This window comes from Cyclobacterium roseum, assembly GCF_010119225.1.
GTDB lineage: Bacteria > Bacteroidota > Bacteroidia > Cytophagales > Cyclobacteriaceae > Cyclobacterium > Cyclobacterium roseum.
On sequence record NZ_WNKF01000004.1, the window covers coordinates 1 to 115,343 of the forward strand.

The 115,343-nt window shown below is 45.9% G+C and carries 98 protein-coding genes and 1 pseudogene (1 of these 99 running past the window's edge); 38 read left to right on the forward strand and 61 right to left on the reverse strand.

Annotated elements, in window-relative coordinates; genetic code table 11:
* Positions 1 to 544: 544 nt before the first annotated feature.
* Both GJQ68_RS06835 and GJQ68_RS06840 read left to right on the forward strand, forming a co-directional pair.
* The gene (locus GJQ68_RS06835; RefSeq protein WP_162416568.1) at positions 545 to 961 is read left to right on the forward strand and encodes a GxxExxY protein; all 417 of its coding nucleotides are present in this window, start codon (positions 545 to 547) and stop codon (positions 959 to 961) included.
* 626 nt (positions 962 to 1,587) lie between these two features.
* Positions 1,588 to 2,934: a tetratricopeptide repeat protein gene (locus GJQ68_RS06840; protein WP_162416569.1), complete on the forward strand. Its 1,347-nt coding sequence runs from the start codon at positions 1,588 to 1,590 to the stop codon at positions 2,932 to 2,934.
* Between the two features lie 296 nt (positions 2,935 to 3,230).
* Here GJQ68_RS06840 and GJQ68_RS06845 read toward each other — a convergent pair whose 3' ends face one another.
* From GJQ68_RS06845 to GJQ68_RS06935, 20 genes are all read right to left on the reverse strand, one after another.
* The gene (locus GJQ68_RS06845; protein WP_162416570.1) at positions 3,231 to 3,374 is read right to left on the reverse strand and encodes a hypothetical protein; all 144 of its coding nucleotides are present in this window, start codon (positions 3,372 to 3,374) and stop codon (positions 3,231 to 3,233) included.
* Positions 3,375 to 3,387: 13 nt separating this feature from the next.
* Positions 3,388 to 3,522, reverse strand: coding sequence for a hypothetical protein (locus tag GJQ68_RS23520; protein ID WP_262888103.1), 135 nt, complete (start codon positions 3,520 to 3,522; stop codon positions 3,388 to 3,390).
* A gap of 19 nt (positions 3,523 to 3,541) precedes the next feature.
* Positions 3,542 to 4,054 (reverse strand): hypothetical protein, encoded by a 513-nt coding sequence (locus tag GJQ68_RS06850; protein ID WP_162416571.1) that lies wholly within the window; start codon positions 4,052 to 4,054, stop codon positions 3,542 to 3,544.
* A gap of 291 nt (positions 4,055 to 4,345) precedes the next feature.
* Complete coding sequence (locus GJQ68_RS06855) at positions 4,346 to 5,182, reverse strand: DUF3883 domain-containing protein (RefSeq protein ID WP_162416572.1); 837 nt, start codon at positions 5,180 to 5,182, stop codon at positions 4,346 to 4,348.
* A gap of 17 nt (positions 5,183 to 5,199) precedes the next feature.
* Positions 5,200 to 5,322 (reverse strand): hypothetical protein, encoded by a 123-nt coding sequence (locus tag GJQ68_RS06860; protein ID WP_162416573.1) that lies wholly within the window; start codon positions 5,320 to 5,322, stop codon positions 5,200 to 5,202.
* A gap of 71 nt (positions 5,323 to 5,393) precedes the next feature.
* Positions 5,394 to 6,542, reverse strand: coding sequence for a PD-(D/E)XK nuclease family protein (locus GJQ68_RS06865; protein ID WP_162416574.1), 1,149 nt, complete (start codon positions 6,540 to 6,542; stop codon positions 5,394 to 5,396).
* Between the two features lie 464 nt (positions 6,543 to 7,006).
* Positions 7,007 to 7,774 carry a LytR/AlgR family response regulator transcription factor gene (locus tag GJQ68_RS06870; RefSeq protein WP_235941169.1) on the reverse strand — a complete coding sequence of 256 codons (768 nt, stop codon included), beginning with the start codon at positions 7,772 to 7,774 and terminating at the stop codon, positions 7,007 to 7,009.
* Positions 7,764 to 8,828 (reverse strand): sensor histidine kinase, encoded by a 1,065-nt coding sequence (locus tag GJQ68_RS06875; RefSeq protein WP_162416575.1) that lies wholly within the window; start codon positions 8,826 to 8,828, stop codon positions 7,764 to 7,766. Before GJQ68_RS06875 ends, GJQ68_RS06870 begins: the two co-directional genes overlap by 11 nt.
* 141 nt (positions 8,829 to 8,969) lie before the next feature.
* Positions 8,970 to 9,557, reverse strand: coding sequence for an outer membrane beta-barrel protein (locus GJQ68_RS06880; RefSeq protein ID WP_162416576.1), 588 nt, complete (start codon positions 9,555 to 9,557; stop codon positions 8,970 to 8,972).
* Between the two features lie 995 nt (positions 9,558 to 10,552).
* Positions 10,553 to 12,403 (reverse strand): Xaa-Pro dipeptidyl-peptidase, encoded by a 1,851-nt coding sequence (locus GJQ68_RS06885; RefSeq protein WP_162416577.1) that lies wholly within the window; start codon positions 12,401 to 12,403, stop codon positions 10,553 to 10,555.
* An 80-nt stretch (positions 12,404 to 12,483) separates the two neighbouring features.
* The gene (locus GJQ68_RS06890) at positions 12,484 to 13,038 is read right to left on the reverse strand and encodes an OmpH family outer membrane protein (protein WP_162416578.1); all 555 of its coding nucleotides are present in this window, start codon (positions 13,036 to 13,038) and stop codon (positions 12,484 to 12,486) included.
* Between the two features lie 21 nt (positions 13,039 to 13,059).
* Positions 13,060 to 13,584, reverse strand: a complete 525-nt coding sequence (locus GJQ68_RS06895) for an OmpH family outer membrane protein (RefSeq protein ID WP_162342535.1) — start codon at positions 13,582 to 13,584, stop codon at positions 13,060 to 13,062.
* Between the two features lie 2 nt (positions 13,585 to 13,586).
* Positions 13,587 to 16,298, reverse strand: a complete 2,712-nt coding sequence (locus GJQ68_RS06900) for a BamA/OMP85 family outer membrane protein (RefSeq protein ID WP_162416579.1) — start codon at positions 16,296 to 16,298, stop codon at positions 13,587 to 13,589.
* Between the two features lie 89 nt (positions 16,299 to 16,387).
* Positions 16,388 to 17,128, reverse strand: a complete 741-nt coding sequence (locus GJQ68_RS06905; RefSeq protein ID WP_162416580.1) for an isoprenyl transferase — start codon at positions 17,126 to 17,128, stop codon at positions 16,388 to 16,390.
* Positions 17,129 to 17,199: 71 nt separating this feature from the next.
* The gene (porG, locus tag GJQ68_RS06910; protein ID WP_162416581.1) at positions 17,200 to 17,958 is read right to left on the reverse strand and encodes a type IX secretion system protein PorG; all 759 of its coding nucleotides are present in this window, start codon (positions 17,956 to 17,958) and stop codon (positions 17,200 to 17,202) included.
* Positions 17,959 to 18,032: 74 nt separating this feature from the next.
* Positions 18,033 to 18,908 carry an NAD kinase gene (locus tag GJQ68_RS06915; protein WP_162416582.1) on the reverse strand — a complete coding sequence of 292 codons (876 nt, stop codon included), beginning with the start codon at positions 18,906 to 18,908 and terminating at the stop codon, positions 18,033 to 18,035.
* A 6-nt stretch (positions 18,909 to 18,914) separates the two neighbouring features.
* Positions 18,915 to 19,580: a CBS domain-containing protein gene (locus GJQ68_RS06920; RefSeq protein WP_162416583.1), complete on the reverse strand. Its 666-nt coding sequence runs from the start codon at positions 19,578 to 19,580 to the stop codon at positions 18,915 to 18,917.
* A 129-nt stretch (positions 19,581 to 19,709) separates the two neighbouring features.
* Entirely contained in the window at positions 19,710 to 20,303 is a 594-nt protein-coding gene (locus GJQ68_RS06925; protein WP_162416584.1) for an anthranilate synthase component II, read from the reverse strand.
* Positions 20,287 to 20,832 (reverse strand): CvpA family protein, encoded by a 546-nt coding sequence (locus GJQ68_RS06930; protein WP_162416585.1) that lies wholly within the window; start codon positions 20,830 to 20,832, stop codon positions 20,287 to 20,289. The genes GJQ68_RS06925 and GJQ68_RS06930 overlap by 17 nt, the downstream gene beginning before the upstream one ends.
* An 8-nt stretch (positions 20,833 to 20,840) precedes the next feature.
* Entirely contained in the window at positions 20,841 to 21,293 is a 453-nt protein-coding gene (locus tag GJQ68_RS06935; protein WP_162416586.1) for a GatB/YqeY domain-containing protein, read from the reverse strand.
* 148 nt (positions 21,294 to 21,441) lie between these two features.
* Here GJQ68_RS06935 and GJQ68_RS06940 point away from each other — a divergent pair, with 148 nt between their 5' ends.
* The 3 genes from GJQ68_RS06940 (at position 21,442) to GJQ68_RS06950 (ending at position 23,725) form a co-directional block, all read left to right on the forward strand.
* The gene (locus GJQ68_RS06940) at positions 21,442 to 22,158 is read left to right on the forward strand and encodes a pyridoxine 5'-phosphate synthase (protein ID WP_162416587.1); all 717 of its coding nucleotides are present in this window, start codon (positions 21,442 to 21,444) and stop codon (positions 22,156 to 22,158) included.
* Between the two features lie 12 nt (positions 22,159 to 22,170).
* Positions 22,171 to 22,932: an alpha/beta fold hydrolase gene (locus GJQ68_RS06945; RefSeq protein WP_162416588.1), complete on the forward strand. Its 762-nt coding sequence runs from the start codon at positions 22,171 to 22,173 to the stop codon at positions 22,930 to 22,932.
* Positions 22,933 to 23,425: 493 nt separating this feature from the next.
* On the forward strand, positions 23,426 to 23,725 hold the full coding sequence (locus tag GJQ68_RS06950) for a hypothetical protein (protein WP_162342524.1): 300 nt from the start codon (positions 23,426 to 23,428) through the stop codon (positions 23,723 to 23,725).
* A gap of 412 nt (positions 23,726 to 24,137) precedes the next feature.
* Here GJQ68_RS06950 and GJQ68_RS06955 read toward each other — a convergent pair whose 3' ends face one another.
* Positions 24,138 to 24,371 (reverse strand): DUF2905 domain-containing protein, encoded by a 234-nt coding sequence (locus GJQ68_RS06955; protein ID WP_235941174.1) that lies wholly within the window; start codon positions 24,369 to 24,371, stop codon positions 24,138 to 24,140.
* A gap of 11 nt (positions 24,372 to 24,382) precedes the next feature.
* Here GJQ68_RS06955 and GJQ68_RS06960 point away from each other — a divergent pair, with 11 nt between their 5' ends.
* Positions 24,383 to 25,096, forward strand: coding sequence for an SAM-dependent methyltransferase (locus GJQ68_RS06960; RefSeq protein ID WP_162416589.1), 714 nt, complete (start codon positions 24,383 to 24,385; stop codon positions 25,094 to 25,096).
* 252 nt (positions 25,097 to 25,348) lie between these two features.
* Here the strand turns inward: GJQ68_RS06960 and uvrA are convergent, their stop codons facing one another.
* The 3 genes from uvrA to GJQ68_RS06975 form a co-directional block, all read right to left on the reverse strand.
* Positions 25,349 to 28,189, reverse strand: a complete 2,841-nt coding sequence (uvrA, locus tag GJQ68_RS06965) for an excinuclease ABC subunit UvrA (RefSeq protein WP_162416590.1) — start codon at positions 28,187 to 28,189, stop codon at positions 25,349 to 25,351.
* 90 nt (positions 28,190 to 28,279) lie between these two features.
* Complete coding sequence (locus tag GJQ68_RS06970) at positions 28,280 to 30,397, reverse strand: T9SS type A sorting domain-containing protein (RefSeq protein ID WP_162416591.1); 2,118 nt, start codon at positions 30,395 to 30,397, stop codon at positions 28,280 to 28,282.
* A 135-nt stretch (positions 30,398 to 30,532) separates the two neighbouring features.
* Positions 30,533 to 32,125 carry an ATP-dependent DNA helicase gene (locus GJQ68_RS06975; protein WP_162416592.1) on the reverse strand — a complete coding sequence of 531 codons (1,593 nt, stop codon included), beginning with the start codon at positions 32,123 to 32,125 and terminating at the stop codon, positions 30,533 to 30,535.
* Between the two features lie 119 nt (positions 32,126 to 32,244).
* Between GJQ68_RS06975 and GJQ68_RS06980 the strand changes: the two genes are divergently transcribed.
* Positions 32,245 to 33,324, forward strand: a complete 1,080-nt coding sequence (locus GJQ68_RS06980; RefSeq protein WP_162416593.1) for an endonuclease/exonuclease/phosphatase family protein — start codon at positions 32,245 to 32,247, stop codon at positions 33,322 to 33,324.
* A gap of 1 nt (position 33,325) precedes the next feature.
* On the opposite strand, the gene GJQ68_RS06985 is transcribed toward GJQ68_RS06980, so the two are convergent.
* From GJQ68_RS06985 to GJQ68_RS06995, 3 genes are read right to left on the reverse strand one after another with little or no spacing between them, the layout of a single operon-like run.
* Positions 33,326 to 34,249 (reverse strand): sugar phosphate isomerase/epimerase family protein, encoded by a 924-nt coding sequence (locus GJQ68_RS06985; RefSeq protein WP_162416594.1) that lies wholly within the window; start codon positions 34,247 to 34,249, stop codon positions 33,326 to 33,328.
* A gap of 11 nt (positions 34,250 to 34,260) precedes the next feature.
* Positions 34,261 to 35,415 (reverse strand): methionine aminotransferase, encoded by a 1,155-nt coding sequence (locus GJQ68_RS06990; RefSeq protein WP_162416595.1) that lies wholly within the window; start codon positions 35,413 to 35,415, stop codon positions 34,261 to 34,263.
* 51 nt (positions 35,416 to 35,466) lie between these two features.
* Positions 35,467 to 35,934, reverse strand: a complete 468-nt coding sequence (locus GJQ68_RS06995) for a GlcG/HbpS family heme-binding protein (RefSeq protein WP_162416596.1) — start codon at positions 35,932 to 35,934, stop codon at positions 35,467 to 35,469.
* A gap of 103 nt (positions 35,935 to 36,037) precedes the next feature.
* Between GJQ68_RS06995 and GJQ68_RS07000 the strand changes: the two genes are divergently transcribed.
* Entirely contained in the window at positions 36,038 to 36,460 is a 423-nt protein-coding gene (locus GJQ68_RS07000; RefSeq protein ID WP_162416597.1) for a secondary thiamine-phosphate synthase enzyme YjbQ, read from the forward strand.
* Between the two features lie 75 nt (positions 36,461 to 36,535).
* Here the strand turns inward: GJQ68_RS07000 and dgt are convergent, their stop codons facing one another.
* Genes dgt through GJQ68_RS07020 form a run of 4 tightly spaced genes read right to left on the reverse strand, consistent with a single transcriptional unit; the run spans position 36,536 to position 43,716 of the window.
* Positions 36,536 to 37,864: a dGTP triphosphohydrolase gene (dgt, locus tag GJQ68_RS07005; protein ID WP_162416598.1), complete on the reverse strand. Its 1,329-nt coding sequence runs from the start codon at positions 37,862 to 37,864 to the stop codon at positions 36,536 to 36,538.
* 48 nt (positions 37,865 to 37,912) lie between these two features.
* Complete coding sequence (locus GJQ68_RS07010; RefSeq protein ID WP_162416599.1) at positions 37,913 to 39,334, reverse strand: TolC family protein; 1,422 nt, start codon at positions 39,332 to 39,334, stop codon at positions 37,913 to 37,915.
* Positions 39,335 to 39,348: 14 nt separating this feature from the next.
* Positions 39,349 to 42,525, reverse strand: coding sequence for an efflux RND transporter permease subunit (locus tag GJQ68_RS07015; protein ID WP_162416600.1), 3,177 nt, complete (start codon positions 42,523 to 42,525; stop codon positions 39,349 to 39,351).
* Between the two features lie 12 nt (positions 42,526 to 42,537).
* A complete protein-coding gene (locus GJQ68_RS07020; RefSeq protein WP_162416601.1) occupies positions 42,538 to 43,716 on the reverse strand; it encodes an efflux RND transporter periplasmic adaptor subunit in 1,179 nt (392 codons plus the stop codon).
* 252 nt (positions 43,717 to 43,968) lie between these two features.
* On the opposite strand from GJQ68_RS07020, the gene GJQ68_RS07025 reads away from it, so the two are divergent.
* The 12 genes from GJQ68_RS07025 (at position 43,969) to GJQ68_RS07080 (ending at position 56,047) form a co-directional block, all read left to right on the forward strand.
* The gene (locus tag GJQ68_RS07025; RefSeq protein ID WP_162416602.1) at positions 43,969 to 45,033 is read left to right on the forward strand and encodes a carbohydrate-binding family 9-like protein; all 1,065 of its coding nucleotides are present in this window, start codon (positions 43,969 to 43,971) and stop codon (positions 45,031 to 45,033) included.
* Positions 45,034 to 45,184: 151 nt separating this feature from the next.
* On the forward strand, positions 45,185 to 46,021 hold the full coding sequence (locus tag GJQ68_RS07030; protein ID WP_162416603.1) for a DUF4382 domain-containing protein: 837 nt from the start codon (positions 45,185 to 45,187) through the stop codon (positions 46,019 to 46,021).
* A complete protein-coding gene (gene ribD, locus GJQ68_RS07035; RefSeq protein WP_235941175.1) occupies positions 46,021 to 47,085 on the forward strand; it encodes a bifunctional diaminohydroxyphosphoribosylaminopyrimidine deaminase/5-amino-6-(5-phosphoribosylamino)uracil reductase RibD in 1,065 nt (354 codons plus the stop codon). Before GJQ68_RS07030 ends, ribD begins: the two co-directional genes overlap by 1 nt.
* Positions 47,078 to 47,560 carry a GAF domain-containing protein gene (locus tag GJQ68_RS07040; RefSeq protein ID WP_162416604.1) on the forward strand — a complete coding sequence of 161 codons (483 nt, stop codon included), beginning with the start codon at positions 47,078 to 47,080 and terminating at the stop codon, positions 47,558 to 47,560. The genes ribD and GJQ68_RS07040 overlap by 8 nt, the downstream gene beginning before the upstream one ends.
* Before the next feature lie 19 nt (positions 47,561 to 47,579).
* Positions 47,580 to 48,173, forward strand: coding sequence for a non-canonical purine NTP diphosphatase (locus tag GJQ68_RS07045; protein ID WP_162416605.1), 594 nt, complete (start codon positions 47,580 to 47,582; stop codon positions 48,171 to 48,173).
* Positions 48,174 to 48,198: 25 nt separating this feature from the next.
* Positions 48,199 to 48,822 (forward strand): uridine kinase, encoded by a 624-nt coding sequence (gene udk, locus GJQ68_RS07050; RefSeq protein ID WP_162416606.1) that lies wholly within the window; start codon positions 48,199 to 48,201, stop codon positions 48,820 to 48,822.
* Positions 48,823 to 48,968: 146 nt separating this feature from the next.
* Positions 48,969 to 49,346 (forward strand): hypothetical protein, encoded by a 378-nt coding sequence (locus GJQ68_RS07055; protein ID WP_162416607.1) that lies wholly within the window; start codon positions 48,969 to 48,971, stop codon positions 49,344 to 49,346.
* Between the two features lie 98 nt (positions 49,347 to 49,444).
* A complete protein-coding gene (gene secDF / locus GJQ68_RS07060; protein ID WP_162416608.1) occupies positions 49,445 to 52,423 on the forward strand; it encodes a protein translocase subunit SecDF in 2,979 nt (992 codons plus the stop codon).
* A gap of 161 nt (positions 52,424 to 52,584) precedes the next feature.
* Entirely contained in the window at positions 52,585 to 53,259 is a 675-nt protein-coding gene (locus GJQ68_RS07065) for a hypothetical protein (RefSeq protein ID WP_162416609.1), read from the forward strand.
* A gap of 80 nt (positions 53,260 to 53,339) precedes the next feature.
* Positions 53,340 to 54,593, forward strand: a complete 1,254-nt coding sequence (gene metK, locus GJQ68_RS07070) for a methionine adenosyltransferase (RefSeq protein ID WP_162416610.1) — start codon at positions 53,340 to 53,342, stop codon at positions 54,591 to 54,593.
* A 113-nt stretch (positions 54,594 to 54,706) separates the two neighbouring features.
* Positions 54,707 to 55,285, forward strand: coding sequence for a DUF1572 family protein (locus GJQ68_RS07075; RefSeq protein ID WP_162416611.1), 579 nt, complete (start codon positions 54,707 to 54,709; stop codon positions 55,283 to 55,285).
* A 3-nt stretch (positions 55,286 to 55,288) separates the two neighbouring features.
* Positions 55,289 to 56,047: an EcsC family protein gene (locus GJQ68_RS07080; RefSeq protein ID WP_162416612.1), complete on the forward strand. Its 759-nt coding sequence runs from the start codon at positions 55,289 to 55,291 to the stop codon at positions 56,045 to 56,047.
* A 3-nt stretch (positions 56,048 to 56,050) separates the two neighbouring features.
* On the opposite strand, the gene GJQ68_RS07085 is transcribed toward GJQ68_RS07080, so the two are convergent.
* Both GJQ68_RS07085 and GJQ68_RS07090 read right to left on the reverse strand, forming a co-directional pair.
* The gene (locus GJQ68_RS07085) at positions 56,051 to 57,142 is read right to left on the reverse strand and encodes a Gfo/Idh/MocA family protein (protein ID WP_162416613.1); all 1,092 of its coding nucleotides are present in this window, start codon (positions 57,140 to 57,142) and stop codon (positions 56,051 to 56,053) included.
* Positions 57,143 to 57,144: 2 nt separating this feature from the next.
* Positions 57,145 to 57,756, reverse strand: a complete 612-nt coding sequence (locus GJQ68_RS07090) for a hypothetical protein (RefSeq protein ID WP_162416614.1) — start codon at positions 57,754 to 57,756, stop codon at positions 57,145 to 57,147.
* A gap of 186 nt (positions 57,757 to 57,942) precedes the next feature.
* Between GJQ68_RS07090 and GJQ68_RS07095 the strand changes: the two genes are divergently transcribed.
* The 3 genes from GJQ68_RS07095 to gap all read left to right on the forward strand — a co-directional run bounded on the left by GJQ68_RS07095 (position 57,943) and on the right by gap (position 60,429).
* Positions 57,943 to 58,686: a hypothetical protein gene (locus GJQ68_RS07095; protein WP_162416615.1), complete on the forward strand. Its 744-nt coding sequence runs from the start codon at positions 57,943 to 57,945 to the stop codon at positions 58,684 to 58,686.
* Positions 58,687 to 58,721: 35 nt separating this feature from the next.
* Positions 58,722 to 59,306 carry a YqaA family protein gene (locus GJQ68_RS07100; protein ID WP_162416616.1) on the forward strand — a complete coding sequence of 195 codons (585 nt, stop codon included), beginning with the start codon at positions 58,722 to 58,724 and terminating at the stop codon, positions 59,304 to 59,306.
* A gap of 130 nt (positions 59,307 to 59,436) precedes the next feature.
* On the forward strand, positions 59,437 to 60,429 hold the full coding sequence (gene gap, locus GJQ68_RS07105) for a type I glyceraldehyde-3-phosphate dehydrogenase (protein WP_162416617.1): 993 nt from the start codon (positions 59,437 to 59,439) through the stop codon (positions 60,427 to 60,429).
* Positions 60,430 to 60,432: 3 nt separating this feature from the next.
* Here the strand turns inward: gap and GJQ68_RS07110 are convergent, their stop codons facing one another.
* Positions 60,433 to 62,025, reverse strand: a complete 1,593-nt coding sequence (locus GJQ68_RS07110; protein ID WP_235941181.1) for an FG-GAP repeat domain-containing protein — start codon at positions 62,023 to 62,025, stop codon at positions 60,433 to 60,435.
* Between the two features lie 272 nt (positions 62,026 to 62,297).
* Positions 62,298 to 62,720 (reverse strand): response regulator, encoded by a 423-nt coding sequence (locus GJQ68_RS07115; RefSeq protein ID WP_162416618.1) that lies wholly within the window; start codon positions 62,718 to 62,720, stop codon positions 62,298 to 62,300.
* A 198-nt stretch (positions 62,721 to 62,918) separates the two neighbouring features.
* Here GJQ68_RS07115 and GJQ68_RS07120 point away from each other — a divergent pair, with 198 nt between their 5' ends.
* Positions 62,919 to 63,695: a hypothetical protein gene (locus GJQ68_RS07120; protein ID WP_162416619.1), complete on the forward strand. Its 777-nt coding sequence runs from the start codon at positions 62,919 to 62,921 to the stop codon at positions 63,693 to 63,695.
* Between the two features lie 62 nt (positions 63,696 to 63,757).
* Positions 63,758 to 64,498, forward strand: coding sequence for a 4'-phosphopantetheinyl transferase family protein (locus tag GJQ68_RS07125; protein WP_162416620.1), 741 nt, complete (start codon positions 63,758 to 63,760; stop codon positions 64,496 to 64,498).
* Positions 64,499 to 64,562: 64 nt separating this feature from the next.
* Here GJQ68_RS07125 and GJQ68_RS07130 read toward each other — a convergent pair whose 3' ends face one another.
* Positions 64,563 to 68,348, reverse strand: a complete 3,786-nt coding sequence (locus GJQ68_RS07130) for a DEAD/DEAH box helicase (protein ID WP_162416621.1) — start codon at positions 68,346 to 68,348, stop codon at positions 64,563 to 64,565.
* 109 nt (positions 68,349 to 68,457) lie between these two features.
* Between GJQ68_RS07130 and GJQ68_RS07135 the strand changes: the two genes are divergently transcribed.
* Both GJQ68_RS07135 and GJQ68_RS07140 read left to right on the forward strand, forming a co-directional pair.
* Positions 68,458 to 69,555, forward strand: coding sequence for a 6-bladed beta-propeller (locus GJQ68_RS07135; RefSeq protein WP_162416622.1), 1,098 nt, complete (start codon positions 68,458 to 68,460; stop codon positions 69,553 to 69,555).
* A 9-nt stretch (positions 69,556 to 69,564) separates the two neighbouring features.
* Positions 69,565 to 70,197: a hypothetical protein gene (locus tag GJQ68_RS07140; RefSeq protein ID WP_162416623.1), complete on the forward strand. Its 633-nt coding sequence runs from the start codon at positions 69,565 to 69,567 to the stop codon at positions 70,195 to 70,197.
* Between the two features lie 71 nt (positions 70,198 to 70,268).
* Here the strand turns inward: GJQ68_RS07140 and GJQ68_RS07145 are convergent, their stop codons facing one another.
* Positions 70,269 to 70,844 (reverse strand): TetR/AcrR family transcriptional regulator, encoded by a 576-nt coding sequence (locus GJQ68_RS07145; RefSeq protein WP_162416624.1) that lies wholly within the window; start codon positions 70,842 to 70,844, stop codon positions 70,269 to 70,271.
* A 246-nt stretch (positions 70,845 to 71,090) separates the two neighbouring features.
* Between GJQ68_RS07145 and GJQ68_RS07150 the strand changes: the two genes are divergently transcribed.
* On the forward strand, positions 71,091 to 71,699 hold the full coding sequence (locus GJQ68_RS07150) for an alpha-ketoglutarate-dependent dioxygenase AlkB family protein (RefSeq protein ID WP_162416625.1): 609 nt from the start codon (positions 71,091 to 71,093) through the stop codon (positions 71,697 to 71,699).
* Positions 71,700 to 71,706: 7 nt separating this feature from the next.
* On the opposite strand, the gene GJQ68_RS07155 is transcribed toward GJQ68_RS07150, so the two are convergent.
* From GJQ68_RS07155 to GJQ68_RS07170, 4 genes are all read right to left on the reverse strand, one after another.
* A complete protein-coding gene (locus GJQ68_RS07155) occupies positions 71,707 to 73,104 on the reverse strand; it encodes an NAD-dependent succinate-semialdehyde dehydrogenase (protein ID WP_202927893.1) in 1,398 nt (465 codons plus the stop codon).
* 19 nt (positions 73,105 to 73,123) lie between these two features.
* The gene (locus tag GJQ68_RS07160) at positions 73,124 to 73,864 is read right to left on the reverse strand and encodes an SDR family oxidoreductase (protein ID WP_162416626.1); all 741 of its coding nucleotides are present in this window, start codon (positions 73,862 to 73,864) and stop codon (positions 73,124 to 73,126) included.
* A gap of 644 nt (positions 73,865 to 74,508) precedes the next feature.
* Positions 74,509 to 76,800 carry a xanthine dehydrogenase family protein molybdopterin-binding subunit gene (locus tag GJQ68_RS07165; protein WP_162416627.1) on the reverse strand — a complete coding sequence of 764 codons (2,292 nt, stop codon included), beginning with the start codon at positions 76,798 to 76,800 and terminating at the stop codon, positions 74,509 to 74,511.
* 22 nt (positions 76,801 to 76,822) lie between these two features.
* Positions 76,823 to 77,278, reverse strand: a complete 456-nt coding sequence (locus tag GJQ68_RS07170) for a (2Fe-2S)-binding protein (RefSeq protein ID WP_162416898.1) — start codon at positions 77,276 to 77,278, stop codon at positions 76,823 to 76,825.
* Between the two features lie 190 nt (positions 77,279 to 77,468).
* Between GJQ68_RS07170 and GJQ68_RS07175 the strand changes: the two genes are divergently transcribed.
* From GJQ68_RS07175 to GJQ68_RS07190, 4 genes are all read left to right on the forward strand, one after another.
* On the forward strand, positions 77,469 to 77,843 hold the full coding sequence (locus tag GJQ68_RS07175; protein ID WP_162416628.1) for a BlaI/MecI/CopY family transcriptional regulator: 375 nt from the start codon (positions 77,469 to 77,471) through the stop codon (positions 77,841 to 77,843).
* Positions 77,840 to 79,081, forward strand: a complete 1,242-nt coding sequence (locus GJQ68_RS07180) for a M56 family metallopeptidase (RefSeq protein WP_162416629.1) — start codon at positions 77,840 to 77,842, stop codon at positions 79,079 to 79,081. The genes GJQ68_RS07175 and GJQ68_RS07180 overlap by 4 nt, the downstream gene beginning before the upstream one ends.
* Positions 79,082 to 79,245: 164 nt before the next feature.
* Positions 79,246 to 81,630 carry a PAS domain S-box protein gene (locus GJQ68_RS07185; RefSeq protein ID WP_162416630.1) on the forward strand — a complete coding sequence of 795 codons (2,385 nt, stop codon included), beginning with the start codon at positions 79,246 to 79,248 and terminating at the stop codon, positions 81,628 to 81,630.
* A 407-nt stretch (positions 81,631 to 82,037) separates the two neighbouring features.
* Positions 82,038 to 83,192: a baeRF3 domain-containing protein gene (locus GJQ68_RS07190; protein WP_162416631.1), complete on the forward strand. Its 1,155-nt coding sequence runs from the start codon at positions 82,038 to 82,040 to the stop codon at positions 83,190 to 83,192.
* 182 nt (positions 83,193 to 83,374) lie between these two features.
* Here the strand turns inward: GJQ68_RS07190 and GJQ68_RS07195 are convergent, their stop codons facing one another.
* From GJQ68_RS07195 to GJQ68_RS07205, 3 genes and pseudogenes are all read right to left on the reverse strand, one after another.
* The gene (locus GJQ68_RS07195) at positions 83,375 to 88,153 is read right to left on the reverse strand and encodes a T9SS type A sorting domain-containing protein (RefSeq protein ID WP_162416632.1); all 4,779 of its coding nucleotides are present in this window, start codon (positions 88,151 to 88,153) and stop codon (positions 83,375 to 83,377) included.
* A 4-nt stretch (positions 88,154 to 88,157) separates the two neighbouring features.
* On the reverse strand, positions 88,158 to 89,159 hold the full coding sequence (locus GJQ68_RS07200; RefSeq protein ID WP_162416633.1) for a hypothetical protein: 1,002 nt from the start codon (positions 89,157 to 89,159) through the stop codon (positions 88,158 to 88,160).
* Positions 89,160 to 89,437: 278 nt separating this feature from the next.
* Positions 89,438 to 89,632, reverse strand: a pseudogene (locus tag GJQ68_RS07205) (helix-turn-helix domain-containing protein); the annotation flags it as partial.
* Between the two features lie 126 nt (positions 89,633 to 89,758).
* On the opposite strand from GJQ68_RS07205, the gene GJQ68_RS07210 reads away from it, so the two are divergent.
* Together GJQ68_RS07210 and GJQ68_RS07215 are read left to right on the forward strand one after the other, a co-directional pair.
* Positions 89,759 to 90,190, forward strand: coding sequence for a VOC family protein (locus GJQ68_RS07210; RefSeq protein ID WP_162416635.1), 432 nt, complete (start codon positions 89,759 to 89,761; stop codon positions 90,188 to 90,190).
* Between the two features lie 128 nt (positions 90,191 to 90,318).
* Positions 90,319 to 90,675, forward strand: a complete 357-nt coding sequence (locus GJQ68_RS07215; RefSeq protein ID WP_162416636.1) for a nuclear transport factor 2 family protein — start codon at positions 90,319 to 90,321, stop codon at positions 90,673 to 90,675.
* On the opposite strand, the gene GJQ68_RS07220 is transcribed toward GJQ68_RS07215, so the two are convergent.
* Positions 90,672 to 91,529: an alpha/beta fold hydrolase gene (locus GJQ68_RS07220; protein WP_162416637.1), complete on the reverse strand. Its 858-nt coding sequence runs from the start codon at positions 91,527 to 91,529 to the stop codon at positions 90,672 to 90,674. The genes GJQ68_RS07215 and GJQ68_RS07220 overlap by 4 nt on opposite strands.
* Before the next feature lie 23 nt (positions 91,530 to 91,552).
* Positions 91,553 to 92,788, reverse strand: coding sequence for an MFS transporter (locus GJQ68_RS07225; RefSeq protein WP_162416638.1), 1,236 nt, complete (start codon positions 92,786 to 92,788; stop codon positions 91,553 to 91,555).
* A gap of 442 nt (positions 92,789 to 93,230) precedes the next feature.
* Here GJQ68_RS07225 and GJQ68_RS07230 point away from each other — a divergent pair, with 442 nt between their 5' ends.
* Positions 93,231 to 94,463, forward strand: coding sequence for a DEAD/DEAH box helicase (locus GJQ68_RS07230; RefSeq protein ID WP_162416639.1), 1,233 nt, complete (start codon positions 93,231 to 93,233; stop codon positions 94,461 to 94,463).
* 11 nt (positions 94,464 to 94,474) lie between these two features.
* Here the strand turns inward: GJQ68_RS07230 and GJQ68_RS07235 are convergent, their stop codons facing one another.
* From GJQ68_RS07235 to GJQ68_RS07255, 5 genes are all read right to left on the reverse strand, one after another.
* On the reverse strand, positions 94,475 to 95,170 hold the full coding sequence (locus tag GJQ68_RS07235; protein ID WP_162416640.1) for a DUF5995 family protein: 696 nt from the start codon (positions 95,168 to 95,170) through the stop codon (positions 94,475 to 94,477).
* A 143-nt stretch (positions 95,171 to 95,313) separates the two neighbouring features.
* Positions 95,314 to 95,988, reverse strand: a complete 675-nt coding sequence (locus GJQ68_RS07240) for a sulfate/molybdate ABC transporter ATP-binding protein (protein ID WP_162416641.1) — start codon at positions 95,986 to 95,988, stop codon at positions 95,314 to 95,316.
* The gene (gene modB, locus GJQ68_RS07245; RefSeq protein ID WP_162416642.1) at positions 95,981 to 96,655 is read right to left on the reverse strand and encodes a molybdate ABC transporter permease subunit; all 675 of its coding nucleotides are present in this window, start codon (positions 96,653 to 96,655) and stop codon (positions 95,981 to 95,983) included. Before modB ends, GJQ68_RS07240 begins: the two co-directional genes overlap by 8 nt.
* A complete protein-coding gene (gene modA, locus GJQ68_RS07250; RefSeq protein WP_235941184.1) occupies positions 96,655 to 97,428 on the reverse strand; it encodes a molybdate ABC transporter substrate-binding protein in 774 nt (257 codons plus the stop codon). The genes modB and modA overlap by 1 nt, the downstream gene beginning before the upstream one ends.
* 115 nt (positions 97,429 to 97,543) lie before the next feature.
* Positions 97,544 to 97,882: a winged helix-turn-helix domain-containing protein gene (locus GJQ68_RS07255; protein ID WP_162416643.1), complete on the reverse strand. Its 339-nt coding sequence runs from the start codon at positions 97,880 to 97,882 to the stop codon at positions 97,544 to 97,546.
* Positions 97,883 to 98,327: 445 nt separating this feature from the next.
* Here GJQ68_RS07255 and GJQ68_RS07260 point away from each other — a divergent pair, with 445 nt between their 5' ends.
* Positions 98,328 to 98,852 carry a hypothetical protein gene (locus GJQ68_RS07260; protein ID WP_162416644.1) on the forward strand — a complete coding sequence of 175 codons (525 nt, stop codon included), beginning with the start codon at positions 98,328 to 98,330 and terminating at the stop codon, positions 98,850 to 98,852.
* A gap of 190 nt (positions 98,853 to 99,042) precedes the next feature.
* Here GJQ68_RS07260 and GJQ68_RS07265 read toward each other — a convergent pair whose 3' ends face one another.
* Together GJQ68_RS07265 and ytxJ are read right to left on the reverse strand one after the other, a co-directional pair.
* The gene (locus GJQ68_RS07265) at positions 99,043 to 101,898 is read right to left on the reverse strand and encodes an outer membrane beta-barrel protein (RefSeq protein WP_162416645.1); all 2,856 of its coding nucleotides are present in this window, start codon (positions 101,896 to 101,898) and stop codon (positions 99,043 to 99,045) included.
* A 135-nt stretch (positions 101,899 to 102,033) separates the two neighbouring features.
* Positions 102,034 to 102,372: a bacillithiol system redox-active protein YtxJ gene (gene ytxJ, locus GJQ68_RS07270; RefSeq protein WP_162416646.1), complete on the reverse strand. Its 339-nt coding sequence runs from the start codon at positions 102,370 to 102,372 to the stop codon at positions 102,034 to 102,036.
* Between the two features lie 155 nt (positions 102,373 to 102,527).
* Between ytxJ and GJQ68_RS07275 the strand changes: the two genes are divergently transcribed.
* The gene (locus GJQ68_RS07275) at positions 102,528 to 103,916 is read left to right on the forward strand and encodes a DUF4403 family protein (protein ID WP_162416647.1); all 1,389 of its coding nucleotides are present in this window, start codon (positions 102,528 to 102,530) and stop codon (positions 103,914 to 103,916) included.
* A 3-nt stretch (positions 103,917 to 103,919) separates the two neighbouring features.
* Here the strand turns inward: GJQ68_RS07275 and GJQ68_RS07280 are convergent, their stop codons facing one another.
* The 8 genes from GJQ68_RS07280 to GJQ68_RS07315 all read right to left on the reverse strand — a co-directional run bounded on the left by GJQ68_RS07280 (position 103,920) and on the right by GJQ68_RS07315 (position 113,815).
* On the reverse strand, positions 103,920 to 104,594 hold the full coding sequence (locus GJQ68_RS07280; RefSeq protein ID WP_162416648.1) for a 3'-5' exonuclease: 675 nt from the start codon (positions 104,592 to 104,594) through the stop codon (positions 103,920 to 103,922).
* A 1-nt stretch (position 104,595) separates the two neighbouring features.
* The gene (locus tag GJQ68_RS07285) at positions 104,596 to 106,542 is read right to left on the reverse strand and encodes a DUF294 nucleotidyltransferase-like domain-containing protein (RefSeq protein ID WP_162416649.1); all 1,947 of its coding nucleotides are present in this window, start codon (positions 106,540 to 106,542) and stop codon (positions 104,596 to 104,598) included.
* A gap of 86 nt (positions 106,543 to 106,628) precedes the next feature.
* Positions 106,629 to 108,527, reverse strand: coding sequence for an acetate--CoA ligase (gene acs / locus GJQ68_RS07290; RefSeq protein ID WP_162416650.1), 1,899 nt, complete (start codon positions 108,525 to 108,527; stop codon positions 106,629 to 106,631).
* 87 nt (positions 108,528 to 108,614) lie between these two features.
* Positions 108,615 to 110,300 (reverse strand): sodium:solute symporter family protein, encoded by a 1,686-nt coding sequence (locus tag GJQ68_RS07295; RefSeq protein WP_162416651.1) that lies wholly within the window; start codon positions 110,298 to 110,300, stop codon positions 108,615 to 108,617.
* 22 nt (positions 110,301 to 110,322) lie between these two features.
* A complete protein-coding gene (locus GJQ68_RS07300) occupies positions 110,323 to 110,586 on the reverse strand; it encodes a DUF4212 domain-containing protein (protein WP_162416652.1) in 264 nt (87 codons plus the stop codon).
* Positions 110,587 to 110,722: 136 nt separating this feature from the next.
* On the reverse strand, positions 110,723 to 111,259 hold the full coding sequence (locus tag GJQ68_RS07305) for an AAA family ATPase (RefSeq protein WP_162416653.1): 537 nt from the start codon (positions 111,257 to 111,259) through the stop codon (positions 110,723 to 110,725).
* A complete protein-coding gene (pnuC, locus tag GJQ68_RS07310) occupies positions 111,252 to 111,875 on the reverse strand; it encodes a nicotinamide riboside transporter PnuC (RefSeq protein WP_235941187.1) in 624 nt (207 codons plus the stop codon). Before pnuC ends, GJQ68_RS07305 begins: the two co-directional genes overlap by 8 nt.
* Positions 111,876 to 112,072: 197 nt before the next feature.
* Positions 112,073 to 113,815: a GMC oxidoreductase gene (locus GJQ68_RS07315; protein WP_162416654.1), complete on the reverse strand. Its 1,743-nt coding sequence runs from the start codon at positions 113,813 to 113,815 to the stop codon at positions 112,073 to 112,075.
* A 343-nt stretch (positions 113,816 to 114,158) separates the two neighbouring features.
* Between GJQ68_RS07315 and GJQ68_RS07320 the strand changes: the two genes are divergently transcribed.
* A protein-coding gene (locus tag GJQ68_RS07320; RefSeq protein ID WP_162416655.1) for an IlvD/Edd family dehydratase crosses the window boundary here: on the forward strand, positions 114,159 to 115,343 show its 5' portion. Its footprint extends 531 nt past the window's final position; only the first 1,185 of its 1,716 coding nucleotides appear in the window; it begins with the start codon at positions 114,159 to 114,161; the stop codon falls past the right edge of the window.

The following is a 115,343-nucleotide window of genomic DNA, read 5'->3' on the forward strand; positions in this document are numbered from 1 at the left end:
GAGCTACGAACACCCTTATATTCACTTAAATTCCTTATATGGTTAAAAAAAAGGGGAACCATATAAGCGATATAAGGGCATGGAAGGAGCTACGAACACCCTTATATTCACTTAAATTCCTTATATGGTTAAAAAAAAGGGGAACCATATAAGCGATATAAGGGCATGGAAGGAGCTACGAACACCCTTATATTCACTTAAATTCCTTATATGGTTAAAAAAAAAGGAACCATATAAGCGATATAAGGGCATGGAAGGAGCTACGAATACCCTTATATTCACTTAAATTCCTTATATGGTTAAAAAAAAAGGAACCATATAAGCGATATAAGGGCATGGAAGGAGCTACGAATACCCTTATATTCACTTAAATTCCTTATATGGTTAAAAAAAAAGGAACCATATAAGCGATATAAGGGCATGGAAGGGGCTACGGTCAGCTTATATTTTCTTAAATACCTTATATGGTTTAAAAAAAAATGTAATAATCTAATATTTTTTATGAGAAAGGCTTAATTTTATTTGGATCCATAATTTTGAAGGCATGAGGATAACCAAGCGTTTCTTAACGGACCTGGTATATCAGGTCAATGGGGCCGCCATAGAGGTCCATAAAGCCCTCGGACCCGGGCTTTTTGAAAGTGTTTATCAAAAATGCATGATTCAAGAGTTTCGCCTGAGAGGCCTACACTTCCAGTCCGAGATACGGGTACCCGTAAACTACAAGGGCCACACCCTTGAAACAGCGTTGCGCTGTGATTTTTTTATTGAAAACATTCTGGTTGTGGAGCTAAAAGCCGTAGAAAAGGTATTACCTGTTCACGAAGCCCAGCTTATCACCTACATGAAACTTCTGAATTCCCCAGAAGGCTTGCTAATCAATTTTAATACCAGCCATATTTTTAACGAAGGCCAGAAAACCTACGTGAATGAACTATATAGAGATCTCGAGGATGAGTGATTGAAAAACTAAAAGGAAAAAATCTAACAACAGGCTACATGGTTTAAAAAAAATGGAACCATATAAGGGATATAAGGACATGGAAGGGCCTGCGAACAAGCTTATATTTTCTTAAATAACTTATATGGTTTTAAAAAAAAGGGGAACCATATAAGCGATATAAGGGCATGGAAGGAGCTACGAACACCCTTATATTCACTTAAATTCCTTATATGGTTAAAAAAAAGGGAACCATATAAGGGATATAAGGACATGGAAGGGGGCTCCAAACACCCTGATATTCCCTTAAATTCCTTATATGGTTTAGAAAAATTGAAACCATATAAGGGATATAAGGACATGGAAGGGGCTCCAAACACCCTGATATTCCCTTAAATTCCTCCCATGTGGGAAAAGCCGCCTGCCAACGGTGTAACAAACGCCCCTATGCCCACCTGATCGCTGAGATAAATCGGCTGATCGCCGATGGGGTGCACCGGGCCAAACCTTCCGCAATACGAAGAATAAAGCTTTTGACAGTTTCTACCAAAAATATTTCCTAACTTACTGAGTATCTATTCACTTGTGCTGATTTGGTTTTTTACGATCAAAACTCCCATTTCCTGATCACCTAACGATAAACGACCATGAATAAAATAATCGTAGGAATGCTTGCCCTTGGTTTGGTTGCCGTATCCGTACAGGCGCAGCAGGCAGATGTGAGAGCCGCTAAGCGAGCACTGGCCGCATACAATCTCGATCCTCATGCTTCTAAAGAAAGGCTTCGCGAAGCAATCGAGGCCATTTTGCCGGAGCCTACTGGTGAAGATGTTTCCGATCCGAAATACTACATCCTGAAAGGGGAAATATTGAACACGCTGGCGACACAGATCGTAACTGTGAAACAGACCGGCCTGGGTTCTCTAGAGGAACTTCCGCAGGTAGACGGGGTAGCGCTAAAGGCTTTTAAAGCCTTGACAACGGCTGTGGAAAAGCATGCGCAAGCTGTAAATTCGCCTGGTTATCTTCTTCGGGACGCGATAAAAGGTATCCAAGAAGCGCAAGCCCACCTGTACAACTTTGGGGTATACGCCTTCGAAGTCCAGGACTACGGATCGGCTTATCTACACTTCTCGTTGGGTCTGGCTTCCCATGAAATCCTAAAGAAAGAAGGCCAGGGAAGCGTGTTGGATGATGCTTACGCCATGATGGACCAGAAATACATTACGGGCCTGGCGGCCCTTAACAACCAGATGCCCGAAGCGGCCAAGCCGCTTTTTGAAGAACTCTACCAGGCGAATTACGATAATCCAGCTATCTATGAAGCCTTGTATACCGTCCATGCCAGCGGCGAAGCCGCTAACTTGGATGCCGCCTATTGGTACCTGAAGACCGGTCGGGAAAGATATCCCGATGACGCATCCCTGCTGTTTGCCGAAATCAATCACTTCCTGAAACAAAACCGACTCGATGAACTCATTGATAAATTGAAAACGGCCATTATCCGAGAACCAAACAACCCGGCACTCTATATCACGCTGGGCGGCGTATACGATAACTTGTACCAGCGCGAATCCGCTTCCGGAAACAGCGACAGGGCAAGTAATTACTTCGACCAAGCCTTCAATTATTACAATCAGAGCCTGGAAAAAGATCCAACCAATTTCGACGCACTGTATAGCACCGGTACCCTGTACTACAACCGCGCTGCTACCCTGACCATGGCACTCAGTGAACTGTCCTCCGACAGTAGCACGGCGGGTATGGAGAAATACGAAGCCATGGAAGCCGAGGTATTCGCTGCATTTGACAAGGCGCTTCCTTATTTCCAGAAGGCGGAAAGGGTCAATCCGAACAGCGTTGAGACGCTCATTGCGCTAAAGGAAATTTACGCCAGAAATAATGAACCGGAAACTTCCAATGCCTTAAACGAGCGCCTGGAGAACCTGCAGCATGGCGGCACCAATGAAACCTCTTTCTTCAATGGTTTCTAAAATACCTTATCGGGTTTAAAAAAAGAGGAACCATATAAGGGATATAAGGACATGGAAGGGCCTGCGAACAACTTATATTTTCTTAAACACCTTATATGGTTTAAAAAATAGGGAACCATATAGGGGCATATTAGGGGTTTCATTAAATTTAATTTTCTCAAGTTCCTTAATACAGTGTAAAAATGTTATTCCATATTCGAATACGGAATATTCACGATTATCAAACCAGGATAGCTTTGATTTAAGCACCAATTTGCTAAGGTTATATTTTTGCCTTCATAAAAAAATACGAACCCCTAGCTGATTTTATGCTGCATTAATTCCGCCAGGCTGTTGGTAAAGGGAAAGACTTCATCGGCGAGAGCGGGGGTTTGGGAGATTTCCGGATTGAGGCGTATAAGGGCGGCCGTTAATTCGGATTCTACCAATACTTCATTCACCCCCCGCTGAATTTCATGGGTGGATTTTGTATTCCCAGGCAGTCCCATAGCCCACTTTTTCTTCCTGCACACCAGAGGCATTCAAATTCACCCCACCTAGCTGGTGGATAATGTAATGTTCTACGCTATCGAGGTCATTAAATCCCATCAGCCACTTTGTGTGTTATTTAGCATATCCGTTTTTTGAGTTCCTCCACGGCAAGGTTTCGTTCTCGTGCTTTACCTACCCTGAGCGCATCGCACAGCGCCATTACTTCATAAAAAGCCTGATCTTTGAGGCAGGCCGCTGGCACACTTGGATAGAGAGGCTCAATGGCCTGACCTCTCACATTACCTTTATGGTGAGGCCAAACATAAGGCACATCACTCATGATCTCGTTGCTTAGCGGAGGTGCGGCATGGGCAGTAGGCACGCCTCTTGCCAATGCACCGGGCTGCTGAGGATATACATAGCGCAGCCCATATTGCAAAAAATCCATTGTCGCCTGTCGCATTACCTGCTTTTTGTTTTGAAAAAGCAACCCGGCAATGGACGAGCGATTAAGACTCTCGCTTACCTCACTTGCGCTTATCTCCAATTCCTGAGAAAGATCTTTCATGGTCCAGGCTTGCTCGTGTTTGATGGCGATTTTGAGTAAGATAACGATGTCCTGAGGCCGCATGCCACTGTGCTTTTTCATTGAATGCGTGTTTTGCTTTCAAGTAAAGATAAGATTTAAATTCTTAATTCGCGAATCGCGAATTGCAATAAATCAAAAAATGTGTATTTATAACTCCGATGCCTTTTATATGATTTACAAATAAATTGCTTGCTCGTAATCTCTTTTGGGGATTTGTACAGCAGTATTCTGACTTCCTTCAAATTTTGCAGACACATATCTTTGTGGGTAGATCATTCGTTTTGACATTTACGATTCGAGGAATGAAGGGTAGCTAATGGAATATTCCACGTTTGTTTTTACTATTATCTTTTAAAAATATCCCTTAAATGTTATAGGGACTGATGTGCAAATCGTGTCCAAACCTCCATTTTTAAGAAACATTTTTGCATCTTTTTCAAAGTTAAATAACCGGTACAAGTAATAGTCATTCGATTTTTGTTTTGAGAACTGCAACTCATTTCTAGAGAAAAAAAATGGCGTTTCCTTTCCCAGTTTGGTGGTCTTAACTTCGATGTACTTATCGGTGCCATTTGGGTTTTTTGAAAGAATGTCAAAGCCGGTTCCATCTCCCTCTTCCTTTGAAATCCACTTTACTTTATCAGCCAGATTTTCTCTCCCTGAAATCGTGAGTTGCCATTTTTCATATTCTATGACCATTTCTTCTCCCAGTAAGCCCAGATTCCTGTTTTTCTGTTCCTTTTCTAAATAATTAATTTTGATTGGGTTTCTGGTATAGGCCGGTGATGGTTCCTCAAATTTGTTAATTCCGGAGGGAGCTTCTACTATTAAGTTTTTAAAATTCTTTTTCGTTGATGTTTGATTTATTTCCTTTTCTGCAAATTGCTTGAATTGTTCCTCTATTGACTGATGATCTTTGAGATAACCAATTACTATTTCTTCTAATATCATCTGATAATTATAACGTGGTAAATACCCCTTTAGGTAAGGCTGACCAAGGTTGATCAAAACGGCACTGATGTTCTGGTGCTTAAATTCAATAGACCCTTCAGAACGACTTGAAAGCAAAGGCAGCAATTTTTTCCTGTGCTCTGACTTCTTGTATTCCTGACCGGACAATTCTTTTTTAAGCATGCTGAAATAATCAGCTACAATCAACTCCACTTCGATGTTAGACCATGCGCTCATTTTTTCTTTTAACTAAACTAACAGAAAGGGAAAACTGGTTTTTGAAGGAATTCCATATCCAGCATTTCCGGTTTGGTATCCTTCCCATTGATCCGGCTCATGTTATAGCTTCTTATTTCCGGTTCGTGAACGTCTGCCATGATAAAATTAATTTGTCTTACTGAAATACGGGTGTCTTTGAAATACCAAGGATGGAAGGCGTTAGCTACCCCTAATTTGTTTCGTATTCTAGTCCCGGGAATTTTTCAGTGAATTTATTGATAAGTTTGTATATGTTGCCGATTCCCCAATTTCTTGCAACATAATACCCTTCTCCTTTATAAATGAGCTCAGGAGCCTCATTTGCTCTGTATTTTCGGTACTTAATTTCCGTGTCTGTAAAATCTTCCTTTTTCTTTAACAGAAAAAAACTGCAACTTTTGTCCTCCCTTAAAAAGCTGATAACATTGTCGTCAATAAGGCCTTTGGCTTCCAGCAAGTTAATGGTCTGAAGTCCAATGTCAGATTTTTTAAAATTTCTGCTAAAAATTTCCCCATTGTATTTTAGGTTATAGGTACTTCGATCTCTGTCAGAGGATAAACTGTCCAGGGCTTCTTTAATATTTTCCCTTGTATCTTTTTCCTGTTCCGGATCAGAACTAATAGCGTACAGGGACGCCAATATTAATTTTTGATTTTTTTCCCAAAAACTGGATAATAGTTTTCTTTCCTCATTACCGAGTGCCATAATTAATTCCTGTTTGTGTCCATCAGCTTCTTCGTTAATCGAAGGTTGACTTAAGGATTTTAAATATTCGGTTAATATATTCTCTGTACGCGCTGAAATATTTTGGTTTAATGCGGGTTCAATCAAGTAATCTACAATAGATTGGTAATTAACTTGAATAAACTCTTTGCAGTTACATTCTGGCTCGGTTAGTTCTATTAGTTCAAGCGTTGAGATAGGGGTTAAGTAAATATAGATGACAATATTGTCCTCATTTTCTGAAGGATTAAAGTATCTGAAGTAGCTGTTCGTTTGGTCGTTGTTCTCTCTGCTTTCAACTTTATTTTCAATAACCAATCGTATGTTCTTCGTTTTTCCCGCAATTAAAAGGGTCAATTCAATATAGATGTCAAGTCTCCCAAAATTTTTAATCGAGTATTCTGGCTTAACGTAAAGCCTTTCAATGAAGTAGTCCTCTGTCACAAAAGAATTGAAAAGGTCGCGGTGCTTGCTTTTTAGCTTATCACTGCTAAATTTCAAAATAATGTCTAAAAATTTCTTGATCGGAAATTCGCCCAAATTATGGCTCTCCAGGTTCCCTAACAACCAGGCAAGAAATCCGCTATGGCTGATTTCCCTTCGGCTAACGCCCAATATTTCTGAAAATGACTTGGAATAGTAAAAGTTTTCCAACTTTTGGAAGTCGGGGTCATTCTTAAATTTTATAATCTCATCCCTGATTTGATCTATCGTGAAATTATCTGTCATTACTCTTTTCGATTCATCCTACTTGCTTACCCCCCAAAAACATTCCCAGGTAGCTTACTGCTTACAAAGCACCAGATCTTCCCAACTTCATTAGTCAAAAAATCCTGCATTTCCTCCCGTAAATTCCCTAACAAGATAGGGGAAATTTTTAGAACGGGGAAGTTGATGGGCCGGAAAAATTACCCCGCGACGCATCCCCAAAAGAGCTTATCGAAATCGTGCTAGGGACTACCTTCAATATCTGATCATTTTAAAGCCGGGAATAATAGCCCCAGTCGCTATTTTTTGGCCAACCTCAAAATAGAATTCCATTCATTGAGGGCTTCATCCAGGCGGGTAAATGCCTGGTTTCAGCTATTCAGCCACTTCTTAAAATCTGCGGAACGGTCGATGCTTACGATGGCGTCGAAAGGATCCTCGGTTTTGGGATTAAGTTCCAGCTTTACCCGGCCCCGGGAGTACGCCACCATGCTCGAAATGGCATCCATCTGGACCAGGTACTTTCGGTTGATCCGAAAAAAACAAGCGGGATCTAGTAGGGCTTCCAGCTTGTCGAGCGAATACTCCAGGGGAAAGCGACTTCCATCATGGGTGCGGATAAAAATACTTTTGTCCAACACAAAAAAATAGGCAATTTCTTCCACGTCCACTTTCTTGAGTTTTTCGCCTATTTGGATCAGGAAGCGTTTTTTATAGTCGGGTTGCCGCCCCTGCATCTGCGCCAACAGGGAATCGAAATCAATTCCCAGTGCCGATTTCATCTCCCGGTACTTTTGGAGGCTCTGGATCAGATCAGTCCTCCGGATGGGTTTTAAGAGGTAGGAAATACTGTTGAGCTGAAAGGCCCGGATGGCATATTGATCGTAGGCGGTAGTAAAAATGATGGGGGTGCTCACCTCCACCCGGTCGAAAATGCTAAAGCTAATCCCATCGGAAAGCTGAATATCAAGGAAAATAAGGTCTACCCGATTTTGCTGCAACCAACGGACCGATTCTTTGATGGAGCCCAGTTTGGCCATAATCCGAATATCCGCTGCGGTTTCCAACAATAGCGATTCCAGTTTCTCGGCCGCTATTTGCTCGTCTTCTATAATTAATACTTTCAGGCTATTCACCATCGATTAATGGAAGTTTTGCGATATAATAGTCGGTTTGCACAACGAAAGCGGGCTCTTCGGAACCTATCATCGCATACCGCTTAGTCAAATTTTTCACTCCCAGACCCGTGGAATGCCCCATGGATATCTTGGGCTGCAGATTATTTTTGACGATAAGGTAATTCCCCTGGCTGAAAATATCAATGCTCAGCGGCATGGATTCGTTAATTACGTTATGTTTGATGGCATTCTCAAGCACTACCTGCAGGGATAAGGGAGGGAGGAAAAATTTCAGTAGAGAAGCCGGGACATTAATGGAGTAGACCAGGTAATCCCCGTAGCGAATTTTCTGCAAAAACAGGTAGGAACGCATAAAATTCAGCTCTTTTTCCAGGGTGGCGACCGGCTGCTCAATGGTCTCCAGCACATAGCGGTAAATATGCGAAAACTCATCGATAAACTGCTGGGCCTTTTGGGTGTCTTTGTTTACCAGACCCGACAATACGTTCAGGCTGTTAAACATAAAATGGGGGTTTATCTGGCTTTTCAAAACCTCAAACTTGATTTGAGATAGCTCTTCCTCCAGGTTTTTGGCCATTTGTTCGACGCGCTTGTGTTGCGTAAAAAACAGCCAACCTTCGAGAATGGAGGCCATTAGGATGTTAACCACGCTAAATATCAATGCGTTGCTTATATAAACTCCACGTAATTCTTCAGCATAGGGTGATACGAAGTGGGCAAACGAGGTAAAAGCGACGGAAACCACCATTGCTACGCTTACTGAAAAGACCAATTGAATTAGTATCCGCTTGAAAGTGGCCAGGCTCCATGGGCTCACCCGGTTCAGAAAACGAATAAAAAACAAATTGGAATAGGCCAATAAAAATCCGGCAATAAGGGTAAATACCAGTCCACGGAATAGCCGGTAAAGAAAGTATCCGAAATCAGACAACACATGATAACCCGAGAAGTGATTGTAAAGAATGATGATCAATTGCACCCCCAAAGAAAAACCGATTAAAAACTGCAGGAGGTTTTTGAAGGATAGTAATTGATGGATCGACTTTACGTTCATTAAGGATATCTGATTTCCTGTCAAAGATAAAATGATTTGTTTTGTCTGGCTTCCTGGTGAGAAAAGAATTGATTCCTTCCCTTCAAAAAAGGAAAAGAAACCGGATTGTGCTTCCTAATCCGGCTTCCATCCCTTCCTATTTTAAAATCGCTTGACCAAGCCTATCCGAACGGAGACATATTGGAAGTTTAGTTCGGTACGGACACCCTCAACATCTGCATCTCGGTTGAGTACATTGAATTTTACTCCCGGGGTCAAACTCCAGTTGGTTCCGATGGGCAGATAAATGCCTCCGGCCAACTGCCAACCCAAGCCGTGACCGGTATCGTTGATAATTTCCCCATCGCTGTTTTCGATTTCGATGTGGTTGTACAATCCTCCGGCTCTTACAAAGTAATGTACTGGCGAATTCCCAAAAGGGTGCCGGAATTGGAAGCCGAAAACATAGCCGGTTTCCTCAAAATCCACTTCATTTCCAGCAAACGATTCGTCCGCGCCAAATCGGTTCCAGCCCCAGCCTGCATAGGCACCCAAGTGCGGCATAAACCGATAATGTAAGATTCCTTCAAACCCAAAGCCGGTGTTCAGGCTGGTTCCACCTGGTTTTTGCGTTGCGACAGATACGCCGCTGTTGAGCTCAAAACCAAAACGTTTTTCGTTTTCCTGCGCATACGTGCTACCAGTCAATACCGCAAGAAAAAGCAGTGTAAATAATCCTTTAGTACTCATCGTTCCATTTTTTATAGGTTGATAATCAATTAACTATGAGACAAAAGTAGCTGCCGGCGTCCCGGGAATTAAATAAAGGATGCTAAGTGTGTTGTTTATCTGTGCGAAGTTGTAAATGATCCGGTTGAACGTGTTTTGGTCGCTAAAATAAAGCCCGTGCCAGCCAAAATCCCGAGCACTAATCATCAGGTAACGAGGTTATTTGGTTCCTTTCACCACAGATTCACGGCATTTTTTTCTTGATTTATTTGTGTTAGTCTGAGTAATCCCTGGTTAGTCGTTTTCTGATAAAAACTACAACAAAAAATGGGGAACCATATAAGGCATTGAAGGTCATGTAAGGTGGTTTGCAACCACTGCAGTGCTCTTATAGTTCTCCGATGGTTCCAATTCTTTTTAACGTATAGGAATTTAAGCTCTCATTAGTCCGTGCGCATTTGCTTCTATGCCCTTATATCACTTATATGGTTTTTTTGTGCTTTTTTATCTGTGCTAACCTGAGTAATCCGTGGTTAATCTTTTTCTGGTATAAAACTAAAACCTTAAATGGATAACCATATAAGGCATTGAAGGTCATGTAAGTTTGTTTGTAGCCACTGCAATACACCTATATATTTTCCCTATGGTTCCAATTATTTTTAACCATATAGGAATTTAAGCTCACATAAGTCTGCTCGCATTCCCCCTTATAAGGCCTTATATCACTTATATGGTTTTTTTGTGTTTTTTTATCTGTGCTAACCTGAGTAATCCGTGGTTAGTCTTTTTCTGATAAAAACTAGAACAAAAAATGGGGAACCATATAAGGTATTTAAGGTCATGTAAGGTTGTTTGTAGCCACTGCAATGCACCTATATATTTTCCCTATGGTTCCAATTATTTTTAACGTATAGGAATTTAAGTGCGCATTAGTCTGCTCGCATTCCCTTCTATGCCCTTATATCACTTATATGGTTTTTTCCCATGTTTATCTGTGCTACTTGTTGTGCATAAAATTATTCCGTAGCAGCCTCATACGCCTCCTTACCGCCCACTACCGGGAGCTGCAGGGAGCTTTTGTCCAGGTCTACCGTCAGTTCGGTGCCGGGGTCGGGCCAGAGGGTGAATTCCTTGTCGCTGGAAAAGATCAGCAAGCCGATCTGCTGCCCCCGGGGAATTACCTGATCGTCGGGCTGCAGTTCGAACGATAATGTGTAAAACCTGCCCGGTTTCAACGGCTCGCTTTCGGTTAAGGAACGATGATTTTGCGGATCGGCCCAGCCCCGGGTGATGATATTGTCGGTAATCTTTGCATTTTTCCCTTCGTTCCAGGGCAAGGATACCAGCCAAACAGAAAGGTTGGCCGCCGCCTTGCTGGACGCCACCCGTATGCTCATCTCGGCCAATCCCGACAGGTGCAAGTCCTCCTGAAGTTCCGGGCTTACAAACAACAGCCGGTGATCGGTCAACTCCGCCCTGGCCAGGGAGGCTCCATCAAATGAAAAGTTATCGACCAAGGTCTCTTTACCCTGTCGGGCGGGTTTCTCCAGGTGCAGCTTTCCGACTGCCGGAGCGGCTCCTTCCAAAAAAAGCGACACGGCTTCCGATTGGGGATGGGGGTAGGCTTCATAGGGGCTGGGATTGTCTTGAGGATCTCCTTCCCGGACGATCCATACTTTCGGATCTTCCTCCACCTCATTTTCTATACCATGCAGGTAGCGGGTAAACCAACGGTTCATCATCCGCATGGGCGGGGGGCCCCCATGCCCATCCTGATGGTAATACAACTGCACCGGCAGGCCCATGGATTCGGCCTTTTTATAGATGCGGTAACTGTGTTCGGGCATCACGTTCCAGTCATTGAAGCCATGGGACATCAGCATGGCGGCCTTCATGGGCTCCATCTGGTTCAGGTAATCCCGACCGGCCCAAAAATCGTTGTAATCGCCGGTGACCCGGTCCATGCCTGCTTTCATTTCGGTATCGCGGATACGGGCATTGTTTCCGGCACGTTTGGCCGTATCCCCGCTGTGAATGAAATCGTACAGCACGTCAATATCTTCTCCCAGGTACCCGCCAGGGGATCGCACCAGCCCATGGGAGCGGTAATAGTGGTAGTAGGAGGTATTGGGGGCAATGGGAATGATAGCCTCCAGCCCCTCCACTCCGGTGGTGGCCGCCGCCAGGGGAATGGTGCCGTTATAAGAAGTGCCGGTCATGCCCAACTTGCCCGTGGACCAATAGGCCTCCACGAGTTCCCCGCCTTGAGGCTGGGTATAGCCTTTGGCCCGCCCACAGAGCCAATCGATCACGGCTTTGGGGGCAAGGGATTCGTTTTTGCCACCCACGGTGGGAGCACCCTGGGAAAGGCCTGTGCCGGGGGAAGAAGAATGCACCACGATATATCCCCTGGGAACCCAGGTTTTGATGTGGGAGTCGGAAATAAAGGGCCGGTTATTGATGGGAGTTACTTGAGGAGAGACCCTTTCTTCCGGCGGGGAACCCAGTTCGTGACGCACATCCCAAAACAGGCCGTCCACATCCGGTGCCACCCCGGCAAAATAGGGGCTGCTCACGTAAATGACCGGAAGCTTCAAGCCCTGGTATTCGGTCTGGTAGGGGCGGGTCACGGCCACGTGCATGCGGTCGGGTCGGCCATCGGCATCAGAATCGAATTCCGTCTCTACCCAGAGATCGTGCCGCACCCATCGGGCGGGATCCATGAAAGCAGGTACTTCCTGGGCCTCCCCGTTTATGAAATAAGGTTTTGCCTCCGATTGGGCGGAGAGGGGTTGGACAATAAGACCGCTTGCCAGTAGGAGACAAAGGATCAGTAGGGGCTGTAAGCTTTTCGATCGGTTGTTCATGGCTTAAAAATAGGAATTTTTTGAAATAAAAAAGCCCGGCTACCAAGGCAACCGGGCTTACTTACGTTTTCCCTTGTTAATTAATTACTTCCCGGGCTTGGCGCAGGCGTATCGGGTGCCTCTAAGCCTAGTTTTGCAATCACGAGATCGGTAAATGGATCGTCGTCTCTGGTATATAAAAGGATGGGCGCCTGCCCTGCCGAATCAGAAAACACATGGGTGTAGTTATTTTCCGCGGCTACTGCATTAATGGCGTTGTATACCTTGGTTTGAACAGGTTCCAGTAGCTCCTGCAGCTTGCGCTGGTAAGAAGACTGTGCATCTTGTTCAAATTTCTGGATTTCCTGTTGCAAACTTTGAAGTTCCTGCTCTTTGGTCGCACGTGCTTCTTCGGTCATGGTTTGAGCCGACTGTTGATACGTTTGTACCTGTTGCTGAAAATTCTGACTTTTGGTTTGAATCTGCTGCCCCAGCTGATTGCTGTAATCCTGGATATCAGCATCGATTTGCTCCATCTCTGGCATCAGACTCATGATGTATTCGACATTGGTGTACCCGATTTTCAGATCTTGAGCACTGGCTACAAATCCAAAGCAAAAGAGGACTATTGCTGATAGGATGATTCTTGCTTTCATAATTGTTAAACTTTGTTAATTTTAATTGTTTTCTTCTAATCCTAATTCTTCTATGATAAAATCCGAGTAATCATGCCTTGGATCCGTATAAATAATGGACGTAGGGCTGGTCGCTTTGTCAAACAAAATGGCCAACCCGTTCCGCTTGGCTACCCGGTCTATCGCATCGTAAATGGTGGACTGCAGGGGCTGAAGCAATTCCGACTGTTTCTGGTATAATTGGCCATTTTCGCCGAATATTCGATTGTTGAAGGCTCTGGCTTCCTGTTGTTTTTCCCGGATCAATGCCAACCGCTCCTGATACATCTCGTCTGTCAATAAAACCTGCTCTCCCTGTAGGTCACTATACATTTGCTGGATTTCATCTTCCAAATTTTGTGCCTCTTTTCGCCACTCCGTACTTACCGCCTCCATTTCCTCCTGAATCTTCTTGTAGTCCGGATGTTTGTTCAGAATATATTCGGTATCTACATAGCCCATTTTCTGCGCTGACAGGAGCATGGGGAAAAGGGAAAGCAAAAGTAACAATTTCAGCGATTTTTCCATAATTATCTGAATTGTTGCCCGATGGTAAAGTGGAACATGCCGCCACTTGGCCCTGGATTGGGATTGGCAAGGGTTGGCACTTCGTCAAATCCATAGCCCCAATCAATTCCCAGCAGGCCGAAAGCCGGCATAAATATCCGGGCACCAAAGCCGGCAGATTTTTTCAGGTCATACGGATTGTAGTCGGCATAGTTGCCCCAGTTGTTTCCCGCTTCGGCAAAGCCCAGCAGGAAGATGGTAGCCGAAGGATTGGGCGATACCAGAAACCGCAGCTCCATTACGTGCTTGTTATACACCACCCCTCCGTAAGGAATGGGGGCATTGGCTTGTCCACGGAACTCTCTTCCCGGGGTGATGGACTGATTTTCATACCCGCGAAGTCCTACGATTTCCTGTCCAAGCGCAAAGTTATTCATGTTCATTCCATCGCCTCCCAGTACAAAGCGCTCCAGCGGAATGATACCGATCCGATCTCCGTAGGAACCTACAAAACCCAGGTGGGTTCGGGCACTGAGCACCAGCTTATTCGATCCGAATAATGGGGTATACAGCGAGGCATCAAACATCCACTTATGGTATTCCAGCCACTGGTATTTTTCCTCGTCCTGAGATTCCTGATTGATGTTCGGATTCATAGAGGTATAGGGTGGCGTAAGGGTCGCACTCAAGGTAATATTGGAGCCAAAACGAGGGTAAATGGGGTTATCAATGTTGTTTCGGGCAATGGTGGTGTTTAGCGCGATACTTCGGGCCGTACCGGTATTATAGCTCAGGCCGAAGAAATTACCGTATTCATCAAAATCGTAGACCTGAAACTGCAGGCTATTACTGACCTGGAAGTAATCATCCGGCCAGGTAACCCGCTTGGCCAGCCCGATGGTGGCACCGGTAATCTTGAAAGAACCCAGTTCCTGCCCGAAATTATTCCGGTTGAAGAAATCGATCTGCCGCTGCACCGAATGGTTAAAGCTAAAGCTAAGGGCATTCGGCTTCCTTCCTCCAAACCAGGGCTCGGTGAAGGACATGCTGTAGTTCTGAAAGCTACGGCCGTTTGCCTGTACCCGCAGGGAAAGCTTCTGCCCATCTCCTACCGGCAGGGGTCGCCACTTCGAGAAGTCCTTGATATTTTTGATGGAGAAGTTATTGAAGGTCAGTCCTACGGTACCGACGAAGCCAAACAAGCCTCCCCAGCCTCCGGAGAGTTCGATCTGATCGTTTGGCCGCTCTTCCAGTCGGAAGGTGATGTCCACGGTGGCATCCTCAAAATTGGGACGCATGTCCGGCTCGATGTTTTCCGGGTTGAAGTAGCCGATCTGGGAAAGCTCCCGGATGGTTCGGACCAATGCACTTCTGTCAAATTTCTGCCCCGGGAGTATGCGGATTTCCCGCATGACCACGTGGTCACTGGTCCGCTCATTACCTTCGATGGAAACGCTGTTTACCGTTACCTGCGGCCCTTCAAATATCCGCATCTGAATGTCAATGGAATCGGCCTGCACGTTTACTTCTACCGGATCAATGGTAAAAAACAGGTACCCATTGTCCTGGTAAAGCGAACTGACATCATCCCCTCGTTGAGGGTCGTAGTTCAGCCTTTTGTCTAGTTTTTCCTTGTCGTAGACATCCCCTTTGTTGATACCTAATTTGGCCTGAAGTTCTTGATCGGAATGAATGTAATTCCCCGAGAAGGTGATGTTTCGGTAATAATATTGCTGCCCTTCTTCTATGTCAATATCGATATTGATCCGGCTGTCGTCAAAGCGATATACGCTATCTGAAAGGATTTCGGCATCCCGGTACCCGCGACTGTTATAAAAATCAATGATCGCATCTTTATCATCCCGGTAGTCGCTTCGGACAAACTTGGACCCGTTAAAGAAGTTGAGTTTAAAATTTTTGTTGATGTATTCCCTGATCTGATCTTCCGTGACGGGGTTTCGTTTGGCAATGGCATTTCCCACGTTTTTTGGGCTGGCATTAAGCAATCTGGAAACCAGGTCTTTAAAAATATACACCCGCGCATGTTCGTTGGTCCCTTTCATCTTTTTCTTGATACGGGGAGCCGCGATGTTGTCATTTCCTGCAATGCGAATTTCGTTGATTCGTACTTTGCTCTTCTTTTCCACGTCAAAGCGCAGCTTGACGCTATTGGGCAGGGTGGTGTCGCGTTCCTGAATTACTTTTACTTCTGCATTCAGAAAGCCTTTGCCTACAAAATATTCACGAATATTCCGCTCGGCGGTGTTCAGAACATCGTCCCTTACCACTCTCCCGCGGATATTTACCTTGTCCTCCAGTTCACCCTCCTGAGTTTGGTTGACGCCGGAAAACTCTACCCGGCTGAAGCGGGGTCTTTCGGTCAGGTCCAGGAGCAGGTAGATGTCATCGCCTTCGATTTTGGTTACCAGGATTTTTACATCCCCGATGATTCCCTGGGACCACAGTTTTTTGAGGGCTCCGGAGATGGCATCTCCGGGAACGGTAATCTCGTCATCTACCCGAAGTCCTGCCAGGGAGATGATGGCCGTTTCATCCAGGGTACTCAGGCCCACTGCTTCTATTCCGGCAATCCGATAGGTTTTTGGATTGGAATAGTCCAAATCTATAATATCCACCGGCTCCTGACGGCTAAACCGGCTTTGTCCCAATCGAATCTGGGCTTCTGCCACTCCGGTCACTAGCAGCAAGTAAATAATCAGTAAATAGTTTCTCATTTCAAACGATAAGTTTAACTCCTAATCCCGGGGACTAGAAAGCTGTAATTACCCGAAAATACAGTTTTCTTTTCGGGCGTTTGTTGTCATTAGGAGGGCTTAATCTGGGCACCGGTTTTGCCAAACCTTCTTTCCCTTTTCTGATAGGCCAAAATGGCTTCATGCAGGTGTTTTTTTCGAAAATCCGGCCACAATACCTCTGTGAAGTAAAGTTCGGTGTATGCCAGCTGCCACAACATAAAGTTGCTGATCCTGATTTCACCACTGGTGCGAATCAACAACTCGGGATCGGGAATTCCGCTGGTATTCAGAAAGGAAGCAATCGTTTCCTGGCTGATTTCCTTTTCCGGAAATTCCCCGCTGACTACTTTTTTGACAATTTCCCGTACCGCCTGGGTGATTTCCCAGCGTCCGCTGTAGCTAAGGGCCAGCACGACTGTCATACCGGTATTGGCCGCCGTCTTTTCCTTCCCCAGGGACAGGTGTTCCCTGCATTTTCCCGGGAGGCTTTCGGTATCGCCAATGGTGCTCAGGCGAATGTTATTCTCCATCATGGTGGGCACCTCATCAGTAATGGCCTGCACCAGGATTTCCATCAATGCATCCACTTCTTCCTTTGGTCGGGACCAGTTTTCGGTAGAAAAGGCGTACAAGGTAATGTATTTCACTCCCAGTTCGGCAGCCCCCTCAATGGCATCTCGTACCGCCGCAATGGCATTCCGGTGACCGAAGATGCGCATGGCTCCCTTCTTCTGAGCCCATCGTCCATTGCCATCCATAATTATGGCTATGTGTTGAGGGATCTTCCCCTTATCAATCACTTCCTTCATTCCTATGTACGGTTCCAATTTGTAATGAATCACAAAAATGACACTTCTTTTTCAAAAATTCTATCCTGCGGTCAATTATTGTAAGGATAGCATTTTATCTGATGGAAGGAATAGCTGATCGTAACTCCTAAAAAATAGTACCAGTCGCGGTCTGAAAGGTTGCCAAAATTGATGGCATTGGGATCCAGTGCCGGACTTCCGGTGCCGGGATCGGTACGAAAACGGGGAAGTGCATTGGGGTCTGTGCTTATTTTATCCAGGTTGTCGGAAAAGGTAGCCTTGGCGCCTCCTTCAATGGATAACAACATCCGGTCCTTTAGCTTGTACTTAATGCCCATGCCAAAGGGTATAATGGCCGAAGTCATCCGGTAACTACCCGGCTGGGGGTCTGCGGAATAGGACTGTCCATCTCCGAAGAAGGTACCTACACCCAATCCAAGAAACCCAAACGGGGAAAATCGGGAAGGGGTCTGGTGGTTCATGTAATCCAAAAAATGGAATTCCATGGTCGCCGCCAGTTCTACCATGGTGCCGGTGAAATAGGCATTGCGAACCGCAGCCACCGGATCAATGGGACGAATACTATCCGCCGCATTAAGCCTGCCTACGGTAAGCCCTGCTCTCAGGCTCCAGGCATTGTCAAAATTTCGTCTGCCAAACAACGTTCCCTGAATACCCAGTTGGGTGGGGTCTATGGTTCGGATGATGTCTCCGGTATAGCTGCCCGCTCCCAATCCCAGTCCTACCTCGTATTGCTGCGCATGAGCAATTAGCCCATGAAGAACCAATACGGCGGTGAAAATGATCGTGTAATACCTGGTTTTATTCAAGTCGCTGCAATTTATAAACTACCTAACGAATAAAAAACCCGTGGCAGTATCTGCCGGGTTAAATATTGTTAAAACTAATTTCGCATGTCATAGCCCCAGTTTAACTTCTGCCTCAGCGTGTCGAAGAAGCTGTAATTCGGGAACTTAACCAATTTGGCAACAAATTTTTCTTTTTTGATTTTCAACTCCACGGAAGCGTCAATGGGCGTAGACCTGGAATCTAAAGATACCAGAAATTTTTCGCTTCTCCCCTCAATATTGAAGGTGATTTCGCTGTCATCGGAAACCACTATGGGACGCACATTCAGATTATGGGGACTGACGGGGGTAATCACAAAGTTCCTGGCGATCGGTGAGATCAAAGGCCCACCACAACTCAGGGAATAGCCGGTGGATCCGGTAGGCGTGGAAACGATCAATCCATCGGACCAGTAGCTGTTGAGGTAATCCCCATCAATATAGGTATGCACGGTGATCATGGAGGAGGTGTCCCGCTTGTGAATGGTAAACTCATTGAGTCCGAAATTCAGCCCGTCAAAAAGGGGAATACTGGATTCCAAACATACCAGGCTTCTGTCCTCCAGCGCATACCTGCCCGCCAGCAAATCTTGTGCGGCCAGGGCGATTTCCTCCTTGGCAATGGTGGCCAGGAATCCCATCCGGCCGGTATTGATACCCAATACAGGCACCTCCCACGAGCCTACGCGGGAAATGGTGTCCAAAAGCGTCCCATCCCCACCAATGGAAATGACAAAATCCATCGTTTCCATTCCGGTATTATCTTCGGGAAGGACAGAAATCGATTTCCTGCTACCCGTGTCTCGAATGGATGGATAAAGACTTTCAGTAACCCAGACGCCTTGTCCCTGCTTTTCAAAAACCTGAATTAACTGCTGTATATACGCATGAAACTCCGGTAAAATGTTGATGCCGTGCAGTAGGATGTTCATGTATAATCAAATGTCTAAAAATCGAAGCAGGTTTCCCAGCCGATCCTGCTCACCGCTGACGCCGCCATCTTCCTGGTAATGATCGATAATTTTATACCCGAAGCGTTCCAGGGTTGCCTTTATATGCCTTAATTCTACCTGATCGGTTTTCAGGGTTACTTTTATTTTACTATCATCCAGCGGGTCATTGGAAATAAAGCTGCTGAGGACTTTAGCGTTTTCGGATTCGACCACCCTGGCAATGTCATACAGGCTGTAATCGGTCATAAACATGGAGAGAATCAGCACCCCGCCGGGTGTTTGAATCGAAATCGAATCGGTAAAGGCCGTTACAGCATCCTCTTCCGTAACCACGCCCTGGTATTTCATTTCTTTATCCACCACCGCTACCATGCTCACCTGGTTTTCGGAGGAGATTCTCAGCACCTCGTATATGTGTCGGTCCAACTGCACCACACAGGAAGCCGCCAGGAGTTCCACTTCGCCAATGGTTAGATCCGGGTTGTTAATGTCGTATATGATCTCGTCTGTAATGAATCCCTTGAATCCTCCCTTATCTGCCACCGGCAAAATATTCGTTCGGATTTCTTCCATCCAGGATAGGGCCATCGTCACCTTGTCTGTGAATTTCAGGGGTGGGATCAAATGATTGATAAAGTCTAGTGCCCTCATGTAGCTAAAGGTATTAAAAGGATTCGAAAAATAAAACGCCTTCCAGCCCTGCTTGGTTCAAATCCGGTAGATTCCACCGGTTTTAGGAAAAAATAAGCGGCTTTTTGCCCGGTTCGCAGCCTGAATGACTCAGCTAGTGATCAATTGCTCCTTCTTTTCTTTGGCGTACAGTGCTATCCAGTTTTGAAGGAGTTTTTCTCCGTGCTGCGTAAGATGCGCCTCGGGGTGAAATTGAAGGCCCATCAGCGGCAGGCTACGGTGGCAAAATGCCATGAGCTCTCCCCGGTCGGTTTCCAGCAATACCTCCAACTCACCCGGAAGCTCCCTCAGCTCCAGCGAGTGGTAACGGGTCACTTCAAATCGCTCCGGAAGCCCCTTCAATACCGGATGCTGGTGCTTTTGATTTACCGTAGAGACCTTGCCATGCATGGGATGCTGGCTTTTCCGGAGACTTGCCCCAAAGTACAGACCCAGTGCCTGGTGGCCAAGGCAAACCCCCAATATCGGTAACCGGTGTACATACCGGGCTGTTATCGCCATCAGGTTGCCGGCAAAGGCCGGGGTTTCCGGTCCCGGTGACAAAACCATCGCCGAAAAATCCAGGGTTTCCAAATCAGCCAGGGATACATCGTTTCGGACCACCAGCACCTCTTCCCCGGACCTTCGGAGGTAGTCCGCCAGCATGTGCGAAAACGAATCGAAATTATCAATTAACAGGATCACCAATGGAGCTGTTTACGAGTTCTTTAATAGTAGCAATGGCTGCATCGATGATGGGGGTATAGTCGTCCAGAAAGGACACCATGGCGGGCGCGATGGGTACCACCATGGGATAAATGACCGATCCCTGCCGCATTTCCTCGGGCACCTCAAACTCAAAGGAATGGGCCACCCAAATCAGCAGGCTGATCATAATGGACCATTTAAGCAATCCCAAAATGCTGCCGGCAAAATTGTCGAAGGTACCCAAAATGGTCAGGTCCAGGACTTTCTTAACCAAATAGGCCAAAATACGGATCGTGATGGTCACGGCCAGAAAGATCAGAATAAAGGCCACAAAAGGCAGCATAAACGTCAAACTCTCCACCCGCTCGGCCAACAATTCGGCACCCCAATGCATAAACCTAAACGCCAGTATAATACCAATAAAAAAGGCCAGAATAGACAAAAGACCGATAAACAGCCCCTGCCGGTATCCGCTAAAAGCCCCTACAGCCAACATGCCCAGTATGATAAGATCGATGGTGCTCAAAACCGGGATTAGGAATTAAGCAGGGCCTTGACCTTTTGCGAGATAAGCTTGCCGTCTGCCTTTCCAGCCAGTTTCTTGGTAGCTACTCCCATGACCTTGCCCATGTCCTTTGGTCCTTCTGCTCCCGTTTCGGAAAGTATGGATTTCAATTCTGCCTCCAGTTCTTCTTCCGACAGCTGCTGAGGAAGGAATTCCTGGATGACCTGCAGTTCGGAGTTTTCAAGAGCGGCAAGGTCTTCTCTACCCTGCTTTTCAAAAATCTCTAAGGAATCTTTTCGCTGTTTGGCGGCCTTGGTCAATAGCTGGACTTCGTCCTCTTCGGACAAGCCTTTGTCCCCACTCCCTTTGGTTTCTTCCAGGAGAATCAGCGATTTAATGGCTCTCAGCGCCCGCAACCGGTCCTTGTCCCGGGCCAGCATCGCTTGTTTGATCTCTTTTTCGATGTCGATTTTTAAACTCATGGTATGTTAATTTTCAGTTCGGTTTCTCTTGTGTCGAGCGACCCGAATGCGGATCAGTAATAAAAAATCAAACGCCTAAACTTCGGCCCAATTACCATTGTTTACGCAATATATTTAATTTAGTGCAAAATTAACGCATATTTGGAACATGACGAAATTAAGTGTCAACATAAATAAAATCGCCACCCTGCGAAATGCCCGGGGAGCCAATAATCCGGACCTGGTAAAAGTGGCCCTGGACGCAGAGCGATTCGGTGCCCAGGGCATCACCGTGCATCCCCGGCCGGACGAGCGGCATATCCGATACACCGATGTAATGGCCCTGAAAGACCACATACAGACGGAATTTAACATAGAAGGCTATCCTGACCGACGTTATATGGAGATCATTCGGGAAGCCCGCCCGGCCCAGGCCACCCTGGTGCCCGACCCCCCCGAAGCCATTACATCCAATACCGGCTGGGACACGGTCAAACACCAGGAAATGCTTCGAGATATCATCGCGGAATTGCACGAATATGGAGTCAGGACCTCGATTTTTATCAATCCGGAAACCAAATACTTTGAAGCGGCCAAAGCTACCGGTACCGACCGGGTAGAGTTGTATACCGAACCCTATGCCAGCGGGTATCCTCAAGACCGGGAAAAGGCAGTGGCCCCGTACATAGAGGTAGCTAAGCTGGCACGTGAACTCGGCCTGGGGCTAAATGCCGGACACGATTTGGACCTGCACAACCTGAAGTTTCTAAAAGAAAGCATTCCCTACCTGGACGAGGTGTCCATTGGCCATGCCCTGGTCTGCGATGCCCTTTACTATGGCCTGGAAAATACCATCCAACTGTACCGTAGGCAGTTGGAAGAATAAAAACAGAATAAGATGAAACTCAATTTTAAAAAAAGCGGCAAAGGCAAACCCTTTCTCATCCTTCATGGACTATTTGGATCCGCAGACAACTGGATGGGAATCGCTAAAAACCTGGAGGAAAGCTATACCTTGTACCTTATTGATCTCCGCAACCACGGTGACTCCCCGCATTCCGATGAATGGAATTACCAGGTAATGGCGGAGGATCTCCGGGAATTGCTGGATGCAGAGGGATTGGATAGCGTGTACCTGCTGGGCCACTCCATGGGAGGAAAAGCAGCCATGAAACTGGCACTGATGTACCCGGACAGGGTGGAGAAATTGATTGTGGCCGACATTGCTCCCAGGCCCTATCCCGTTCACCACCAGCACATTCTGGAAGCCCTAAACGCCGTGGACCTGGATACCAGCGATTCCCGAAAGGCGGCAGAAGCACAATTGGCCGAATACATTGATGAAAAAGGCATCCGGCAGTTTCTATTGAAAAACCTGACCCGTACCGAGGAGAAATTTGCCTGGAAGATCAACCTGCCGGTGATCACTGAAAAGATAGAAAATGTGGGAGAGGCCATCGAATCGGACAAACCTTTTGAAAAGCCGGTCCTGTTTATGGGCGGAGCCAATTCCGATTACATCAAAAGCAGTGACAAGGAAGCGATAGAAACGCTTTTTCCTGACAATCGCATCATCCACCTCAAAAATGCCGGTCATTGGCTTCATGCAGAACAACCGGAAGCGGTAGTGGCTACTTTGAAGGCCTTTCTTGACGCGTAGGCCATCTCGCCATTGAAAAAAAGCAGTAAGATTGGAAATGCACCTAAGTATCCGTTCAGACTGCCGCAGGTGCGCAAGCTATCTTCAATAAGCTATACTATTTAAGACCGCAACCTACCGTTGATGAGGGATCCCGTCATTGCGAGAATTAGCATTTAAAAAACGCAGAAATCGGGATGACGGTGTTCTTTCTCAACTCATTGAATTTCAATTTTTTAACAAACACGTCATCGGTAATAGGCAAATCCCCCTTTTTAAGGGGGCAAGGGGGATTTTTTCGGTAACATCTTAAAATATCAATTCGTTAATTGTTACTTATTTTGAAATCTTTACCGATTCCTGGCATTGCTGTCACAGCGAAAATTAACTTTTTAAAAAACGCAGAAATCAGGATGAAGAAGTGCTTTTTGTAATATATGGGAATCCTCCAGGCGAATATTTTTTTAATTCCTTATCGATTGGTTACATTTAAAATATTCGCAAAAAAAGAACCATGAACGGCCTAATTAAAAGCAGGGAACAGCTTAAGAAATGGAACATTCGTAGCAGTACGCTAACCCTGGCCATCTACATCCTTTATGGGGTGTTTTATCGCTTGGATCTTCCTTTATGGTATGAGTACTCCCTGATTACCATTACCCTTTTAAATCTGGTGCTGGTAAGTGTACTTCTATACATTAGTTTGGTGAAAAGGCATCTGGTGGATCATTTAAAAACGGCTGTGTTTTTAGGTATTTTTAGATTGGCAATCAATTTGGTATTGTTGATGCTGATTGTGAATAATAGCTTTTAACCTGATTTCTCTCAGTGACTACCTAACCCGTCATTGCGAGAATTAACATTTAAAAAACGCAGAGATCGGGATGACGGTATTTGTTTTTAACTATTTAAAAATCAACATGTTAAAAAAAATAAAGAATGGCATCAAATCACCTCCCCCATCCCCCTCCTGAAAACAGGAGGGGGAGACAGGGGGTGGTAAAAACACGTTATCGGTAACCCCGCAAAGCAATCTGAACCGGAGTGTTAACATAAGTTCATCGAAAAAAGACAGAAAGATTGGAATTGCGCCCGGCCCACGTAGACGCCAGGTGCCAATGCAGGGAAAAGAGAAAGGTATTGTCTGGGATGTAAATTTTCCCAGACCGGCAAAATGGCATTTTTAGAGATTTAATTCAATCTGGCAGACACTGTTCCTTGACCTATTATCCTCCGAATTTTCTCCACAAATAAAGCAATAAGGTCAACAACAAGCTGACCAGAATGCTGGTACCCAGGGGGAAATAAAAGGTAAAATTTTCCCTTTTGAACACCATGTCTCCGGGCATCCCTTTGAAACCGGGAAATTTGGGCAGCCACCAAAGCAGCAATCCGCTGAGCAGTAGCAGCAGTCCGATAATAATAAGTATTTTTGCAATCGAAGGCATTCCATTTTCCATACCCAAAAATAATGAAAGCAAAGGGAATACTATACCTGATACCGAATGTATTGGTACTTGAAACCGGTCCTGACATCATGGCCCCTGTTGTCAAAAACGTAATTTCGGCCACCTCTTTTTACCTGGTGGAGGACTTCCGAACGGCCCGCAGGTACATCAGCAGCCTGAAATTGGGCATCAATCTGGAGGAGGTGCAGATGGAAAAGCTAGATAAAAAAACTCCAGACCCCCAGGTAAGAAAGCTCCTGGAACCGGCACTAAATGGGCAGGATGTGGGGATTCTATCCGAAGCGGGTTGCCCGGGTATCGCCGATCCCGGGGCCAAAGCCGTAGCCTGGGCGCACCGTCTGGGGATACGGGTGGTTCCTCTGCCGGGGCCCTCGTCCATGTTTCTGGCCCTGATGGGTTCCGGCTTTAATGGACAGGCCTTCACCTTCAGTGGCTATTTGCCCATCGATCGGAAAGCCCGCATTGAGGCCATCAAGGAATTGGAAAAGACAGCCTCGCAGCAAAAGGTTACCCAGCTATTTATGGAAACGCCCTTTAGAAATAACCGCTTGCTGGAAGATTTGCTGGAGCAACTGGATGGGCGCACCGAGCTTTGCATTGCCAGTGAGCTTACCGGAGAAGGGGAGTCCATTCGTACCAAAAAGGTGGCCGACTGGCGGAAGGACAGACCGGATCTACACAAGATACCGGCGGTATTTTTGATTGGCGCGTCTTAAATGAAAACTAAATTCGACCCAAATCAAGGCCATTTTAAATACAATTCCTCGCTCCTGGCTTGCGCAATAATCAGTCTGTCAATTTGCATTTAGTCCAATCCGAGGAAGTAATAACCCGGGGCTAAAAAGCTTGGTTCATCCTGAACACAACCCCGGAGAAGGTTGAACATCTTTTTCCTAAAAAGTACGGAATCAAGTACAAAACCGTTCAAACGAACCAAACTGTCCTATATTGAAATCGAACTCAGTTCATCAACTACCAGGTAAATTTGTGGAGCCTTTCCCCAGTTCATTCAAATACCTGCCCGTAAAATTATCCTTTTCCAGCATGAGATTTTCAGGCACTCCTTCGAAAGTCACCATTCCTCCTTTTTCCCCACCTTCCGGACCCAGGTCAATTACCCAGTCCGCCGCTTTGATCACCTCCGTATTATGTTCAATAATCAGCACTGTATGTCCCTGACCAATCAAGGCATTCATGGAATGCAACAGTTTCTTGATATCGTGAAAGTGCAAACCCGTGGTGGGTTCGTCGAAAATAAATAAAATACGGTCCCTAGATTTGGTTTCTCCTTTTCCTAAAAAAGAGGCCAGCTTAACCCGTTGGGCTTCTCCTCCACTCAAGGTGTTCGAAGATTGTCCCAAGCCAATGTACCCCAAACCTACTTCCTGAAGGGGTTGCAACTTTTGAATAATGGTAGGCTTTCCTTCAAAAAAATCCATGGCCTCATCAATGGTCATTGCCAACACATCGGAGATGTCCTTATCCTTGTACTTGACATCGAGAATCTCGTTTTTAAATCTCTTTCCCTTGCAGGATTCACAGGTAAGGTAAATATCCGCCATGAACTGCATTTCTATTTTCTGAGTTCCTTCTCCCTGACAGGCCTCACACCTGCCACCGTCTACATTAAAACTAAAAAATGCTGGCTTGTACCCCCGTTGCCTGGAAAGGGGTAAGTCCGCAAACAACGCCCTGATGCCATCATAGGCCTTTACGTAGGTGACCGGGTTGGACCGGGAGGATTTTCCGATGGGATTTTGGTCTACAAATTCTACACGGGTAATGTTTCTAAAATCCCCCGCCAACTTATCCAACTTTCCCGATTCCTCCGAAACGGTCCCCAGAAATTTCCCCAATGCCGGATACAATACCTTTTTTACCAGGGTTGATTTACCCGAACCACTCACGCCGGAAATTACGGTCAGCACGCCGATCGGCACCTTCACCGTAATGTTTTTCAGGTTGTTTTCCCTCGCCCCACGAATCAATATGTGTTCCTTCCAGGTTCTGTTGGCTGTTTTATGACTGATGGTTTCCTGCCCACTGAGGTACCGTGAGGTATAGGTGTTTCCAGCGGCCATTAATTCCTCCAGGTTTCCCTGAAAAACCAACTCTCCCCCATGTATACCCGCATCCGGACCAATATCGATGACCTGATCCGCTGCCCGAATGATTTTTTCTTCGTGCTCTACGACAATAACGGTGTTGCCCATATCCCGCAGGGTTTTCAGTACCGCTACCAGTCGTTCCGTATCCCTGGGATGAAGTCCGATACTTGGCTCATCCAGAATATACATGGAGCCCACCAGGGCACTTCCCAGAGAAGTGGCCAGTTTAATCCGCTGAAATTCACCTCCGGATAGCGAGGAAGTCAGGCGATTTAAGGTGAGGTATCCCAAACCTACCTGGTCGAGGTAGCGTAGCCGGTTTGAAATTTCCTTAAGTAAGCGATAGGCAACTTTTTGATCACTTTTAGTGAGGTCCAGATTTTCAAAAAAATGAAGGCACTTATCCAGCGGCAATAAAACCAAATCCGTAATGGACTTACCTTGGATTTTTACATAGGAAGCATCTTTTCGAATCCGGGTCCCATGACAATCGGGGCAGGTAGTCCTACCCCTAAACCGGGATAACATGACGCGGTACTGTATTTTATGTAATTTGCTTTCGATAAACGCAAAAAAATCATTCAGGCCTTTAAAATATTCATTGCCAGTCCATAAAACGGCCTTGTCCTTTTCATCCAGATCCTCGTAAGGCCTGTGGATTGGAAAATCAAATTTGATTCCATTTTTTAGTAAGGGCTGCACCCATTTTTTGGTAGTCTCTCCCCGCCAGGGCGCAATGGCACCCTCGAAAACCGACAGGCTTTTATCAGGGACCACCAAATCAGGATCAATTCCCAACACCGAGCCAAAGCCCTCGCAGGTTCGGCATGCCCCATAGGGATTGTTAAAACTAAAAAAATTGACTGATGGCAACTCAAAGCGTATCCCGTCCAGCTCAAATTTATCGCTGAAAACACGCTTATCCTTTTCCGGAATCACCACCGTACAGGTGCCATGACCTTCAAAAAAAGCAGTCTGAACACTGTCAGCAATCCGGAACTGGTTGTCCTCATCCTCGGAATTGACCGAAACCCTATCTATCAGAATCTCAAAATTCCCCTCCGGCAGCTCCTCACTCGTCAACAGCTCCTCAACAAAAAACGCTTCTCCATCAATTAATACCCTGGTGAATCCTTTTTGAAGCAGTATTTCCAACTCCTTGCCCTTTTCCCTTCCCGCCAGCAGGTGCAGTGGACAACTAATCATGACCCGCTCGCCTTCGTCAAAAGTGTGAATGAAATTCACCACATCCGTTACGGTGTGGTGCTTTACTTCCTCCCCACTAACGGGAGAATAGGTTCTTCCTATCCTGCTAAAAAGCAATTTTAGGTAATCGTACACCTCTGTGGTGGTGCCCACGGTAGACCTGGGGTTTTTAGTGTTCACGCTCTGCTGAATGGCAATAGCAGGAGAGACACCCTTGATATACTCTACCTCCGGTTTTTCCATGCGACCCAAAAACTGTCGCGCGTAGGAACTGAGGCTTTCCACATACATCCGTTGCCCTTCCGCAAATAAGGTATCAAATGCCAACGAGGATTTTCCGGAACCAGACAGACCAGTAACCACCACCAGCTTGTTTCTGGGGATCGCTATGCTCAGGCTTTTTAGATTGTTTACCCGCGCATTTTTTATAATAATGAAGGATTTTGGATCCAGGTTTTCCAGTATCGCTGTGTTCTCAGTAGTGATTGCGCCCATAACTTGCAAAGATACCAACCCAACCCCGAAAATGACAAAATGTTACGGAAAATTAATGCTCCCGGCATCCCCTAAACTAACGGTTCCTTACTACCTTTTAAAGATTTTGAAAGTCCTTTTTCCCTTATTCGTGGACAAGCTTATCAAGTAATGGTTGCTCGGATAGTGTCGTAAATCAATTCTGTACCTGGTTTTTCCTATCTTTTCCAGGTCAGGTTCCAGTCTTATCCGTTGGTCCTGGCTTATTAGCTCCACCTGGAGTATCGCTTCTTTTTCATCGAAATGAATAAAGTCGGTGGTTGGATTGGGAAAGGGAAGTACCGATTCGGTGACCGGATCATTGGAAATGCGAATTACTTCGGAATAGCTACTTTTCCCGTCCCGATCCACCTGCCGGATTCGGTAATAACTCCAACTGGCCTCAAATGTACTGTCAACCGCCTGGTACTGAACCTTTCCATTGGTTTCTCCTTGAGAGGGAATCTTGTGATCCAAATCTTTCCAGGAAAACCCATCGGGGGAACGCTCCAGAACAAAATGGCTGGTATTTTTTTCCTGAAGCGTTTCCCAATTCAAGCAATTATTTTCTCCGCAGGCCTGTCCCTCAACATTTCCCCATTGCAGCGGTAATACTAAACTCACGAATTCGTAATCAAAATCCATGGTATTTCGCTGAGTGTTTTCGTAATACTCCATCACCAAATCTAGTTGATCCATACCATCCGGTACATCAAACGTCGTGGTGTATTCCTTGGCAGTACTTCCGCCAGATTCCCACTGCCCGTAAAGTGCCCAGGTGACACCTCCATCCAAACTAAGCCTGAAGCCATCGTCTGCCCGGATGGTGAAATTCAAGGTTCCCGGTTCTACATCCAGTCTCATCTTATATCGGATCGAAAACCGGTCGGTTATAAACGAACAACCATAGTCAGGTGTGAAGATCACTGGAGAAGAGGTCGACCCTCCGGGAGTAAAATGCTGAACAAATACGGCATCTTCCGTCACTCGTCCCAGATAATTCTCTGAATCAAAGTTCTTGACACCAGCATAAACGTGCCCTATCCATTCATTTAAACCATATTCTGCCTGATCCAAATCAGCTATTACCTGGATGGATACCTCTAGAATATTGGATGAAAAAGAGTTTTCCAGGATGTTTCCCTCGCCGTCGACCACGACATTTCTGGCAACCCTTCGGAAATACCTGGTCCCCGTCCAGGAGTTTTCAGGAATAGACGCATCGTACTTGGGAATATCATAGCCGAGCCCGGTTGCGCCGGGAATCTCTATCCAGTCGGCTTCGGTAGGGTTGGCCACGCTGGTGTATTCCCACTGGTAGGATGGCTCGGATCCCTCTGCAAAAACAGCCGGGCCAACAGACGCAAAAGGCTCCGGATCCGGTGCAATACCGCAATAGGAGCGAATACCGGTGGCATTCCCTGGATTTTCCACTTCCCCCGGACCAAAATAAAGCTCAAAATCAAAGCTCAACCGACTATTCCCTATTCTTTCATAATAATGTAAATCCATCCAAAATGAATCGCCATCTTCAAAGGGTACGTAATAGTTTCGAATATTTTCTGAATAAACAAAATCATATAAGCCGTCACCTCCATTTTTATACCAGTTGTCATGCCTAACGGGGTCTCCATTCACATCCAGGGAAAAATCGCCAACATTCCCATTTTCGAACATCCTGAAAAAGGACCCGTCATCACTTCCGATACTGACTTTGTAAATACCGGGTTCATCTATCGTCTTTTTACTTCTCAAAATTACACCAAAATGGGAAAGTTGGGCATCGCAACCTCCTGTTGCCGTCGGACTGTCACCAGTAGTAAAAAAATCCGAATCCCGACTGTAGCCATCTACGGAGTAATCCGAAAACTGGGTATCAAAGGCAAGTCCTGCGGCAGGCAAAAAGTGGTTTCCATCTCTGAGTAAATACCCCTTGTAGGTAGGGTCGGCGGCGGAAAGTCCCGTAAAGTCCCTGTTCCAATCGCTTTTGGGATCGTAATCCGGAGATATCTGAAAAACATAACCATCCCAGGAATCAGCGGGTCGATTCCAGGGTCTGGTGAAATTGAAGGGTAGGGTACCCTCACAGGCCAACTGGGCCTGAACCTCACCAAAATTGCCCAAAAATAAGCAAAAACCTACGAAAATTATACGGGATAGCTCCCCGATCTGCTGTTTAAATCCTCTCAAAACCCCTCCTATTTTAAAAATGTAATTGCACTAAAAGCGTTTATGCTGCTGTCAAATACAAAAATATATATTTAAAATAAAAAGACCAAAGGAATTCGGAAATATTTACCGGCTTATCTTTTGAAAAGCAGGGGTTTAAAAGGAATGACTTGCTCCATGCCGCTGATCCAACCAGGGCTTCAATTGGAGGAATTGTTTCCACTTGGCATATCTGGTGATATCGTGGATTTCCTGAACCTCTTTAAAAATCGCCTTTGCTTTAGAAATATCCCCCTTCCGGTAGGCTTCAAAGGCATAGGACAGAGAGGCGAATGCCCGCTGTTCTTTCAGTTCTTCTTCAATCTGCGATTCTTCGTGGCGCTGCAAACTAAAATTCAGGCTGTCCTGACTGACCTTTACGCTTTGCATGCCTATAGGTGCTTTCAACACCAATCCCTCCAGGTTGGTACAGCGGCTGAGGGCTACATACACTTGCCCTGCTTCAAATGAACGCCCAATATCTACGATGCATTTATCAAAGGTGAGCCCCTGGCTTTTGTGTACCGTGATCGCCCAGGCAAGTTTGAGCGGAAATTGGGTGAACTTACCGATTACCTCCGCATCCACTTTTCCTTCCTTTTCATTGAACCGGAAATCCACATGCTCCCATATCTCTCTTTCCACTTCCAGAAAAGCACCGGCATTGTTTTCCACCAGCACTTTATTTTCATGCATCTCAACCACCTTTCCGATCATCCCGTTATAGTAATTCTTTTCCGGATTATTTTTCATGAAAATCACCTGAGCGCCTATTTTGAGCGTCAGGTCTATGGGGTCAAAAGGGGCCATGGAAGGAGGAAACTCCCCCTCCATGGAAGCTGGATAGGTTTGCACGGGAGACTCCAGCAGGTCCAATTTTTGCTGATTAATCTGAAGAATGGAATGGTTATGCGTTCCGAGCATAATATACCCCTGATCCAACAGATCAAAATGGTATGCCGAGGCCCTTTTGTTTAGAAACTGGATGTCGTCATAGGTGTGTTTGCTTTCACGGATGCGGTTGAGTAGGTTTTTGAAAAACTCGTCTTTTTGCCGATAGATCTTTTGCAGGGCGATGTGGTAGGGCCGGAGCTCCTGAAACGCATGAGCGCTGAAAAAAAACCGGGTTTGGTAATGAGTAGAAAGAAGGGACCAATCGTTATCGCGGACCACCGGAGGCAACTGAAACGGGTCTCCGATCAACAATAATTGGACGCCACCGAAGGGGAGGTGCCTTTTTCTACGAAATAAGCGTAGTATCTGGTCCAGCACATCCAACAACTCAACCCGGACCATGGATATTTCATCAATGACGAGCAAGTCAAGGTTTCTGATCAGGCTGAGCCGGCTCTTATTATACCGAAATGTATCGAAGATTGATCCGCTCGGACTGGTAGCTTTGGGTTCCAACCGTGGATCCCCTGGTAGAAACAATTGCCGGGGATCTATCTTAAAAAAGCTATGGATCGTCTTCCCTTTTGCATTAATGGCGGCCACCCCGGTAGGAGCCACCACGACGGTATTTTTTGTGGTGTTTAACCTCCTCAAAGTATGCAGAAAAGTGGTCTTTCCAGTACCTGCCCGGCCTGTGAGAAACAGGGACTTATTGGTGTATAATGCTATTTCCAGTGCCTGGATAAAGGGCTCGTTTGACATGTCCAAACCCTTTGCTTCAAATTCCTGCCTGAAAAAGGTTTTCAAAAAAGTCATTGGCTCATTTCATTTATTTGTTGCTTAAAATTAGAAATAAAAAAACCGGTTTCGTATATATTGTAGCTAAATTGAAAATAATACCATTCAAAACCTGCTAACTTAAAATTGCCTACCCAATGGAACTGGCCCTCAACCTGACCAAAATTTTTCTTGCCATCCTATGTATACTTGCTGTCACCGCCAGCAAGTTGAAATTTGGGCATTGGTCGGTAAGAATGTTTGATTTCCCAAGACTGCAACTATTGGCCATTGCGTTCATTACCGTGCTGTTGTTTTTTATCCCTTCCCTAAATACCGATCCCTGGCATTTAGGGCTGCTGGCTGGTGTGATTGCTAGTTTTATGTTTCAGGCTTTTAAAATCTATCCCTACACCTTTTTTGGCGCAAAAGAAGTTCGAACCTCAAGGCATTCTTCCCCTGAAAACGAAATTTCCTTACTGGTGAGTAACGTCCTGACACCGAATCGCTATGTGGAAAAACTGATAGCACTAGTGAACAGGTACCAACCCAACCTGCTCTTAACCCTGGAATCCGATGAATGGTGGGGAAAGCAATTGGAAATCATCGAAAATGATTATCCCCAGCAGGTCAAAATTCCGCTCGACAACCAATATGGCATGCATCTGTATTCCAACCTTCCCTTAATAAACATTAAGAAGCTTTATCTGGTGGAAGACGATATCCCTTCCATACATGCTGAGGTAATCCTTCCTTCCGGCAAAAAAGTACAAATTCATTGTGTTCACCCGGAACCCCCAAGCCCTTCCGAAAGCGACAGTTCTGTGCCTCGGGATGCCGAACTGTTAATTGTCGGAAAAAATGTCAAGGACGCCACATTACCGGTATTGGTATTCGGTGATCTGAATGACGTGGCCTGGTCCCGGACCACCCGCCTGTTTCAGAAAAGAAGCGGCTTGCTGGACCCCCGAAAAGGAAGGGGCTTTTTCAATACCTTTCATGCCAAATACTTCGCCCTTCGCTGGCCGCTGGACCATATTTTTCATTCCAAGCATTTCCTTTTGAAAAAAATCAAACGCCTTCCTTCCATTTCATCCGACCATTTCCCCATGTATGGACGATTTCAACTGGCGCCTGAAAACGAACAAGAAAACCAGAAAGAAAAATTAGATAAGGAAGAAAAGGATTGGACCAAAGAAACGATCGATCAGTCCAATCCAAACATCCTTACCATCTGAGCTAGGCTATGGGAATAAATTGTCTAAGGTAATTCCTTGCTGTCAAAATGGCCATTTTTACGTCTTCCGGGGATTTTTCAAAGGCCTTGTCTTCTACCTCTATACAACAGGGGCCCCTGTAGCCTACATCGGTTAGTGCCGCAAAAAACCTCCCCCAGGGCACATCTCCCAGTCCGGGGATTTTCGGAGCATGGTATTCCAGTGGATTGGCAAGAATTCCCACCCGGTTTAGCTTTTCTGGGTAGAGTTTGACATCTTTCAGGTGGATGTGGTGAAGGCGGTCCCGAAACTCGTACAAGGGTTGTACCGGATCCATATGCATCCATACCAGATGAGAAGGATCGTAATTTAATCCAAAATGAGGATCGGGAATGATCGAAAACATTTTTTCCCAAACGGCAGGAGAAATGGCCAGGTTTTTCCCACCGGGCCATTCATCATTGGTAAAAAACATGGGGCAATTTTCGATCCCAATACGAATCCCTTTTTTTGACGCATGCTTCACTACCGCCGGAAACCGTTCGGAAAACATTTTCAGATTGTCCTCCACGTTCAGCGAAGGGTTCCTTCCAATAAAGGTGTTGACCACGGGTATTCCCAGTTTCTCCGCACCGTCAATGACGGCCTTGATATGGGATATGGCGGCTTCTGCCTTCGATTCATCCGGGTCCATGGGGTTGGGATAAAATCCCAGTCCGGAAACAAACACCCCTTTTTCCCGCTGGTAGTCCCTTATGTGATTAATCTGGTCGGAAGCCAGTTGGCTTACATCAATATGAGTCACCCCTGCATAGCGTCTTTCCGCCTTTCCTTTTGGCCAGCACATCATTTCCACACAGGAAAAATTCTCTGCTGCGGCAAAATCAATCACTTCTTCAAAACTATTTTCCGCCAGAATGGCGCTCACAAAACCTAATTTTAGCATGTAAATAACGGTTAAAGTTTAGAAAGTATTTCTCCGGCTTTGTCAAGCAAGTCGTCATCTTTGGCAAAACAAAACCGTAGTAATTTATCGTCCTTTTTATCCTTATAAAACACGGATACCGGCACAGAGGCCACTTTAATCTCTTTTGTCAGGCGAATGGCCAGGTCGTAATCGTATTCGTCCGAGATTTCCCGATAAGAAACAATCTGAAAAAAACTTCCTTTGGATGGCGTAAAACGAAAGCGGGATGCCTGGAGGGCCTCATTAAACCGATCCCGCTTTTTTTGATAAAATGCACTCAGCTGCTCGTAATGCTCCGGAAGTTTCAAAAAATCGGCTAAGGCATATTGCATGGGGGTAACCGTGCTGAAGGTGATGTACTGGTGAATTCTTCTGAATTCCTTTGACAGGGCTTTAGGAGCCAGGCAATAACCGATCTTCCAACCAGTGGTATGGTAGGTTTTTCCCAGCGATCCACAAACAAATGTCCGCTCCTGCAAAACCGGATGGGTCATCATGGAACGATGGATGTCTCCGTCAAATACGATGTGCTCATATACCTCGTCACTGATGATGTAAATATCGGTATCCCGAACCAGCTCGGCCAGCGTATCCAGGTCGCTTTTACTAAATACCGTTCCAACCGGATTGTGGGGGGTATTGACCATAATTGCCCGGGTCTTCGGAGATATTTTCGCCTTTACCGCCTGCCAATCGATTTTAAAATCCGGTGAATTCAGGGTGACATATACGGGAACACCCCCATTCAAGTCAATGGCTGGAACATAGCTATCATAGGCTGGTTCCAGAACGATCACCTCATCGCCCGGGTAAACCACCGCGGTCACAGCACAAAAAATGGCCTCTGTAGCACCAGAGGTGATGGTAACTTCCGTTTCCGGATCGTAGTTCACCCCATAAACACGATTGGTCTTTTCTGCCAGGCTTTCTCTGAAGGCAGGAACCCCACTCATCGGAGCGTATTGGTTGTACCCATTTTTTACGTAATGGCTAACCAGTTCACTTAACCTGGGAGAACAGTCAAAACTCGGAAACCCCTGTGATAAATTAATCGCATCCTCTTTGGTAGCCAAACCCGACATCACCGTAAAAATGGTGGTGCCGACATAGGGCAACTTAGAGGGTAATTCCTTTTCTTTTTGCATAAATAAAAAAGACCGGAAATTGCCTTCCGGTCGACTGATGGAAAATTCTATTTAAAATGACTCCAGTCCGGCTGCCGCGATGATCCCATCCTGAGCAGAGGTCACACCACTAACCCCGATAGAACCAATCACCTGATCGCCATCCTTTATGGGCAAGCCTCCTTCCACGGCCACTACGCCGGGAAGGCTGATGAGGTGTACGTTGCCGGATTTGACGGCATCTTCAAATACTTTTGTGGGTCGTTTGAATTTCAGGGCCGAGGTGGCTTTTTGAATGCCTACCTCCACGCTCCCAATTTGGGTTCCATCCATTCTCCGCAGGGCGACCAAGTGCCCACCGGCGTCTAGAATGGTAATGACCACATTCCAATTGTCTTGCCGGGCTCTGGCCTCTGCCGCATCGGATATCCGCTGCGCATCCTCAAGACTGAGTACCCGGACCCTTTCCTGAGCCTGTACCGAAAAGCTGATGGCAAAGACCAGCATTACCCAGATTGATAGTATGATTTGCTTCCTCATGGTGTGTTTTTTTGTTTGTTATTCCGCTTTGTCTTAAATATAAAGAAATAATGGCTATTCTTAAATTTTTTATATTTGAGAATCATCTCAAACGGACAAAATCATGAACATTCTTCAAAAAGAAATCCGATTACGCGCCTATAAAAGAGGCTTTCACCTCATTACAGGAGAAGTTGTGGATAACTTCCCGGAAATGAAAAATATAGGCACCGGCATGCTCCAGGTCTGGATCAAACACACCTCCGCCGGACTGACCATCAATGAAAACGCAGACCCCTCTGTTCGCCAGGACTTTGAAACGTTTACAAACGACTTGATTCCGGAAGCTTATCCACATTTTGTCCACACCTATGAAGGGGCGGATGATATGCCTGCGCATCTGAAAGCAAGTATTTTCGGTCCTTCGGTGCAAATTCCCATTTCCGGGGGAAAACTTAACCTGGGTACCTGGCAGGGTATTTACCTGGGAGAATTCAGAGACCAGGGCGGTGCCCGAAAACTGGTCCTGACTGCCTTTGGAACCTGAGCCGGCCTTTTGCCTCTCAAACAAAGGCCTGAACCGGATTTCTTTGGGTTATCCACCGTTTTATCCACAAATTCCCTAGGTGTTGGGAAGGGAAATACCCTTCACCCTTCGGTAAAGCGAAAGGGCGTATTTGTCGGTCATTCCGGATATAAAATCCATTAATCCCCGAAGGATGGAGTAGGCGGATTGCGGACCTGTCAGCACCAATTGGTCCGGAAGCAAACGCAAAATACTTTTATTTTGACCCGAAAACTTTTCCCTAAAAAAATGATGGTGGTACAATGCCTCTCCGAAGGTTTCCAATAATCCTTCCAAGACCTGGTATCCGGCAGCCTCTTTCTCCAACACCGGCTGGGAACGGTAGATTTTCGCTACCGACAACGCATTAATCGCTCCTAAAGCCTTGGCCGAAGGTATACAATCGGTAAGCGCCTGGTCAAAATCTCCAACCAACAACAAGGGTTCTTTTTCCTGAAAAACCATATCCGTCTCTTCTATCAATTGGTTGATGGCCATGGCTCTTAGAATAGCCAACTTCTGTTGATTTGTAGCGTATTTTTCTAACTTCTGGGCAGAAAACCGATCCCCAATGATTGCCGCCAACAAGGCGATGGTTTCTTCCAGGGACACCAGACCCATGGTACAGCCATCCTCCAGATCAATAATGCTGTAACAAATATCGTCCGCTGCCTCCACCAGAAAAGCAAGCGGGTGCCGCATCCAGCAATTAGGGGCAAGTGTTGGGATGGCCATCATTTCCATCAATTCCGAATAGTCTGCCAAATTGCTGGTAAAAAACCCAAATTTTTTCTGGCTGCGTCGCTTTTGATCCTCGGCAAAGGTCCAGGAAGGTCTGGGATATTTGGTAAACGCTGCCAGGGTAGGGGGAGAGATATAAATTCCGTTATTTCGATCCATAAGCATCCGAAACCCCTGGGCATTTCCTTCAAAATGAGTCAGATCTTCCCATTCCTGACTGCTGCATTGGGTTTTCCAGCAGTGTCCTTTGGGGTGAAACCGGAAAAAATCCGAAATGCCTTCTTCCCCGGCATGGCCAAAAGGAGGATTTCCAATATCATGGGCCAGAGCAGCAGCGGCTACTATCCCACCGATATCAAAAGGTTGTAGCTGCTTCGCTTTCAATTCCGGATACTTTTCCAGTAGAAAACTACCGGCAGATTTTCCCAGAGAACGGCCCACGCTGGAAACTTCCAGGCTATGGGTCAACCGGGTATGGACAAAATCTTGCTCAGGAAGGGGGAATACCTGTGTTTTGGCCTGAAGGTTTCGGAAGGGAGATGAAAAAATGATCCTGTCATAATCCTTCTCAAATTGGCTTCGTTGCTGCCCCGATTCCGAAGCAGGAAGGCCCTCCGGAATGATTAATTTTTCCCATTTCATCATATGCCGTCAAAAATACAAAGCTATGGTTTCGGGAAAAAGAAATCTTTCCTATTTCCAACCCCCACCCAAAGCCCGGTACAGATCTACTACCGTAAGGAACATTTCGATACGGGTGTTGGTCTTACTCAATTCAGCCTCCAACACCCTGGACTGGGCGGTAATCACTTCCAGGTAGGTGGCATAGCCTCCGCGAAACAATTCGTTGGAGGTCGATACGGCATTCAGCAACACGGCTGTTTCTTCGTCCCGCAGGCTATACACCGTCCGAAGGTTTTCAATGCGCTGTAGTTTATTCATGACTTCCTGATAGCCGTCCAGTATGCTTTGCTGGTAATTATACAATGCTATTTTGTTGGAAGCCACCGCCTGATCGAAACCCGCCCGGATTTTGTTTTGGGCAAAAATGGGTGCCGTAAGTCCACCCAATAAACCAATGGTAAGCCCCCCGGGCATTTTCAATGCTGCAGGAAGACTTCTGTCGTTTAAGCCCACATAGGGGGTAAAACTAAAGGAGGGTAAAAACTCTTTTCTAGCTGCTTCCACATTGAAGTTGGCCGCACGGAGTTCGTGTTCCGCTTGCTGTATATCCGGTCTTCTCAGCAGCATGTCAGAGGGAAGACCTACATCCATGGCATAGGGCAATTTAATTTCCAGCAGGGAGGAAGCGCGTTCAATGGGTTGGGGAAATCTACCAAGGATAAAATTCAGGTTATTTTCAGTTTCCAGGATTTCCTGTTGTTTTTCAATGGCCAAACTTTTGGTAGAGAGGAGCTGAGCCGAAAACTGCTGCACCGCCAATTCGGTGGCCCTTCCGGCCATTTTTTGGATTTTTATCAGCTCCAGTGCCATCTCCTGAAATTCAATATTACGCTCAATGGTCTCCAATTCAATATCCTTTCCCAATAGCTCGTAGTACAATTTGGAAATTTCAGCTACCATATTGGTCACCACCAGGTGTCGGCCTTTCTCAGTGGCCAGGAATTGCTCGAAGGAGGCTTCCTTTCTATCCCGAAGTTTGCCCCAAACATCGATTTCCCAGGTGCTTTGAAACCCAATAAAATTATTTTCAAGCCGGTTGACGACGTTTCGGTCCCCATTGATCGTTCCGCCTAGCAGGTTGGGACGTATATCACCCGAGCGGTACCGGACAATACCATCCATGCTCGGATAAATAGCCCCCTTGCTGATGCGAAATTGGGTACGGGCGATTTCTATCCGCTCCAAGGCCACCCGAAGGTCCAGGTTATTTTCAAGTCCTTCGTCTATCAGGTAAACGAGTTTGGGATCATTAAAAAAGGCTTCCCAGGAGATGTCACCGATACTGGAAGAATCCGATATATCCAGAAAGGTTTCCGGCAGGGGTTCCATCTCCGGTAATTGCGGAACCTCAATACTTTTGCAAGAATACACCAGCACCAAGGCACAAAATATCAGGGCAAGGCGTGTGTAGGACTTATGATGTAAAAACATGGAATTTCTGTGGTTCAATTATTCGAAAAAGATACCGGTGCCTCCTCTTCCTTCAGGACAATATCCGGCTCAGAATCAATTTTTTTAAAGGTAAAATGGGCGAAAATCACATACAGGCCGGGAATGACGATTAACCCGAAAATGGTCCCAATCAACATCCCTCCGGCTGCCGCCGTACCGATGGATCTATTCCCAAGGGCACCTGCCCCCGTAGCCATGGCCAGTGGCAGCAGACCGGCTATAAAAGCAAAAGAGGTCATCAAAATCGGCCGGAGCCTGGTGACGGCACCCTCTACCGCTGCCTGAATAACGGAATGCCCTGCATCTCTCTTTTGAATGGCAAATTCCACAATCAAAATGGCATTTTTACCCAACAGTCCGATCAACATGATCAGTGCCACCTGGGCATAGATATTGTTTTGCAAACCAAGCACATATAGCGCAAAAAAGGCTCCAAAAACCCCAATCGGTAGCGATAAAATCACCGGTAGGGGCAATAAAAAGCTTTCGTATTGCGCCGACAAGATAAGGTAAACGAACAAGAGACAGATCAGGAAGATGACAATGGCCTGATTTCCGGAACCCACCTCTTCCCTGGACATGCCATACCAATCGTGACCATATCCCTGAGGTAGCTTTTCTGCCGTGATTCTTTCAATGGCAGCAATTACATCACCACTACTGTATCCCGGAGCCGCTGCCCCTTTGACGGTAGAGGAATTGTACATATTAAAACGAGTAAGTTGTTCGGGACCATAGGCTTTTTCCATGGTAAGAAAGGAAGAAATAGGAACCATCTCTCCCACATTATTTTTCACATGCAAATTCATCACATCCTCCGGGCTCGCACGGTATTGAGGTCCTGCCTGAAGCATCACATCGTACATCTGTTCAAACCGGACAAAATCCGAAACATACATGCCCCCTAAAAGAATTTGCATGGTGCTCAAGGCATTGGCAATCGTGACCCCATTTTTAGCGGCCATGTCCTGATCTATGTGTACGATAAACTGGGGAAAGGTCGGATCAAAATCCGTAAAGGCATTGTTTATTTCCGGAGCCGCCTCCAATTCTTTTATCAGGTCGTTGGTGATGGTCGCTAGCCGATCCAGATTACCCGTACCGGTTTGATCCAGCACCTTCATTTGAAACCCGCTGGAATTACCAAAGCCTGAAACCGTAGGAGGCAGAAAAAAGTCGATTTTTGCATCGGAGATCCCTTGAGACAAGCTTCTGAATTCGTTCAGGGTTTCCTGAATCGGGAGGTCCTTTCTTTCATCCCATGATTTTAGATTAACCATCGCCATGCCATAGGATGCTCCGGAGAGTCCATTTCCCAGGGAATACCCAGCCAGACTGGAAACCGATTCCACCGCCTCGTTGCCTTCTAGTTTCAGAATGAGTTCGTCTAGTACTTTCTCGGTTCTTTCCACGGTGGCACCCACAGGAGTAGTCACGTTCACATACACCATACTTTGATCCTCGGTAGGAATAAAACCGGTGGGCAAAATCTGACTGATACCCCAGGTCGCTGCAAAGAAACCGATTAATATTAGGGTCGTGATCCCCTTTCTGGGAACGATATAGGTAATGTATTGATAGTATTTACTTTCAAAAAACGTATAGGTGCGATTAAACCAGTCGAAAAACCGGTTCAAAAGCGTTCGCTTTTTCTCCACGCCGTAGTGATTCTGTAAGAGAATAGCACAGAGTGCCGGGGTTAGGGTAAGGGCGTTGATCCCGGAAATGAAAATGGCAAAGGCAAGGGTCAGTGAAAATTGCCGGTAGAAGATTCCCACCGGGCCCGACATAAAGGCCACCGGGATAAACACCGCAGACATTACCATGGTAATCGCTATAATGGCTCCACTAATTTCTTTCATGGCGGCAAAGGTAGCCGCCCGGGGAGCCAGGCCTTCTTTTTCCATTTTAGCATGCACGGCTTCTACCACCACAATGGCATTATCCACCACAATCCCGATTGCCAGAACCAAGGCAAATAAAGTCAGAAGATTGATGGAAAAACCCAACCACTGCATGAAAAACAAGGTCCCGATCAGAGCGACCGGTACTGCCAACGTAGGGATCAATGTGGATCGAAAATCCTGAAGAAAGATGAAAACGACGATAAATACCAGAATAAAAGCCTCCACCAGCGTCACTAACACTTCCTGAATAGAGGCATTTAGAAATCGGGATACGTCGTAGGAAATCTTGTAATCCATTCCCGAGGGAAAGCTGCCTGCCTTGATGTTTTCCATTCGCTGCTTCACCTTGGAAATCACCTCGCTGGCATTGGAGCCTGGCCTTTGGATCACCATAATGGATGCCGCAGGTCTTCCGTCTAGCTTCGAGATCCTTCCATAATTCAGGTTCCCAAACTCTATATCGGCTATGTCCTTCAATCGTAATATGGAACCATCAGGATTGGCACGGACGACAAGATTCTCGTACTGCTTAGGCTCAAAAAACTTCCCCGTATACTTCAATACATATTGCAGCATCTGCATGTCTTTACCCGAACTGATACCCAACTGTCCCGGAGCCGCTTCTACATTTTGATTGCGGATAGCATCTACCACATCATTGGTGGCCACACTATAGGCCGTCATCCGGTCCGGTTTCAGCCATACCCGCATGGAGTAATCTTTGGTACTCATAATCTCGGCAAATCCAACCCCGTCTACCCTCCTTAATTCCTGAAGTACGTTCAGGTCGGTAAAATTATATATAAATGCCTCATCCAGGGAAGTGTCTTCACTGGCAACGTTAATATACATCAACAAGCCCTCCACCTGCTTTTCCACCGTCACACCAGCTTTCACCACCTCTTCAGGCAATTCATTGACCACGGTAGAAATCCGGTTCTGTACTTCTACGGCTGCCAGATCAGGATCTGTACCCGCTTCAAAATAAACCTTTATGATCGTTGTTCCCCGGTTACTACTTACCGATGTCATGTAGGTCATTCCCGGTACCCCGTTGATCACTTTTTCCAAAGGGGTAGCAACCGTTCTGGCACAGACTTCCGCATTGGCACCCCGGTATTTGGCCTTTATCGCCACCGAAGGAGGAGCAATGTCTGGAAATAATTCAACCGGAAGGGTGACAAAGGACAACAAGCCCAAGAGCACAAAGAACAGGGAGATGACCAGGGATAATACCGGACGCTTTATAAATAAATTGAACATGATTGATTTCGCTTAACGGGTCTGCACTACTTCGGCTACTGCGTTTTCATCCACTAAGGGCTGGATTGCTTCTTCTTCAGATGCCACGATCTTTGGTTGAATGGTCATCCCGTTCTCAATGTTCTGAATGCCTTCAAATACCAGACTTTCGCCCTCTTCCAATCCGGACTCTACGATGTAATAATGAGAAAATCTTGCCCTTGGGATAAAACTTCTCATTTCTACCTTGTTGTTTTCATCCACTACGTAGACAAAACTCCGGTCCTGAATTTCAAAAACGGCTTTCTGGGGAATGATAATGGCATTCCGAACCCGGTTGGTCAGGATTATTTTTCCGGTAGATCCGTGCTTCAGGATCTTGCTCGGATTTGGAAACCGGGCCCTAAATGCGATAGAGCCCGTATTGGCATTGAATTCACCCTGCATGGTTTCGATCATCCCTTTAAAGGGATAGGGTGACCCGTCGGCTAACACCAGCTCTACCACGTTATTTTCTGCCGTTTCATCCTTGGCTTTGATGTATTCCAGGTATTCGCGTTCCGAAACATTGAAATACACGTGCACCGAACTTACATCGGATACGGTGGTCAGTAAGCTGCCTTCATCAATCAAACTTCCGGTACGCAGCGGAATCCTGTCCGTAATCCCGTCAAACGGAGCGCGGATTTCCGTATAAGATAATTGAACGGCCGCATTGGCCTCGGCCGACCTTGCTTCCTCTATCTTAGCCATTACGGCATCGTATTTGGCCCGGGTCAGGTTCAGTTCAGATTCTGAAATTACATTGTTGTCGACCAAAATCTTCAACCGCTCCACCTCAAATTCCATCACCTTGGCCTCTGCCTTGGCACTTTCCAGGTTGGCCTTGGCTTTGGCCAGATCTGCCCTGTATTCCTGGTCATTCGTTTTGAAAAGGATCTGACCCTTTTTTACTTCTTTCCCTTCGTCCACATACACCCTTTCCAGAAAGCCTTCTGCACGAGCCCTCAATTCCACGTTTTGGATGGCTTTAATATCGGCCACGTAATCCCGGTGCAGGATGGTGTCCTTGGCCACCACCTTAATTACCGGAAACTCCCGGATGGATGATGAGCTGTTGTCAGCTTTTTCTTTTTCACTACATGAAAAAATAATACTGCATGCGGAAAGAAAAAAAACGATTCCGGCACCTTTTAATTTACTTCTTTTCATTACAAATTCTCCTTCAATTAACCTTCACTATCCTTATTTCTATGACCATGAAGATACTTAAAACCAGGCATAATTAATATAATTTATCTTTCTAACCAAGGGATAAATCTCCCAGGCTGGATATTACAGCGATCAACGGAGAATATATTGGATAAATAAAACGTATTTCAACTTTTATCCCGATCGCATGGGTTTTCTATTATTTTTGTGATTGGTATTACATCTCCACGATCCTAACAACATTTCAATTTCATGAAAAAAATCCTTACCGGAATGCTCGTTCTGATGCTATTGTTTCAGGAAAGCTACGCACAAACTGCCCCAAACCCCAAAAATTATGTGGCCTATTTTGTGACAGATCAATTGATCGTGGATGGAAAGCTGACCGAGTCGTCTTGGGAGCAGGCCCCCTGGTCAGAACCTTTTCTGGACATACAGGGACCGGACTTTCCCAAACCCCGGCAACTTACCCGAATGAAGATGCTGTGGGACGAAGCGTATTTATACATAGGCGTGCGGCTGGAGGAAAATCATATCTGGGCAACCTATACGGAGAGGGAATCGGTGATCTTTCATGAAAATGACATCGAAGTATTTCTGGATCCCGATGGGGATACCCACCATTATTACGAATTGGAAATCAATGCACTCGGAACCGTCTGGGACTTAATGCTCACGCGTCCCTATCGGGATGGTGGAAAACCTATCAATGGATGGAACATCAACGATTTTCGTCATGCCATCCACCTGGAGGGGAGCCTAAACGATCCCTCGGATGAAGATGACTACTGGTCCATTGAGATGGCCATTCCATGGAAAAGCCTTTCTCAATCCGGACCCAATTTCCGGGCTCCGCAATCCGGGGAGCAATGGAAAATTAATTTTTCAAGGGTTCAATGGCAGATTGAAGCCGAAGGGTCCGAATACCAAAAGAAAATTAACCCGGAGACGGGAAAACCCTTCCCGGAGGACAACTGGGTCTGGTCTCCCATGGGACTGGTCAACATGCACCTACCCGATCGATGGGGGCTGGTTCAGTTTTCGGATATTCCGGTCGGTACGGGAACGGAACCCTTCGTACCTAACCCGGACGAAGTGGTAAAAAGAGCACTACGTGAACTTTACGAAGCCCAACGGAAACTTTATGCCGAGCAGGGACATTATAGTACCCATCTGGAAGGCTTAAAGCGAACCAGTGAATTGGAGAAGGTGTTCTTTGAGGTAAGCGATACCCGGTTTAAACTTTCTTCGCCTTCATTGGTGAACAAAGAACAGCGGTGGTATATTACGGAAGACGGCAGAATTTGGAAAGAATGAAATCTTGCCTGCCTCTCAGACAGGCTTGATGACCTAGGGAGGGATGCCCCGATAGCTTTCGGGAAAGCAGGCGAAATGCTCCCGAACCAGGATCGGGACAGGCACCTGACCGCTAAAAGACAATAATAAACGAGTGAAATGACCCTAAAGGATGGTGAAAAATATTGGTAAGACCGCATTTTATCCCGCTATGGTAACCCTGAAACGGTTGGCTGTTTTCTGTCTGTGGCCTGGGCTCCTGGCAGCTTGTGAAGATACCTCCCTGGAAAATCGTTCACTGGTAAATATCCTACTAATAGATGCGCCGGGGGATTTTGATGAGGTGTGGATAGAGGTGTTAGGTGTCGAAGTATTACCCTCCGGGGTCAGGGGAAGTGCAGAGAATGCAAACTGGATTGACATTCCTTACCAAGCCGCAAGCAATATTGTGCGTATCAGTGACCTTGTAAACGACCAAAGATTATTGATCGGCCGCACAGAAATCCAATCCGGAACCATCAATGGAATCCGGCTTCGGCTGGGTGAAGAAATGTATCTGGTCAGGGATGAAACCCGGATAGATTTGGTGCCGGCTTCAAATTTGGAAACCTTATTGGATCTGGACGTATCCATCGACGTACAGGCGGGGCTTTCCTATGACTTATATATTGACGTTGACCTGGCTCAATCCATCCAACAAAGCACCGGAGAAAATTTTCAATTTGTTCCCAAAGTGAGGGCTTTTGTCACTGACCAAACCGCAGCCATCAGTGGCACGGTATTGCCCCGGAATACTCGACCTCATATCTTTGCGATAAGCGATACCGATACCCTAGCCACGCTAACCGAGAGCACCGGAGGGTTTCATATAAAGGGTTTGCCTCCTACGGACTACCGGATTTTAGTTGATGCACCTTCCGAATACCTGGATACTGCCTTTTGGGTCCGTACCAAACCGGATACGCTGGTAACCTTACCGAATATAACCCTTCAGCTTGAAAACCCCTGATGGAAAAGAATCACCAAAGCCCTGCCGAAGCGACGACAACCCAAGACCTGCTATTTATGCGCAGGGCCATGGAGTTGGCATCCTTGGGACAGGGACAGGTCCGTCCCAATCCCATGGTAGGTTGTGTAATTGTTCACGAAGGGATGATCATCGGAGAGGGCTATCACCGGCAGTACGGGCGAGAACACGCCGAAGTCAACGCCATTGCCAGCGTAGCGGATAGTAGCCTTCTTCCTGCCTCCACCCTATATGTCACCCTCGAACCCTGTGCTCATCATGGAAAAACCCCGCCTTGTGCGGATTTAATCGTTCAACATCAAGTCAAAAGAGTGGTTGTCGGAGCCGTAGACAGCAATCCGCTAGTAGGTGGTAAAGGGATCAAGCGGCTTGAAGAAGCCGGAATCCAGGTGGATAGGGGATTATTGGAACAAGAAATACGCTATCAAAACCGGCGCTTTTTTACCCAGATGGAGAAAGGAAGGCCCTATATCCTGCTGAAATGGGCGCAGACCAGGGATGGTTTTATCGCCCGGAGCAATTACGATAGCAAATGGATCAGCAATCCTCTTAGCCGGCAATTGGTCCATCGCTGGCGGGCGGAGGAACGGGCGATTTTGGTCGGCACCAACACCGCCCAATACGATAATCCGCAGCTAAATGTCCGGGACTGGACTGGAAAAAACCCGATCAGACTGGTGATAGACAAACAACTTAGACTGCCTTCGTCATTACTGCTTTTTGATGATTCCCAGCCTACGCTGATCTATAACCTAAAGGAGGATAAAACTTCCGGACAAACCCAATGGGTTCGAATGGATCCGGATTTTGGGATAAAAGACATACTCGAAGACTTACAACAACGAAACATCCAAAGTTTGATGGTGGAGGGCGGTGCTGCCCTGCTTCGCGACTTTATTAGCCAGGGGCTTTGGGATGAAGCCCGGGTGTTCACCGGGACCAATCGATTCGGCCTGGGGATTCCGGCACCGCTGCTTACCGAACTCCCAGTTGAACAACTTTTGCTGGATCAGGACCTGCTACAAACCTACACAAACCATGAGTGAAGAACTACACCTACCGCTCAATAGCGGAAAGAACGAATTGTATTCGGCACTGCTTCCGCAATTAGAGGCTCTTTTAGCAGGAGAAAGCGATCTGATCGCCAATCTGGCGAATACGGCTGCCGTATTAAAAGAGGCATTTGGGTTTTTATGGGTAGGCTTCTACCTGGTCAGGGAAGATCAACTGCTGCTGGGACCCTTTCAGGGCCCGGTGGCCTGTACACGAATTGGCTTTGGCAAGGGAGTCTGTGGAAAAGCCTGGGAAACCGGCCAAACACAGGTCGTTCCTGATGTGGAAGCCTTTCCGGGCCACATCGCCTGCAGCAGTGCCTCCCGCTCTGAAATAGTGGTGCCCCTATTTGCCAGGGGAAAGGTGGTGGCCGTACTGGATGTTGATTCCGACAAGGTGGGCCACTTTGATACCACCGACCAGCAATACCTGGAAAAAATGGCGCGGCTTATTTCCTTTCCCGGATAAGCTGCCTTAGTTTTACATTATGAAAATCTGTTTTGCTACAAATAATTCCAAAAAGCTGGAAGAAGTGAAAGCGGCTTTGGGAGCTGATTTTGAGGTGGTATCCCTTGCTGATATTGGCTGCCAGGAGGAATTACCAGAGACGGGAGATACCCTACAGCACAATGCCTTTCAGAAAGCACGGTATGTAAAGGCACATTATGGTGTCGACTGCTTTGCAGATGATACCGGACTGGAAGTGGAAGCCTTGGACGGAGCCCCCGGCGTGTATTCCGGAAGATTTGCAGGCGAACCCAGAAGTGACGAACGGAACTTATCGCTGTTATTGGAAAGAATGGCGGAAAAGGCTAACCGAAAAGCCTCCTTTCGAACCGTGATTGCGCTGCTTATGGGCGGTGAATCCCATGCTTTTGAAGGCAAGGTTGATGGTGAGATCCTGCAGCATCGCTCCGGTGAACAGGGTTTTGGTTACGATCCCGTTTTCCGGCCGGAAGGATATGAAAAAACCTTTGCAGAACTAACCCTGCAGGAAAAAAATGCCATCAGCCATCGAGGCCGGGCCGTCCGGAAATTGGCAGATTTCCTGAAAGCACATCATGCCGGAAAAACACCGTGACTGTACCTGACAACCATTCCCGTCCATGAACAACCCTTATATTATCGGCATTACAGGAGGAAGTGCCTCTGGAAAAACGCATTTCCTGGATCGCTTACTGCACGCCTTTGAGCCAGGGCAGGTCTGCCTGATATCTCAGGACAACTATTACAAACCCAGGAACCTACAACCGCTGGATGAGCGGGGCATTACCAACTTTGACACCCCGCATTCCATCGATTTTGAGCAATACGCGAACGATATCCGTCATATTCAACAAGGGAAAAGGGTGCAACGGCAGGAGTATACCTTTAACAATCCCAACAAAAAGCCCCGCATGCTCACCTTTGAGCCGGCTCCGGTGGTCGTTGTGGAAGGGATATTCGTGCTCTATTACCCCGAACTCGCCGCCCTTCTGGACCTCAAAGTATACATCGATGCCAAAGACCATATCAAATTGAAGCGGAGAATCGTGCGCGATAAAGTGGAGCGAGGATATGACCTGGATGACGTACTGTACCGATATGAACAGCATGTGATGCCTACCTACGAAAAATACATCGCTCCATTCAAACAAGATGCAGACCTGATCGTACCCAATAATCAGGGATTTGAAAAAGCATTGGAGGTGATCCGAACGTTTTTACACGTAAAAATAGCCGACAACTGATAGCAACCACCTGGATAGGCTATTCCTAATTAGTGACGCATTATCGAACTAAATAAAGCTAACCGCTTGAAATACAAGTGATTTATAGCTGAAAATAAAGTTTAGAATTACTGGTATCTAAAAAAATATTTCTATATTTGCGGCCCATGGAAAATAATAGGACAAATAGCGGAATGATACGCGAAAGGCTCACGCTCGTGCTGGTGTTGCTTTTTTGTACCTTTATTTCTGTTTCCGAATTCACCGTAGGGTTGGATGCAGACAGCAGTCCTATTGACGTTCGGTTTGATCTGAGTGGCGATAGTTCCGAGGAGGGATCTGGCGAGGAGGAGACCTTTATTCATACGGCGATAGATGCCGTGGTGCCCTTTGCGTTGGTAGTGATAGATCAAGCCTATCAGCTGATTTACGAGATATCGGGTGAAGGGAATCCCCACCTGGCCTTCGAAGCAGGTATCGGTCCTACTTTCAATCAGCTATTTGAAATACTTTTTGAGCACATAATTTCCGTGAATGCTCCCTGAGAGCGGATCTATTTAATTTCTTTCATTTTCATCTACGGACCAATTCCCTGGACCGCTAGAAACAGTCAACAAAAACATCACTTTATTAATTTATAATCATGAAAAACAAAGGCATTATCGTTTTTTTAACGGTGGTCATTACCGGGTTGTGTTTGTACTACCTCTCATTCACCCTGGTATCCAATAGTGTACAGGAAAAAGCGACCACCTACGCTACAGACGAGTCGGGTAACGTCGACTTTGATAAAAGGCAAACCTATCTGGATTCCGTTTGGCGGGAGCCCGTTTATAATTTTCTGGGCATTCCCTTCACTTACCAGGAGGTAAAAACCACCGAATTGGGGTTGGGATTGGATTTGCAGGGGGGCATGCATGTGACCCTTGAGGTTTCGCCTATAGAAATCGTCAAAGGCCTGGCTGGAGGAAGCGAGGATGCGGAATTTAACGAGGCCGTGGCCCAGGCCAGAGAGCAAGCCAAAACAGCCAACGAAAGTTTCGTCAACCTTTTTTATGCGGCCTGGCAGGAAGAGGCTGGCGACCGGCAGCTAAATACCATCTTCGCTACTGCTGCCAACCGGGGAAGAATCTCATTGGAGTCTTCGGATACCGATATTCTGAATATTATCGATGATGAGATTGAAAATGCCATTGACCGCTCTTTTAACATTCTAAGGACCCGAATTGACCGGTTTGGTACCTCGCAACCCAATATCCAACGAATTCAGAATACGGGAAGAATTCAGATAGAACTTCCTGGTGTGGACAATGCAGAGCGAGTACGAAACCTGCTACAGGGAGTAGCGAAATTGCAATTTTGGGAAGTGGCAGAAATCGATGAATTCGGAGATGCCTTGCAGCAAGTGAACACGTTTTTAGTGGGAGAAGCTCAGAGTGAACAGCCACAGGCTAGCACTGAGGACACTGAAGCCCTTTCTGACACAACCGATCTGGAGAGTGATTTGGCCAGGCAATTAGCCGAAGGGGGTTCAGATACGGATTCCTTAGGCATGGAGGTTTCTCCATTATTTTCGTTACTAAAGGCCAATTATGGTTTGGTGTATGAATTGAGAGACACCCTCACCATCAATAGAGTCTTGAACAGAGAGGATGTTCAGGCACTGCTTCCGCGGGACATCCGCTTTATGTGGTCCGTAAAACCTCAAGTGCAGGACGGAATGGATTTATTGGAATTGCATGCCATCAAAGCTCCCCGTGGAACCGACCAGGCACCTTTGGAAGGAGATGTCATAACCGATGCACGACAATCACTTGACCAAAGCTCCCGACCGGCCGTAAGCATGCAAATGAATGCAGAGGGAGCCCGAAACTGGAGACGCCTCACGGCAGAAAATATTGGAAACCGAATCGCGGTAGTTTTAGATAATTATGTCTACACCGCCCCTACCGTTCAGGGAGAAATTCCCTCCGGCCAATCCGAAATTACAGGTAATTTCACGATGGAAGAGGCCAAAGATTTGGCCAATATACTTAAATCGGGAACCCTGCCCGCTCCTACTAATATCGTAGAGGAGGCCATTGTAGGTCCCACATTGGGAATTGAAGCCCGAAACCAGGGAATCAACTCCATGATCGCCGGTTTGGTGCTGGTGGTCTTATTTATGGTAGCCTATTACTCCAAAGGTGGATTTGTGGCCATCGCCGCCTTGCTTTTCAATATCTTCTTTATTTTGGGTATTCTTGCCCAATTAGGTGCGGCACTTACCCTTCCGGGTATTGCCGGCATTGTGCTGACCATCGGTATGTCCATTGATGCCAACGTTCTTATTTTTGAACGAATTAAGGAAGAATTAAGAAATGGAGCCGGGATTCTACAGGCAATCAGCAGTGGTTATGATAAAGCATTTAGTGCTATTCTCGATTCGAATGTCACCACCTTTCTGACCGGAGCCATTCTGTATGCGCTAGGGCAGGGACCGGTTAAAGGCTTCGCCATCGTACTGATGATTGGTATTGCTTCGTCCTTCTTCTCCGCTGTGTTTATCACCCGGGTGATCGTATACTGGATGAGCAAAAAGGGAGATAAAAGCTCCATTTCGTTTGCCACATCCTTTACAAAAAACCTACTATCTGATCTTGCCATAGATTTTCTGGGCAAGCGAAAAGTGGCCTACCTGATCTCTTCCTCTATTATCGTCATAGGTATGATCCTGGCACTTACTTCAGGTCTGAAATTCGGCGTAGATTTTACCGGAGGAAGGTACTATATCGTAGAGTTTAATGAAGCCGTACCTGCCTCGGAACTTAAAGTAGGATTGGATAGTGAATTTGACGGTTCCGTAGAGGTAAAAACGTACGGGGCCAACAATGTTTTGAAAGTCACTACCTCTTATCTGGTAAATGAAGATAATGAGGAAGCTAACCGGGAGGTAGAGACCAAAATCAGGCAAGGTATTGGCGAAGTCACCGGTTTCAATTTTATTGAGGATGCCAGCCAAATGACAGAGGGAGCCTTTGCGATCACCGGATCCAATAAGGTAGGTGCCACCGTAGCCGATGACATCAAAAACTCTTCCCTGGAAGCCATGTTTTTCTCCCTGGTAGCCATTTTCCTTTACATCCTCTTACGATTCCGGAAATGGCAGTTCTCCTTGGCTTCCATTATTGCATTGGTTCATGACACGTTCTTTGTCATTGCAGCCTTTGCCATAGCCAGTGCTTTCGGTGCCACATTTGAAATCGACCAGGTGTTCATCGCGGCGATGCTCACAGTGATCGGTTATTCCATCAACGATACGGTGATCGTATTTGACAGGATCCGGGAAAACATCTCCAATAGGGGTACCGGCAAATTGGTTCAGATGTTCAACGATGCCATCAATCAGACCATGGCCCGAACCCTGATTACTTCAGCTACTACACTCATCGTAGTGCTTGTCCTACTCATTTTCGGGGGAGAAGTTTTAAGAGGGTTTTCCTTTGCGCTATTGATAGGAGTACTGATCGGTACCTATTCCTCCATATACATCGCCACTCCTGTAGTGGTGGATTTGATGAAGCGGGAGCTGGCGAATGAAGCTACCCCAACCACAAAAAAAGTAGCAGAGGTAAAAGGCTAATGTTGATTTCCCGGTGCTCGTCATTTGGGAAAAAAGAGGTATTTGGAAAGCCGGTTCTCACAGGACCGGCTTTTTTTGGTTTAAAATGCAAAATTTTTACCCCAAACAGGGTATTGCACGGGATACTTAGTTTAGATACCTTGCACTAAAAATATACCTTTATGCCGGTCTCTTTTTATTCCATCGCCTTACTACTTGGAATTTTGCTTTCTTCGCTGTATTTGCTTTTCGGAAAAGAGCTGAAAGAATATAAGAAAATCAATGCCCTGGTCCTATTGATTCTCATAAGCGAATTGCTATCCGAATCAGTCTGGAATTTTACCCGTTCCAGCGGAAAAGATTCCTTTCTGCTGTACAATGTACTCTTTGTCTACCTGAGACCTACCGTCACGCTCCTCCTTTTCAGCCATTTACCGTATTCATGTCACCTTCAAAGGAAGGTAGTACCAAGCATGGGCGTATTTCTGTTCTTCGGAATGCTGAACGCACTTTTTTTTCAATCCATCCTGTCCGGCATTCAATCCTACAGTTTCCTGGTTGGCCATGCCATGGTTTTGTTTTACAGCATCATCTTTTTCAAAGACATCCTTCATCAAAGCAAATACCGAGACGTAAACCTATTGTCCCTGCCCTATTTTTGGATGGCTTCCCTTATTTTATTTTCATTTGGAGAAAGCTATATATTTTTTATTTTGACACATTATTTGCCCTCTCTGGGCGATTACCAGATGGGGCACATATTTCACTGGGTACAGTTTTTTGCGGGCATTATGTACCTGACCCTAGGCTTGTCTTTCTATGCGCCCTTGGTTTTTAAAAGACGATACAGCTATTAAGTCAAGGATTGTTGAAAATATAGTTTTTTAATTTTAGCTGTAAGATGTAAATTTACCCATTCATTTTAAAAACGCTTTGTATGTCCTACTTATTTACTTCGGAGTCGGTTTCCGAAGGACACCCGGATAAAATATCCGATCAGATATCCGATGCCATCATTGATCATTTTTTGGCCTTTGACCCCAACTCCAAAGTAGCTTGCGAAACATTGGTCACTACCGGTCAGGTAGTCCTGGCAGGAGAAGTCAAATCCAACACCTACCTGGACGTTCAGAAAATCGCCAGGGATGTGATCAATAGGATTGGTTATACCAAAAGTGAATACATGTTTGACGGCAGTTCCTGTGGCGTATTGTCCGCTATACACGAACAATCTCCCGACATCAATCAGGGCGTTGACCGCAGTAGTCCGGAAGAGCAAGGGGCCGGTGACCAGGGAATGATGTTTGGTTATGCCACCAATGAAACGGATAACTACATCCCGCTAGGTCTTGACCTTTCCCACCGCTTATTAAAGGAATTAGCCAAACTCCGGCGCGAAAACGAGCAGATCCAATACCTTCGGCCTGATTCCAAAGCGCAGGTCACCATTCAATACGGCGACGATCACCTTCCCGAAAAGATCAATACCATCGTGGTTTCTACCCAACACGATGATTTTGCAGAGGAGGAGGCCATGTTGAAAAAAATTAAAAAGGACATTATTGAAATTTTAATCCCAAGGGTAAAGGCCCAGTTGCCTGCTTCGCTTCAGAAGTTATTTACCGATGACATTATTTATCACATTAATCCTACCGGCAAATTTGTCATCGGGGGACCTCATGGGGATACCGGACTTACCGGAAGGAAAATTATTGTCGACACCTACGGTGGAAAAGGGGCCCATGGCGGAGGAGCCTTCTCTGGGAAGGATCCCTCAAAAGTAGACCGGTCGGCAGCCTATGCAACCCGCCATATTGCCAAAAACCTGGTAGCAGCCGGAGTAGCCGATGAAGTGCTGGTGCAGGTATCGTATGCCATCGGAGTGGCAAAACCCATGGGCATCTTTGTGGACACCTATGGCAGTTCCAACGTACAGCTATCGGATGGTGAGATCGCCAAAAAGGTAGAAAAGTTATTTGACATGCGGCCCTTCGCTATTGAAAACCGCCTTAAGCTTCGAAATCCCATTTACGAGGAAACCGCTGCCTACGGCCATATGGGAAGAGAAAGCGAGGTGGTTTCCAAGACTTTCTTCTCCCCCGATAAAGCCTCTATCACCCTGGATGTGGAGTTATTTACCTGGGAGAAATTGGATCAGGTAGCCGCTATTAAAAAGGAATTTGGTTTGTAATGGCTGGATTTCTTAGCCTAGCTAAAAGCTGCCTTACCCGGCAGCTTTTTTTATTGCTTCTATTCCGGTAAATTGTACCGGTCTGGCACTATGTACTTCCTAAATTGAAACCTATGGACCATTTGAAAAACTACCTTGAAAGCAGTCTCCACCTATTCCGGTTCTACAAAAGCCTGGGAGAAAAAGCCCTGGAGCAGGTAGCAGACGACAAGCTTTTCTGGCAATACAATGCCGACAGCAATAGCATGGCTACGATTGTCAAGCACATGGCCGGAAACATGCATTCCCGCTGGACGGATTTTTTAGCTTCGGATGGAGAAAAACCCTGGCGCGAGCGGGATGCGGAGTTTGAAAATGATATCCGTAGCCGGGAAGAAATGATGCAGATTTGGGAGGAAGGATGGGAGGTGCTTTTTGCGGCCGTTGAACCCCTCAGCCCCAACGATTTTGAAAAAACCGTCTATATACAAAACAAGGCTCATACGGTAATGGATGCCATGAACCGGCAGCTGGCCCACTATGCTTCGCATGTAGGACAGTTGATATATTTAGGCAAAATGCTTCATTCCGGTACTTGGCAAAGCCTGAGTGTTCCCAAAGGACAATCAAAAACATTCCATCAAACTACCTTCGGGAAAGCCGGAAACGACCCCCTCTCTACTGATGAATTTCCTAAAAAAGATCAATCCTAAAACATGAGCGGCAGCAAAAGCGAGGCTGACAAGTTGTATGAAAAGCTGGTGCGGGAGGAACTAGGTAGGTGGTTATACCAAACCAAAAAGAAACCCTCCCTGCTAAACCGGCTTACTAAAGGCACCCAACGGTCACTCAACAACCTGATACCTGAGAAAATCCATCAGGCGATCACCTTCGCCATAGAAAAAATGGTCAAGGGCGTATTGGTCGGGAATGAATACATCGGGCCAAAACCTTATCCGATGGAACATTTACGGCTAAAGGAGTTCAAGGCAAGGAAGGCCATCCGGTTTTACAAGAGAACCGCCTCTGTGGAAGGGGCCGTCACCGGGGCCGGTGGTATCTTGATGGGATTCGCTGACCTTCCAGCATTCTTAGCCATCAAGATGAAAATGCTCTTCGAAATTGCTGCCGCTTATGGCCACGATGTCCGGAATTTTAAAGAGCGGGTTTTTATCCTGACGATTTTTAAACTCACCTTTTCCAGTCAGAAAACCAGAAATGAAACCGTCTCATTGGTAGAAAACTGGAACGAAAAAGCAATGGAACTTCCTGATAATTTTGACAGGTACGATTGGCGTACCTTCCAACTCGAATACCGGGACTACATGGACCTGGCCAAGCTGGCCCAGTTGATCCCGGTAATTGGTGCCGGTGTCGGTGCTGTGGCGAACTACCAGCTAAGCCAACAACTGGGAGACACGGCCATTCAGGCTTACCGCCTCCGGTTTTTTGCCGAAAGAAGTCCGATTGAATAATCCTTATTTCAAGTAAACCCGCTGCCCTTTTTCAGCACTTTCCCGGGCAGCATCCAGAATCTCAACCACTACCATGTTATTTTCCAAGCTGGAAAGATCGCCAGGACTTACCTTTATAGTTCCCCGAACCACGGCAGCCAGGTACGAAAAGGGATCATCAAAGGGATACGCACGCCCAGGAAGGGTTAGTTCTTTTTCTAAATCCTCTCCAGCTGTCCTACTGATCAAGCGGGTATCGTTCTTGGCGATATAATAGCCTGTTTTTCCATAAACCTCCATGTCCTTTCGGCTAAAAGGCCAGTTCCAGGAGGCCTGTATCACCCCCTGCGTTTCCGGATAATCCAGGAGAATGGTCGCCTCGTCGTCCACCTCGGGATAGATCTCCGGTTTTATTTGTTTGAGTTCGGCGGTAACAGAGATGGGTTTTTCTCCATTCATTAGCCAGGTCATCAGATTGGCCCCGTAACAGCCAAAATCAATGACCGCCCCTCCGCCATTCTGTACCGGATCGGTAAGCCAATCCAGAAATTCCTGATTGACTCCTATTTCCATTGGCCCTTCATGACCGTCGTTAATAACTACTCTTCGAAGAGGTCCTATAGGGGAATCGTTGGAAACCTGCTTTTTGACTTCATGATTACTCGCATACCAGGTCGTTTCGTAGTTCGTCAGCAGGTGAATATCGTGTTTTTTGGCCAGGGCCTGCATTTCCAGCGCATGCTCCATGCTTACTGCCAGCGGTTTTTCCACCATCACGTGGATACCCCTCGGCGCACAGGCCTGCACCACCTCCAAATGTTCGTAAATGGAACCAAAAGCCGTTACTGCCTCGGGTTTGACTTCCTTAAACAAAGACTCCATATCCGGATACACCAGGTCCATTGATATTCCATGACGGGATGTAAACCTGCGAGCCAGGTCTTCATTTGGCTCCACAATGCCCACCATCTCGATGTCGCCTTTATCAGCCCTTCCCAGGATCCAGTGTACGTGTGAATGCGTGAGCCCCACCACCGCAATTTTTACAGGGGATTGCGCCATGCTTATCTGGATGCCCGAAAGAAGACAAAAAACAATAATTAATAGGGTTTTCATATTCAGTTATTTTTAAAGGGTTCAAGTACTTTTTGGAAAATGCCCTGGGAGTTATTCCTTCTCTTCTTCCGGGCTTTTTGCCTTCTCTTTTTATTCTGGATTGATCCCTTGACCAATACAGACCGGACAGAGATGCCTACCTGCCCGCTGTACCAGGGCTCCCTTCCCAGCACGTTTACATTCGGTTTATAATCTACAGAAAAGGAAACGCCCATCAAAGTCATTTCTACGCCGGCGATAATATCCACCCCAATCGTCCGATTGCCATAGGTCTGAATGATGGTTTGGGTTTCCGGCACTTTTTCCCGGCTTTCCTCCAGGCCCAGGGATATCCCGGCACCGTAATAGTAATTGAATCGCTTAGAAATCAGGGGGCGATGCTTTTTTAGCAATGCATGTACGGTAGTATTGGCGTTAAAATCGGATTGGAGAATCGCTTCCGCCGATAAGCCTTTCTGAATCCGCTGCTGTGCACTGAGGCCCAGCATACGATAGGAATTATTGTTGGCCAACCGAAGCCCCAGGGCCGTGCCGTAGGACTGTGCATGGGCACTACCGGGTAACGTACACCCTGCCATGAACGTTATGAGTACTATAAATACTAATTTCTGCATAGGGAATCCCATTAAGTCTGCCAATTCTAACAAAAAACCAGCCAACTAGCTGCGTGTTTCAGGAGAAAAAGGCTGAAAGGCCCCTAATCACTATATTTGCCGGTATCAGCCGCAAATAAAATAAGGGATTATTGCGAAACGCAAATTAATAAGTAAATTTAACAAGTATTCAAACGCCCATAACTCATGAAAACGTTCCTATTCCTTTTTTGTATTGTGATCTACTTTCAGCTTCCAGCCCAGGATTTGGAAGGAGCCTGGAAACTAACCCATCAAAATGGTAATCCCATCACCGATCAGGAATTTATCAAAATCTATCAGGATGGTTATTTTGCTTTTGGGGCAAAAGAAATTGCCGGAAACAAATTTATGTATGCCGGAGGCGGTGAGTATAACCTGGAAGGTAATAGCTATGCAGAAAGCCTTGACTTTTTGACGCTGGATCCGGAGCAGGTAGGCACCACTAACCAGTATACACTGGATTTTGCCAACAACCGCATCGTTATTTCCGGCAAAATAAAAGGAGAAGATCTGATAGAAATTTGGGAGAAAGTTTCGTCCCGTAAAGACGACCTCACCAGAAACTGGGTAATTACGGGCAGGAAACGGGATGGTGAAATTTCCGAAATGACCCCAGGAGCCAGGAGAACGGTAAAAATTCTTAGCGGCGGGCGTTTCCAGTGGATTGCATTTAACTCGGAAACAAAAGAATTTAGCGGTACCGGTGGTGGCACCTATGAAGCTACCGATGGAAACTATACCGAAAGCATCACTTTCTTTTCCAGAGATGATAGCCGGGTAGGAGCGGAACTAAATTTTAAATACGAAGTAATGGATGGCAAGTGGCATCATAGCGGACTGAGCAGCACGGGTAATCCGATCTATGAAATCTGGTCTCCGTATGAAGAAGCCTATCAACCTGCTAAGTAAGGATAAGCTGAATCATCCCTCATTTTTTACTTTATATGAATAGAAAAGAAATTAAGGAAAGGAGGCAATTTTTACTAAATAATCTCCTGAAGGGTCTTTCTTATCTCGTTTTGCTGGTAGGCGTGTTTCTATTGCTGCGGCAGTTCAGCACCGAGGATCAACGATATGCCTGGTTTGGACCCATTTATGATAACGCCGTATTGGTCATAAGCCTTTTCATCTTATCTGAGATTCTTTTTGGTATCATTCCGCCGGAAGTGTTTATGCTCTGGTCGCTGGAAACGGGGATGATCGGTCCCTATTTCTTCAGTATTGGCATCCTGTCTTTGATTTCATATGGGGCAGGATTTTTAAACTTTAACATTGGCCGGTGGATCCGGGATAAAAACTGGATCAACCGCGCCCGATTTCCCCGCCTAAAAAAATACATGCGTTTATTTGAAAAATTCGGTGGGTACCTGGTGGTAGTGGCATCCCTTACTCCCTTGCCCTTCTCCGCCATATCCTTGCTTTCAGGAATGGGTGGCTTGCTTCCCAGGAACTATTTGCTGCTGAGTCTTTTTCGGATTCTAAGGTATTTTTTATATGCCCTGATTTTATCTGGAATAGATAATTTGTAATTGACAAATGAGAAAAAAACCTCCATATCGGAACTACTGGTTAGCGGGTGTTTTACAATATTTTTAACAGAATCACTAAAAACCAGGCATTTTTTTAAATTCTTTCTTAAATTCGGCGGATAAATTGATCATGAAGAAAAAAAGAATTGCCGTTAATGGTTGTGGTAGAATCGGCCGCCTGACCATCAAGCTAATACTGGATCGGCCCGACCTCGAACTGGTCGCTGTGAATGATTTAACCGATCCCAAAACACTGGCTCACCTGTTGCAATACGATTCCGTACATGGCAAATACGCCCAGCGATTTATCGAAAATGACGGAAATATCCAGGTGGGAAACAAAACCATCCGGATCTTCGCTGAAAAAAATCCCGAACGTATCCCCTGGAAGCATCTTGACATAGATGTGGTCTTGGAGGCGACGGGAAAATTTACAGACCGGGAAGGGGCTGCCTTGCACCTGAAGGCAGGAGCCCGAAAAGTTATCATCACCGCTCCCTCTAAAAGCCCGGATGTTCCCATGGTCGTCCTGGGTGTCAACGAAGGAATCCTTAGAGGTGATGAAGACATCGTCTCCAATGCTTCCTGTACCACCAACTGCCTTGCCCCGATGGTAAAAGTGCTGGACGAAGCGTTTGGCATCGTAAGGGGTTATGTTTCCACGGTACATTCCTATACAAACGACCAAAACCTACACGATGCTCCCCACAGGGATTTACGAAGGGCCAGGGCGGCAGCTTATTCCATTATTCCCACCACTACCCATGCCGCCAAAGCCATGGAAGTGGTTTTGCCGAAACTCAGCGGTAAAATTGAAGCCTCTGCCATGCGCGTACCCGTTCCGGATGGTTCACTAACCGATCTAATCGTACTCTTGGAAAAGGATGTGGATAGCCGCTCCATCAACAACGCCTTTCGGAAAGCTTCCCTGACTGACTTTAAGGGAATCATCGAATATTCGGAAGACCCTCTGGTTTCCATCGATATTGTTGGAAACCCCCATTCCTGTATTTTGGATGCCGGGCTTACTTCTTCCATGGGCAATCTGGTGAAAGTGGTAGGCTGGTATGACAACGAATCCGGCTATTCCAACCGATTGGTCGAACTGGTAACTAAAATTTGACCCCTACCGCTGGGTATTCTCCAACCAGAGGTATGGCAAATCGCCCTCTACCCACTGATCAAAATACCGGGTATAATCCGAGCCAAAGACCATGGATCCCAATAAAATATCCAAATCTCCGTCCCCATCCATGTCTCCAACATCCATGGCTATCCAGCGACCCGCCGATGATCCTGGAAAAGTACTGGCCTCAAAATGACCGTTTCCTTGGTTTTCCAGGTACACAAATCCTTCTTCCGGGGCATTTTCAAAATCCGGGAAAAAAGAAATAGCCGCAATATCCAAATCACCATCCCCATCAAAATCGGCTGGAATGGCCTTATAGGCTCCGGGTAAGGGATAGAAAAACTCCTCCTCAAACCGGTTTCGGCCATCATTGATAAAAATCCGAATACCGTGGTAGGGTTTGGTAATCGGATCGTAGTCTGCATTGTCACCTGCGGTATAGATGATGTCCAGGTGTCCGTCATCATTGAAGTCGACCAGGTCGAAAAAACTGGAACCGTAACTGGGAGGAAACCGCAGGACTGGTTCTTCAACAAAATTGCCATTCCCTTGATTATGGTAAATAAAAATACCTTCATCTCCCTGCCCAAAAAGCGCGATGATATCCTGACGCCCGTTGCCATTCAGGTCCCGAATATAGGCCTTAGTCGCGCCGGGCTTGCTTTGCAAAACGAATTTCTGATAATTTCCCGCCCGATCCTGCTTCCACCAGCTTAGGCTCCCGGTCTGTTTGCCATATTCACAGATCACTAAATCATCCCTGCCATCTCCATCCAAATCCCCTCTGTCCAGGTGAACGGGGCGTTGCAAGTTCTGAACCAAAATGCGGGTCGGATCGCCCGGTCCTTCCGGCAGTTGCATCACATAGCCCAGATCCATATCCGTAGGGTTAAACGTCCCGATGACCAAAGCTAAGGTACCAGCATCGTCCTGGTGAATCCAGGAGGTCCCTTCGGGAATCCGTGCCGTCTTTAATACCTGAAAATCGGCATCCATAATGGCTAAGGCAGACCTACCCACATCACTGATGTAAAACCGGTCAGGGACATCCATTTTAACCATCAGCGTCATGGGATTTTTGGTTTTGCCTCCGGGCTTTTTCAGGTTAAAATAAGGCAGGCCGACACGGACCGGCTCCTCCCGCTCTTTCAATGGCAATTTCGCAGGGGCTTCTTCCAGATAGTAGGCACTTATTTTTTTAAAAATCAGGGTATCCATCGTAGGTGTGAGTGGGAAAACACCTTTTTGTTCCACAATCTGTCCTGCCCTTCCTCCTTCCAGTATCCAATCCCGAAGGGTATCATTCGCATAGATCCCATAGTAATGTCCCATTCTGGGTAAGATGGTTTTCCATGTCGCCTTGTCCAACAGGTTGGGATCCGGCAACAGGTGGCAGCCGGTACAATACCTCGCTGCCAGTGTGGATGCGGGCTGCTCCAAAAGGGAGGAAGCAGGCTCTTTCCCGGATTCGGTCACCAGCTGAGTATTTTCCTTTCTCTCTTTGGTCTCGGTCCCACAACTCCATACCATAGCCAAAAAGAACCAGAGGAACCATTGCTTGCTACCGCTCATGCCCAAAGAACCCATCATACCGAAAAATGTTGGTAAATGGATTGCTGATCTATCGTTTCAAGCGGCATGATGCATGGAGGGTACTTCATGTGTTTATCCCAGTTTGCTGATCCGGATTCATTTTTACGAATATAAAGGTTCGCCTTTACATGGGAATGAGATTTTTAATTTTTTAATCTTCTACCAGTCAGGTATGGACCTAAAGATTGTAAACCGTGCCGCTTTTCGACCCATCAAATATGCTTAAAAAACGGGCAGATGAAAGATTTGCTAGCTAAACCTGCTTGCCATCAGCCTGCTTTGCTTCTTCTATTATGAAATAGATACTGAATGGTCGCATATAAAGTAGCGCCGTCCACGGGTTTGGATAAAAATTCATCAATACCCACGCTAAGCCCTTTTGACCTGGCAATTTCTGACAGGTCAGCTGTAACGGCAATAATAGGGATTTTCTGATACTCGCTGCCGCAATGGCCCGAACGAATGGCATGGGTAGTCTCGTAGCCATCCAAAACGGGCATCTGCAAATCCATTAAAATCAAATCGTATCCCGGCATTTTCAACCGTTCCAAGGCAGCAGCTCCATTTACGGCCATATCAAACGAAGTGTTTTGCCAAGCCTTAAATGTCACCTTCAATATCAGGCGAATAACCGGATCATCATCGACGATCAATAGCCGCTTTCCTCCCAGGTCAAAAATGCTGTTTTCCATATCCTTCCCCACGCTTTACCTTAAAAAAATAAACTTAAAGCTGTTCAATAATTCCGTAATAATAGATAATTCAAAATTATCTTACAAGAATTTAGGATAGGTTACATATTTACGACAATTAATTTCATTTTTCTATAATTATAAATTATAATTGATGACATAAATGGTTTGCTTCGATGAGTAATAAAACCAGTAATCATGAGAAAAGAATCTTTCATTCCGTTTCTTGCTTTTTTAATCCTAACGATTTCTTGTAACAACAATGATGAACCAACCGCCCAGGGAATTAGAAATGTAACTTCCCAATTGTGTAATAATATCAGTGGTGTGGAAGGATTGTATTGGGACATCTCCAATGGTGTGAATCGAGGAGATATTCCCGGAGGAGTACCGACCGTCGCACAGTTGGGAGGAAATTTCATCCACTCAGGCCACCCCTTACTTGGATTTACGTATCCAAGTGGGTATTCACCGGTCGAACTTCGGCAGGACAATCCCCTGCTGATCGGAGTGAACCTGTTGAGGAATGATGACCAGGCTGTTTGGCGTTATTACCTGCAAACGGTAAATTCCGCCACCAATGCCACCCAGGTGCTTCAGTCGGAAATCAATCAATTTCTAAATTTTGTGGGGGGGAATGGCCAAAATTTAGAGGTCGCCTGCAGCAACAATGCCAGCGGAAGCCAGGCCAGCACCGGTATGCAGCAAACCTTTGCCTCCCGCATGATCCGATCCCAGGGCTTTACCGGGGTTTTTGTGGTGGACGTAAAAGTTTTTCCTGATTTAGGGTTTTCTTTTATTGCTACTCAGGTCAGTTTTTCTCCGACAGCTGATTTCGAAAACGAAATTCTCACCACCTATTTGCCCGTATCCTGGCAACTTCTCTTTACCGACAGTGGAAGCAGCCCCGACAGGGACGGAGACGGGGTACCTGATGACCTGGACCGCGCTCCCGATGATCCTACCAGGTGGTAAATACGTTACGAAATTAAAATTTCCTATATTTCCCAAAATTCCAAACCAGCAAACCCATATCCATGCCGCAAATCAGGGTCTTTTGTAAAGAAATAAGCCCTCCGGACTGGAAGGAACATAAACGTTCCCAAACCGATAGCGTCCTTGATATCTGGCGGATTCCCCTTTCTTCGCCCGATCATGTAGTTGAACATTTAAAAGAATTGCTGACGGATGAGGAAATCCAACAAGCCGATCGGTACCTGCAAAAAGAAGACCGAATCAGGCAGCTATTGGGAAAAGGATTTCTTAGGAAACTAATACAGTTTTACCTGAATGAAAGACAAATTCAGTTTGGTAAAAACCGGTTTAACAAGCCCTTCCTGATTGGAAGGGACCATTTTCATTTTAACATCAGTCACTCAGGTAAATGGGTAGTTATTGCCCTTGCTGATTGTGAAGTGGGGATTGACATTGAACCACTAGATTCCCGTTTTGAATATCAGGAACTGCTTTCCGGCATTTTTTCACCTTCAGAAATCGAATTTATTGAAAAATCCCCCGACCCGGTTCACTCTTTTTATAGGATATGGACACGGAAGGAGGCCTTGCTCAAAGGGATCGGGCAGGGAATCACCGACCAAATGAGTGAATACTGTCTACTGGATGGCCTTCAACAATTCTATTTCTCCGAAAAAATACCTTACGAACAATGGGACATTCGAAGTTTTGTCATGAATTCAAACCACTATGTAAGTCTTGCCTTTCCCTCAAAAGAGCATCGGCCGCGATTTTTTAACTGGGATTCCTTGCCTTTTGGCTAGCATCCCCAGAGCAGGGATAACCTAAAAACCAGACGGGTGTCCTGCGTTTGGATGCCATCTGTTTTCAATCAAACAGTGCCAGCATGGTATCCCCGTCCAGGGCACCCAAAAAACTATCTCCCTCTGCGATAACTTCTGCGGCCAGCTTGCTCTTTGATTCTTGGAGTTTCACGATTTTTTCTTCCACCGTGTCTTTGCATATCATGCGGTAAGCTATCACGTGCTTCTCCTGTCCCATCCGGTAACAGCGGTCTATGGCCTGGTTTTCTACCGCTGGATTCCACCAGGGGTCCAGAATGTACACGTAATCAGCAGCGGTGAGATTAAGGCCCGTTCCTCCTGCTTTAAGACTGATCAAAAATACCCGCTTGGAGGGATCCTGCTGAAATTGGTTCACCCGGGACTCCCGCTCTTTCAGGCTGGTCTTGCCGTCCAGATAGGTATAGGGTATGTGGTTTTCCGTTAATTTTTCCTGCACGATATCCAGCATTTTTACAAACTGACTGAATACCAGCAATTTATGATTTCCCGTCTTTTCTTTGACATGTTCTAATAGTAAATCAATTTTTGCAGAGCTTTCCATTTCCCCGGTATGGGAAACCAATTTGGTAGCATCACATACCTGCCGCAATCGCGTCAAACCCTCCAACACATACATTTTTGACTGTTCGGCCCCCTCTTCCTCAAACTTTTTCAGCAGGTAGTCTCTGTATTCGTTCCGGTAGGCATCGTATACCTTGCGCTGGGCTGGCTCCATTTCACAGTAGAGGTATTCCTCGGTTTTATCCGGCAGCTCTGTGAGCACTTCTTTTTTGGTTCTTCTCAGAACAAAGGGGTCGATTTTTTTCCGCAATTCATCCAGGATAGCCTCATCTCCCTTTTTTAAAGGATCCAGGTAGCTTTCCTTGAACGCCTTAAACGAATGAAAAAACCCTGGATTGACAAAGTTCATTTGGGCATAAAGCTCCGCCAGCCCGTTTTCGATGGGCGTTCCGGTAAGGGCGATTTTAACCTTGCCCTTTAGCCTGGTGATGGCTTTGTAGCGCCGGGACTGCGTGTTTTTGATGGCTTGGGACTCATCCGCAATGATCAGATCAAATTCCAATTGTTGTAATAATTCCAGATCATTGATCACCAAACCATAACTGGTCAACAAAACCTGATGCTTTTGGAGGGCTTCTACCTGATCATAGCGGTTGCCATGGTGGATAAAATAATCCAGATGAGGCGCAAACTTTTCCAATTCATCCTTCCAATTAAACAACAGGGTGGTGGGAGCTACCACGAGTACCTTTGTTCCTTTTTTGGAAGTTAACTTACAGATCAGGGTAATGAGCTGGAGCGTTTTCCCCAAGCCCATGTCATCCGCCAGGATCCCACCCCAGTGGTATTCTCGCAGGAAATTGAGCCAATTGAAACCAGCTTTTTGATACGGTCTGAGTTCAGCCTTTAGTTGCTTCGGAATCCGGGTCGATTTGATACTGGAAAATTGCTTTAACTTTTTCTTCTTTTCTTCAATTTCCGCAAGGATCTCCGGAAAATTGTGAAGTTCTTCCACCTCATCCATCAAATTAAACTGGGTTTTAGAGATGTTGAGTTGGTCTTTATCGGTTTCGCCGCTGCGAAACAAGCGGCTAAACTTCCGAACCCACTCTTCTGGCAGAATACCGATGGTCCCGTCTGTCAGTTCTACGTAATTCCTATCCCGATCCAAGGCCCTCTTGATGTCTTTTAATTTGACCTTATTATTTCCGAAAGCGACCTCCGCCTTGAGTTCAAACCAGTCCTGTCTGGAACGGAATTCGAGGTTTACCTTCGGGGCGAAAAGGGAGTATTTTTTTATCTTGATGTCTTCCAAGCCAAATACCGTCACCTGATTTTCCTTCAAGGTTTCAAAAGCTTTCATAAACCAAAGGTTTTCCATAAAGCTATCGTGCGTCAGGTGAAAAAACCCCTGGTTACCCCCTCTTCCAAAATTGGGATGCAGAGATCTGAGAAATGCCACGAAATCGTCTTCCACATCCTCGTCCCTCAGGTAAAGGGTTTTACTCTCGGCATCTATGATGCTGTTGCCCTCCAGGGGATTCGAAAATGCCTGCGGACCATATTTGATGGCCGGGCGAAAAATCACCAGTCCGCTGAGTTCTGACACATACAATTGCTTTTGTAGCAAATGGCTACGGTCGGATTCGTTGAAAAGGCCAGATTCGTCCATGATTTCAAGGTTATTTGACAGGGGTACTATTATTTTGTGGAAATATTCCTCCACATCCTTTTCCAAAAAATGGAAAACAGGGTAATGCAGCAAGAGTTTTAGGTTATCCAGATCCTTCTGGTTTTGAAACACCAACAGTTGGCGGTCCTCCCATATGACAAAGGCCGGGGTGATGATCAACTTATTTTTTTCCGATTCCAATTCTATGCTATCCGCTTCCGTCCGGATAATGGGCGCAAGCTCATAGATCATCCCAGACCTGCGAATCCTCAGCGTGAGACTCGCAGACCTTACCTGCAAAGGTGCGCCAAAATACTTTTTTTTGATCTTCCCTTTCTGATACTCGTAGACGGGAGCCTGATAGTTGAATAAGGAATAGCCCTCCATTGCCGCCAGAAATTCCTTGAAAAGGCTGCCTAATTTTTCGGTTTTCTTTTTAGAGATGGCTTGATTTATTTTGTCTATGGCAATTATGACCCGGTCCATCCCTTCATTATTCGCCAACCGGGGATCAAAGGGATCCTCTATTTCGGTGAACTTTACCGATAATTCCTCCGGCCTGTTTTTACTTCCTTTGGCCATGAAAGCAAAAACACTGTGAATATTTCTATCGTGGGTTAATACAAAGGCCAACCCCGGATTGTATTGGCCCAATTCGGAATCATTAACCTCCGGCAGTAGTTGATCTGCTTTTTTCTGGCTGCGTATTCCTTCTTTTTTAAACCATTGAGAAAGGGAATCGACATTATAGAGTCCCCGAATTGGTCCGGCAGGAAACATGCCCAATTCCCCTTTCGAAAACAAAAACTCAAAGGCCGTCAGGGGCTCGGCTACCTGATCTTGTAATCCCCATTTGGCCAATTGCTCCTCAGCCGCTTTCTTTCGCTGCCCGGGAGTCAGGTACTGAAGGTCCCCCAAATCTAGCTGAGTGAACCGTTTTTTGAGCCACTCCAACCCCGTACGAACAAGGTTTTTTCGCTGATAATCACCATCTATTATGACCTGTTGACCATCAAAGCCAACACGTAACAAATGACGCTGCCCATTAATATCAACGACATAGGTGATTTCACTATCTGACAGATCGGCTCCGTACAGGTTTTCATAAATAAATTTGCCCGGTTCACTATCGATTTTTTTTCCCAATTGGGGTATTTCGTTTTCCGAACAAGCAATTTTTATGGGAAAAGATAAGTCCTCTTTCTCCCGCTTCGTTTTCACAAACGGATTCGGTTCCGGGATTTCTAATCCGTCAGGTCTATCTTTCCTGTAATCAAATCCTTTGGTCAAGACTAGAAAATAAATTGCCGCTGCCACATGTTTACACTGACGATTTTCAGCGAAATAGGGACAAATACAATCCACAGGATTTTGGTCAACATTACCAGAAAATGGGTTATCACTCTTGCTGGAAAAAAATTCGTTGAGCATCGTATACTCAAGACAGATACGTACCGAATAATAGGGTTCCAAATTTCCCTCCACTTCAAAAAAATACGTTTCGTCCGCAGGGCTATAATAGACGAATTCCACTTTTTTATCCGAAAAAAGGGTGTACCCTCTGTTGAGCAAAACCGGATTAACGAACGACTTTAGTTTGTCAAGCTGACTTTTGTGTAGAAATGGTAGACTCATACGCTAAAAGAAAGTCAAAATTAAATTTCTTTTGCAGGTGTAAAAAATATCTCATGGGAAAAACATTGGATAATTAACTTTAATTATTTAGTTTAAAGAAAATTTATTTATGAAATACCGTCCGATTCACCTTTCATATTTAGTAGTACTGCTGCTTCTGGCTTCCTGCCAAAAAGAAATCAAAACCAAAGATGGGTTGCCCTTAATGGAATTAGAAGGCATCGAATTGCTGAATACACCCTACGCTATTGTTAAAGTGATTCCTTTGGAAACCAATCAAAATAACCTTCTGGGCGACCATTTGACTTTAAAATTTACTGAAAATGCCCTTTTTATTTTTGATGAAAATGCCAGGGATGTCATCCATAGCTTTGACCGCAACGGTAACTATCAGGGCAGGACCGTGGAAACAGGGCAGGGGCCGGGCATGGTTGCCAGGATCACTGATTTTATCCCCACCGCAGAAGGGATGGAAATCCTCAGTACCCTGGGAGATCAGGCAGAAGTTATCCAGTTTGATAATAATGGAGAAATTATTGGACAAGTTGGTCTTGAATACTTTGCTACTTCCATTGCGAAATTGCCCGGTGGACACTATGTGGCTTCCGGAAGTTATAATCTTCCCCTGGTTGAAAACCGACTGGCAATCATTAATGAGGAAGGGGAAACGGTAATGGAATTTCTAGCCAATAAACATGAAATTCTGCCCGCACAGGAAAAGAATTTCTCCACCATTGATGAGGCTGTTTTTTTCCATGAAATCTATAATACCCAAACCTATCAGGTTACGGAAGACCAATTGGTGCCCCAATATCAATTCGATTTTGGAAAATACAGTATTCCCGAACGGTTTTTTGAAATGGACTTTATGGCCGGTTTCGAATTGCTCAACCAGCAGGGATTTGCTTTCATTTCCCACTATTGGGAAAATGAGGATAAAGCCTTTTTTGGGGTAGACGTACAGGTAAATGGGGAGCTGAAAAAACACCAGGTCATCTTGGATAAGGAAAACATGAAGACGGGCAAAAGAATCACATCAGCCACCGAATTAACCGCCTTTTTCCATCCTGTAGGGTTGATGGAAGACCATTTGGTATTCATCGCACAGGCTCCGGATTATTTAAATCTTGAGGCAGATCAATTGCCGGACAATGGTCCGGTCGTTCAAGAGGGAGATAATCCGGTACTGTTGTTCGTCGAATTTTAAATCAAAATTATGAATGCCCTAAAATTCCCAAACCTTCCAGGTTTTTCTGGTAAGCTGTCCATTGTTAAAACAAAGCACCTGAAACCTGGAAGGTTATGCCTGCAAATGGATTACCACATTTTAAGAATTACCTACTATTTTAGGTTCATGTTTAAACTGCCTTTGTTATTTTTCATTATCCTGGTTAGTTTTTCGCAATGCGGTCCCTCTTCCGAAAAAATAATTTTTCCGGAGAATCTGAAAACCTATCAGGTAACAGACAGCCTTGCTTTTGACCCTGACTGGTTCAGTGCTGAAAAAAAATTGGTGGTGGTTTCCAAAGGCCTATATGTTTTTTCCATTCCCTTTATGGATATTTTAGAGGAATATGATAAGGAAATGCCAGTGATTATTGTAATTACCAGCGAAGATAAGGATGAAATTATTCAGAGACTGACCGAATATGAGTTTCCCTATCCCTTTATACATGATCCGGATGGCTTGTTTATTGAAGAAAACCAATTATGGAAGCGTTTTGGTTATCAAGAGAAAAATACAATCGCCACCTTTTTTATGGAAGGCGATTTCCTTTCCGAATTGGGTGGTGCCGAAATTGGTATGAGGCAGCTATTCAGAAAGCAATTGGATGCCTATTTGAAATAAATTTGCAAACCTTCCAGGTTTTGTGGAAAATCAGCAGATTTAATGGAAACGGACGAAACCGATCGTTTTTTTTACTCCTCCAAAAGCTGTAACACCACCTCCACCGCAGCCAATTGCCTGGAGGGGGCGGATTCTATTTTGGAGATGACCTGCACCCCATTATAAAGCGTAAATAGCAGGTTAGCAAAGGCTTTTAGGTCTTTGCCTCTGGCAATTTCGCCCATCACCTCTCCGGACTTCAGGTAATCAAAAAACAACTTCTCAAATTGGATTTGATTTTCCCGCAGCATCGCTTTCATTTCGCTATCTTCCGGCACCAATTCGGTGGTGATATTTACCAAAAAGCAACCCCTGCGATCCGTGTTTTCACGCACCACATGTTCAAACAGCTTTCTAAATCCTTCCATGACATTCGGCTGTGCATACAATAACTCGTAATACGTTTTTTTGGTGGTCTCCCTGTAATTCTCAAAAGCCCGCATAAACAGGTCTTTCTTTCCGCTGTAGGTATCGTACAGGCTGGCTCGGTTGATTCCCAGGTGATCGACCAGATCCTGCACGGAGGTGGAGTGGTAGCCCTTTTTCCAAAACAGTTCCATCGCCTTTTCCAAGGTTTCTGTTTCATCAAAAGATTTTATCCTGGGCATCGGTAAGTGGGGTTTGATAAAGAATACCCGATAAATATATATTTTTGGAATGTTCATTCCAAAACTTGAATGCGATTTTTTTGAGCTTTTTAGGCACTTTAAGCTTATTACTTTTCTGTTTGGTCTGTTCCGAGAGAATGTTCTGTATTCTTCCGGATTGAATTTAAACCGGCTATTCTACCGCTCAATTTTTTATTTGCCCGTACGGGATTAAAGTGGAAACGATAATTTCCTTACTTTGGCCGGATGAATCTATTTGACAAACCGGCTTATCCTTCCAAAAACCTACTACCCCAGGATGGCCAGGCGTACTATCATGGCAAGGTGATCCCCGGAGTGAAAGCCGATGATTACTTTAAGTCTTTGTGGGATACCATCGCCTGGAAAAACGATGAGGCGGTCATTTTTGGAAAAAAAATCGTAACCAAACGAAAAGTAGCCTGGTACGGGGATCAGGAATTTGAATACACCTATTCCCATATCACTAAAAGAGCCCTTCCCTGGACGAAAGAGCTCTTGGAGATCAAAAGGATTACCGAGCGGAGCACCCGGGAAACATATAATTCCTGCCTGCTGAATCTTTATCATTCCGGTGAGGAAGGGATGGCCTGGCACAGTGACGGCGAAAAAGACCTGAAAAAGCACGGTGCCATTGCCTCTATCAGCCTGGGCGCAGAGCGGAAATTTGCCTTTAAACACAAGGAAAGCAAGGAAACGGTCTCCCTATATCTTGAACATGGGAGCCTTTTGCTCATGAAAGGCACCACCCAAGACCATTGGCTCCATCGCCTGCCACCAACCAAGAAGGTACCGGCACCAAGAATTAACCTCACGTTTAGGTATATTAATCAGTAGCAAATGATTACTGCCTTTTCAGAACGGCTTTAATGTTTACGAATTCCTTTAGTCCGAATCCACCGTGCTCCCGGCCATAGCCTGAATTTTTAACCCCACCGAATGGCATGGCAGGATCAGCCAAACCAAAGGTATTGATAAACACCATTCCTGTGTCAAAGTGCTTCTCTGCCATTTCGATGGCCGCAGCTTCATCTTTGGAGAAAATCCCCCCGCCCAGTCCGAAGCGGCTGTCGTTGGCAATGCGCATGGCATCTTCATTATCCCTGGCTTTGATCAATGAGGCTACCGGGCCAAAAAGTTCATCCTCATAAGCTACCTGTCCCGGCTGTACATTTTCCAACACCGTGGCGGGATAAAAGAATCCGTTTCCATCAGGGATTTTCCCTCCACAGGCGATCCTGGCTCCCTTCTCAACGCTGTTCACCACTTGTTCATGTAACTCTTGGCGGAGATCCTGACGTGCCATGGGACCCAATTCGGTGCTCTCCTCATTCGGATCACCCGTTTTTACATCACTCATGGCTTTCACGAATTTTTCCCGGAATTCCTCGTAGACCTTTGCGGTTACAACAAAGCGCTTCGCAGCAATACAGGTTTCGCCGTTATTGTAAATACGGCCTTTCACGCAGGCCTTTACCGCCAGGTCGATATCGGCATCGTCAAAGACCAGGTAGGCATCGTTGCTACCTAATTCCAACACCGTTTTTTTCAACTCAGCGGTGGCTGATTGCCCGATCTTTCGTCCTGCACCTGGACTACCTGTGAGTGTTACGCCTCGCACCCATTTATTTTTAATCACCGCATCCGACTGATCGTGATTGATTACTAATGTGGTGAACAGGCCCTGCGGGATGCCAGCGTTTTTGTATATACGCTCCAGCAGTTTACCCGACCCGGTTACGTTTGAAGCGTGCTTCAATAACACAGCGTTACCTGCCATCAAGCTGGCTATCGAATACCGCACCACCTGGTAACTTGGATAATTCCAGGGCTGAATACCGTAAACCACCCCGATAGGGGCATATGAGACGCGTCCCTTGCTTCCATTGACCATGTCACGCTCCTCGGTTTTCAGCTCATTTGGCCCAATCTCAGCCGTATATTTACAAATGGCAGCGCATAAATCCACTTCTTGCCGGCTTTGTATTAGCGTCTTCCCCATCTCATCCGTCATCAATTGCGCCAACTCTTCCTTGGCACCGAGCAGCGCTTTTCCGATCGCTTTTATCTGTTCAGCACGTGCTTCGACGGGGACTCCCCTCCACGTTAGGAAGGCTTGATGGCATTTTGAAATGGCCTCTTCAACCTCTTCGTTGCTCATGTATTGGTAGTGATCAAGCATTTCTCCTGTTGTAGGATTAATGGTTTCTATTGTTTCTTTTTCACGCATCGTATTTTCCATTTTTTCAGATTTATACTTTTTATCCCTGCTCTGTTGGCATCAGGTACACATCGTTGATGTTTACCCTGTCCGGCTGATTTAAGGCGTAGAAAATGGCATTGGCAATATCTTCCGCCTCAAGGGTGGTCATATCCTTCATTCCTTTCAGTTTTTCCTTAATGTCATCGTCCGTGATGGTTTCAAACAAGTTTGTATTCACAGCCCCTGGCTCTATGGAGGTCACGTTTATACCGTACAGGGGTGCCAACTCCTTTCTCAAGCCCTCGGAAAACATTTTTACCGCTACCTTGGTGGCACAGTAGATGGCCCCGCCGGGGAAGTAATTGTGCGCTGCCGAAGAGGATATGTTGATAATATGACCGCTTTTATTCGTGCGCATCGTCGGCAATACGGCCGCCACTCCGTTGAGTACGCCTTTAATGTTGACATCTACCATCTTCTCCCACTCATCGGTCTTGAGTTTTTCGACGAATGATAGGGGCATCAGTCCCGCATTATTGATCAATACATCAATGGAACCGTACTCAGCCAGCGTTTGAGAAACGGCTTCTCCAAATTCAGCTGGTTTTGTAACATCCGTTTTTACAACCAATGCGTTCCCGCCATCGGATACAATCTTATCTTTTAATTTATTTAGTTCATTTTCACTGCGGGCACACAATACCACAGCGGCACCTTCCTTTGCCAATTTAGTCGCCGTAGCTTTCCCTATTCCGCTGGAAGCTCCTGTTATGATTACTACTTTGTTTTTCAAGTCCATCTTTTATTCTTTTGGGGAGTTATTGAATTTACCTTAAGCGAGCCAAAGATTAAGCCGGAAGTTCAATCGCTTTAAAACGCTGTCATAGGGACATTTTTACGCTTACAGTTAACTATCTATGGGGTGGGATGAGAAAAATGGGGATTTTATGACACCACTCATTTATCAGACCAAAATGCTCAGGCCTTAGGTTAATTTACTTACCCTTACTTCTGCAAACCGTTTTCGGGACCTGGATTGGTGTATAATACAACATCTTTTGGAAAAATGCATTTCGCCAAAACCTTTCTAAACGATAGGGTCTTCGAAAGGTAAAATTCCGGCGAATTGGGATGGGTTAATCCCCTGCAGCCCTTTGATGCCAAAAAATTACAAAAACAATTGAAAAAAGAGCTAAAACGTTGAAAGGCTTCCCTGGGATTTAAAGGAAACCCAGGAAATGCACCCACAAAAAGGAGCTGAACCATACTTCCATGGCTTTAGGCAGGATAGGCAAATGCCCACCACAAATTGAATTTCTTCGGAATTGCATCCGTATTATAGGAATACCGGTTGGAACCGTTCTTTGGTCTCGATCATCATTACGATTACCAATATTGCTGTGGCTGGATACTGGCTACCGCCTCATTTTTGCGGTACGTTTTTCAAACAAAAACTTCCTTAACCGGCAATTCATAAATCCGTTTCCCTTTTAATTTGTATAAGGCATTGCACAGGGCCGGGATAAAGGGAGGGACGGGAGGTTCGCCCACACCGGTTGGTTTTTCGGTGCTTTCTATAATGTGCGTGAAAATCTTTTTCGGGGCCTGGGTCATGCGAATGATCTGGTAGCCATCAAAATTATTTTGAATAACCCGCCCATTCTCAAATTGAATGGCCGAAGAAAGGGCCAGGCTGGTCGCAAATTGCGCGCCTCCTTCAAATTGGGAGCGGATGCGGTCGGTATTAACAGGGATCCCGCAATCCACGGCATAATGCACCTCCGGGATGATCAGATTTCCAGCCTCATCTTCTGCTACTTCCACGATGCAGGCCACATAGGTAAGAAAGCTCTTGTGAGCCGCAAAGCCGAGGGTTTTCCCATCCTTTTCCGCACTGCCCCAGCCGGCCTCTTGCGCCACGCGTTGGATCACCTTTTTCATCCGGGCAGTATCCCAGGGGTATTCTTCTATCGCCTCACCATAATTGGGATAGGCTCCTTTCATTTCTTCGCTAAAAGCGAGTTGACGGTCTTCCCCTAACAGCGAAAGTACATAGCCAACCGGATCCATTCCCTGCTCCTCAGCGATTTCATCCAACATGCTACAGATCGCAAAGGCATGGTGAATGTTACTTACCGAGCGCAGCCAGCCAACCCGGGTATGGGCCTTGGCCTCATGGGACTCGATCCGGATGTTGGGCACCTCGTAGGGAAAATCGGTACAGCCCAGTCCCATTTCTCCATCCGAAGGATGCAATTCATCGGCACTGGAGGTTCCGCCAATGGCCGGAAAAACGGTATGGTGATTCCAGGCAGTTAATTTGCCGGTAGCATCAAGACCTGCCTTGATCCGCTGGGCACTGTGGGAATGGTAAAAATCGTGGTGAATATCATCTTCCCGGGTCCATTGTACCCTTACCGGCTTTTGAATGGCTTTGGATAGCAAGGCAGCCTCTACCACGTAGTCGGGCTTTGACTTCCTTCCAAAACCTCCTCCCAGCAGGGTCACATTTACCCGCACCTGGGAAACTTCTATTTCCAGGGCTTCTGCCACGGAATCCCGGGCCCATTGGGGGTGTTGGGTTGGAGCCCATATTTCAATGCTTCCATCCTCTTTGTAATCTGCCAGCGCTGTAGGCGGTTCGATGGTGGCATGGGCGTAATAAGGAGCCCGGTAGGTATTTTCAAAAATTCTCCCTCCGCTGCTGAATGCCTGCTTTACATCTCCCTTTTCCCTTCTCAAGCGCCCTTCCTTTAGCGTGCTTTCGATCATGGCTTCCATCTGCGTCGCACATTGATAATCCTGATTTTCTCCCAGCTCCCAATCCACCTCCAGTGCTTCCCTTCCTTTCATAGCGGCCCAGGTATGGTCTGCAATGACTGCCAACCCTTCCAAAGGCTTGTTCAGTCCCGGGTGCACCCCATTGCCCGAAATCTGCACAACCTTATTTACCCCCGGAACCTGTAGGGCCTTTTCCTCATTGTACGTACGGATCTTTCCGCCTACCACAGGACTTCTTAAAATTACTGCAATTTGCTGTCCGGGCAGGTCCACGTCTGCCCCGAAAAGTGCTTTTCCTTCGGTAATGTCTTTGACATCGTAAATAGGCACCGACTTGCCTACCAGTTTGTAATCGCTCAATTTACGCAGGGTCAGTTTTTCCGCTTCCGGAATCGGCATCTGCTGTAATAACTCCACCAACTCTCCAAAAGGAACTGTTTGGCCAGAGGCCTGATGAACGACCATTCCCTCCCGGGTATCACAGCCGGAAGCCTCAACATTCCATTCTTGGGCGGCTGCTTCCACGAGCATGTGCCGAGCAGTGGCCCCGGCCCGGCGCATGGGTTCGAAAAACATGCGAATCGAATAGGATCCATCTGTATTTTGATCGCCGTAAGTGGCTTCATCACCCACGGCCTGTTGAATTTTTACAGCTTTCCAGTCCGCCCCCAATTCGTCCGCAACAATCATGGGCAAGGTGGTCCGGATGCCCGTGCCCATCTCGGAACGGTGGGCAATGATGGTAACCGTATTGTCGGAATCGATACTCAGGTAGGCATTGGGAGCAAAGGTTACCGTTTCTCCTTTGGGTCCGGAGCATTGAAAATTAACACCAAGCACAAAGCCCCCACCGATGAGGGAGCTTAGTTTCAAAAAGTCCCTTCTGCCGGGAATAAACAGCTTGCTCTTGTCGGCGGGCACTTTTTTCGATAAAAACGGAAGTTTAGGTATCATGAGCGGATGAAATAAAGTAAGATTAGGACTTGGATGCGGTTAGAATGGCATCCTTGATTCGATTATAGGTGCCGCAGCGGCAGAGATTTCCGGCCATGGCCTCCTCAATTTCCGTTTCGCTGGGATGGGGGTTTTCATTCAGAAGGGCGGCGGCATTCATAAGTTGCCCGGTTTGGCAATACCCGCATTGCGGTACCACATGCTCCTGCCAGGCTTTTTGCAAGGGATGGTCTCCATTGGCCGATAGGCCTTCGATGGTGGTTATTTTCCGATCTCCTACCGCCGAAACAGGCAAACTACAGGAGCGCGTGGCTACACCGTCCACGTGGACCGTGCACGCGCCGCAAAGCGCTTGCCCACAACCAAACTTGGTGCCTTTAAGTGATAGCAGGTCCCGGATGACCCAAAGCAGGGGCATGTCTTCGGGAGCGGAAACTTCTTGCATGTTTCCATTTACGGATAGACGGTATTTTTCCATGGCATCTGTTTTCTGATAAGGAACTTTAATATAATAAAATTCTGAAAAACCTGCAGTCATTTCACTACTATTCTTCTTATTTCCACTCATTTAGTGAAAAAGAATCTGCCAAACCAGTGAGTATACGATATTTTCGTATTTTTACGAATTATTCGTAGGAAAACTAATTAATATGTTTTATCTTTAAATCATGGAAGCATTGACAAGTAACGAAGAACAGGTAATGGGAATCATTTGGCAACTGGAAAAAGCACTGGTTCGCGACGTATTGAATCATTATCCGGAACCCAAACCTCCCTACACTACCCTGGCCTCTATCATCAAGCAGTTGGAGAAGAAAGGGTATCTGGATCACCAGACCTATGGCACCACCCATGAATATTTCCCAGTAATCAGCAAAAAGACTTACCAACACCGGAGTTTCAACCGGATGGTAAAGAACTACTTTGAAGGGTCTGCCAAAAATGTGCTGTCATTTATGGTAGCAGAAAACAAGCTCTCCGAAAAGGATCTGAACGAACTGGAAGAAATGGTTGAAAAACTCCAAAAAAATAAAAAATCATGAATGCACTGCTGAATTACTTATGGGAAGGAAGCGTCTGTCTGGCTTTGATGGGGCTTTTTTACAGGCTTTTCCTGACCGGAAATACCTTCTTTGCCTGGAACAGAGCCTATTTGTTGACCGCTTTTGGGATCGCCTGGATCGTACCCGCCCTGAACATTCCCCTGCTAACTGAGACAATAGTCTTACAGGAAGCACTCACTTTCCAGTTACCTACGGTGGAATTATCTCCTAAGAACCTGCAGACGGAAACAAGTGGCTGGTCTACCCTGGGCGTTTTGCTTTCAGGGGTTTACCTGACAGGTTTGGTCTTTTTCCTTATTCGGTTTGGCTGGGGACTGAGGATCTTATATATCCAGGCAGTCATCGCCAAGAAAGTTAGCTGGGGCAGCTATACCCTTCTGGAGCATCCGGATTTTGAACCTTCTTCTTTTTTCCATTGGATCTTTTTACCTCCCAAACAGAAAAACAAGGTGGATCGAGACTGGATCCTTGCTCATGAAGCTGCTCATGGAACACTGCTGCATAGCCTGGATGTCTTGCTATATCAATTGCTAAAAATCACCTTCTGGTTTTTCCCGTTTATCCGGTATTTCGAAAGGGCCTTATTGGAAGTGCACGAGTACCAGGTAGACCAGATGATGACTCAAAACCATCCCAAAGAAGCTTATGTAGACCTATTGCTGCACTTAATACGACCGGTTCAGCAGGGCACTTTAGTTAATAATTTCAATCAATTTCAACTCAAAAAACGACTCAACATGATGTATCAACCCAAATCCCCCCGGATGGCCCGAATCAATTATGCGCTGGCCATACCATTAGTAGGCTTACTGTTTGTTTTCTTTGCCTGCGAAACACAGGATGAAAAACCCAATTTAGATCAATCCACCCCTGAACAGATTTCCGAGCGCGTTATGCAGGGAGAAGTATTCGATGTGGTAGAAGATATGCCCGTTCCCGAGGGAGGAATGGAGGGCTGGAACGCCTTCCTGAGTGAAAACCTCAGCTATCCGGAAGCGGCCCGAAAGGATAGCATCGAAGGAACCGTCTATGCGGTATTTACCGTAAATACGGAAGGTAGTATCCATGATGTGGAACTGCTGCGAGGAGTGGATCATCGTTTGGATCAGGAAGCCCTCCGGGTACTACGAAAGGCTCCCGCCTGGACCCCTGGAAAACAAAAAGGGATAGAAGTACCCGTGAAAATGCGTGTTCCAATCCGATTTAAATTAAATTAAAGAACACGGATTGTTGTTAATCCCTCCCTGGCGGACAGAAATGAATTTTCTACCTGCCAGGGATTTTTTGGGTTTACTTCACAAAAAATTTCATTAAATTTACTTTTAGATTAAGTAAATGGTTTAGTGGAGTTTGATAGCGTTTATATCTTGGAATTTTTTGTATGAATCAATCCATTTTTGGGACCGGAAATGAAGAAAAGCGATTGGAGGTATTGCAATCCTATGCGATATTGGACGGCTCTCCTGATAAAGAATTTGATGCGCTCACCGAATTAGCGGCCAGGCTCAGTGGTTCTGCCGTTTCCTTCTTATCCTTTTTGGGACAATCAGCCTGTTTTATCAAAGCTAGTTTTGGGTTGACGATCGATGAAATCAATGAAATGCCATCGCTTTGTCAACTTGGTCTCAAAAACTCAAAAACCCCATTTCTCCTAAAGGACTCCCGGAAACATAAAGTGACGATTGCTTCGGAACATACTGAATTCCGATTTTTTGCACGGTTTCCACTGATTTCGCCGAATGGTTTTCTGTTGGGATCCTTGTGCCTGCTGGACCAAAAACCCGATTTGGTAGGCAAAGGGCAGGTACGCTCACTGGAGCTGCTGGCCGCCCAAGTGATCACCCTCCTGGAAGGCCGAAAGAAACAACGGGTGATGCAACAAAGTTACCGCCTGCACCGGGAGATGGAAAAGCAGCGGGCACTTGACCGCTTAAATAACGATGCGCTTATCAATACCACAACGGACGACATTTGGAGTATTGACTGCAATCACCGACTTATCGCGTTCAATAAAGCATTCGCCAATAAAATGGAAGTTTTAATCGGGACCAGAGTGTTTCCAGGGTCCCCTGCACTTTTTCCTGATAAGATTCCGGAAGACATGCACCAGCAGTTTAAGTCATTTTTTGCCCGGGCACTCTCGGGGGAATCCTTTACTGAAACCTATGGCAGGCCGGAAAAACTTAAATCCGGCATGGAGATTTGGATAGAGCTTAGTGCGCATCCTATTCGCCAGGACGGAAAAATAACGGGAGCTGCTTTCTTTGCCAGAACCATCACGGAACGCAAAATGGCCGAACTCAAAATCACGGAATCAGAGCGCAATTACCGCATGTTATTCGAGCTAAGTCCCCTACCCAAAATGCTTTTGGATGTGGATACCCTGGAGATTTTGGAAATTAACCAAGCGGCACTGACAACATATGGCTACCAAAAATCAGAGGTTCTAGGATACAGTATGGGGATCCTGTTTCGGGAAGAAGAAGTTGCTGCTTTTTATGAGACCATCCAGAAACTAAAAGGAAAGGAAGGGGCCAGCAAGCTAGATACGGTCATACACTTAAAAAAGAATGGCGAGTTGTTACAGGGGGAGTTGTTTGTTCATGAATTGGTATATAGAGGAAGAAACTGCATCATGGCCATTTTAAACGACCAGACGGAACAGTTGCGAACGCTCTCCCTCAAATCTCAGCTGGCCAGCATTATGGAAAACAGCTTGAATGAAATTTATATTTTTGATACCGACAGCCTTCACTTTTCCTATGCCAACAGGGGGGCACTGTTAAATATGGGTTATAGCTTAAAAGAAATTCAAACGTTAACTCCATACGATATTAAACCAGAATTTGGAGAACAGGAATTTCGTGATTTCCTTCAACCCTTACTATCCGATCAAAAGGAGAAACTGGTATTTGTAACCGTTCATGAACGAAAAGACGGAAGCCGCTATCCCGTCGAAGTCCACCTGCAAAAAATGCGCTACGAAGGGCAACCCGCCCTGGTGGCCATCATTATAGACTTCACAGAAACCAAAAAGACGGAACGAAAACTACAGGAGCTGAACGAACTTTTGGCAAAAAGCAATAGGGAGTTGGAGCAGTTTGCTTCCGTCACCGCTCACGACTTACAGGAACCCTTACGCATGGTTTCGGGGTTTACCTCGCTCATAAAAAAGAAATATGAAGGGCAACTGGATGAAAAAGGTCTACAGTACATTCATTTCGCCATGGATGGTTCCATCCGGATGCAACAGATGATCAGGGATATTCTGGAATATTCCAAGGCTGGACAAGCGTTAAAAAGAATGGAGCAATTTTCCTTGATGGAGGTACTTGATCCGGTGCTTAACGACCTTAAAAAAAGGATTGCGTCTAAAGATGCCCGCATTGATATTCCTCAGCATGACCTGCCACTACAAGGGCATCAAAATTCCATCTACCGGTTGTTTCTAAATCTAATTTCTAATGCATTGAAATTTATCCCGAACGACAGGACTCCGGAAGTTCGGATTCGAGTGCGGCAGGATCCTGAGAAATACCATTTTACGGTAGAGGACAATGGCATCGGAATCGCATCGGAAGATCTTTTAAAGTTGTTTCAGCCTTTTAACCGGCTGCACAACAAGCAAGCCTTTGAGGGAACAGGACTTGGGTTGGCTACCTGCAAAAAAATCGTGGTAAACCATGGAGGTGAAATCTGGGTCACCTCCTCACCGGGAACAGGCAGTCAGTTTCATTTTACGATGCCGAAAGCGAAGGGAGTTTAATAGATGAGCTATTAAAACCTTCAAGGACATACCTCTATTCGAATCAAAGAAAAAGCATGATTTATGATAGGTAGTGCTGGCCTTTTAGCTAAAATCCAAGCCCGGGGAAAATTCTAACGATTGATTTTTCTCCTATTGAATCCTTACATCTGTGAGGAAGGTGTTTCATCTGTTTATTTATAGGTTGTTTTTAAGCGGTCAGATAGCCTGTCTCGATTCTAGTTAGGGAGAATCTCTGACGAGTAAAATAATCATTGCCCTGTATGTTTAATGATGATTAGAATCGTGTTGATTTCATGGGAAAAAAATATAATAACATGGCATAAAAATTGTAGTTGAATAATGCAAATAGGAATGATTATTACTATTAATCCTTGTTTTATTTTTAAATACAATCAAACAGACCCATGCAGTTACTTACCGAAAAACGCATACAGGATTTATTAGCTATAGAAAAAGCTCCCTGCCTTTCGCTTTACATGCAGACCTACCGTAACCACCCGGACAATCGGCAAGACCCCATTCGGTTTAAAAACCTCTTAAAAGAAATGGAGCAATCCTTGATTCAAAAATACAGTTCAGAGGAAACGAAAACCTATTTGGCTCCATTGGAGAAATTCACCGAAGACGATGAGTTTTGGAACAATAGCATGGATGGGCTGGCCCTATTTAGTGCTCCTGATTTCATGGAGGTTATAAAATTACCCATAGCGGTAGAATCCCTTGCCATTGTGGCCGATAGTTTCCACACCAAACCACTTCGGAAGTATTTACAGTCCACAGACCGCTATCACCTTTTGGGCTTGAGCCTGGACGAATTCACTTTATACGAAGGAAACAGGCATTCATTGCAACAAATAAAACTTTCCGAGGACATACCTAACACCATGGAGGATGCTCTGGGGAAAGAACTAACAGATGGGCACCACACCGTAGCTTCCTATGGAGGATCGGCGGGAGAAAGCAATGCCATGCACCATGGCCATGGCGGTAAAAAAGACCAGGTAGATTTGGATGCGGAGCGGTTTTTCCGAGTGGTATCCAAAGAAGTAGAAGAAAATTTCTCAAAACCACTAGGAATTCCCCTTATTCTGGCCGCCCTACCGGAACACCACCACCTTTTTCAGCAGGTGAACAAAAACTCCGCGCTATTACCCGAAGGGATACAGGTAAACCCTTCGGCTGTGCCAAAAGAAAAATTGGCTAAAATGGCCTGGGAAGTCATGGAGCCTGCCTACCTGGAGAACCTAAAAAATCATGCCGGGCAATATGAGGAGGCCAAAGCAGCTGATAAAGGAACAGACGACTATAAAGAACTGGCTGTAGCTGCAGTTGAGGGAAGGATCGGCACCCTGCTTGTAGAAGCGGACAGAATCATCGCCGCTCGCATCACCAATTTAGTAACGGGCAACACACAGAAAAAAGACATGGACAATCCGAGAGTGGATGATCTTTTGGATGATATGAGCGAGTTGGTCTTAAAGATGGGCGGCAAAGTAATCGTGATGCCCCCGGACAACATGCCTACGGATACCGGATTAGCGGGAATTTTTAGGTACTAATGCTAGGTCAATGTTTTCTTCAATAAAATCTCAGTTACTAAAACCTAAATGAATGCATCAAAGGCTCAATCAATTTGCTTGAGTCAAATAAACAACGAGCGATTTAATTCTTAGCCGTTTCCAAAATCAGTGTAAGATATCTGTATCAGTAAAGCTAATGAGTAGAAACCATCACAACCTGACTATTTGTTAATGATAAACCGATGTGACTCATTAAAATTCCCGGCACGCATCTGAATAATATACAAGCCGGAAGGTTCTGTTTGAAGATCCACATGCACCTGATAGCTTCCCTGATCCAGTTTCCGGTCCAGGACCAATCTCCTGGCTTGCCCGGTAGCACTATATAGTTCAATGCGTACATCGATTTGTTCGGGTACAGAAAATTCGAAGAAAAGTGCTCTATCCGTTGGGTTTGGATACACTTTACCAAACGAATAGGTTTCCGGGTAGTTTCCAATCGATTCCAGACCGGTTACAATATCCACTTCGAACGTCCCGACTTCAGACCATTCTCCATCTCCGGAGACATTTGATGCCATCACTCTCCAGTAATACAGCTTTTCCTCTTCCATTTGTCCGGTAGTCCAGGTAGTATCGGTCAATACCTCCTCGTGAAGCAAGTCTTCAAATAGGGAGTCGGCAGCCACCTGAAGGGTGTAGGCATCCGCTTCTTCGGCAGCTGTCCAGGAAAATTTATCGGCGGATACCACGTACTCCAGAGGTGAAACTAAGCGAGCAATCTCCGGCAATTCCGGAACGTAAGTAACAGCCTCAATCGTATCGGTTTTCACTTCCTGATTACCGGTATGGTCAGTGGCTACACTAAAAAAGGCGTATTGACGACCCATTTCTCCGGTAAAGTCAGCGTCTTGCAAAGAGGTAGCTTGCAACCAGGGCTCAAAATCACCATCGTCTTCTCGTACAAAGATATCGTAGCTACCGATTCCTCCTCCCTCGTCCGTTCCAACCCACTTGACATTAAATTCCCTTCCCGACCGTTCCGGCAAGGACATCACATGACTATCCGGAGCCAGCTGGTCAATGGTATTGGTATAAGGGCCATACGGAGGAGCGGGCCCCCAGGGACCTACCCCATCAAAATTGACATGTGCCTGGTTTTGAAAGGTGCTGTTGTGGCCAAGGCTGTCTAGTGCTTCTACGGTAAACATCACCCAGCCAATATTGTATCCCGTAGAATCAATGGGAGGAAGGTACCCGGCCGTGGGGTCCTCAGGAAGTTCCATGGTTTCCGGGTCCAGGGAACGGTGCACCCAGTAAATCTCGCGGGATTCGGGATTTACGGTTCCCTCTACATTCACCAGCAATTCCTTTTCCGGCCGCATATCAACGGTTACATTAAAATACTGTCCACCTTCAAGCGGCACTTTCCAGCCCAGAAAACCAATCTCGGTAAAGTTAACGGTACTGATATCAAAATTAATGTCCAGGGTATCCCGGATAAATACTTCCGCTGCCAGTGCGGTCGCATCTTCTTTGTTCCAATAATCGATCTTGTATTCAAAAAGCTGTCCTTGGGGAATGAACCGTTTTCTATTGGCCAGATCGCCATCCGTCTCCTGATCAAATCCGGTAGGTCCATATTTGTCTTCCGGTGTGACGGAAGAGATTCCTTGAATAAATTTTAACGCGGTATGCAACTCTTGCTGGCAACCAAATCCAATCCCAATTCCTGATTCGAATCCGGATTCAATTGAATTGAATACGTTATTTTGAAATTTTTCACCGGCATCCATTAAATCTTTAGCTATGGAAATCTCAAATAAACGTCCTTTTATCCTGTCATCTAATTGTTTCCTCCGTACCGTCATCCTGTACAAAGCATTGGTACTGACTTTTCCAATGGCTTTACCTGTCAATTTTAAGGCTAAGCCAGAAGGCGTGATGGGGGTGGTTAATAACGCATTGGCACAATTAAGTCCGGAATGGAAAACGTTGGAATACAAATCGTGTTGGAGAAAAACCTTTTTTGTGGTATTCCAAATTCCAGTTCCTCTGTTTCTGGAAATCGGATCCCAAATATTGTTTTTTATGGTACTTGTAGATTTGGAAATACAATCCGACCATCCACCAAAAAAGAAATCCATTACCCCGTCTTTGACCTGGTTTATAATTTTATTCCGATTTTCTTTGGTGTACAACGCCAGTAAGGTGCCAAAAGATTTACCAAGTTCCTGTGAACATTCTTTTGAAATCGGAGAATTGGCCAATTCATTAATTTTTTCGAAAATTAATCTATAACTGGATTTGGTGGCATCAGCGATAAGGTCATTTCTCCGGGTATTGGGGCTTTGAGATTCCAATTCGTTTACCACCTCAAAAAGTGAATCCAGTTCATAAACCAGGCGGATATATTCACCAAGCGCGTCATTTCCCAAGGCATCCAGCTTTTCTTCAAACAGCTCATCCACGGCTACCTGCAACTCGAAATCCTGCATTTCGGACAAGTAAATGCTCATTTCTATATCCAGGGATTCTCCGGCAGGTAAACTATTCACAAACAGGGGAACGACCATTTCCTCATCTACAATCTCATATTGGGATAGCGAGTCCAGTGGATAAATGCTATCGTCAATCGTACTGATTTCCGAATCAAAACGGATTTTTGCTGCTGGCGGAATTCCGGAAACAAACAGGGAAAGAAAGTTTTTATCCACATTTCCGAGATTGGTGAGTCGCACTACGAATTTTTGATAACGCCCGATTCTAAACTGATCTCTGGCAATCAGTTCCACTTTAACTTCCTGCTTTACCTCCTGCTGTATAAATAGCGGTTGCTCATGAAATTGGATCGGAGCGCCGTAAATGCCCAGCAAATATTCCCCAGCCGGCAAGAGACCAAAATCCTGATGGGCTACCAGTTTGTTACCTGATTGGAAGACCGCATGCATGCCGTAATAGGTAGAATCTTCCCGATTCATCAAAACGATGGAATCCTGTTCGCTGAAACCACGGCCGGTCAATTCAACGGTATTTTTCCCCTGACCCATTTCGTATTGAGATAACGCTTCAATGGAGCGATTTTCTACATCAATACCGTTGGCTCTGCTAACTCCCGCATAAATCAAGTAATCCCTTACCTGGTTTCCATTTTCGGTATTTCGCAACACGGCGGAATCCTTGTAACGGATATAGTACCTGCCGGATTCGGGGGATAAAATATGCCCTTTTATAGCATACCCTGCACCCATATTGCTAAAGGTCCAGGATTCAATGGGTCCTGTAATGCTTTCCTGAAACACCTCTATGGTGCTCCATAATCCATAGCCCTCCGTTTCCAAAAACAAGGTGTCCACATTGGAGCCTATATCCACATACTTCCAGTCATATCCATATGGCCTGAGAATCTCTCCTGTGGTCCATTCGTTTAGTGGAAGCCAATCTGGTGCAAAAGATACCTTTACCTTGCCAGTAATCGGCCGGGAGGTATTATTGGGAATTTCTACGTTGTAAAGCGTGGATAAGGGCTTTTCTACTTCCAGGTCAAAATCGGAAGTACCTTCCGTTTTCCCAACGAGTTCCTCACCCAGAAACAGAGACATTTCCCCTCTCCATGTTCCGGAATATCCGATACGATCAGCCTTTTTCATGGTGACCAGCATCATATCGGATTCCGGAATCAGGACAGATTCGCGGAAGCTACTGTCCGGTGCCAGCTCAAATTCAACCCATTGGTCATAAGGCATGGTCCCGCCTTCCAACAAGGTGAAGGGCTTTTCCAAGCTGAGGGTATCGGCCCCTTCTTCATTTATGACTTGCAGGGTATAGGAGCCTATCGGCATTTGTGAAAAATCATACTGCGCCCGAAGGCGGATAGAATCTGCTCGTATCAGGCTAACCGGCCCATAGACATCGCCTTCAGTCGCCTTTAAAATAACCTGCGGCAGGGAGTCCAAGCCAAAGCCCGCAATGGTCAGGTTGGCTTCCGTTTGTTGAATGCTTCCTGAATTGGGATAAATATTCTGTATTCCCGGTACTTCTACCACCTGGTTCAAGGTGTCCTGATTACAGATATTGCCTGCTACCAATGAGACCGGATACCAACCCGGACCGTCGTACTCAAAAAAGTAATCTTTTTGATCCACAATTTCTTCACCAATAATCCATTGAAAGGTGTCGGCCGATGTGGAGGTATTGGTCAAATCTACTCTCCCTTCATTAATGACAAAGTCAAATCCTGCTTTGGCCGGTTCTCCGTTACATACATTTAGGGGTCTTGTTTCTACCAGGCTTCGCACCCCATACTCATTGACGGCGTAAATCGACAGTTGGTATTGCTTGTTTTCATCGGGAAGAAAGGAAAGGTCTGCCTGAAAATCCAATTCCACGGAAGTGGAAGGTTCGGGAATCACATGGGTTTGAAGAGGAGATATATATTCTCCATCACTCAGGTAGTACTCCAACCGGGTAATTTTACTCAAGCTTGGCGTACCCGGTTGAAGGTAGAAAATCCGTTTGGTGGTATGCGACCACCTCCCATTATTATCCAGTGCTCTAAAATAAAGTTCGTGAAAACCAAAAGAGAGGTCTTTGTCTGAAAGAACTGCCGTAATGTCCAGTGAAATGGTTTGGTTTTCCTGTAAACTCACACGGACACCTTTTCCAAAACCGGGGTCGGTGTCTACAAAATACTCCAGGTATTGTAGATTCACATCGCTAGCCGGAATAGGATCGACGAAAAAAATCTGAGAAGCGGTGTGCGACCAGTTTCCTTCCGTATCCAGTGCACGGACAAATACTTCATGCATTCCTGTTTCCAAGCCTGTCAAGGGAACCGTAAAATCGGACTCCACTTTTTCACCTTCCGAAAAAGTAAAGGGGCTGCCCGCTCCAAAACCAGGATCCGCATTGAAAAAGTACTCCAAACGTTGGATTTCTTGTGCCTTGGATATATAGACGACCAAAAAACAAAAAATAAATACCAGATACCGTTTCAACATGGTGCTACTGGTTGGATTTCACCTTAATTTGAATGCCCACACCACTTTCTAAATTTCCCGCATCATCCACTCTTAAATCGTAAATCAGGGGAATCGGTGCCAAACCGGAAAGCCTGTAGCCACCCTCGCCACCGAAAGCACCGGCATCTACCCCTTCATATCCTGCGCCTTTGGCCGGGGAATTTTGAGCCAATTGGTACTGACCATCCGAACTCCCTTCTTCCACAAAGACATTGCCGATGTCCACATTCCTGTTACCGTTTTCAGTTCCAAATTGTCCATTAGCCGCCAGGTTATTTTGAAGGTTGCCCGAAGTGATGGCAACAGCCGCATTCACATCGGTAAGGATATTGTTCCGGAAGGATGCGGCAGTAATGATGATATTATCCCCAGTAAAGACATTATTCTCACAAATCGAAAAACTTCCGCTTTGAGTGTTGAACCTTCCTCCTACAAATAAATTGTTGCGAACTACCACATCACTAAAAACGGTGCTACTAAACCTGCCTGAAACCGACCCTTGGATGTAATTCTGCAATACGCGGATGCCTGTTTGATCAGTAATGGTAATCCCGCCTCTCATATAGCAGCGTTGCACGGTAATATTATTTACGTAAATGGTAATCCCACTGGTATTAAACCGGTCGAATACCAAACCCATCACTAAAGAGCCTTCAGACCCTGTATTATAAGTGATGCCGGAAATTCTGGCCATTTCTCCCCGGGCCTGAGTTTCGGGGTTCTCGTTTAAAAAATATCCAGGGCCTATTATAACCAGTCTTTTGGTGGAGGTGTAATTGTTATATAAAATCGGTGATCCCTCCAGGTGAACCGTATCCCCGGGCAAAACATCCGCATCATCGTTTAACGGTGCCAGCTGGGAAAATATGCGTTGCGACTTATCCGTTTCATATTGATTATTTACCCGCCAAATACCTGCAAGGGATTCCATATAACTGCCGCTGACCACAAAAAACAAAGCGACAAAAAAACCGCATTTATACATATTCCAATAATTTAAATGTGTTTCAAATTCATAAAGGGATCATGGATTCAAGCTTCCAAACAGGTAATAAACCGATGCTTCAGCGAAAAAACGTAGTAAATTCTTCCGTTACAATAGAAAACATGCCGAATAAAACCCTGATAAAAATATTATTAGATTATTTGAAATGCAAATTTTTTTATGCAAAAATCAATTTAACGGATGGCTTTTTTTTACTTCGAAAAAAGGAACGAATACTTCTTTATGAATTGACTGCTTTGGAAAAACAGCAACCCTACTTAACTCGAAAATTTCACCTTATAATCCAGGGGGGACATGTCCGTATATTTTTTAAACACCTCCCTAAACGCCTTAGGGTCGTTATATCCAACATCGTACATGATTTCGCTTACCGTTTGGCTTGTCTCCAATTGCTTTTTGGCTGCCTCGACCTTTACGCGCTGCATGTATTCAACAATGGTATTGGTAGTTGATTGCTTAAACCTGTCGCATTCAACCCATTACTTTGTCGGGTTTGCACAGTCAGGGACTATTAAAATTGTCTTAAATTTGTAGTACTATGTATTTAAAACGAGTGACTAACAAAAACCTCAAAGACCATGAAACCAATGATTTTCATTAATCTACCTGTAAATGACCTCCCTGCAGCCATGGAATTTTATACGCGAATAGGGTTTACCAATAACCCTCACTTCACCGATCAAACAGCCGCAGGAATGGTCTACTCCGACACCATTTCGGTCATGCTCCTCACTCGGGAAAAATTTCAATCCTTTACTTCCAAATCGATTGCGGATACCCGAAACCAGGTACAAGTATTGAATGCGTTGGCCTTGGCTAGTAAAGAAAAAGTGGATGAAGTAACCGAAACTGCCCTACAGGCAGGAGGCACAATCGAAAGGTCCGCTTTGGACTATGGCTTTATGTATTGCACCTCTGTCAATGACCTGGACGGGCACATCTGGGAGTTCTTCTGGATGGACCCCAATGAAGTTCCTCAGGAAGAAAACCAATCCAGCAGCTCACAATAAATTGGAAATGAAAAAACTAGATATTGATGTACTAGAAAAGGCAATCAAAGAATAGCCATATAACATGGAGCGAACGTTTGAGAAGTCTGGAAGAAACGGCAAACAATTTAAACTAAAAAAGATTAACCATGGAAACCAATAAACAAGATTTCCTTCGACAATTGAATGAAGCCTTTGCCAATAGTGATGTGGATTTTATTCTGAATGCTGTTACTGAGGATATACATTGGACCATTGTGGGTGACAAAATTATCCAGGGAAAAGAACAATTTGCCAGTAGCTTACAGGAAATGGCTTCCCCTGAGCCTATGAAATTGGAAATCCGGCACCTTATCACCCACGGAAAAGAAGCCGTAGTGGAGGGAAGCATGATCACGCCCGATGGGAAAACCTATTCCATTTGCGATATTTATCGGTTTAATGGATTCAAAAACGCCCAAATTAAGGAAATGACAAGCTATGTGTTTGAAGTAGTTAATCGTTAGTTCTGCTCTTCCCCTGGCTCCAAAATGAAGTTGGCTGCCAGTCGGTGCACTTCAGTGGAACGCAGCCGGTGTCCCAGGCCCCGGGTGGATACGAGCCGGGCCTGAGGCCATACAGTGGCAAGTGCTATCGCATTACCATAGGGAACGCGATCGTCGTCCCTATCATGGATAATCAGACCGGGAGTGGACAGGAGATTCGTAACCAATTGCGCGGAGTCGAACGTTTCCAGACCGCCTGGCGTGGCGGCCTCCATTTCCCCAATCATACGGTTCATCGTACCTGAATTCAAGCTTAATGTTGTCTGAAATAACGAAACCAAATCATTGAGGCTAATTGGCGGAGCCATCAATACCCATTTTTTTATTTCTGGCAGCGTATGTCTGGAAGAGGCGTATAGCAAGGAAAGACTACCCAGGGAATGGCCCACCACTGCTTCGAAGTCCCCCTGTACATTCATAATCCGATGGATGAGTTCCGCATTTTCAGGGATGGTAAATTGCCTTCCTCCACTCAGGCCGTGCCCAGGAGCGTCATAAGCAAGTAAAGTAAATTCGGAGCCAATCAGCATTTCAGCCAGGGATTTCCATCTAGCGGAAAGGCTTTGCCATCCATGTACCAAAAGTATTTTTTTAGGACCCGTTCCCCAGGTGTACGTACGGATGGATTGCCCCTGAAAATCAATTTCGCCCTGCCTGGCGGTCTGAAGGAACTCCATCTCTTCCGGGTGAATTTCCCGGGGTTTTGGGGTGCAAAATAGTTTAAAAACGGTTTTCCCACCCTTTTGGGGCCAAAACCGCGTAAGGGCATTCAGATACATCCCTAAAAGCCGGTATACACATTTTTCCTTACTCACCAAATCTAAAACTTTACCTTCCTTTATTTTTCTACTCCTGCCTTTACAGGTACTTTTTCCAGCACCGCCTCTGTGTCTACCACTTTAATTTTCCGGATTAGGGGAATGCAAGACAAACTGAGAAGAATCGCTGCATATCCCACCCATTCAAAATGCATCAATTTACCATCTGCCCCCTCCACCAATACCATGCCTGCAAGAAAGGAAGCCAATCCGGCACTCAACTGCTGTACAGACGAATTGAAACTCAGGAAGCTTCCCCTGTTCTCGGGCCTAGCGGTACCCGTAATCAAGGCAGCGGCAGGTACCATGCGACCATTTGAGGTAATAAAGAAAAACGTGGAAACGAGCAGGGCAAACAGGATCGGAGTGACCCCCATCTGGGTTAGAATGGCAATGGGAATCACATTTAAACTCATAAATACGGTAAATACCTTAACCTTACCATAGGTATCGGTCAACCTTCCCACCCAAGGGGAGGTAAATACAGTGAAAAATCCCCCTGCCATATAAATATAGGTCAATTGTATTTCCGAAAATCCCACATTGGAAACCATAAATGGGCTTAAAAACGGAATGATCATGAACTGCCCCAACATCATCAATACCGTCAACGATATGGCCCGCATCTGGTTGGCATTGCTGGTAACCCTGCGGATGACCTGCATCGGACTCGGTCTGGAATCAGCCTGCTGAATATGTGCGGTAATAGAAGGAACAAAACGGTATATCAGCCCGAGGATAACCAAGGCAAGAAATGCCAAAAAGAAGAACGGAGCATGCCAGTTGGAAAGGCTGGCGATAAACAGGCCGAAAGGAACACCAAAAACCGAAGCCACCGAGAATGCCGCCATGACCAATCCCATGGCCCTGCCCCTCCGGCTATCCGGAATAGCATCTCCTATCACCGCAAAAATCAAGGCTGAAGTAAGTCCCCCAAATAATCCGGAAACAATACGGGAGGCTAACAACAGTAAATAATTAGGTGATAGGGCACAGGCAAGGGTTCCCAGTAAAAATCCCACAAAAACCCATAAGAAAATGCTCCTGCGGTCGTATTTATCCAAAATAAAGGCCCCAATAAAACTACTGATTCCGGCGCTAAAGGTATAGGAAGACACCAACAGGCCAAATTGTTGAGGAGAGATGTCAAAGACACGCATTAATTGCGGCCCCAGGGGCATCATGATCATAAAATCCACTATATGGGTAAAATTAACCGCTGCCAGTGTCCAGAGTAAAAGTTTTTCCTTATTCATTCCCTTAAAATGTCTTCAGTGAAAACCGGATAGGAAGGCCGAAAGTTCTACGCCTGGACAATAAACTTACGCCTGAAATAAAGCGTAGCCCTATAAGATTCCCACTTGAATAGGTTGGCACCTATTCTCAGTTTTGTCCACAAAATGGCTTATTTCCTGATATTTTGGCTTCCGTAGCGTTTTCGTTTCAATAAATCTAGCTACCTTTATAGGATTATAAGAGAAACGGGTGAGATGACAGCTAGTAATTGCGAGGATTACGCGCTTTTCCCAATCCAAAACCATCCTCCAAAATCTTCCTATACGAGCAGTAAGGTATCTTCTCGGCGGCAACTACCTCAAATGGATACCTCATAAAATTTCGCTAAGACCCGACTTTTCTTTTTAAAATAAATCATCCTATTATTTTTGGCCCATTTGGCCATTTGAACCATGCTATTACATGACATTTAAAGAACTTAATTTAATCGACCCTTTACTGAAAGCCCTTCAGGATAAAAATTACGTGGAGCCGACAGCCATTCAGCAGAAGGCCATCCCGCAGATTTTAGCGAAAAGAGACATTCTGGGGAGTGCCCAGACCGGTACCGGCAAAACGGCTGCCTTTGCTTTGCCTATCATTCAATTACTTCATACCGACCATTCGCAGGAAAAAGGGCGGGTCGCCATCAAATCCCTGATCGTCACACCAACCCGGGAACTCGCCATTCAAATCCACGAAAACCTGGAGTTTTACGGAAAGTACACCCGACTGAGGCATGCCGTTATTTTCGGTGGGGTAAAACAGGGCTCTCAGGTAAGTGCCCTAAACCGGGGCGTGGACATATTGGTAGCCACACCCGGACGACTTCTGGATCTGATCAACCAGGGATACATCAAACTGGACCAGGTAAAGTTATTCGTGTTGGATGAAGCAGACCGAATGCTGGACATGGGCTTTATCAATGACATTAAAAAGCTATTGAAATTGCTGCCGACAAAAAGGCAATCGCTTTTTTTCTCCGCCACCATGCCTGCCAATATTGTAGAGCTTTCGGATAAAATCTTAACCAACCCGGTTAGAATAGAAGTAAGTCCGGTTTCTTCCGCCGCCGAAACCCTGCAACAAAAAGTTTACTTCACTAATAAGTCTACCAAGAAGGATCTATTATTCCATATTTTAAAAGACAAAAATATGGATCAGGTGCTATTGTTTTCCCGAACCAAACATGGAGCGGATAAAATCACCAAAAACCTGAAGGGAGCTGGCATTCAGGCAGCGGCTATTCATGGAAACAAAGCACAAAATCACCGGCAAAAGGTATTGAGTCAGTTTAAGGACGGCAGCATCCGGGTCCTGGTGGCGACGGATATAGCCGCCCGGGGGATCGATATTGACAAGTTGCAATACGTATTGAATTACGATATCCCCGAAGACCCGGAAACCTACGTACACCGCATAGGCCGGTCTGGTAGAGCAGGAGAGACCGGTATCGCCATTTCCCTGTGCGAGCCGGAAGAAAATACGGACCTGAGGGCTATCGAAAACCTGATCCGCCAAAAAATAGAGGTAGCGGATAACAACCCGTTTCCCCAGACCGACAAACCCATGTCGGCGCAGGAAAAGAAAGAGCACAACAAAGAAAAACAACGGAAAAAACAGGCCTTTTTTGCCAATCGGAAAAAATCACGGTAGGAACATTTTCTTTAAAGGTACCTGATAAACTGCGTGCCTCTGTCTGTCACCAGGATTTCCTGTTCTTTGCGAATGCGATCCCGGTACTCCTGATCCGGACTGGACAAAAGTTGAAGGTTGACTTGCCAAACTTCATTTCTCCAGGAACTGATAAGCTTTGAAAGCAACCATTCATCCGCCCTGCACATAATGATGTCCAGGGCGGCCATGCTCCAGGAGGAGGGATTTACAATACTATCCTGCACCGAGTCAATGGTTTGAGCAATTATTTCGTTTACCAATTCGTGGTCCTTCTTTAGCGTTTGTCTATGCGTTTCTGGCAACTGAGCCCAATTTTCCGCCAAACAATCATATAGTGCTAATGGCAGGTCGTAATTGATATGGGTATTTACCCCAAGCAGTAAATTTTGAACCACATTGGTCTCGGGGTCTTTACTGGCATCGTGAACCTGTCGCCAGACAATCGGCGATGCTTCGGGATCCTGCTCATAATGCTCCAGCGCATCAAAATAATACTCGGAAAATCGTATGAGTAATTGAGACACCCAGGGTGCATTGGAAAATTGGTTCTTGTTTATCGCCTGGTGCATGGCTTGGCTCATCATGGAATAACAGCCCAAAAATACATGTCGACGATCACCGGTGCTTTTCCACCCGTCAACTTTTTCTTTCATGGTCAGTAATAGGGATGGGATATCCTGCATCATAGGTTAATTTTATTGGATTGAACCAGCAACTTCCATCACCAGACAGTAGCTTTGAGCTGTTGGCAACACATAGGTATATACCTTGACTTTTTTCAACATTCAATATACTGATCCTGGCAAAAATTCAAATCATAAAGGGTTCCCTATGATTGAAAAAAATGCCGGGGCTCTCCGTCAAAACTAAATTTTCCATTCTCCATTACCAGAACCCGCTGTGCCATGCGGCTGATTTCCGAGGCATCGTGGCTCACCAGAAGCGTAGTAAGCCCATACTCATTATGAAACTGAACCAGGTATTCCTGTAGCTTGGCCCGCATTTTCATATCCAGGGCAGAAAAAGGCTCATCCAATAATAGAATTTTGGGTTTCCGTATCATGGCCCGGGCCAAAGCCACCCGTTGCTTCTGCCCGCCAGACAATACGGATGGCTTTTTGGAAGCCAGCTTTTTCAATCCAACCCTTTCCAGCAAATCCTGAACAATTTGTGGGGGCTGCCCCTTGCTCAGCGCAAATTCCAGATTCTCGGCAATGCTCATATTGGGGAACAGCGAATGCTCCTGAAATACCATCCCAATATTCCGTTTGGTTGGTTTGAGGTTGACCGCTTCGACATTGGAATACCAAACTTCCCCGTCTACTTTCAGCAAGCCCCCCTCGGGCTTCATCAAACCGGAAATCAGGCGCAGGATACTGGATTTTCCCGCTCCGGAGGGTCCATAGATCCCAACCAATTCCCCTTTCTCTATTTGACAGGAAACGGCTAATTTCATTTTGCCCTCCGGCCCGAATAATGATTTTTCCAGCGCCAACTCAATCATAGCTCAAAACCCTGCTTTTATCACGATTTAGCCAATAGGTAATCAATAAGACCAGAAAGGAAAATCCAATGAGGATCAGACTATAGGTATTGGCCTGCGTGTAATTCATGGCTTCCACCTCGTTATAAATGGCCACTGCAATCACCCGCGTTTCATCGGGAATATTTCCACCTACCATCAATACCACCCCAAACTCTCCCACGGTATGCGCAAAAGACAAAACACCGGCTGTAAGCAGTGCACTCTTCATATTCGGAAGCATGACTCGGCTTAGCGTGACCCACCTTCCTTTTCCCAGGGTTTGGGTGGTATCTATCCAGGCCTTTGGAATTCCGGTAAACCCGGAACGTAAGGGCTGAACCATAAAAGGCAAACTGTAAATAACCGAAGCCAGCACCAGCCCCGGAAAGGTAAAAACCAACCGAAGATCAAAATAACGATCCAGGAAGCCACCCATCGGATTCTCCGGACTAAAGAACAGCAGCAGGTAAAACCCCAATACCGTAGGAGGCAATACCAGGGGTAAACTGACAATCGCCTCTACCACATACTTAATTCGAAGCCTGCTAAAAGCCAGCCAATACGCCAATGGAATACCAATCAGGAAAAGGATTCCTGTGGTAAAGAGCGCCAGTCTCAAGGTCAGATAAAACGGGCTAAAATCCATCAGTTTGAGGGCTGGGAAAATCCAAAATAGCGAAAAATACCAATCGCCTTTTCACCTTTTAAAAACGCCATAAAGGCATACGATTCCGGACTATTTTCGCCATGACTGGTAACGACCGCGCCCTGGACCAGGGGGGAATGACTCGATTCCGGGATAAGATAGTAGGACCTCTGATACTTTTTCATCGTGGGTGAAAGGGCCAAAGATAACGCAATCATTCCCAAATCTGCCGCTCCCGTAGCGACAAATTGAGCGGCCTGAGAAATGTTTTCTCCTTTTACCAATAAGGGGGCCAGCTTTTCTTGCCAGCCATAAAAGGCCAGCGATTCCACCGCCCGTTTTCCATAGGGAGCATGATCGGGATTGGCGATCGCTACCTTCTTTACCCAGGACTGCTGAAATGCCTCCATCCCAAGATCCTTTACATCATACTTTCTGCTCCATAGCACCAACCTGCCTACTCCGTATAAATAAATTTCAGATGCCGTCAGGCCCTTTTCGGCCAGTAATTCCGGATAGCGCACATCCGCCGACATGAAAATATGGAAAGGCGCCCGGTTGGAAAGCTGTTCGTATAATTTTCCGGAGGAACCATAAATGGGCTTAACGGTGATTTCCTTTTCCTGGTTAAAAACCAGGATAATCGAGTCCAGGGCAAATTTTAGGTCCGAAGCGGCAGCTACCAAAACCGGTTTTTCCTTCTGAGCCCATGTCAATTGATAAAAGAACATTAAACCCAACAACAATAAAAATGCTTTACCACTGCATTTCATACAATCCACCTATAGAATGAAAATCGATATATTTATAAATATATATCGATTTTGTCTAAATCCAAAAATTGAAGATGGGCAGCATTCAGATCTGATTTGCAAAAAAGGAAACCGTTTAGATCCAGTCTAAGATTTCGGCTTCTTCTTCGGTGATTTCTTTCAATTTTTCGGACAATTTCTCAAACCTGAAAATCAGGTTTTGGGCGTGTTCCGTGAGTTCAGCTCCACCACCTTTTTCCCCGCCCTTTTTTAGCAACACAAAAGGTTGGCTGCCGCGGCTGTTTAAGTCATTGACCATGTCCCAGGCCTTTTTGTAGGACATGCCCATTTGCTGTGCCGCCCTGGATAAGGAGCCTTCCGATTGAATATTTCCCAGCAGTTCCAGCCTGCCCGGACCGAAAAATTTTTCGCGGTTCATGGTAATCCAGCACCTGATGTGTAATTTTTTTTCCATAAGCTGAATTTTTAAACAGGATTTTATAATGAAAGAAAACCTATACCCAACTATAATAAACCGATAGAAACCCGGAACGCATACAATTTCCGGAATTAAAAGTACGATCCTTTTTACTATTTTTGAAATAATCGTTTATCTGTACCCACAATTGAGTCTGACATTGTTGTGGAAATATTAAAGGGTTTCCGTTTCTAACCATTCATGACGAAAACATTGAATACTTAAATCCAACTATCGGGCAATTGTAGCATAAGCCCTCCACGGCCTTTCTAGTTTTAAGAAACTTTTTTATACAGAAAGCATTATTTAGTTTATAATTATTATTAACTTTAAATATGAGGGCATTTAAATAACTTTTGCTATGAATCCAATCCCATTCTCTTCGATGCTCCACCTTTTTTTGACGGTTAATCGGTTTTTCCGACTCAAGTTAATTTTTGTTTTGGTTATTTCCTTCGCTATTTCCTTTAGGGTAACAGCTCAAACAGAAGTTGAAAAATTTACCGCAAAGCAGGCAGTCTCTCTTGAGGTTGGTGGAAATGCAGGCCGGTATGCAATCAATTATGGGCGTATATTCCATCAAAAAGGGAAACTAAAGCTAAATGCGAGTGCAGGTTTTTCAATGTTTCATCACAGATTAAATGCTAAAACAACATGGCTCCCGGTAGTACCCGTAGAGATATCAGCATTTTATGGTAAGTCAAACCATCATCTGGAATTGGGCATGGGAGTTACTTCTTACTTAACCAGAAGTTTAGGTTTTGATTCGGAATCATTTGAAACAATCGATAAAGTGGTTTTTGATGCGGCCATACCTTTAAGAATTGGCTATAGGTATCAAAAGCCAGGAGGGGGATTCTTTTTTAGAGTGGGGTACACCCCATTTTTTGCCATGCCCATTAAGCCCCGCAATTATTGGGCTTTTCAGCCGGTTTTTGCAGGCTTGAGTTTGGGACTGAGTTATTAGTCGCCATCCATCAAACTCGTTCGCATGCTTACGATTGAATGAGATGGAGGAAGATGGACGATCCATTCTCTAAAGGCTCCCCCTCTCTTCGTTCTCTCCAGTCTCCCCTTCTCACACATCCGTGCAAAACCTTTCTTTAGTAAGTGCCATATTCTCCGAATTGCATGAACAGTCCTCCTAAAAGAATTTCTTACCAGCTCCTCGCTCCACCCCTGCCAGGACCCCGGTAACCTCCTGGTCTGTCGCCTTCATCCGGCATATCAGACTTTTTGAAATTACCGATGATATAGGTAAAGGAAACCATGGCATAACGGGTCAACACATTGGAATAGGTGTCTGTAACCGCCACATCGGATATGGACCTGGAGATACTGTTATTTTGTTTGAGCAGGTCAAAAACATACACTTTGAGCTCTCCCTTATTATTCTTTAGGAATCGGTATCCTGCTTCAATATTCCATAACCAAACCGATTGGTCCAGACCTTCCGAAAGTCCTCGGTACAACATATTGTTCACATTATTGGCAATAAAGGTCTTCCCGTCATTTGGAGAATAATAAAACCGCAGGTTGCTGTTTTGGATGTAATAATTCTGGTCCAGATTTGATTGGAGGCTGCTGTTGACAAGGGTATAGGTAGCCGTGGTGGACAGCGTAAAATCCACATCTTTACTGATATTACTGGCAAAGGTAACACCCTGTCGAATGTCAATGTTCTCATTGGTGTTGGTCTGACCGTTAATAATCCCCGGCGTACGGCCATAACTGACACCAGGGTTCAAATTCACCTTGGTTTTCCATTTTGGAATGCTGGTTCCATAACTAAGAAAAAGCCGGGCATTCATTTGTCCGCTTAGGTTTACCGGGCTGGTGATCTGTCCGCCTCTCCTGAGCAACACCTCATTATTTATCAGGGTATCCTGAGGGGCCACAAAGGTGCTGGTCCCTATGTAATTATTATTTAAATTGGTAAATAAAAACACGAAGAAGGACTTGTTTGTCTCCATGTTAAATTTAGACATATTGACAAACATGGAGTGATTGTAACTTTGGCCCAGCGAAGGATTACCTACCGAAAGGTTCAGTGGGTTGCTGTTATTGATCACATTCTGGAGCTGATTGACACTGGGTTCATCTGTACGTGTCCGGTACCGGAACCGGTAGCTGGTACCCGTTTCGGTTCGGTAATTCATGGTCAGGGTAGGCATGAAATTCTTAAAATCCCGATAGAAGGTGCCCTCTGTTGGAAATACGCTTTCATTGTCCAACACTGCATACTGGTAATCCAGGTTCATATTTAAATTCAGCCCTTTGTGATTGTACCGATACCCCAAACCGGCTCGCTGAGTGAGGAACTTGTTATCAAATTCGTTACTCAATGCCGTATCGAGTACCATGATCCCTTGTTCATTGGCCAGTTGGAAAGTTTTCTGATCTGCGGCACTTTTATTATTGCCTACCTGGTAAGAAAACGTAGCCACCGATTTTTCACTAATAGGCTCGGTATAGGTTAGGTTGGTCCGGTAATTAAAGCCATCCGACAAGGCGGTCGTTTCCTGTACCAGGGTATCAAAGGCATTTCTGACGTAATCCTTATTAGAAGAGATCAGGTCGGTTAGTTCATCTCGTTGGTTCCAGGAGGTAAATAAATCAAGCGATACTGTCCGGCCGACTTTATCGAACTTATACCGGTAAGTCAGGTTATTTGAAAAAGAATAACCCTGGGTCTCATTCTCAGTAAGGTTTCGGGTATCACTAAGGGAATCCAGGGATTGGTCCAGGTTTAGCCCCTCCAGGTTACTGAATCGGTAATTATCCTGAAAATTAATGCTGGGGCTGATAATCAAGGCATTCTTCTCATTGATATCGTATTCCATCCGGGCATTCATGCGATGATTCCTATTATTAATGGTGCTGATTTGGTCTTCCTGATATACCTGACGCTGCTCTTCTGTGATGACCGTTTCCCGGTTTGTGTTTTCAAAAACAGTATTGTCGGTGGCATTGAAAAAATAACTTCCGGTAAAATTGATTTTTTCACCCCATTTATCGCTATAATTTAATCCCAGTGAATTGGTTGTAACAATTCCGTTGTTCGAACCAACACCGAAACTATTTCCGCCAGGTCCTCCCCGTCGCCCTCTTCGGCCACCGCCGCCTAGCCCTCCACTTACCCCCAACAGATCGTCAGAGGCGAAGTTTTGCTGGTTCACATTATTGGACATGCCGATTATGGATATTCTTCTGTCCCCGTTGAAAAAATTAATGTTCCCCCCTACGGAATAGGTATTATCCGTACCGTAGCCCCCGTATACCCTACCGAAATAGCTGTTCCGCATATTTCCCTTGGTAATGATGTTGATGGTTTTGGCATAATTACCGTCATCCAGGCCGGTAAGACGGGATTGATCGGAACGTTGGTCCAATACTTCTACGCTGGAAATGGCATCAGCGGGAAGATTCCTTAATGCAATAGAGGGATCGTTTCCAAAAAATTCACGTCCGTCGACCAATACCTTTTGTACTTGTTCTCCCTGCGCCTGAACCTGACCATTTTCTATGGTGATGCCGGGCAGCTTACCAATAAGATCTTCGGCCATGGCGTTTTCCCTTGTTTTAAACGCACTGGCATTAAACACAGCCGTATCCCCTTTCATTTCACCTACGGCATTTTCTCCTTCGATCACCACCTCACCCAATAACTGGCTGTCCTCCTGAATGGCGATAACTCCTACATCCAAAGGCATCCCTCTGGTAAATTCACGGGTGATTTTTTCAAATCCTACATAGGAAACTTCCAATTTGAATACGGGAGTGCGGGGATAGGCGATTTTAAATGTCCCGTCCGGCCCGGTGGTAGTACTACTGATCAGGGTATCCCCTTGCGTTTTGAGCACTACGTTAGCGCCAATCATGGGGTCTTCACTGCCCTGCTCCACTATTTTTCCCTGGATCATGGGTGGAGTTGGTCGATCCTGCCGGGCTTCTAAATGGGTGCCCATCAATAACATGCCCAGGAAAAAGGCAAAAAGAGTACTAATCCTCATCGTATTTCTTGGTTAACTTTGTACGAGGATTAGACCGGCATTCTTCTGTTGGGTTTAAGTGCCGAAGAAAAAAAGTATTAAGGGAGAAAAATAGAATTAAACGGTAAAATTGGGAGATAATCCAATTGACCTCGCTTAGACCGCTACCGAAGTGATGTCCCGATAGTTGATTCCCATGTGGCTATTGTCGTAAATGGCTTTTCCATCTCTGATCACAATTACCTGAGGAGAGGCATGGGCCACCTCAAACTCTCTTTCAATGGCATTGGAAATATCCCTGTGGGCAATCAGATCTAAAAAGTAAGGTGATAGTCGCTGGTTGTCTGCTTCTTGCCAACTTCTTTCCATCCGGTTCCAGGCCATGCTGCTAATGGAGCATCTGGAAGAATGCTTGAAAATCACCACGGGCTTTTCCTTGCTTTCTTCCTTTATTTGTTGAATTTGGGATAAATTTTCTAGTTTCTTCCAGCTCATATTCTTTACTGTTTTCAGAATAAATAACCAAAATCCCCGTCTTTTAAGTTCAACAGCTATCCAAAAATTTGGAATAATTCTATATTTGTTCTTTCAAAACCAACTTAATTCTGGAAGTTGCATCCGGAATAGATCATTTCTGCGTTCTTATTACCATGTATCGATACCTTTCCAATACCTGCATTTTTATCTTTCTATTCACCGGTCTCGCCTGTAAGAGTCTGCAGCCCGGTAATCCTGGATCTCCCCCGGCACTGCCTAAGGCTACCGCCCGCATAAATTTGAACCTGGATGTGCCGCTACCGTTTATAGAAGCCCAGATAAACCAGGGGTTAAAGCAGCAATTGGTGCAGGAGGAGGGATTAGAATTGGGGGATGGATTGGTAGCCAATCTTCTTCTGGAAAAAAGAGGCGACCTTTCAATAGCTGCTACGGATGAGGGCAAACTTCAATTGGGATTACCGGTATTGGCCGACGGATCCATCCGACTGGAAAAACGGATTTTTGGCCAAAAAGTATCCACCGCGTTGCCGTTCCGGGAGGAACTGAGTCCCAAAATCCTTTTTTTGCCTGTCTTACAAGATGACTGGAGCTTTGATCTGGAAGAACTGGACATTCTTTCCCTTGGAAAATCCCTTTCTTTAGATGTCCTGGGCTTTCAAATGGATTTTGAACCCTTCGTGAAAAAGCAGGTGGCGGGCATTATGGAAAACCAATTACGCAACGGAGCCCTTGCTGCCCTTGATCTTAAAAATATAGCGGACAGTTTTTGGAGCAGCTTTGGAAAACCCAGGTACATTTCCAATGGTCTTTCCGGAAATTATGTGTATCCCGATCCGGAGGAGTTAATCATTCACCAACGGTTTACACCTTCCCAGCAATTGCAAATCGGAATCGGGCTGACGGGTGAAATGCTCAGCCAAAAAGACAGGCCTTTGGCCACCGAATTACCCATGCTACCTCCTGTGACCCTGGCGGAAGTGGAAGAAAACGAATTGGACCTTACCTTCCCTATAGTCCTTAGCTATGAGGAAATAGCAACTTTTTTGAATCAAACGCTGAAAGACTCTGTGCTTATTCTCGATAACAAAACCCGAATGCTTGCCGAAAATTTCACCTTGGGGCACCATGAAGACCGGGTACTGGTAAGCATGCAATTTCTAGGCTTGCGGGAAGGTAAAAAAGACCTGCGGGGAACCTTCCACCTGGCCGCTAAACCGCTGTTTAACAAACAAAATCAAACCATTGAGTTTTCGGATATAGCATTCAAGCTGGAAACGGCGGATTTCTTCACCAATACAGCCAATTGGTTGAGAAGAAGGAAAATCCGAAAAACCATCCAAAAACGGGCGGTCATTCCGGTGGATGAATACCTGGAACCTGCAAAAGCCTCCCTGTTGGAAATGGGGGCATGGCAAAGCCCAATTGCCAGCTTTTCATTGCAAAATCCGGAAGTATCCGTAAAAGGCATCTATCCCACCCGAACGGATTTGGTCATCCACGTGCAGGCCACCGCAGGTATCGAAACGCGGTTCGCGGAATAAAGACTAGCCCAGCAAATCTCCATAGGTCTTGATTCCCTTTGCTTCGGCGACCTTTAAAAGCTTCACCAAAAGCTGGGCCGTCAGGAAAGCATCACCGGCAGCCGTGTGACGGTCATCCAATGCAATGGCATACCGCTCGCAAAGATGATCCAGGGAGTACTCCTTTGAAGGCACGGTGTGGGGGTCGTAATACCTTCCTCTATCCAGCCGGACGGCCAGATCGTAGGTATCCAGCGCCGGGTTTTTTATTTTTCGCAAGCCCAGGGATTTCCCCACCCGCTCTAACATGGCCAGATCAAATCCAATATGGTGGCCTACCAGTACCTGATGCCTGGCATCTTCAAGAAACGTTCGGATGACCCGTTCCCGGCTGACATAGGGCCTTTCTTGGACGAGCCCATGTACTTTGATGGCTTCCCGATTTCTTTTTTTGGGTTTAAGATAAAACTCCTTTGAACTGGAAATCCGAATTCGGCTATCGATAACCTGTAGGGAACCGTAAGAGAGTACATGATCTTTTTTGACATCTAATCCGGTCGTTTCCGTGTCCAGCACCAAAAACGCCAGTTCGGACAAGGGTTTACTCTTTGGAATTTTTCGTTCCAGAGACTTTTCGTAAGCGCTTATGAAATCCGGCTTGGGTAGCGAAGCAAAGCCGAAAAGTGCCCTCCAGTCCATATCAGTTACCAAAATAGTCCAACTGAAAGCGCACTTTCAGAATCTTTTGAATTTCGTCAATAGGGAAAAAGGCATTCTTTAGAAGTTGACGTTGCAATTTCCCCAGGGAATCGGGCTGGATAAAGCGACCCGAGGACTCGTTAGCCAGTCCTTCAAGTGCCCGAATGCGCATAAATATTTCATACGCTTTTCCGGCATCCCTGAAAAGGGAGGCCTGGTTAGGTTCCAATTCGGCCAACTTCTCGTAACGCTTGAAGGTGTTATTGATTCCCACCACCTGGTGACTGAGGATCAAAACCCTGGCCGCATCTGCCAAAGGCATCATGGCCCGGAGCTTTATATCGAATTTCTCCGCGTGCTCGCCCGATTTTTCTACCATAAAATTCCGGAAAAACCCCAGCGGCGGCGGGTTCAGCAGGGCATTTTTGGCAAAAAAATTCAGAAAAACCTTTTCCTGCCGGATCTCCTCGTACACATGTTGTGTCAAAGCATCCGCCAGAGAATGCTTCCCAGCTACCGCCCGGAAGTCAAAAAAAATGGTGCCCATCATTAGCGATTGGGGATTGGGTTCCCGAATCCACTGGCTGAAATAACGTTTCCATTGAGAAAGCGGTTGACACCATTGGGGATTGTTGGCCATCATTTCCGCCGGGCAGGAGTGAAAACCACAAGCAAAAAGCACGTCCAGGACATCCCTGCTCAGCAAGTGCATGAAGCTTTGGGCTTTTTCCCGGAGGTGTTCAGGCACATCCTGATATACCAGCGCATTGTCCAGGTCGGTTCGCAACAATTGTTCTCCCCGCCCTTCCGAGCCCAGGCCCAAAAAGCAAAAATCCAGCTCCTGTACCTCTGGAAAACTGGGCTGAAGTTTGGTTAAAGCAAGCCGGATGGCGCTACGAATGATCGTATCATTGATTTCTGTGAGGATGCCCGCAATAAAATCAATAGACAGTTCATTTTCCAGGTAATACTTTAACATACCCTCTGCCTGGTTCCTCAATTTCGCCATCTCATGGATGTCTTCACTTTCCTGCAAGGCTTTGATCAGTACCGCCGGGCTGTTTCCCTGAGAAAGGAGAATGTCATGATCCGAAATGATTCCCAGCAGGGGCGAATCCGGACTGCCGTCTTCCGTAAAGACCAAATGATGCAAGCGGTGCTTGACCATGTTCAGGTAAACCTCGGAAAATTCCAGTTCTTTGCTGGCCGTTACAACCGGCTGACTCATGATTGCTTCTACCCGGGTATCGTAAGAAAGTCCTTTAGCAATAAGTCGGTTTCTCAGGTCCTTGTCCGTAATGATACCTTTGGGGTGTTGGTTTTCATCCACCACCATTATAGACCCTACGCTGGCCTTACTCATTTGGATAACGGCGTTGAAAACCGAGGTGCCAAGCGGACATTGAATTACCGGATGGGAATACTGTAGCGTTCGCTGTCCGGATAACAACATCAGTCCGTTTTCGTCCGGTTTTCTTCCAAGCAAATCCCTGACTTTCTGCGTTTGGGACAGTCCGGAGCGGACTACTACCTGCCCTGAAGCAAAACCCGAGGCAAAATAAAGGCTAACCTGGCTGTTCTCATTCAAAATCTTTTCAAAGATTCCTACCGGTACGGCGATTATCAAGCTGGGTTCGTTGGCTCTGGCATTGAGAATGTAGGGGCGCTTTCCCAACAGAGCCAGGACACCGAATACATCCCCCTCGTCACAGAATTCAACCGTTTCCTCTACTCCCCCGGCCTTATCGGTCAGTTTAATGGCTCCTTCCTTGACAACAAAAAAATAACTCTTAGCCGGCTCTCCTTTCTGGAATAAAAACTCTTCTTTTTCGAAGTAGATTAAATCCACCTCAGCAGCCACCTGCCCAAGTAATTCATTGGACAAAAAACTGAATGGTGGATACTTTTTCAGGAAATCAATGATCCGGTTAACAATGACATTGGCCATAGGGAGTTCATTCTAAGCAGGAAAAGAGAAAGCAGGGCAATCGCCTTGCCTTCTCCCCAGCAATCGAACAAATTAACGAAATTAACTTATTCGATCCTGCCTTTAATTATCTGGTCGACCACATCCGGATCCAGTAAAGTAGAGGTGTCACCCAAATTGTCCATATTACCTTCCGCCACTTTTCTGAGGATCCGGCGCATTATTTTACCAGACCGGGTTTTTGGTAGGCCCGGAACAATTTGAATTTTGTCGGGCTTGGCTATTGGACCAATAATTTTGGTAACCGAATCCTTAATTTCGCCCACCAGGTTCTGCTCGGTACGATTCTTCATGTCGCAGATTACATAGGCATAGATTCCCTGCCCTTTGACCTGATGGGGATAGCCCACTACGGCCGATTCCACGACCAATGGGTGTTCGTTGATGGCATTTTCTACTTCTGCCGTTCCCATTCGGTGACCCGAAACATTGATCACATCGTCCACCCTTCCGAGAATTCGGTAGTAGCCATCGTGGTCTCTTTTTACCCCATCTCCTGTGAAATACATGCCTTTATAGGCCGAAAAATAGGTTTGCTTACAACGATCGTGATCACCGTAAGTGGTGCGTATCATGCCGGGCCATGGAAATTTGACGCAAAGGTTACCCTCCACTGAGTTTCCAATCATCTCTTTTCCTTCTGTATCCATGATCGCCAGTTGAACGCCGGGTAGGGGCAAGGTGGCATAAGCTGGTTTGGTAGGCGTAATTCCAGCCAATGGGGAGACCATTATACCTCCGGTTTCGGTTTGCCACCAGGTATCCACTATCGGGCATTTCGTTTTTCCTATATGGGTATGGTACCAATGCCAGGCTTCCTCATTGATGGGCTCACCCACAGAGCCGAGTACCGTCAACGAATCCAATTTATAGGGGGCAATGGGATCGGTTCCATGTGCCTGCAGTGCCCTGATGGCGGTGGGAGCGGTGTAAAACTGGTTCACCTTGTATTTATCTACAATCTGCCAAAAACGTCCTGCATCTGGATACGTGGGTACGCCCTCGAACATAACGGATGTCGCTCCGGACAACAAGGGTCCATAGACAATATAAGAATGCCCTGTAATCCATCCGATATCCGCCGTACACCAGTACACATCGCCCGGGTTGTACTGAAAGACGTTTTCAAAGGTATATTTGGAATAAACCATATAACCTCCACAGGTGTGAACCACTCCTTTAGGCTTTCCGGTAGATCCGGAGGTGTATAGTATAAATAAGATATCCTCACTGTCCATTTCTACCGCCTCATGTTCGGTGGAAGCACCGGATATGGCCTCATGCCACCAAAAATCCCGGCCTTCTTTCATGGTGACCTCCTGTTGGGTCCGCTGATAAACGATAACTGTTTCTATGGTAGATGTGGTTTCCAGTGCTTCATCGACGACTGCCTTTACCGGAATTTTTTTCTTTCCCCGAAAATTCCCATCTGCCGTAAGGACCACCTTTGCCTCGCAATCGTTAATTCTATCCGAAAGGGCATTACTGGAAAATCCGGCAAAAACCACGGAATGTATCGCACCAACCCTGGCACAGGCAAGCATGGCCACGGCAGCCTCGGGAACCATAGGCATGTAGATGATTACCTTGTCTCCCTTTTTTACTCCTTTTTCCTGCAACACATTCGAGAAGCGGCAAACTTCCTCAAACAGTTGTTTGTAAGTAAGCGTCCTGCCCTCCTCATCGGGTTCATTGGGTTCCCATACAATGGCCGGTCGGTCACCGATGGTGTACTGGTATCTTTCCAGAATGTTTTCGGTGATGTTTAACTTTCCATTCAGAAACCATTTTACATCCGGACCTTCAAAATTCCAGTCCAATACCTTATCCCAGCGTTTTTTCCAATGGAACGAATCCGCTACACGTGCCCAGAAGTTTTCCGGATCTGCCACGCTTTTTTGGTATTCATGGAAATAACCGCTTAGTGTATGAATTCTATCACTCATCGTCTGATATTTTAGGTTTTTATAGTTCTATAAAATTACAGTAAATTTATTCTCTATGCACTTTTTACCGGGCATAATCCCTGATGACTAATGATCCTGGGCCTTGCCCGCACCTCGGGGAATCCGAATGTCCTGAATCATTTCCTGAACATCCTCAGGGGGGGCAGGGGTAAATTTAGATACGATGAAACAGGCTACAAAATTGATCAGCATCCCCAGGCTACCGATACCTTCCGGGGATATTCCAAACCACCAGTTTTCGCTGACGTTGGCTTCCGGGTTAATAAATTTGAAGTAGATGATATACGCCAGCGTGAATACAAGACCGCTGACCATTCCCGCAATCGCTCCTTCCTTGTTCATTTTGGTGGAAAAAATTCCCATAATGATCACCGGAAAAAAAGAAGCCGCCGCCAAGCCAAATGCAAAGGCAACCACCTCTGCCACGAATCCGGGAGGATTGATACCAAAATAACCGGCAATAATAACCGCCACTGCTGCTGAAACCCGCGCGATAATCAATTCGGTTTTTTCGGTCATCTGAGGCACAAAGGTCCGGAAAAGGTCTCGCGATACAGAGGTAGAGATTACCAAAAGCAAGCCCGCAGCGGTGGATAAGGCTGCGGCCATTCCCCCGGCAGCTACTAACCCCACCACCCAGTTGGGTAGTTCTGCGATTTCAGGGGCCGCCAATACCATGATGTCCTTGTCTACTGTAAGTTCGTTTTTATCCGGATCGGCCAGGTATTGGACCACCCCATCCTGATTTAAATCATCTACGACAATTAGATTCGTTTTCTGCCAATTCTCTACCCAAACCGGCAATTCATCCACCGGCTTCCCGGCCACCGTATCAATGGCATTGTAAATACCAAAGGCAGCGACTGCCGGTGCCGTGGTGTATAGAATTGCGATAAAAACCAGTGCGTAACCAGCCGATAACCGGGCATCTTTCACCCTGGGAACGGTAAAAAAACGGACGATCACATGTGGCAGTCCTGCCGTACCCACCATCAATGCCAGCGTGATGGCAAAAATATCCGTCACCGACTTTCTGCCTGAGGTATACTCATGAAACCCCAGGTCCAACAAGATGCCGTCCAACTTGTCCAGAAGGTAGCTTCCATCCTGTACCGTTCCTCCCAGCCCTAGCTGGGGTACCGGATTCCCGGTTAGTTGTATGGAAATAAAGATGGCCGGAACCATAAAAGCAAAAATCAACACACAATACTGAGCCACCTGGGTATAAGTAATTCCCTTCATTCCTCCCAAAACGGCATAAAAAAAGACTATCGTCATGCCAATAATGACTCCTAGTTCAATTTCCACCTCAAGGTATCTGGAGAAAACGATTCCAACTCCCCGCATCTGTCCTGCCACATAAGTAAAAGAGATAAATAAAGCACAAAACACGGCCACCACCCGGGCCTTGTTGCTATAATAACGGTCTCCTACAAAATCAGGAACGGTAAATTTTCCAAACTTTCGAAGGTAAGGGGCCAGCAACATGGCCAATAAAACGTAGCCTCCGGTCCAGCCCATCAGATAGACAGAGCCATCATACCCCGAAAAGGCAATGATACCCGCCATTGAAATAAACGAAGCCGCCGACATCCAATCGGCAGCAGTTGCCATTCCATTAGCCAAGGGGGAAACGCCTCCTCCTGCGGTGTAAAATTCTTTGGTTGATCCCGCCCGTGTGTATATGGCAATCCCAATGTACAAGGCAAATGACAGGCCTACCAAAATGTAGGTCCAGGTTAAAATATCCATATTAGGTCAATGGGTTTAGAAATTATTTTTCGTTGACATCAAATTCTTCATCCAATTTGTTCATACGATACACGTAAACAAAAATTAATACTACGAAGGTAAATATGGATCCCTGCTGAGCAAACCAAAAACCCAGTTTATATCCGCCTATTCTTATCGCATTCAGCGGTTCTGCCAGGATAATTCCGAAACCAAAGGAGACCAGAAACCAAACGGAAAGCAGTATCAATACCGTCCGAATATTTCGCTTCCAGTATTTCTTCATTTGTTCTTTATGGGTAGGCATGTGTGGGTAGTTTGTCTTTATTGTTTAAGAATAATCCTGAAAATATTCAAAAATTCCGTAACCATCAGCATGAATCCGTTAATCTCCTCAAATTATAACAGATTCGGTGAAACAACAAGATAATTGGTTCCCCGATTTACGGGCTTGGGCTCTTTTTTCCTTTACCTTTATTTATTACTTGTATGGCAGATTCCAGCCGGTTAGGCTCAGATCCTGAAATTTTTACCCAGGGAACCCCCGAGGTATCCAATTCCTTTTCGTACTGTGCCATGAAATGGATTCTTAAGTCCGGGTCCGGATGTTCCCTGAGCGGATCTTCCTGCCAGGGTATGTCAATATCCGTAAGCAGGTAAAGATCATAGGACCTCTCCTTTATTTGCTGCTTTATCCAGGGGTCGGTACTGCCGTACTTGTGTTCACTCCATATTTTTATTACCCGCAAATCCGTGTCACAGATAAGGAGCTCTTTTGCCTGAGCGGTCAATTCGTCCTCGGTTCGAATCTGTCCCCGCGCGATCCGCAGCAGGTCCTCATAGCGGTACGGCCGGCCCAGTCCTTCCAGGTATTCCCGGGCATATTCCGGAACCCATGGTTCGCCAAAATGCCGGGACAGGGCTTCACTCAGAGAGCTTTTGCCGGTAGATTCTGGCCCGATAATCACCAATTTATACATTGATTTCCTCGTATTTTCGGGCAGCGCGGATCCAGGCCATCAGACCTATTACTGCCAATACCGTAAAGACAAAAAACTGAAAAGAAGTAAGTACCAGTCCCTTGTAAAAATAAAGGGGCACCGAAACCAAATCGGTAATTATCCAGGCGATCCAATTCTCCACCTTCTTTTTTGCCATCAACCACATACCTACAAAGGCAGACGCTGTGGTAAAGGAATCCCAACCGGGCACGTCGCTGTCGGTATAAAAGCGTAAAACATAATACAACAAGCCATAGGCCAGAAGGAACAGGGCCAAAGCCTGTAATATTTCCCTGCCCTTCATCCAGGTAACCGGTACGACGACTTTGCCCGGCCTTGGATGGGACCAGACATACCAGCCAAAAATAGACATGGAAAAATAATAGGCATTGATCCCCATGTCTGCATACAAGCCGACCTGTAAACAGATCCATACATAAATTAGCGTACTGATAATACCGGTAGGAAATACCAGTATATTCTCCTTTATAGAATAATAAACAGAAGCCAAACCAAAGAAAACCGCCAGGGCTTCCAGCCAGTTCATTTCCTGAATACCTGTTTGCAGGCCTTCTATAATGTTTTGCCAATCCACGGGGTGAATTTGAATTAAATATCTTACACAAAAAAATCAGAAAGTCCGGACCCGACCTTTGGGGCTTCCAAAACCGCGAAGGTCTTTACCGAAGCCAAACATAAAAAACCTTCGAAGCCCCAAAGACCTCAAAGGTTTAACTGGAACCTGATCATTGAGCGATGGCTGATCAACAGGTTCCCTATCCGGCCAATTTTTTATCCAATATTCTTCTTTTTCAATTGGTCCACAATGTATTCGGAGGTTCTGATGGAAAGGGCCATAATGGTCCAGGTAGGGTTTTTGTCCGCCTGGGACACAAAAGAGCCTGCATCTACCACAAACAAGTTGTTGCATTCATGGGCCTGGGAAAACTTATTCAAAACCGAGGTTTTGGGATCATTTCCCATACGTACCGTCCCGACTTCGTGAATAATACGTCCGGGAGCAGCCAGGCCGTATTGGTTATCCGCACCGGGTTTGTTGCCCATTACCTGAGCACCCATGGCATCAAAGATTTCTTCGAAGGTGTCCTGCATGTGCCGGGCCTGCTTCACCTCATAGTCTGTCCATTTGTAATGAAAGCGGAGTACCGGAATTCCATATTTATCTACCGTATGAGGGTCTATTTCACAATAGTTGTCGTATTGGGGCACACTTTCCCCCCGACCGGCAATACCTACCGTGGCACCGTAGACACTGCGAATGTCCTTCTTCAATCCTTCACCATAGCCACCGTTTGGCCGGGGTTTTCCAAATTCATCCTTGAGAAAGTTTCTCATGGAGTCCATTCCAAAACCGAATCCATAGTTAGGCATTCGCATGCCTCCTCCAAATTCCAGATGATATCCTCTGGGAAAATCAAGCTTTTTATTATCCAACCACCAGGGAGTATAGACGTGCATGGAACCTACCCCGTCTTCATTGTACTTATCTCTTCCCAAAAACGAAGGCATGAGTGCCGAGCGGCTGGCTCCGGTAGAATCGTGCAGGTACCGACCCAGGGTACCGCTGCTATTGGAAATTCCGTTGGGATGCTGGGGTGAACTGGAGTTCATCATGATCCGCGCACTTTCACAGGCAGATGCTCCCAAAACGACTACCCGGGCCTTGAGCTTGTACTCCTGCATGTCCACCTTGCTCACATAGGAAATTCCAGTAGCTTCTCCTTTTTCGTCGGTGGTTACTTTGCGAACCATTGCATAGGTATACAAGTCTACCTTGCCTTTCTTGATGGCCGGTTTTACCAAGACCGTTCCGGAAGAAAAATCACCGTAAACCTGACAAGCCCGATTACATTGCGCACAGAAAAAACAAGCTCCGCGCTCGTTATTTACCGGCCGGGTCAAGACTGATATCCGGGAGGGAATGACTGGCAGATTTATCTTCTTTCCGCCTTCCATAAACGCCAGCTCGTGCAGCCGTGGTTTAGGGGGAGGAAGGAAAAAACCGTCCGGTTCATTGCGAATGCCCTCTTTGGTGCCAAAAACACCCACGATTTGATCTACTCTATCGTAATAGGGTTTTACATCCTCATATCCGATAGGCCAGTTATCTCCCAGCCCGTCAATATCTTTCCTTTTGAAATCATCCGGCCCGAAACGCAGGGAGATTCTACCCCAATGATTGGTTCTTCCGCCCACCATTCGGGAACGGAACCAATCGAATTGGGTGCCGTCCTTTCGGGTGTAGGGCTCTCCCTTGATTTCCCATCCACCGTAGGCAGCATCAAAATCGCCAAAGGCTCTAACGGTGTTTGCGCCCCGTCTGGGAGATTCCCAGGGCCAGCGAAGTTGGGTGCGGTATTCTTCCAAAGCCGGGTCAAAGTCACTTCCTGCTTCTACCACCGCCACACTTAAACCGGACTCTGAAAGGATCTTACTGGCCATGCCGCCCCCGGCACCTGAGCCTACGATGATGACATCGTAGCTGTCCATGGATGATTGGATTTCAAAACTCATTGGTATTGATTTGATGTTTATTTTAATTGACGGCCTAAAATAGGGGATTCTCCCTAAATTTTCATCATCTGCCCCCAGAATCCTATCCCAAAAACTTAGCAAACCAAAAAGGGTTGCTGAATCCTTGGAATAACACGTTGAAAATACCGGAATAAGGTTTCCGGGAAATTCTGAAAATGCTTAGGATCAGGTGGGGAATTGAAATCCCCTATCCGGAAGACGATTTTTAAATTGTAAAATTTTATTTTGCCCAAACATTTACTAATCTTATACTTTCAATCGAACAAAAGGACTACCCTTCAATGGAAGTCACTTTTCTATATTGACAATAGAATCCAAAAAGATGAAGAAAAAGGAACGGAGAAGCCAGGGCTGGTTTGGTAAAACCGGCAAAGACGGCCTGATCTACAGGTCTTGGTTTAAAAAACAGGGAATACCCACCCACGAACTGGGAGGAAAACCCATGATCGGTATCTGCAATACCTGGTCGGAACTTACCCCATGCAATTCCCATTTCCGGGAGCTTGCCGAATTTGTGAAGAAAGGAATCCTGGAGGCAGGAGGATACCCGGTGGAATTTCCCGTCATGTCTCTGGGCGAAACGGTGATGAAACCCACCGCCATGCTCTATCGAAACCTTGCCAGCATGGATACGGAAGAGTCCATTCGGGCCAATCCTCTGGATGGGGTGGTACTATTGTGTGGTTGTGACAAAACCACTCCCTCCCTGGTAATGGGTGCTGCCAGCGTAAACCTCCCCACCATCGTGGTCTCCGGCGGACCCATGCTAACCGGAAGATACAGAGGCGCCGAAATTAGCACCTCCGATATCTGGCGCTTTAGTGAAGATTCGCGCTCAGGAAAAATGAGCCAGGAAGACTTATACGTGGCCGAATCCGGACTTTGCAGAAGCGATGGACACTGTGGCGTGATGGGCACTGCCTCCACCATGGCCTGTATGGTAGAATCGCTGGGGCTGTCTCTTCCGGGTAATGCTGCCATTCCGGCACCCGACACGGGAAGAAAGGTAATGGCCCACCTATCCGGTATGGAAATTGTAAAAATGGTGGAAAATGACCTGAAACTATCGGATATCCTGACAAGGGATGCCTTCGAAAATGCCATCATGGTAAATGCAGCCATTGGCGGATCCACCAATTTTGTCATTCACTTGCTGGCCATTGCTGGAAGAATGGGGATTCCACTTACACTGGAGGATTTTGACAAATTTTCTTCCAAAATTCCCCTATTGGCCAATTTGCAGCCTTCGGGAACCTACTTCATGGAAGATTTCTATTATGCCGGCGGACTACCACCTATCATCCGACAATTAAAGGAACACTTGCACAATGAGGCCATTACCGTCACCGGGCAGGCAATTGGTAAAATCAACGAACGCTTTGAAAATTACAATGAAAACGTAATTGCTACCATTGATAAGCCCTTTAATCCCCTTTCCGGAATTGTAGTGCTCAATGGCAACCTGTGTGAAACAGGAGCCATCATCAAACCCTCTGCCGCCAGTCCC

Bases quoted from the DNA above. Each gene is read 5' to 3' on its own strand.
- GJQ68_RS06835 (WP_162416568.1), top strand. From the start codon at position 545: ATGAGGATAACCAAGCGTTTCTTAACGGACCTGGTATATCAGGTCAAT.
- GJQ68_RS06840 (WP_162416569.1), top strand. From the start codon at position 1,588: ATGAATAAAATAATCGTAGGAATGCTTGCCCTTGGTTTGGTTGCCGTA.
- GJQ68_RS23520 (WP_262888103.1), bottom strand. From the start codon at position 3,522: ATGGGATTTAATGACCTCGATAGCGTAGAACATTACATTATCCACCAG.
- GJQ68_RS06850 (WP_162416571.1), bottom strand. From the start codon at position 4,054: ATGAAAAAGCACAGTGGCATGCGGCCTCAGGACATCGTTATCTTACTC.
- GJQ68_RS06855 (WP_162416572.1), bottom strand. From the start codon at position 5,182: ATGAGCGCATGGTCTAACATCGAAGTGGAGTTGATTGTAGCTGATTAT.
- GJQ68_RS06860 (WP_162416573.1), bottom strand. From the start codon at position 5,322: ATGGCAGACGTTCACGAACCGGAAATAAGAAGCTATAACATGAGCCGG.
- GJQ68_RS06870 (WP_235941169.1), bottom strand. From the start codon at position 7,774: ATGGTGAATAGCCTGAAAGTATTAATTATAGAAGACGAGCAAATAGCG.
- GJQ68_RS06875 (WP_162416575.1), bottom strand. From the start codon at position 8,828: ATGAACGTAAAGTCGATCCATCAATTACTATCCTTCAAAAACCTCCTG.
- GJQ68_RS06880 (WP_162416576.1), bottom strand. From the start codon at position 9,557: ATGAGTACTAAAGGATTATTTACACTGCTTTTTCTTGCGGTATTGACT.
- GJQ68_RS06885 (WP_162416577.1), bottom strand. From the start codon at position 12,403: ATGAACAACCGATCGAAAAGCTTACAGCCCCTACTGATCCTTTGTCTC.
- GJQ68_RS06890 (WP_162416578.1), bottom strand. From the start codon at position 13,038: ATGAAAGCAAGAATCATCCTATCAGCAATAGTCCTCTTTTGCTTTGGA.
- GJQ68_RS06895 (WP_162342535.1), bottom strand. From the start codon at position 13,584: ATGGAAAAATCGCTGAAATTGTTACTTTTGCTTTCCCTTTTCCCCATG.
- GJQ68_RS06900 (WP_162416579.1), bottom strand. From the start codon at position 16,298: ATGAGAAACTATTTACTGATTATTTACTTGCTGCTAGTGACCGGAGTG.
- GJQ68_RS06905 (WP_162416580.1), bottom strand. From the start codon at position 17,128: ATGAAGGAAGTGATTGATAAGGGGAAGATCCCTCAACACATAGCCATA.
- GJQ68_RS06915 (WP_162416582.1), bottom strand. From the start codon at position 18,908: ATGAACATCCTACTGCACGGCATCAACATTTTACCGGAGTTTCATGCG.
- GJQ68_RS06920 (WP_162416583.1), bottom strand. From the start codon at position 19,580: ATGAGGGCACTAGACTTTATCAATCATTTGATCCCACCCCTGAAATTC.
- GJQ68_RS06935 (WP_162416586.1), bottom strand. From the start codon at position 21,293: ATGAGTTTAAAAATCGACATCGAAAAAGAGATCAAACAAGCGATGCTG.
- GJQ68_RS06940 (WP_162416587.1), top strand. From the start codon at position 21,442: ATGACGAAATTAAGTGTCAACATAAATAAAATCGCCACCCTGCGAAAT.
- GJQ68_RS06945 (WP_162416588.1), top strand. From the start codon at position 22,171: ATGAAACTCAATTTTAAAAAAAGCGGCAAAGGCAAACCCTTTCTCATC.
- GJQ68_RS06950 (WP_162342524.1), top strand. From the start codon at position 23,426: ATGAACGGCCTAATTAAAAGCAGGGAACAGCTTAAGAAATGGAACATT.
- GJQ68_RS06955 (WP_235941174.1), bottom strand. From the start codon at position 24,371: ATGGAAAATGGAATGCCTTCGATTGCAAAAATACTTATTATTATCGGA.
- GJQ68_RS06960 (WP_162416589.1), top strand. From the start codon at position 24,383: ATGAAAGCAAAGGGAATACTATACCTGATACCGAATGTATTGGTACTT.
- uvrA (WP_162416590.1), bottom strand. From the start codon at position 28,189: ATGGGCGCAATCACTACTGAGAACACAGCGATACTGGAAAACCTGGAT.
- GJQ68_RS06975 (WP_162416592.1), bottom strand. From the start codon at position 32,125: ATGACTTTTTTGAAAACCTTTTTCAGGCAGGAATTTGAAGCAAAGGGT.
- GJQ68_RS06980 (WP_162416593.1), top strand. From the start codon at position 32,245: ATGGAACTGGCCCTCAACCTGACCAAAATTTTTCTTGCCATCCTATGT.
- GJQ68_RS06985 (WP_162416594.1), bottom strand. From the start codon at position 34,249: ATGCTAAAATTAGGTTTTGTGAGCGCCATTCTGGCGGAAAATAGTTTT.
- GJQ68_RS06990 (WP_162416595.1), bottom strand. From the start codon at position 35,415: ATGCAAAAAGAAAAGGAATTACCCTCTAAGTTGCCCTATGTCGGCACC.
- GJQ68_RS06995 (WP_162416596.1), bottom strand. From the start codon at position 35,934: ATGAGGAAGCAAATCATACTATCAATCTGGGTAATGCTGGTCTTTGCC.
- GJQ68_RS07000 (WP_162416597.1), top strand. From the start codon at position 36,038: ATGAACATTCTTCAAAAAGAAATCCGATTACGCGCCTATAAAAGAGGC.
- dgt (WP_162416598.1), bottom strand. From the start codon at position 37,864: ATGATGAAATGGGAAAAATTAATCATTCCGGAGGGCCTTCCTGCTTCG.
- GJQ68_RS07010 (WP_162416599.1), bottom strand. From the start codon at position 39,334: ATGTTTTTACATCATAAGTCCTACACACGCCTTGCCCTGATATTTTGT.
- GJQ68_RS07015 (WP_162416600.1), bottom strand. From the start codon at position 42,525: ATGTTCAATTTATTTATAAAGCGTCCGGTATTATCCCTGGTCATCTCC.
- GJQ68_RS07020 (WP_162416601.1), bottom strand. From the start codon at position 43,716: ATGAAAAGAAGTAAATTAAAAGGTGCCGGAATCGTTTTTTTTCTTTCC.
- GJQ68_RS07025 (WP_162416602.1), top strand. From the start codon at position 43,969: ATGAAAAAAATCCTTACCGGAATGCTCGTTCTGATGCTATTGTTTCAG.
- GJQ68_RS07030 (WP_162416603.1), top strand. From the start codon at position 45,185: ATGGTGAAAAATATTGGTAAGACCGCATTTTATCCCGCTATGGTAACC.
- ribD (WP_235941175.1), top strand. From the start codon at position 46,021: ATGGAAAAGAATCACCAAAGCCCTGCCGAAGCGACGACAACCCAAGAC.
- GJQ68_RS07040 (WP_162416604.1), top strand. From the start codon at position 47,078: ATGAGTGAAGAACTACACCTACCGCTCAATAGCGGAAAGAACGAATTG.
- GJQ68_RS07045 (WP_162416605.1), top strand. From the start codon at position 47,580: ATGAAAATCTGTTTTGCTACAAATAATTCCAAAAAGCTGGAAGAAGTG.
- udk (WP_162416606.1), top strand. From the start codon at position 48,199: ATGAACAACCCTTATATTATCGGCATTACAGGAGGAAGTGCCTCTGGA.
- GJQ68_RS07055 (WP_162416607.1), top strand. From the start codon at position 48,969: ATGGAAAATAATAGGACAAATAGCGGAATGATACGCGAAAGGCTCACG.
- secDF (WP_162416608.1), top strand. From the start codon at position 49,445: ATGAAAAACAAAGGCATTATCGTTTTTTTAACGGTGGTCATTACCGGG.
- GJQ68_RS07065 (WP_162416609.1), top strand. From the start codon at position 52,585: ATGCCGGTCTCTTTTTATTCCATCGCCTTACTACTTGGAATTTTGCTT.
- metK (WP_162416610.1), top strand. From the start codon at position 53,340: ATGTCCTACTTATTTACTTCGGAGTCGGTTTCCGAAGGACACCCGGAT.
- GJQ68_RS07075 (WP_162416611.1), top strand. From the start codon at position 54,707: ATGGACCATTTGAAAAACTACCTTGAAAGCAGTCTCCACCTATTCCGG.
- GJQ68_RS07080 (WP_162416612.1), top strand. From the start codon at position 55,289: ATGAGCGGCAGCAAAAGCGAGGCTGACAAGTTGTATGAAAAGCTGGTG.
- GJQ68_RS07085 (WP_162416613.1), bottom strand. From the start codon at position 57,142: ATGAAAACCCTATTAATTATTGTTTTTTGTCTTCTTTCGGGCATCCAG.
- GJQ68_RS07090 (WP_162416614.1), bottom strand. From the start codon at position 57,756: ATGCAGAAATTAGTATTTATAGTACTCATAACGTTCATGGCAGGGTGT.
- GJQ68_RS07095 (WP_162416615.1), top strand. From the start codon at position 57,943: ATGAAAACGTTCCTATTCCTTTTTTGTATTGTGATCTACTTTCAGCTT.
- GJQ68_RS07100 (WP_162416616.1), top strand. From the start codon at position 58,722: ATGAATAGAAAAGAAATTAAGGAAAGGAGGCAATTTTTACTAAATAAT.
- gap (WP_162416617.1), top strand. From the start codon at position 59,437: ATGAAGAAAAAAAGAATTGCCGTTAATGGTTGTGGTAGAATCGGCCGC.
- GJQ68_RS07110 (WP_235941181.1), bottom strand. From the start codon at position 62,025: ATGATGGGTTCTTTGGGCATGAGCGGTAGCAAGCAATGGTTCCTCTGG.
- GJQ68_RS07115 (WP_162416618.1), bottom strand. From the start codon at position 62,720: ATGGAAAACAGCATTTTTGACCTGGGAGGAAAGCGGCTATTGATCGTC.
- GJQ68_RS07120 (WP_162416619.1), top strand. From the start codon at position 62,919: ATGAGAAAAGAATCTTTCATTCCGTTTCTTGCTTTTTTAATCCTAACG.
- GJQ68_RS07125 (WP_162416620.1), top strand. From the start codon at position 63,758: ATGCCGCAAATCAGGGTCTTTTGTAAAGAAATAAGCCCTCCGGACTGG.
- GJQ68_RS07130 (WP_162416621.1), bottom strand. From the start codon at position 68,348: ATGAGTCTACCATTTCTACACAAAAGTCAGCTTGACAAACTAAAGTCG.
- GJQ68_RS07135 (WP_162416622.1), top strand. From the start codon at position 68,458: ATGAAATACCGTCCGATTCACCTTTCATATTTAGTAGTACTGCTGCTT.
- GJQ68_RS07140 (WP_162416623.1), top strand. From the start codon at position 69,565: ATGAATGCCCTAAAATTCCCAAACCTTCCAGGTTTTTCTGGTAAGCTG.
- GJQ68_RS07145 (WP_162416624.1), bottom strand. From the start codon at position 70,844: ATGCCCAGGATAAAATCTTTTGATGAAACAGAAACCTTGGAAAAGGCG.
- GJQ68_RS07150 (WP_162416625.1), top strand. From the start codon at position 71,091: ATGAATCTATTTGACAAACCGGCTTATCCTTCCAAAAACCTACTACCC.
- GJQ68_RS07155 (WP_202927893.1), bottom strand. From the start codon at position 73,104: ATGGAAAATACGATGCGTGAAAAAGAAACAATAGAAACCATTAATCCT.
- GJQ68_RS07160 (WP_162416626.1), bottom strand. From the start codon at position 73,864: ATGGACTTGAAAAACAAAGTAGTAATCATAACAGGAGCTTCCAGCGGA.
- GJQ68_RS07165 (WP_162416627.1), bottom strand. From the start codon at position 76,800: ATGATACCTAAACTTCCGTTTTTATCGAAAAAAGTGCCCGCCGACAAG.
- GJQ68_RS07170 (WP_162416898.1), bottom strand. From the start codon at position 77,278: ATGGAAAAATACCGTCTATCCGTAAATGGAAACATGCAAGAAGTTTCC.
- GJQ68_RS07175 (WP_162416628.1), top strand. From the start codon at position 77,469: ATGGAAGCATTGACAAGTAACGAAGAACAGGTAATGGGAATCATTTGG.
- GJQ68_RS07180 (WP_162416629.1), top strand. From the start codon at position 77,840: ATGAATGCACTGCTGAATTACTTATGGGAAGGAAGCGTCTGTCTGGCT.
- GJQ68_RS07185 (WP_162416630.1), top strand. From the start codon at position 79,246: ATGAATCAATCCATTTTTGGGACCGGAAATGAAGAAAAGCGATTGGAG.
- GJQ68_RS07190 (WP_162416631.1), top strand. From the start codon at position 82,038: ATGCAGTTACTTACCGAAAAACGCATACAGGATTTATTAGCTATAGAA.
- GJQ68_RS07195 (WP_162416632.1), bottom strand. From the start codon at position 88,153: ATGTTGAAACGGTATCTGGTATTTATTTTTTGTTTTTTGGTCGTCTAT.
- GJQ68_RS07200 (WP_162416633.1), bottom strand. From the start codon at position 89,159: ATGTATAAATGCGGTTTTTTTGTCGCTTTGTTTTTTGTGGTCAGCGGC.
- GJQ68_RS07210 (WP_162416635.1), top strand. From the start codon at position 89,759: ATGAAACCAATGATTTTCATTAATCTACCTGTAAATGACCTCCCTGCA.
- GJQ68_RS07215 (WP_162416636.1), top strand. From the start codon at position 90,319: ATGGAAACCAATAAACAAGATTTCCTTCGACAATTGAATGAAGCCTTT.
- GJQ68_RS07225 (WP_162416638.1), bottom strand. From the start codon at position 92,788: ATGAATAAGGAAAAACTTTTACTCTGGACACTGGCAGCGGTTAATTTT.
- GJQ68_RS07230 (WP_162416639.1), top strand. From the start codon at position 93,231: ATGACATTTAAAGAACTTAATTTAATCGACCCTTTACTGAAAGCCCTT.
- GJQ68_RS07235 (WP_162416640.1), bottom strand. From the start codon at position 95,170: ATGATGCAGGATATCCCATCCCTATTACTGACCATGAAAGAAAAAGTT.
- GJQ68_RS07240 (WP_162416641.1), bottom strand. From the start codon at position 95,988: ATGATTGAGTTGGCGCTGGAAAAATCATTATTCGGGCCGGAGGGCAAA.
- modB (WP_162416642.1), bottom strand. From the start codon at position 96,655: ATGGATTTTAGCCCGTTTTATCTGACCTTGAGACTGGCGCTCTTTACC.
- modA (WP_235941184.1), bottom strand. From the start codon at position 97,428: ATGAAATGCAGTGGTAAAGCATTTTTATTGTTGTTGGGTTTAATGTTC.
- GJQ68_RS07255 (WP_162416643.1), bottom strand. From the start codon at position 97,882: ATGGAAAAAAAATTACACATCAGGTGCTGGATTACCATGAACCGCGAA.
- GJQ68_RS07265 (WP_162416645.1), bottom strand. From the start codon at position 101,898: ATGAGGATTAGTACTCTTTTTGCCTTTTTCCTGGGCATGTTATTGATG.
- ytxJ (WP_162416646.1), bottom strand. From the start codon at position 102,372: ATGAGCTGGAAGAAACTAGAAAATTTATCCCAAATTCAACAAATAAAG.
- GJQ68_RS07275 (WP_162416647.1), top strand. From the start codon at position 102,528: ATGTATCGATACCTTTCCAATACCTGCATTTTTATCTTTCTATTCACC.
- GJQ68_RS07280 (WP_162416648.1), bottom strand. From the start codon at position 104,594: ATGGACTGGAGGGCACTTTTCGGCTTTGCTTCGCTACCCAAGCCGGAT.
- GJQ68_RS07285 (WP_162416649.1), bottom strand. From the start codon at position 106,542: ATGGCCAATGTCATTGTTAACCGGATCATTGATTTCCTGAAAAAGTAT.
- acs (WP_162416650.1), bottom strand. From the start codon at position 108,527: ATGAGTGATAGAATTCATACACTAAGCGGTTATTTCCATGAATACCAA.
- GJQ68_RS07295 (WP_162416651.1), bottom strand. From the start codon at position 110,300: ATGGATATTTTAACCTGGACCTACATTTTGGTAGGCCTGTCATTTGCC.
- GJQ68_RS07300 (WP_162416652.1), bottom strand. From the start codon at position 110,586: ATGCCTACCCATAAAGAACAAATGAAGAAATACTGGAAGCGAAATATT.
- GJQ68_RS07305 (WP_162416653.1), bottom strand. From the start codon at position 111,259: ATGTATAAATTGGTGATTATCGGGCCAGAATCTACCGGCAAAAGCTCT.
- GJQ68_RS07315 (WP_162416654.1), bottom strand. From the start codon at position 113,815: ATGAGTTTTGAAATCCAATCATCCATGGACAGCTACGATGTCATCATC.